Origin of the sequence: Cellulosimicrobium sp. CUA-896, from assembly GCF_001942335.1 — a bacterium.
GTDB lineage: Bacteria > Actinomycetota > Actinomycetes > Actinomycetales > Cellulomonadaceae > Cellulosimicrobium.
The window spans coordinates 1-115,028 of record NZ_MKKH01000044.1 but is presented as its reverse complement, the minus strand read 5'-3'; the positions used below and the strand labels follow the sequence as shown (position 1 = coordinate 115,028).

The 115,028-nt window shown below is 73.6% G+C and carries 95 protein-coding genes, 4 tRNA genes and 22 pseudogenes (1 of these 121 running past the window's edge); 23 read left to right on the top strand and 98 right to left on the bottom strand.

Translation table 11 applies throughout. The features are described 5' to 3' along the window. The 25 genes and pseudogenes from BJF88_RS13595 to BJF88_RS13475 form a co-directional block, all read right to left on the bottom strand. A protein-coding gene (locus BJF88_RS13595) for a type Z 30S ribosomal protein S14 (protein ID WP_069386379.1) crosses the window boundary here: on the bottom strand, nt 1-32 show its 5' end (the start). Its footprint begins 154 nt before the window's first position; the window shows 32 of its 186 coding nt (coding positions 1-32); the start codon lies at nt 30-32; its stop codon lies beyond the left edge, outside the window. Between the two features lies 1 nt (nt 33). Beyond that, a complete protein-coding gene (gene rplE, locus BJF88_RS13590) occupies nt 34-603 on the bottom strand; it encodes a 50S ribosomal protein L5 (RefSeq protein ID WP_069386378.1) in 570 nt (189 codons plus the stop codon). Then, a complete protein-coding gene (gene rplX, locus BJF88_RS13585; protein WP_075829214.1) occupies nt 603-944 on the bottom strand; it encodes a 50S ribosomal protein L24 in 342 nt (113 codons plus the stop codon). Before rplX ends, rplE begins: the two co-directional genes overlap by 1 nt. 2 nt (nt 945-946) lie before the next feature. Then, nucleotides 947-1,315: a 50S ribosomal protein L14 gene (gene rplN / locus BJF88_RS13580; protein WP_075829213.1), complete on the bottom strand. Its 369-nt coding sequence runs from the start codon at nt 1,313-1,315 to the stop codon at nt 947-949. 224 nt (nt 1,316-1,539) lie between these two features. Beyond that, the gene (gene rpsQ, locus BJF88_RS13575) at nt 1,540-1,830 is read right to left on the bottom strand and encodes a 30S ribosomal protein S17 (RefSeq protein WP_139316082.1); all 291 of its coding nucleotides are present in this window, start codon (nt 1,828-1,830) and stop codon (nt 1,540-1,542) included. Nucleotides 1,831-1,841: 11 nt separating this feature from the next. Continuing rightward, nucleotides 1,842-2,078, bottom strand: coding sequence for a 50S ribosomal protein L29 (rpmC, locus tag BJF88_RS13570; protein WP_075829211.1), 237 nt, complete (start codon nt 2,076-2,078; stop codon nt 1,842-1,844). Then, nucleotides 2,078-2,497, bottom strand: coding sequence for a 50S ribosomal protein L16 (gene rplP / locus BJF88_RS13565; protein WP_075829210.1), 420 nt, complete (start codon nt 2,495-2,497; stop codon nt 2,078-2,080). Before rplP ends, rpmC begins: the two co-directional genes overlap by 1 nt. 2 nt (nt 2,498-2,499) lie before the next feature. Beyond that, a pseudogene (rpsC, locus tag BJF88_RS13560) lies at nt 2,500-3,335 on the bottom strand (30S ribosomal protein S3). Further along, nucleotides 3,335-3,712 (bottom strand): 50S ribosomal protein L22, encoded by a 378-nt coding sequence (gene rplV / locus BJF88_RS13555; RefSeq protein ID WP_075829209.1) that lies wholly within the window; start codon nt 3,710-3,712, stop codon nt 3,335-3,337. The pseudogene rpsC and the gene rplV overlap by 1 nt, the downstream one beginning before the upstream one ends. A 73-nt stretch (nt 3,713-3,785) precedes the next feature. Beyond that, entirely contained in the window at nt 3,786-4,067 is a 282-nt protein-coding gene (gene rpsS / locus BJF88_RS13550; RefSeq protein WP_075829208.1) for a 30S ribosomal protein S19, read from the bottom strand. A gap of 15 nt (nt 4,068-4,082) precedes the next feature. Beyond that, entirely contained in the window at nt 4,083-4,919 is an 837-nt protein-coding gene (gene rplB / locus BJF88_RS13545) for a 50S ribosomal protein L2 (protein WP_075829207.1), read from the bottom strand. Nucleotides 4,920-4,950: 31 nt separating this feature from the next. After that, nucleotides 4,951-5,241 carry a 50S ribosomal protein L23 gene (rplW, locus tag BJF88_RS13540; RefSeq protein WP_075829206.1) on the bottom strand — a complete coding sequence of 97 codons (291 nt, stop codon included), beginning with the start codon at nt 5,239-5,241 and terminating at the stop codon, nt 4,951-4,953. Then, nucleotides 5,238-5,948, bottom strand: a pseudogene (rplD, locus tag BJF88_RS13535) (50S ribosomal protein L4). The gene rplW and the pseudogene rplD overlap by 4 nt, the downstream one beginning before the upstream one ends. 5 nt (nt 5,949-5,953) lie before the next feature. Beyond that, nucleotides 5,954-6,615, bottom strand: a pseudogene (gene rplC / locus BJF88_RS13530) (50S ribosomal protein L3). Nucleotides 6,616-6,629: 14 nt separating this feature from the next. Continuing rightward, nucleotides 6,630-6,936 (bottom strand): annotated as a pseudogene (rpsJ, locus tag BJF88_RS13525) (30S ribosomal protein S10). 480 nt (nt 6,937-7,416) lie between these two features. Beyond that, nucleotides 7,417-8,613: an elongation factor Tu gene (gene tuf / locus BJF88_RS13520; protein WP_075829205.1), complete on the bottom strand. Its 1,197-nt coding sequence runs from the start codon at nt 8,611-8,613 to the stop codon at nt 7,417-7,419. Nucleotides 8,614-8,740: 127 nt separating this feature from the next. After that, the gene (fusA, locus tag BJF88_RS13515; protein WP_075829204.1) at nt 8,741-10,843 is read right to left on the bottom strand and encodes an elongation factor G; all 2,103 of its coding nucleotides are present in this window, start codon (nt 10,841-10,843) and stop codon (nt 8,741-8,743) included. Between the two features lie 115 nt (nt 10,844-10,958). Further along, the gene (gene rpsG / locus BJF88_RS13510; protein ID WP_075829203.1) at nt 10,959-11,429 is read right to left on the bottom strand and encodes a 30S ribosomal protein S7; all 471 of its coding nucleotides are present in this window, start codon (nt 11,427-11,429) and stop codon (nt 10,959-10,961) included. Beyond that, nucleotides 11,429-11,803: a 30S ribosomal protein S12 gene (rpsL, locus tag BJF88_RS13505; protein ID WP_021479869.1), complete on the bottom strand. Its 375-nt coding sequence runs from the start codon at nt 11,801-11,803 to the stop codon at nt 11,429-11,431. Before rpsL ends, rpsG begins: the two co-directional genes overlap by 1 nt. Nucleotides 11,804-12,237: 434 nt before the next feature. Next, a pseudogene (locus BJF88_RS13500) lies at nt 12,238-16,113 on the bottom strand (DNA-directed RNA polymerase subunit beta'). Between the two features lie 141 nt (nt 16,114-16,254). Further along, a pseudogene (gene rpoB / locus BJF88_RS13495) lies at nt 16,255-19,766 on the bottom strand (DNA-directed RNA polymerase subunit beta). Nucleotides 19,767-20,254: 488 nt separating this feature from the next. Beyond that, nucleotides 20,255-20,646: pseudogene (rplL, locus tag BJF88_RS13490) on the bottom strand (50S ribosomal protein L7/L12). A 115-nt stretch (nt 20,647-20,761) separates the two neighbouring features. Beyond that, nucleotides 20,762-21,289 (bottom strand): annotated as a pseudogene (rplJ, locus tag BJF88_RS13485) (50S ribosomal protein L10); the annotation flags it as partial. Between the two features lie 278 nt (nt 21,290-21,567). Beyond that, complete coding sequence (locus BJF88_RS13480; RefSeq protein WP_075829202.1) at nt 21,568-24,159, bottom strand: CHAT domain-containing protein; 2,592 nt, start codon at nt 24,157-24,159, stop codon at nt 21,568-21,570. Between the two features lie 21 nt (nt 24,160-24,180). Next, nucleotides 24,181-24,906, bottom strand: a complete 726-nt coding sequence (locus BJF88_RS13475) for a S8 family serine peptidase (protein WP_075829201.1) — start codon at nt 24,904-24,906, stop codon at nt 24,181-24,183. Between the two features lie 48 nt (nt 24,907-24,954). Between BJF88_RS13475 and BJF88_RS13470 the strand changes: the two genes are divergently transcribed. Next, nucleotides 24,955-25,581: a hypothetical protein gene (locus BJF88_RS13470; protein ID WP_075829200.1), complete on the top strand. Its 627-nt coding sequence runs from the start codon at nt 24,955-24,957 to the stop codon at nt 25,579-25,581. A gap of 536 nt (nt 25,582-26,117) precedes the next feature. Here BJF88_RS13470 and BJF88_RS13460 read toward each other — a convergent pair. Together BJF88_RS13460 and BJF88_RS13455 are read right to left on the bottom strand one after the other, a co-directional pair. Next, nucleotides 26,118-26,615, bottom strand: coding sequence for a hypothetical protein (locus BJF88_RS13460; RefSeq protein WP_075829198.1), 498 nt, complete (start codon nt 26,613-26,615; stop codon nt 26,118-26,120). Further along, nucleotides 26,612-27,358 (bottom strand): RNA polymerase sigma factor, encoded by a 747-nt coding sequence (locus BJF88_RS13455; protein ID WP_083649130.1) that lies wholly within the window; start codon nt 27,356-27,358, stop codon nt 26,612-26,614. The genes BJF88_RS13460 and BJF88_RS13455 overlap by 4 nt, the downstream gene beginning before the upstream one ends. Before the next feature lie 283 nt (nt 27,359-27,641). On the opposite strand from BJF88_RS13455, the gene BJF88_RS13450 reads away from it, so the two are divergent. Both BJF88_RS13450 and BJF88_RS13445 read left to right on the top strand, forming a co-directional pair. Next, entirely contained in the window at nt 27,642-28,049 is a 408-nt protein-coding gene (locus BJF88_RS13450; protein WP_075829197.1) for a DUF4383 domain-containing protein, read from the top strand. After that, nucleotides 28,046-28,654: a hypothetical protein gene (locus BJF88_RS13445; protein WP_075829196.1), complete on the top strand. Its 609-nt coding sequence runs from the start codon at nt 28,046-28,048 to the stop codon at nt 28,652-28,654. Before BJF88_RS13450 ends, BJF88_RS13445 begins: the two co-directional genes overlap by 4 nt. A 195-nt stretch (nt 28,655-28,849) precedes the next feature. Here BJF88_RS13445 and rplA read toward each other — a convergent pair whose 3' ends face one another. From rplA to BJF88_RS13420, 5 genes are all read right to left on the bottom strand, one after another. Beyond that, nucleotides 28,850-29,566: a 50S ribosomal protein L1 gene (rplA, locus tag BJF88_RS13440; protein ID WP_075829195.1), complete on the bottom strand. Its 717-nt coding sequence runs from the start codon at nt 29,564-29,566 to the stop codon at nt 28,850-28,852. Between the two features lie 270 nt (nt 29,567-29,836). Next, nucleotides 29,837-30,268 (bottom strand): 50S ribosomal protein L11, encoded by a 432-nt coding sequence (rplK, locus tag BJF88_RS13435; RefSeq protein WP_069386558.1) that lies wholly within the window; start codon nt 30,266-30,268, stop codon nt 29,837-29,839. Between the two features lie 115 nt (nt 30,269-30,383). Next, the gene (gene nusG, locus BJF88_RS13430; RefSeq protein ID WP_075829194.1) at nt 30,384-31,199 is read right to left on the bottom strand and encodes a transcription termination/antitermination protein NusG; all 816 of its coding nucleotides are present in this window, start codon (nt 31,197-31,199) and stop codon (nt 30,384-30,386) included. Nucleotides 31,200-31,324: 125 nt separating this feature from the next. Further along, a complete protein-coding gene (secE, locus tag BJF88_RS13425) occupies nt 31,325-31,606 on the bottom strand; it encodes a preprotein translocase subunit SecE (RefSeq protein ID WP_083649129.1) in 282 nt (93 codons plus the stop codon). Between the two features lie 105 nt (nt 31,607-31,711). Next, nucleotides 31,712-31,784: transfer RNA gene (locus BJF88_RS13420), tRNA-Trp, on the bottom strand. Nucleotides 31,785-31,989: 205 nt separating this feature from the next. On the opposite strand from BJF88_RS13420, the gene BJF88_RS22340 reads away from it, so the two are divergent. The 9 genes and pseudogenes from BJF88_RS22340 to BJF88_RS13380 all read left to right on the top strand — a co-directional run bounded on the left by BJF88_RS22340 (nt 31,990) and on the right by BJF88_RS13380 (nt 39,463). Beyond that, complete coding sequence (locus tag BJF88_RS22340; protein WP_075829236.1) at nt 31,990-32,928, top strand: ABC transporter ATP-binding protein; 939 nt, start codon at nt 31,990-31,992, stop codon at nt 32,926-32,928. Further along, a pseudogene (locus BJF88_RS22335) lies at nt 32,925-33,798 on the top strand (ABC transporter permease). Before BJF88_RS22340 ends, BJF88_RS22335 begins: the two are co-directional and overlap by 4 nt. After that, complete coding sequence (locus tag BJF88_RS13405) at nt 33,785-35,074, top strand: sensor histidine kinase (protein ID WP_083649128.1); 1,290 nt, start codon at nt 33,785-33,787, stop codon at nt 35,072-35,074. Before BJF88_RS22335 ends, BJF88_RS13405 begins: the two are co-directional and overlap by 14 nt. Further along, on the top strand, nt 35,071-35,739 hold the full coding sequence (locus BJF88_RS13400; protein WP_075829192.1) for a response regulator transcription factor: 669 nt from the start codon (nt 35,071-35,073) through the stop codon (nt 35,737-35,739). The genes BJF88_RS13405 and BJF88_RS13400 overlap by 4 nt, the downstream gene beginning before the upstream one ends. Nucleotides 35,740-35,782: 43 nt before the next feature. Continuing rightward, nucleotides 35,783-36,802: an adenosine deaminase gene (locus tag BJF88_RS13395; RefSeq protein ID WP_075829191.1), complete on the top strand. Its 1,020-nt coding sequence runs from the start codon at nt 35,783-35,785 to the stop codon at nt 36,800-36,802. Between the two features lie 76 nt (nt 36,803-36,878). Continuing rightward, nucleotides 36,879-37,223 (top strand): hypothetical protein, encoded by a 345-nt coding sequence (locus BJF88_RS13390; RefSeq protein WP_075829190.1) that lies wholly within the window; start codon nt 36,879-36,881, stop codon nt 37,221-37,223. Next, nucleotides 37,223-38,155: pseudogene (locus tag BJF88_RS23755) on the top strand (HAMP domain-containing protein); the annotation flags it as partial. The gene BJF88_RS13390 and the pseudogene BJF88_RS23755, both read left to right, overlap by 1 nt. A gap of 155 nt (nt 38,156-38,310) precedes the next feature. Then, nucleotides 38,311-38,631, top strand: a pseudogene (locus tag BJF88_RS23750) (ATP-binding protein); the annotation flags it as partial. A gap of 157 nt (nt 38,632-38,788) precedes the next feature. Next, nucleotides 38,789-39,463 (top strand): response regulator transcription factor, encoded by a 675-nt coding sequence (locus BJF88_RS13380; protein WP_075829188.1) that lies wholly within the window; start codon nt 38,789-38,791, stop codon nt 39,461-39,463. Between the two features lie 143 nt (nt 39,464-39,606). Here BJF88_RS13380 and BJF88_RS13375 read toward each other — a convergent pair whose 3' ends face one another. From BJF88_RS13375 to BJF88_RS22330, 3 genes and pseudogenes are all read right to left on the bottom strand, one after another. Beyond that, complete coding sequence (locus BJF88_RS13375; RefSeq protein ID WP_075829187.1) at nt 39,607-40,029, bottom strand: hypothetical protein; 423 nt, start codon at nt 40,027-40,029, stop codon at nt 39,607-39,609. 105 nt (nt 40,030-40,134) lie between these two features. Continuing rightward, nucleotides 40,135-40,728: pseudogene (locus BJF88_RS18490) on the bottom strand (phosphotransferase); the annotation flags it as partial. Then, nucleotides 40,644-41,438 carry a hypothetical protein gene (locus BJF88_RS22330; protein WP_139316081.1) on the bottom strand — a complete coding sequence of 265 codons (795 nt, stop codon included), beginning with the start codon at nt 41,436-41,438 and terminating at the stop codon, nt 40,644-40,646. The gene BJF88_RS22330 and the pseudogene BJF88_RS18490, both read right to left, overlap by 85 nt. Before the next feature lie 67 nt (nt 41,439-41,505). Between BJF88_RS22330 and BJF88_RS13365 the strand changes: the two genes are divergently transcribed. Both BJF88_RS13365 and BJF88_RS23745 read left to right on the top strand, forming a co-directional pair. Next, nucleotides 41,506-42,507 (top strand): hypothetical protein, encoded by a 1,002-nt coding sequence (locus tag BJF88_RS13365; RefSeq protein ID WP_139316080.1) that lies wholly within the window; start codon nt 41,506-41,508, stop codon nt 42,505-42,507. Continuing rightward, nucleotides 42,494-42,676 (top strand): annotated as a pseudogene (locus BJF88_RS23745) (GntR family transcriptional regulator); the annotation flags it as partial. The gene BJF88_RS13365 and the pseudogene BJF88_RS23745, both read left to right, overlap by 14 nt. Here the strand turns inward: BJF88_RS23745 and BJF88_RS23740 are convergent. Next, complete coding sequence (locus tag BJF88_RS23740) at nt 42,676-42,942, bottom strand: hypothetical protein (protein ID WP_369824620.1); 267 nt, start codon at nt 42,940-42,942, stop codon at nt 42,676-42,678. The pseudogene BJF88_RS23745 and the gene BJF88_RS23740 sit on opposite strands and share 1 nt — an antisense overlap. Nucleotides 42,943-43,463: 521 nt before the next feature. Between BJF88_RS23740 and BJF88_RS22325 the strand changes: the two genes are divergently transcribed. Then, entirely contained in the window at nt 43,464-44,054 is a 591-nt protein-coding gene (locus BJF88_RS22325; RefSeq protein WP_255372021.1) for a L,D-transpeptidase family protein, read from the top strand. Here the strand turns inward: BJF88_RS22325 and BJF88_RS13350 are convergent. From BJF88_RS13350 to BJF88_RS19715, 3 genes are all read right to left on the bottom strand, one after another. Beyond that, nucleotides 44,048-45,301, bottom strand: a complete 1,254-nt coding sequence (locus tag BJF88_RS13350; RefSeq protein ID WP_075829234.1) for a UDP-N-acetylmuramate dehydrogenase — start codon at nt 45,299-45,301, stop codon at nt 44,048-44,050. The two genes, BJF88_RS22325 and BJF88_RS13350, sit on opposite strands and share 7 nt — an antisense overlap. 87 nt (nt 45,302-45,388) lie before the next feature. Beyond that, nucleotides 45,389-47,671 carry an MFS transporter gene (locus BJF88_RS20030; RefSeq protein WP_075829184.1) on the bottom strand — a complete coding sequence of 761 codons (2,283 nt, stop codon included), beginning with the start codon at nt 47,669-47,671 and terminating at the stop codon, nt 45,389-45,391. Next, entirely contained in the window at nt 47,641-48,165 is a 525-nt protein-coding gene (locus tag BJF88_RS19715; RefSeq protein ID WP_075829183.1) for a hypothetical protein, read from the bottom strand. Before BJF88_RS19715 ends, BJF88_RS20030 begins: the two co-directional genes overlap by 31 nt. 149 nt (nt 48,166-48,314) lie before the next feature. Between BJF88_RS19715 and BJF88_RS13335 the strand changes: the two genes are divergently transcribed. Beyond that, on the top strand, nt 48,315-49,454 hold the full coding sequence (locus BJF88_RS13335) for a substrate-binding domain-containing protein (RefSeq protein ID WP_075829182.1): 1,140 nt from the start codon (nt 48,315-48,317) through the stop codon (nt 49,452-49,454). Nucleotides 49,455-49,507: 53 nt separating this feature from the next. Here BJF88_RS13335 and BJF88_RS13330 read toward each other — a convergent pair whose 3' ends face one another. The 6 genes from BJF88_RS13330 to BJF88_RS13305 form a co-directional block, all read right to left on the bottom strand. Next, nucleotides 49,508-49,960 (bottom strand): MaoC family dehydratase, encoded by a 453-nt coding sequence (locus tag BJF88_RS13330; protein ID WP_075829181.1) that lies wholly within the window; start codon nt 49,958-49,960, stop codon nt 49,508-49,510. Beyond that, nucleotides 49,957-50,424 (bottom strand): MaoC family dehydratase N-terminal domain-containing protein, encoded by a 468-nt coding sequence (locus BJF88_RS13325; protein WP_075829180.1) that lies wholly within the window; start codon nt 50,422-50,424, stop codon nt 49,957-49,959. The genes BJF88_RS13330 and BJF88_RS13325 overlap by 4 nt, the downstream gene beginning before the upstream one ends. 23 nt (nt 50,425-50,447) lie before the next feature. Beyond that, nucleotides 50,448-50,618 (bottom strand): 50S ribosomal protein L33, encoded by a 171-nt coding sequence (gene rpmG / locus BJF88_RS13320; RefSeq protein ID WP_075829179.1) that lies wholly within the window; start codon nt 50,616-50,618, stop codon nt 50,448-50,450. Between the two features lie 87 nt (nt 50,619-50,705). Next, a tRNA-Met gene (locus BJF88_RS13315) sits at nt 50,706-50,782 on the bottom strand. Between the two features lie 59 nt (nt 50,783-50,841). Continuing rightward, nucleotides 50,842-50,914, bottom strand: a tRNA-Thr gene (locus tag BJF88_RS13310). A gap of 166 nt (nt 50,915-51,080) precedes the next feature. Then, nucleotides 51,081-51,162, bottom strand: a tRNA-Tyr gene (locus BJF88_RS13305). A 37-nt stretch (nt 51,163-51,199) separates the two neighbouring features. On the opposite strand from BJF88_RS13305, the gene rarD reads away from it, so the two are divergent. From rarD to BJF88_RS13290, 4 genes are all read left to right on the top strand, one after another. After that, nucleotides 51,200-52,312: an EamA family transporter RarD gene (gene rarD / locus BJF88_RS13300; protein WP_369824611.1), complete on the top strand. Its 1,113-nt coding sequence runs from the start codon at nt 51,200-51,202 to the stop codon at nt 52,310-52,312. A gap of 215 nt (nt 52,313-52,527) precedes the next feature. Then, nucleotides 52,528-52,836: a hypothetical protein gene (locus tag BJF88_RS22320; RefSeq protein ID WP_255372031.1), complete on the top strand. Its 309-nt coding sequence runs from the start codon at nt 52,528-52,530 to the stop codon at nt 52,834-52,836. Then, the gene (locus tag BJF88_RS13295; protein ID WP_255372028.1) at nt 52,722-55,133 is read left to right on the top strand and encodes a metallophosphoesterase; all 2,412 of its coding nucleotides are present in this window, start codon (nt 52,722-52,724) and stop codon (nt 55,131-55,133) included. The genes BJF88_RS22320 and BJF88_RS13295 overlap by 115 nt, the downstream gene beginning before the upstream one ends. A gap of 148 nt (nt 55,134-55,281) precedes the next feature. Further along, nucleotides 55,282-55,776 (top strand): YajQ family cyclic di-GMP-binding protein, encoded by a 495-nt coding sequence (locus BJF88_RS13290; RefSeq protein ID WP_075829176.1) that lies wholly within the window; start codon nt 55,282-55,284, stop codon nt 55,774-55,776. 44 nt (nt 55,777-55,820) lie between these two features. Here BJF88_RS13290 and BJF88_RS13285 read toward each other — a convergent pair whose 3' ends face one another. Then, nucleotides 55,821-56,450 (bottom strand): PAS and ANTAR domain-containing protein, encoded by a 630-nt coding sequence (locus tag BJF88_RS13285; RefSeq protein WP_158068947.1) that lies wholly within the window; start codon nt 56,448-56,450, stop codon nt 55,821-55,823. A gap of 147 nt (nt 56,451-56,597) precedes the next feature. Between BJF88_RS13285 and BJF88_RS13280 the strand changes: the two genes are divergently transcribed. Further along, complete coding sequence (locus BJF88_RS13280) at nt 56,598-57,512, top strand: HAD family hydrolase (protein WP_083649122.1); 915 nt, start codon at nt 56,598-56,600, stop codon at nt 57,510-57,512. Here BJF88_RS13280 and htpX read toward each other — a convergent pair. The 44 genes and pseudogenes from htpX to BJF88_RS13080 all read right to left on the bottom strand — a co-directional run bounded on the left by htpX (nt 57,499) and on the right by BJF88_RS13080 (nt 107,066). After that, nucleotides 57,499-58,332, bottom strand: coding sequence for a zinc metalloprotease HtpX (gene htpX / locus BJF88_RS13275; protein WP_369824617.1), 834 nt, complete (start codon nt 58,330-58,332; stop codon nt 57,499-57,501). The genes BJF88_RS13280 and htpX overlap by 14 nt on opposite strands. 184 nt (nt 58,333-58,516) lie before the next feature. Next, a pseudogene (locus tag BJF88_RS13270) lies at nt 58,517-59,930 on the bottom strand (FAD-dependent oxidoreductase). 238 nt (nt 59,931-60,168) lie between these two features. Beyond that, nucleotides 60,169-60,645, bottom strand: a complete 477-nt coding sequence (locus tag BJF88_RS13265; RefSeq protein ID WP_139316078.1) for a hypothetical protein — start codon at nt 60,643-60,645, stop codon at nt 60,169-60,171. Nucleotides 60,646-60,818: 173 nt separating this feature from the next. Next, nucleotides 60,819-61,115, bottom strand: a complete 297-nt coding sequence (locus BJF88_RS13260) for a WXG100 family type VII secretion target (RefSeq protein WP_075829172.1) — start codon at nt 61,113-61,115, stop codon at nt 60,819-60,821. A gap of 112 nt (nt 61,116-61,227) precedes the next feature. Next, entirely contained in the window at nt 61,228-62,046 is an 819-nt protein-coding gene (locus BJF88_RS13255) for a hypothetical protein (RefSeq protein ID WP_075829171.1), read from the bottom strand. Continuing rightward, entirely contained in the window at nt 62,043-62,450 is a 408-nt protein-coding gene (locus tag BJF88_RS13250; protein WP_139316077.1) for a hypothetical protein, read from the bottom strand. Before BJF88_RS13250 ends, BJF88_RS13255 begins: the two co-directional genes overlap by 4 nt. After that, nucleotides 62,447-62,743 (bottom strand): hypothetical protein, encoded by a 297-nt coding sequence (locus BJF88_RS13245; protein ID WP_075829169.1) that lies wholly within the window; start codon nt 62,741-62,743, stop codon nt 62,447-62,449. The genes BJF88_RS13250 and BJF88_RS13245 overlap by 4 nt, the downstream gene beginning before the upstream one ends. After that, nucleotides 62,740-63,408 carry a hypothetical protein gene (locus tag BJF88_RS13240; RefSeq protein WP_139316076.1) on the bottom strand — a complete coding sequence of 223 codons (669 nt, stop codon included), beginning with the start codon at nt 63,406-63,408 and terminating at the stop codon, nt 62,740-62,742. Before BJF88_RS13240 ends, BJF88_RS13245 begins: the two co-directional genes overlap by 4 nt. A gap of 41 nt (nt 63,409-63,449) precedes the next feature. Beyond that, nucleotides 63,450-63,734, bottom strand: a complete 285-nt coding sequence (locus BJF88_RS13235; RefSeq protein WP_158068946.1) for a hypothetical protein — start codon at nt 63,732-63,734, stop codon at nt 63,450-63,452. Next, nucleotides 63,713-64,876 (bottom strand): hypothetical protein, encoded by a 1,164-nt coding sequence (locus tag BJF88_RS13230; protein WP_075829166.1) that lies wholly within the window; start codon nt 64,874-64,876, stop codon nt 63,713-63,715. The genes BJF88_RS13235 and BJF88_RS13230 overlap by 22 nt, the downstream gene beginning before the upstream one ends. After that, nucleotides 64,876-65,181 (bottom strand): hypothetical protein, encoded by a 306-nt coding sequence (locus tag BJF88_RS13225; RefSeq protein WP_083649120.1) that lies wholly within the window; start codon nt 65,179-65,181, stop codon nt 64,876-64,878. The genes BJF88_RS13230 and BJF88_RS13225 overlap by 1 nt, the downstream gene beginning before the upstream one ends. 163 nt (nt 65,182-65,344) lie before the next feature. Next, the gene (locus BJF88_RS22315) at nt 65,345-67,963 is read right to left on the bottom strand and encodes an FtsK/SpoIIIE domain-containing protein (RefSeq protein WP_255372020.1); all 2,619 of its coding nucleotides are present in this window, start codon (nt 67,961-67,963) and stop codon (nt 65,345-65,347) included. Nucleotides 67,964-69,230: 1,267 nt separating this feature from the next. Further along, nucleotides 69,231-69,812 (bottom strand): FHA domain-containing protein, encoded by a 582-nt coding sequence (locus BJF88_RS22310; RefSeq protein WP_255372019.1) that lies wholly within the window; start codon nt 69,810-69,812, stop codon nt 69,231-69,233. Next, nucleotides 69,803-70,282 carry a hypothetical protein gene (locus tag BJF88_RS13215; RefSeq protein WP_075829165.1) on the bottom strand — a complete coding sequence of 160 codons (480 nt, stop codon included), beginning with the start codon at nt 70,280-70,282 and terminating at the stop codon, nt 69,803-69,805. Before BJF88_RS13215 ends, BJF88_RS22310 begins: the two co-directional genes overlap by 10 nt. Then, nucleotides 70,279-70,983, bottom strand: coding sequence for a hypothetical protein (locus BJF88_RS13210; protein WP_075829164.1), 705 nt, complete (start codon nt 70,981-70,983; stop codon nt 70,279-70,281). The genes BJF88_RS13215 and BJF88_RS13210 overlap by 4 nt, the downstream gene beginning before the upstream one ends. Further along, a complete protein-coding gene (locus tag BJF88_RS23735; protein WP_369824610.1) occupies nt 70,980-71,957 on the bottom strand; it encodes a hypothetical protein in 978 nt (325 codons plus the stop codon). The genes BJF88_RS13210 and BJF88_RS23735 overlap by 4 nt, the downstream gene beginning before the upstream one ends. Then, on the bottom strand, nt 71,867-72,712 hold the full coding sequence (locus BJF88_RS23730) for a serine/threonine-protein kinase (RefSeq protein ID WP_369824609.1): 846 nt from the start codon (nt 72,710-72,712) through the stop codon (nt 71,867-71,869). Before BJF88_RS23730 ends, BJF88_RS23735 begins: the two co-directional genes overlap by 91 nt. Then, entirely contained in the window at nt 72,709-73,455 is a 747-nt protein-coding gene (locus BJF88_RS13200) for an FHA domain-containing protein (protein ID WP_139316075.1), read from the bottom strand. Before BJF88_RS13200 ends, BJF88_RS23730 begins: the two co-directional genes overlap by 4 nt. Next, nucleotides 73,452-74,267 carry a hypothetical protein gene (locus tag BJF88_RS13195; protein WP_075829162.1) on the bottom strand — a complete coding sequence of 272 codons (816 nt, stop codon included), beginning with the start codon at nt 74,265-74,267 and terminating at the stop codon, nt 73,452-73,454. The genes BJF88_RS13200 and BJF88_RS13195 overlap by 4 nt, the downstream gene beginning before the upstream one ends. A 205-nt stretch (nt 74,268-74,472) precedes the next feature. Continuing rightward, nucleotides 74,473-76,524 (bottom strand): RDD family protein, encoded by a 2,052-nt coding sequence (locus BJF88_RS22305; RefSeq protein ID WP_255372018.1) that lies wholly within the window; start codon nt 76,522-76,524, stop codon nt 74,473-74,475. Next, nucleotides 76,521-77,366, bottom strand: coding sequence for a transglutaminase family protein (locus BJF88_RS22300; RefSeq protein ID WP_255372027.1), 846 nt, complete (start codon nt 77,364-77,366; stop codon nt 76,521-76,523). The genes BJF88_RS22305 and BJF88_RS22300 overlap by 4 nt, the downstream gene beginning before the upstream one ends. A gap of 365 nt (nt 77,367-77,731) precedes the next feature. After that, nucleotides 77,732-78,991: pseudogene (locus BJF88_RS22295) on the bottom strand (transglutaminaseTgpA domain-containing protein); the annotation flags it as partial. Then, the gene (locus BJF88_RS13170) at nt 78,991-80,316 is read right to left on the bottom strand and encodes a DUF58 domain-containing protein (protein WP_075829157.1); all 1,326 of its coding nucleotides are present in this window, start codon (nt 80,314-80,316) and stop codon (nt 78,991-78,993) included. The pseudogene BJF88_RS22295 and the gene BJF88_RS13170, both read right to left, overlap by 1 nt. A 65-nt stretch (nt 80,317-80,381) precedes the next feature. Next, a complete protein-coding gene (locus BJF88_RS13165) occupies nt 80,382-81,356 on the bottom strand; it encodes a MoxR family ATPase (RefSeq protein ID WP_075829156.1) in 975 nt (324 codons plus the stop codon). A 333-nt stretch (nt 81,357-81,689) separates the two neighbouring features. Then, nucleotides 81,690-81,917, bottom strand: a complete 228-nt coding sequence (locus BJF88_RS19215; protein ID WP_139316074.1) for a hypothetical protein — start codon at nt 81,915-81,917, stop codon at nt 81,690-81,692. A gap of 262 nt (nt 81,918-82,179) precedes the next feature. Next, nucleotides 82,180-83,040, bottom strand: a complete 861-nt coding sequence (locus BJF88_RS19210; RefSeq protein WP_255372026.1) for a fibronectin type III domain-containing protein — start codon at nt 83,038-83,040, stop codon at nt 82,180-82,182. Further along, nucleotides 83,034-83,957, bottom strand: a complete 924-nt coding sequence (locus BJF88_RS22290; RefSeq protein WP_255372025.1) for an Ig-like domain-containing protein — start codon at nt 83,955-83,957, stop codon at nt 83,034-83,036. Before BJF88_RS22290 ends, BJF88_RS19210 begins: the two co-directional genes overlap by 7 nt. Further along, a complete protein-coding gene (locus BJF88_RS19200) occupies nt 83,867-87,403 on the bottom strand; it encodes an Ig-like domain-containing protein (protein ID WP_158068943.1) in 3,537 nt (1,178 codons plus the stop codon). The genes BJF88_RS22290 and BJF88_RS19200 overlap by 91 nt, the downstream gene beginning before the upstream one ends. 220 nt (nt 87,404-87,623) lie before the next feature. After that, entirely contained in the window at nt 87,624-88,670 is a 1,047-nt protein-coding gene (locus BJF88_RS13155; protein ID WP_369824608.1) for a polyprenyl synthetase family protein, read from the bottom strand. After that, nucleotides 88,667-90,502 carry an NADH-quinone oxidoreductase subunit NuoN gene (gene nuoN / locus BJF88_RS13150; RefSeq protein WP_075829231.1) on the bottom strand — a complete coding sequence of 612 codons (1,836 nt, stop codon included), beginning with the start codon at nt 90,500-90,502 and terminating at the stop codon, nt 88,667-88,669. Before nuoN ends, BJF88_RS13155 begins: the two co-directional genes overlap by 4 nt. Next, on the bottom strand, nt 90,502-92,139 hold the full coding sequence (locus tag BJF88_RS13145; RefSeq protein ID WP_075829152.1) for an NADH-quinone oxidoreductase subunit M: 1,638 nt from the start codon (nt 92,137-92,139) through the stop codon (nt 90,502-90,504). The genes nuoN and BJF88_RS13145 overlap by 1 nt, the downstream gene beginning before the upstream one ends. A gap of 13 nt (nt 92,140-92,152) precedes the next feature. Then, nucleotides 92,153-94,155 (bottom strand): annotated as a pseudogene (nuoL, locus tag BJF88_RS13140) (NADH-quinone oxidoreductase subunit L). Nucleotides 94,156-94,174: 19 nt separating this feature from the next. Further along, nucleotides 94,175-94,474, bottom strand: coding sequence for an NADH-quinone oxidoreductase subunit NuoK (nuoK, locus tag BJF88_RS13135; RefSeq protein ID WP_075829150.1), 300 nt, complete (start codon nt 94,472-94,474; stop codon nt 94,175-94,177). Then, nucleotides 94,474-95,340 carry an NADH-quinone oxidoreductase subunit J gene (locus BJF88_RS13130; RefSeq protein WP_255372024.1) on the bottom strand — a complete coding sequence of 289 codons (867 nt, stop codon included), beginning with the start codon at nt 95,338-95,340 and terminating at the stop codon, nt 94,474-94,476. Before BJF88_RS13130 ends, nuoK begins: the two co-directional genes overlap by 1 nt. A gap of 47 nt (nt 95,341-95,387) precedes the next feature. Then, nucleotides 95,388-96,065, bottom strand: a complete 678-nt coding sequence (nuoI, locus tag BJF88_RS13125; RefSeq protein ID WP_255372023.1) for an NADH-quinone oxidoreductase subunit NuoI — start codon at nt 96,063-96,065, stop codon at nt 95,388-95,390. Between the two features lie 31 nt (nt 96,066-96,096). Next, nucleotides 96,097-97,487: pseudogene (nuoH, locus tag BJF88_RS13120) on the bottom strand (NADH-quinone oxidoreductase subunit NuoH). Further along, the gene (locus BJF88_RS13115; RefSeq protein ID WP_075829147.1) at nt 97,484-100,099 is read right to left on the bottom strand and encodes an NADH-quinone oxidoreductase subunit G; all 2,616 of its coding nucleotides are present in this window, start codon (nt 100,097-100,099) and stop codon (nt 97,484-97,486) included. The pseudogene nuoH and the gene BJF88_RS13115 overlap by 4 nt, the downstream one beginning before the upstream one ends. Further along, nucleotides 100,099-101,472, bottom strand: a complete 1,374-nt coding sequence (gene nuoF / locus BJF88_RS13110; RefSeq protein ID WP_075829145.1) for an NADH-quinone oxidoreductase subunit NuoF — start codon at nt 101,470-101,472, stop codon at nt 100,099-100,101. Before nuoF ends, BJF88_RS13115 begins: the two co-directional genes overlap by 1 nt. 265 nt (nt 101,473-101,737) lie before the next feature. Next, nucleotides 101,738-102,514, bottom strand: a pseudogene (gene nuoE, locus BJF88_RS13105) (NADH-quinone oxidoreductase subunit NuoE); the annotation flags it as partial. Beyond that, nucleotides 102,511-103,877: pseudogene (locus tag BJF88_RS13100) on the bottom strand (NADH-quinone oxidoreductase subunit D). The pseudogenes BJF88_RS13100 and nuoE, both read right to left, overlap by 4 nt. Next, nucleotides 103,874-104,681: pseudogene (locus tag BJF88_RS13095) on the bottom strand (NADH-quinone oxidoreductase subunit C). Before BJF88_RS13095 ends, BJF88_RS13100 begins: the two co-directional pseudogenes overlap by 4 nt. Next, nucleotides 104,678-105,229, bottom strand: coding sequence for an NADH-quinone oxidoreductase subunit B family protein (locus BJF88_RS13090; protein WP_075829143.1), 552 nt, complete (start codon nt 105,227-105,229; stop codon nt 104,678-104,680). The pseudogene BJF88_RS13095 and the gene BJF88_RS13090 overlap by 4 nt, the downstream one beginning before the upstream one ends. Before the next feature lie 58 nt (nt 105,230-105,287). Beyond that, on the bottom strand, nt 105,288-105,650 hold the full coding sequence (locus BJF88_RS13085; RefSeq protein ID WP_069387233.1) for an NADH-quinone oxidoreductase subunit A: 363 nt from the start codon (nt 105,648-105,650) through the stop codon (nt 105,288-105,290). Between the two features lie 114 nt (nt 105,651-105,764). Then, nucleotides 105,765-107,066 (bottom strand): geranylgeranyl reductase family protein, encoded by a 1,302-nt coding sequence (locus BJF88_RS13080; protein WP_369824606.1) that lies wholly within the window; start codon nt 107,064-107,066, stop codon nt 105,765-105,767. Nucleotides 107,067-107,420: 354 nt separating this feature from the next. Here BJF88_RS13080 and BJF88_RS22285 point away from each other — a divergent pair, with 354 nt between their 5' ends. Next, on the top strand, nt 107,421-107,639 hold the full coding sequence (locus tag BJF88_RS22285) for a DUF3024 domain-containing protein (RefSeq protein ID WP_369824616.1): 219 nt from the start codon (nt 107,421-107,423) through the stop codon (nt 107,637-107,639). Nucleotides 107,640-107,776: 137 nt separating this feature from the next. Here the strand turns inward: BJF88_RS22285 and BJF88_RS22280 are convergent. From BJF88_RS22280 to BJF88_RS13065, 4 genes and pseudogenes are all read right to left on the bottom strand, one after another. Next, nucleotides 107,777-108,283: pseudogene (locus BJF88_RS22280) on the bottom strand (nucleotidyl transferase AbiEii/AbiGii toxin family protein); the annotation flags it as partial. Beyond that, nucleotides 108,280-108,516, bottom strand: coding sequence for a hypothetical protein (locus BJF88_RS22275; RefSeq protein WP_255372030.1), 237 nt, complete (start codon nt 108,514-108,516; stop codon nt 108,280-108,282). The pseudogene BJF88_RS22280 and the gene BJF88_RS22275, both read right to left, overlap by 4 nt. A 135-nt stretch (nt 108,517-108,651) precedes the next feature. Further along, nucleotides 108,652-108,810 (bottom strand): annotated as a pseudogene (locus tag BJF88_RS22270) (helix-turn-helix transcriptional regulator); the annotation flags it as partial. A gap of 160 nt (nt 108,811-108,970) precedes the next feature. Continuing rightward, nucleotides 108,971-109,669, bottom strand: coding sequence for a demethylmenaquinone methyltransferase (locus BJF88_RS13065; RefSeq protein WP_075829230.1), 699 nt, complete (start codon nt 109,667-109,669; stop codon nt 108,971-108,973). 123 nt (nt 109,670-109,792) lie between these two features. Between BJF88_RS13065 and BJF88_RS13060 the strand changes: the two genes are divergently transcribed. Then, nucleotides 109,793-111,190, top strand: coding sequence for an isochorismate synthase MenF (locus BJF88_RS13060; protein WP_075829137.1), 1,398 nt, complete (start codon nt 109,793-109,795; stop codon nt 111,188-111,190). A gap of 135 nt (nt 111,191-111,325) precedes the next feature. Here the strand turns inward: BJF88_RS13060 and BJF88_RS22265 are convergent, their stop codons facing one another. The 4 genes from BJF88_RS22265 to BJF88_RS22250 all read right to left on the bottom strand — a co-directional run. Further along, entirely contained in the window at nt 111,326-111,826 is a 501-nt protein-coding gene (locus BJF88_RS22265) for a S1C family serine protease (protein ID WP_075829136.1), read from the bottom strand. After that, entirely contained in the window at nt 111,823-113,001 is a 1,179-nt protein-coding gene (locus tag BJF88_RS22260) for a S1C family serine protease (RefSeq protein WP_075829134.1), read from the bottom strand. Before BJF88_RS22260 ends, BJF88_RS22265 begins: the two co-directional genes overlap by 4 nt. A gap of 187 nt (nt 113,002-113,188) precedes the next feature. After that, nucleotides 113,189-114,097, bottom strand: a complete 909-nt coding sequence (locus BJF88_RS22255) for a 2-succinyl-5-enolpyruvyl-6-hydroxy-3-cyclohexene-1-carboxylate synthase (RefSeq protein WP_255372017.1) — start codon at nt 114,095-114,097, stop codon at nt 113,189-113,191. Then, a partial coding sequence (locus BJF88_RS22250) for a thiamine pyrophosphate-binding protein (protein WP_255372016.1) occupies nt 114,061-115,028 on the bottom strand: 968 nt, incomplete at its 5' end. The genes BJF88_RS22255 and BJF88_RS22250, both read right to left, overlap by 37 nt.

Here is a 115,028-nt window from a genome sequence, read left to right as displayed (position 1 = left end):
GCCGCCTTGTTGATCAGGGCCTTCTTCGCCATGTCAGTTCTCCTTGAAGGGGAAACCGAGACGGCGCAGCAGGGAGCGGCCCTCGTCGTCGGTCGTCGCCGTGGTCACGATCGTGATGTCCATGCCGCGGACACGGTCGATCTTGTCCTGGTCGATCTCGTGGAACATCGACTGCTCCGTGAGGCCGAACGTGTAGTTGCCGTGGCCGTCGAACTGCTTCGGCGACAGACCGCGGAAGTCGCGGATGCGCGGCAGGGCGATCGACAGCAGACGGTCGAGGAACTCCCACATCCGGTCGCCGCGCAGCGTGACGTGCGCACCGATCGGCATGCCCTCGCGCAGCTTGAACTGCGCGATGGACTTGCGGGCCTTCGTCACCTGCGGCTTCTGGCCGGTGATCGCGGACAGGTCCCGGATGGCGCCCTCGATGAGCTTCGAGTCCTTGGCCGCGTCACCGACACCCATGTTCACGACGATCTTCGTGACGCGGGCGACCTGGTTGACGTTCTCGTGCCCGAACTCCTCGCGCAGGCCGGCGACGATCTCGTCGCGGTAGCGCTGCTTGAGGCGCGGGACCTCGGGGGCTGCGATATCGGTGCTCATCAGATGTCCTTACCGGAGCGCTTGGCGACGCGCACGCGAACGGTGCGCTGGCGGCCGTCACGCTCGACCTCTTCGGTGCGGTACCCGACGCGGGTGCCCTTCTTGGTCTCCGGGTCGACGACCATCACGTTGCTGACGTGGATCGGGGCCTCGACCGTCTCGATGCCACCGGTCCGGGTGCCCCGCTGGGACTGGCCGACCTTGGTGTGCTTCGTGACGCGCTGGACGCCCTCGACGACCAGGCGGTCGCTGTCCTTGAGGACCTCGAGGACGCGGCCCTGCTTGCCCTTGTCCTTGCCCGCGATGACGACCACGAGGTCGCCCTTCTTGATCTTCGCCATGGTCAGAGCACCTCCGGAGCCAGCGAGATGATCTTCATGAACCGCTTGTCGCGCAGCTCACGGCCGACGGGGCCGAAGATGCGCGTGCCGCGCGGCTCGCCGTCGTTCTTGAGGATCACGGCCGCGTTCTCGTCGAACTTGATGTAGGAACCGTCCGGACGACGGCGCTCCTTGGCGGTGCGGACGACGACCGCCTTGACGACGTCGCCCCTCTTCACGTTGCCGCCCGGGATCGCGTCCTTGACGGTGGCGACGATGACGTCACCGATTCCGGCGTAGCGACGGCCCGAGCCACCGAGAACACGGATGCAGAGGATCTCCTTGGCACCCGTGTTGTCGGCGACACGAAGTCGCGACTCCTGCTGGATCATGTATGTACTCCTGTCGTCGAGCCGGTTCTCGCCGGTGGGCGAGCCTTGCCGAACGGATAGCTGTCAGTGCCGGGTCCCTCGCGGGTGAACCGGCCAGGCCGGGGGCGGAGCGCTCCCGGTCCTGTCCTCACTGGTTGCCGCGCCCGAGGGCCCGGCACGAGACCGGTCGTGACGGGCGGAGCGTGCCGCCCGTCAGACCGTGCCTGTCGGCGAACCGTCAGACCTTACTTGGCCTTCTCGAGGATCTCCACCAGGCGCCACCGCTTGGTCGCGGACAGCGGGCGGGTCTCCATGATGACCACGAGGTCGCCGACGCCGGCGGTGTTCTGCTCGTCGTGCGCCTTGACCTTGCTCGTGCGCCGGATGACCTTGCCGTAGAGCGGGTGCTTGACCCGGTCCTCGACCTCGACCACCACGGTCTTGTCCATCTTGTCGCTCACGACGTAGCCGCGGCGCGTCTTGCGGTTGGCGCGCGTGGCGTCCTCCACAGGAACGTTCGTTGCGTTCTCGCTCATTCCAGCCTCACTCACTCGGCGCTCGGCGCAGTACGGATACCGAGCTCGCGCTCACGCAGGATCGTGTAGATCCGGGCGATGTCGCGGCGCACGGCCTTGAGGCGACCGTGGCTCTCCAGCTGGCCGGTGGCCGACTGGAAGCGGAGGTTGAACAGCTCCTCCTTGGTCTCCTTGAGCTTCGCGACGAGCGACTCGTCGTCCATGGCGTCCAGGTCGACCGGGGCGAGCCCCTTCGTTCCGATAGCCATCAGTTGCCACCACCCTCGCGCACCACGAAACGGCACTTCATCGGGAGCTTGTGGATCGCGCGGCGCATCGCCTCGCGAGCCAGGGGCTCCGGGACACCGGCCAGCTCGAACACGATGCGGCCGGGCTTGACGTTGGCGACCCACCACTCGGGCGAGCCCTTGCCGGAGCCCATGCGGGTCTCGGCGGGCTTCTTCGTCAGCGGGCGGTCCGGGTAGATGTTGATCCAGACCTTTCCGCCACGCTTGATGTGACGGGTCATCGCGATACGAGCAGCCTCGATCTGCCGGTTCGTGACGTACGCGGGCTCGAGAGCCTGGATGCCGTAGTCGCCGAAGGAGATCTGCGTGCCACCCTTCGCCGCGCCGGAGCGCGACGGGTGGTGCTGCTTGCGGTGCTTGAGCCTGCGCGGGATCAGCATGCTCAGGCCTCCGTTCCGGTCTCAGGGGCCTGCTGAGCGGGCTCCGTGGCCGGGGCCTGCTCGGCGGCCGGCGCCTCGGGAGCAGCGCTCCGCTCGGCCGAACGCTCGGGACGACGCCCACCACGGCGCTCGCCACGGTCGCCGCGGGGACCACGGCCCTGGCGCGGGGCGGCCGACGCCTGCTGCGCCGCCCACTCCTTCTCCGTCATGTCGCCCTTGTAGATCCACACCTTCACGCCGATGCGGCCGAAGGTCGTGCGGGCCTCGAAGAAGCCGTAGTCGATGTTCGCGCGCAGCGTGTGCAGCGGCACACGACCCTCGCGGTAGAACTCGGACCGGCTCATCTCCGCGCCGCCGAGGCGGCCGGAGACCTGCACGCGGATGCCCTTCGCACCGGCACGCTGGGCGGACTGGATGCCCTTGCGCATGGCGCGACGGAACGAGACACGGCTCGCGAGCTGCTCGGCGATCCCCTGGGCCACGAGCTGCGCGTCGATCTCCGCGTTCTTGACCTCGAGGATGTTGAGCTGCACCTGCTTGCCGGTGAGCTTCTCCAGCTCGCCGCGGATGCGGTCCGCCTCGGCGCCGCGGCGGCCGATGACGATGCCGGGGCGCGCCGTGTGGATGTCCACGCGGACGCGGTCACGGGTGCGCTCGATCTCGACCTTGGAGATGCCGGCGCGCTCGAGACCGGTGCTCATGAGCTTGCGGATCTGGACGTCCTCGCGGACGTAGTCGCGGTACCGCTGACCGGGCTTGGTGCTGTCGGCGAACCAGCGCGACCGGTGGTCGGTGGTGATGCGAGGCGGTACCCGTGCGGGTGAACCTTCTGTCCCACTATCGGGTCCCTTCCTTGTTCTCACGCTGCGTCTTCGGTGCCACGACCACGGTGATGTGGCTCGTGCGCTTGAGGATGCGGCTCGCGCGGCCCTGGGCACGCGGGCGGAAACGCTTGAGGGTCGGGCCCTCGTCGACGAACACCTCGCGCACGACGAGCTCCTGCTCCTCGAACGCGACGCTCGCGCGGTCGGCCTTCACCCGGGCGTTGGCGATGGCGCTCTCCACGACCTTGCGGACGGGCTCGCTCGCCGACTGCGGTGCGAACTTCAGCACCGCGACGGCCTCGGAGGCCTGCTTGCCACGGATGAGGTCCACGACGCGCCGGGCCTTCTGGGGCGTGACACGGACGAACCGCGCCTGCGCCTTGGCTTCCATTGCTGTCCTGCCTTCTTGTCTTGTGACCGTCAGGAGCACGTCACTGCTTGTCTCGCGGGCCGGGGCCCACGAGTCAGCGGCGACGGCCCTTCTTGTCGTCCTTCACGTGGCCGCGGAAGGTCCGCGTGGGAGCGAACTCGCCGAGCTTGTGGCCGACCATCGCCTCGGTGACGAACACCGGGGTGTGCTTGCGGCCGTCGTGCACGGCAAAGGTGTGACCGAGGAAGTCGGGCGTGATGACCGACCGACGGGACCAGGTCTTGATGACGTTCTTGGTCCCCTTCTCGTTCTGAGCGTCCACCTTCTTCTGCAGGTGGTCGTCGACGAAGGGGCCCTTCTTCAGGCTACGAGGCATGTCTCCAGGCTCCTATCAGCGCTTCTTGCCGGTGCGGCGGCGACGCACGATCAGCTTGTCGCTCGGCTTGTTGGGGCGACGGGTGCGGCCCTCGGGCTGACCCCACGGGCTCACCGGGTGGCGACCACCGGAGGTCTTGCCCTCACCACCACCGTGCGGGTGGTCGATCGGGTTCATCGCGACACCGCGGACGGTCGGGCGCTTGCCCTTCCACCGCATGCGGCCGGCCTTGCCCCAGTTGATGTTCGACTGCTCGGCGTTGCCCACCTCGCCGACCGTCGCGCGGCAGCGCAGGTCGACGTTGCGGATCTCGCCGGACGGCATGCGCAGCTGCGCGTACGGTCCGTCCTTCGCGACGAGCTGCACCGACGCGCCGGCCGAGCGGGCGATCTTCGCGCCGCCGCCGGGCCGGAGCTCGATGGCGTGGATGACCGTACCGGTCGGGATGTTGCGCAGCGGCAGGTTGTTGCCGGGCTTGATGTCGGCACCGGCACCGTTCTCGATGACGTCGCCCTGCTTGAGGCGGCTCGGAGCGAGGATGTAGCGCTTCTCGCCGTCCGCGTAGTGCAGGAGCGCGATGCGCGCCGTGCGGTTGGGGTCGTACTCGATGTGCGCGACCTTCGCGGGCACGCCGTCCTTGTCGTGACGACGGAAGTCGATCACGCGGTACGCACGCTTGTGGCCACCGCCCTTGTGCCGGGTGGTGATGCGGCCGGAGCTGTTGCGGCCACCGCTCTTGGAGAGCGGGCGGACCAGAGACTTCTCCGGCTGCGAGCGCGTGATCTCGGCGAAGTCGGCGACGCTCGAGCCACGGCGGCCGGGCGTCGTCGGCTTGTACTTACGGATTCCCATGGGGATCTGTCCTCAATCTGCTCTCGTCGGCTCAGCCGAAGATGTCGATCGTGCCCTCGCGGAGGGTGACGATCGCACGCTTGGTGTCCTTGCGCTTGCCCAGGCCGAAACGCGTGCGACGCGCCTTGCCCTTGCGGTTGATCGTGTTCACCGAGGCGACCTTGACGTCGAAGATCTGCTCGATCGCGATCTTGATCTCGGTCTTGTTGCTCCGCGGGTCGACGATGAACGTGTACTTGCCCTCGTCGAGCAGGCCGTAGCTCTTCTCGGAGACGACCGGCGCGAGGATCACGTCACGGGGGTCCTTGGTCACGGTGGTCACTTCGCGGCCTCCTCGGCAGCAGTCTCGTCCGCCTCGGTGGAGGTGGCGACGGCCTTCGCGGAGCGACCCTTGACCGGGCCGGCCAGGAACGCGTCGAGCGCGCCCTGCGTGAAGACGACGTCGTCCGAGACGAGGACGTCGTAGGTGTTGAGCTGGTCGGCCACCAGGAGGTGGACCTGCTCGACGTTCCGCAGCGACTTGATCGTCAGGTCGTCACCGCGCTCGGTGACCACGAGGACGTGCTTGCGCCCGGAGAGCTTGGCGAGCGTCGCGAGGGCGGTCCGCGTCGACGGCGTGCCGTCGACCCCGAACCCCGTGACGACGTGCACGCGGCCGTGACGCGCCCGGTCGGACAGGCGCCGCGCAGCGCGGCAGCTTCATCTTCTTGGGCGTGCGCTGGTCGTACGAGCGCGGCGTCGGGCCGTGGACGGTGCCACCGCCGGCGAACTGCGGCGCGCGGATCGAGCCCTGACGGGCGCGACCGGTGCCCTTCTGCTTGTACGGCTTCTTGCCACCGCCGCGGACCTCGCCGCGGGTCTTGGTGTCGTGCGTGCCTGGCGCGCGGCGGCGCGCTGCGCGACGACGACCTGGTGGATCAGCGGGACGTTCGTCTCGACGTCGAACACCGCGGCGGGGAGCTCGGCGGTGCCGGCCTTCGTGCCGTTCGCGTCGAGGACGTCGACGGTCAGAGCGGTCTGCTCAGCCATGGGGTTCACGCTCCCTTCGCGGCGCTGCGCACGAGGACGACGCCGCCCTTGGGGCCGGGGACCGCGCCCTTGACGAGCAGCAGACCCTTCTCGACGTCGACCGCGTGGACGGTCAGGTTCTGGGTGGTCTGGCGGGCGTTGCCCATGCGACCGGCCATGCGCAGGCCCTTGAACACGCGCGACGGGGTCGAGGCCCCACCGATCGAGCCGGGCTTGCGGTGGTTGCGGTGGGCACCGTGCGAGGCGCCGACGCCGGCGAAGCCGTGACGCTTCATGACACCGGCGGTGCCCTTGCCCTTGGTCGTGCCCACGACGTCGACCACGGCACCGGCCTCGAAGGCCTCGGCGGTGATCTCCTGGCCGAGCGCGTACTCGGCGGCGTCGGAGGTGCGGACCTCGGCCACGTGGCGGCGCGGCGTGACGCCGGCCTCTCGAAGTGGCCCTTGAGGGGCTTGGTGACCTTGCGCGGGTCGATCTGCCCGTAGGCGAGCTGGACCGCGGCGTAGCCGTCGGCGTCAGCCGTACGGACCTGCGTGATGACGTTGGTGCCGACCGCGACGACCGTCACGGGCACGAGGCGACCGGCCTCGTCCCAGAGCTGCGTCATCCCGAGCTTGGTGCCGAGCACGGCCGTGACCGGGCGGGCGTTCTGCTGGGGGGTAGTCATGATGTCCTCCAGCCTCAGAGCTTGATCTCGATGTTCACGTCGGCCGGCAGGTCGAGACGCATGAGCGAGTCGACGCCTTCGGCGTGGGGTCGATGATGTCGATCAGCCGCTTGTGCGTGCGCATCTCGAAGTGCTCGCGGCTGTCCTTGTACTTGTGAGGCGACCGGATGACGGTGAAGACGTTCTTCTCCGTCGCAGCGGCACCGGACCCACGACCGTTGCACCAGCGCGCGTCACCGTGTCGACGATCTTGCGCGCCGAGCTGTCGATGACCTCGTGGTCGTAGGACTTGAGCCGGATGCGGATCTTCTGTCCCGCCATGGCGTCGTCTGACTCTCTCTCTCGAACCGCTAGCTGTCCGACCCCCGCGCTCGGGCGTGTCGCGTAGTCGCGACGCACCTGGCGCACACGCCGGGAAGGCGCGGGGCCGTTGGATATGTGAACCGCCGCGCACCGTGCTCGCGCACGGCGCTGCAGCGTGGCCACAACGTTTGTCGAGCCTGCTCGGAACGTGCGTCCCGCGGGGTGCTCGATCCGTGTCGACAGAGAGCTCAACCCGCAGACCCGGGCCGTAAGGGACCCGGTGTCCGTCCTCGCGCCGCGAGGACCGGTTCAACACACTGTTCGACACGTGAAAGAGCGCGCCCGTATCAGGCAACCTGAACAGTCTGCCACACGGGCGCGCAGGAGTCCAAGTCGGGACCCGGCGACTCCTCCCCCGCCCCCCGCACCGGACGCACGAGGGCCCGGCACCTGACGGTACCGGGCCCTCGCAGCTCGCTGCCGACGGGCAGCGTCAGATCACTTGAGGATCTTGGTGACGCGGCCGGAGCCCACGGTGCGGCCACCCTCACGGATGGCGAAGCCGAGGCCCTCCTCCATGGCGATCGGCTGGATCAGCTCGACCGTCATCTCGGTGTTGTCGCCGGGCATGACCATCTCGGTGCCCTCGGGCAGCGTGATGACGCCGGTGACGTCCGTCGTGCGGAAGTAGAACTGCGGACGGTAGTTCGAGTAGAACGGGTTGTGACGGCCGCCCTCGTCCTTGCCCAGGATGTAGACCTGCGCCTCGAAGTTGGTGTGCGGCGTGATCGAACCCGGCTTCACGACGACCTGGCCGCGCTCGACGTCCTCGCGCTTGATGCCGCGCAGGAGCAGACCGGTGTTGTCGCCGGCCTGGGCCTGGTCCATCTGCTTGTGGAACGTCTCGATGCCCGTGACCGTGGTCTTCTGGGGCGCGCGGATGCCGACGATCTCGACGTCCGAGTTGAGGTCCAGCGTGCCACGCTCGACCTTGCCGGTGACGACGGTGCCACGACCGGTGATCGTGAAGACGTCCTCGACGGGCATGAGGAACGGCTTGTCGAGCTCGCGCTGCGGCTCCGGCACGTTCTCGTCGACGGCCTCCATGAGCTCGATGACCTTGGCGGTCCACTCGGGGTCGCCCTCGAGCGCCTTGAGGCCCGACACGCGCACGACCGGCGCGTTGTCGCCGTCGAACTCCTGCGAGGAGAGGAGCTCGCGCACCTCCATCTCGACGAGCTCGAGGATCTCCTCGTCCTCGACCATGTCCGCCTTGTTGAGCGCGACCAGCAGGTAGGGCACGCCGACCTGGCGGGCGAGGAGCACGTGCTCACGCGTCTGCGCCATCGGACCGTCGGTCGCGGCGACCACGAGGATCGCGCCGTCCATCTGGGCGGCACCGGTGATCATGTTCTTGATGTAGTCGGCGTGACCAGGAGCGTCGACGTGCGCGTAGTGACGCTTCGGCGTCTCGTACTCGATGTGCGCGATGTTGATCGTGATACCGCGCTGCTTCTCCTCGGGAGCCGCGTCGATCTCGTCGAAGTTGCGCTGCACGTTCGCCGGCAGGTCCGGGTACTTGTCCGCGAGCGTCTTCGAGATCGCCGCCGTCAGCGTCGTCTTACCGTGGTCGACGTGACCGATGGTGCCGATGTTGACGTGCGGCTTGGTCCGCTCGAACTTGGCCTTAGCCACTGGGGTCCTCCTGGGACTTGGGTAGATGTGCCGAACGTTGCGAATGTCGACCGAGAGATCCTACATCCGCGGGGCGTTGCGGTTGCCTACAGGTTGATGGTTGTGCGGGTCTTCGACCTGTGGGGACTCACTCGCCCCGGGTCTTCTTGATGATCTCGTCGGCAACGTTCCGAGGAACCTCGGCGTAGCTGTCGAACTGCATCGAGTACACGGCGCGACCCTGCGTCTTGGACCGGAGGTCACCGATGTACCCGAACATCTCTGACAACGGTACTTGCGCCCGGACGACCTTCACACCCGTCGCGTCCTCCATGGACTGGATCATTCCACGACGTGAGTTGATGTCGCCGATGACGTCGCCCATGTACTCCTCGGGCGTGCGCACCTCGACCGCCATCACCGGCTCCAGCAGAACCGGGTCCGCCCGCTTGACGCCCTCCTTGAGGACCATCGAGCCGGCGATCTTGAACGCCATCTCCGAGGAGTCGACCTCGTGGTAGGCGCCGTCGAGCAGCGTCGCCTTCACCCCGACCAGCGGGAAGCCGGCGAGCACGCCGAGCTCCATCGCGGACTGGATGCCGGCGTCGACGCTCGGGATGTACTCGCGCGGGATGCGACCACCGGTGACGGCGTTCTCGAACTCGTAGAGCTCGTTCTCGCTGGTGTCGAGCGGCTCGAAGGTCACCTGGACCTTCGCGAACTGCCCGGACCCACCGGTCTGCTTCTTGTGCGTGTAGTCGATCTTCTCCGCCTTGCGACGGATCGTCTCGCGGTACGCGACCTGCGGCTTGCCGACGTTCGCCTCGACCTTGAACTCGCGACGCATGCGGTCCACGAGGATGTCGAGGTGCAGCTCGCCCATACCGCCGATGACGGTCTGGCCGGTCTCGTCGTCCAGCTTGACGCGGAACGTCGGGTCCTCCTCGGCGAGCTTCTGGATCGCCGTGGAGAGCTTCTCCTGGTCCGCCTTCGTCTTCGGCTCGATCGCGACGTCGATGACGGGCTCGGGGAACGTCATCGACTCGAGGATCACCGGGTTCGCCGGGTCGGTGAGCGTGTCACCGGTCGTGACGTCCTTGAGACCGATGAACGCGTAGATGTGACCCGCGGTGGCGTCGGGGACCGGGTTCTCCTTGTTGGAGTGCATCTGGAAGAGCTTCCCGATGCGCTCCTTCTTGTTCTTCGTCGAGTTGAGCACCTGGGCGCCCTGCTCGACCTTGCCCGAGTAGACGCGGACGTAGGTGAGCTTGCCGAAGAACGGGTGCGAGGCGACCTTGAACGCCAGCGCGGAGAACGGCTCGTTGGCGTCGGGGTGACGCTCGACGACCTTCTCCTCGTCCTTGACGTCGTGGCCCTCGATCGCGGGGACGTCGAGCGGCGACGGCAGGTAGTCGATGACCGCGTCGAGCATGGGCTGCACGCCCTTGTTCTTGAACGCGGAGCCGCAGAGCACCGGGAACGCCTCGCCGGCGATGACGAGCTTGCGGATGCCGGACTTGATCTCCGCGATCGTCAGCTCCTCGCCACCGAGGTACTTCTCGAGCAGCTCCTCGTCCGCCTCGGCGACGGCCTCGAGCAGCTCGTTGCGGTACTGCTCCGCGCTCTCGACGAGGTCGGCCGGGATCTCCTCGGTGTCGTACGCCTCGCCGAGCTTGGTCTCGCCGTGCCAGACCAGCGCCTTCATCTCGAGCAGGTCGACGACGCCGGTGAAGTCGTTCTCCGAGCCGATCGGCAGCTGGATGACCAGCGGCTTCGCCTTGAGGCGCTCGACGATGGTCTTCACGGTGAAGTAGAAGTCCGCACCGAGCTTGTCCATCTTGTTGACGAAGCAGATGCGCGGGACGTTGTACTTGTCCGCCTGGCGCCACACCGTCTCCGACTGCGGCTCCACGCCCTCCTTGCCGTCGAAGACGGCGACGGCGCCGTCGAGCACGCGCAGGGAGCGCTCGACCTCGACCGTGAAGTCGACGTGGCCGGGCGTGTCGATGATGTTGATCTGGTTGTTCTTCCAGTAGCAGGTCGTCGCGGCCGACGTGATGGTGATGCCGCGCTCCTGCTCCTGCTCCATCCAGTCCATCGTCGACGCGCCGTCGTGCGTCTCACCGATCTTGTAGTTCACACCCGTGTAGAACAGGATGCGCTCGGTGGTCGTGGTCTTCCCGGCATCGATGTGGGCCATGATGCCGATGTTGCGGACCTTGTTCAGGTCGGTCAGCACGTCAAGTGCCACGGTCTGTTTCCCTCGCTAGGTGGGTTGAGTCGGAGGCGCTGCTCGGACCGGGCTGGCCGGCCGGGGACCCGCCGACGGCCCCGGGGACGTGCGTCCACGGGGCCGGTCGGGCGGACTACCAGCGGTAGTGGGCGAAGGCCTTGTTGGACTCCGCCATCTTGTGCATGTCCTCGCGACGCTTGACCGCGGCGCCGAGGCCGTTGCTGGCGTCGAGGATCTCGTTCATGAGGCGCTCGGTCATGGTCTTCTCGCGGCGGGCGCGCGAGTAGTCCGTGAGCCAGCGCAGCGCGAGGGTCGTGGCGCGCGCGGGGCGGACCTCGACCGGGACCTGGTAGGTGGCGCCACCGACGCGGCGCGAGCGGACCTCGAGCGCGGGGCGCACGTTCTCGAGCGCGCGCTTGAGGACGACGACGGGGTCACCGTCGGTCTTCGACCGGACGCCCTCGAGGGCGCCGTAGACGATCGACTCGGCGGTCGACTTCTTGCCGTCGAGCAGCACCTTGTTGATGAGCTGGGTGACGACGGGCGACCCGTAGACCGGGTCGACGATGAGCGGCCGCTTCGGGGCCGGGCCCTTGCGAGGCATCAGCTCTTCTCCTTCTTGGCGCCGTAGCGGCTGCGGGCCTGCTTGCGGTTCTTCACGCCCTGCGTGTCGAGCGCGCCGCGCACGATCTTGTAGCGCACACCGGGGAGGTCCTTCACACGACCGCCGCGCACGAGCACGATGGAGTGCTCCTGGAGGTTGTGGCCGACGCCGGGGATGTAGGCCGTGACCTCGACCTGGGAGGAGAGCTTCACGCGAGCGACCTTGCGCAGCGCGGAGTTCGGCTTCTTCGGGGTGGTGGTGTACACGCGCGTGCACACACCGCGCCGCTGCGGGGAGCCCTTGAGGGCGGGGGTCTTGGACTTCCCCACCTTCGAGGTCCGCCCCTTGCGGACGAGCTGCTGGATCGTAGGCACTACGTCTCCGTGTCTTCTCGAGCTGCGCCGGGGCGATCCCCGGCCTGTGGTCGTGCTGGCTTCGGGCGCCGATCGCACGCGGCGCCCGCAACGCTGTGCGTCGCACGCAGCCACCTACCACCGGCTCGATGGTCCGGGCCGGCCGTCGAGCGCCGGGCGCGGGACGGACGGGGTCCGGAGTGCTCGCGCACTCACATCGACCCGTCCGGAGATCACCAGTGCGGCGCGGTGTGCGTCGAGGCGAGGCATCGACGCGGGCGCGAGCCGCGAGGAACATCACAGAGGGCCCGACGGCGCGGGCACGGTTTACCAGGCTACCTGCCGCGTCCGGGGTAGTCAAAGGTGCAGGTCCCCTGACGCGGACGGGTGCCCGACGTCCGCAGGGCGAGCCTGCGTCGTCGGGCACCCGTCAGGTGCGCACCGAGGTGCGGACGTCAGCGGTAGTCGCCGAAGTCCAGGTCCTCGAGCGGGATCGCCTCGCCGGAGCCCATGCCGAGCGCCGGGAAGTCGATCTCGTCGTAGCCGAAGCTCGGGTAGAGCTCGGTCTTCGCCTGCTCGGTGGGCTCGACCTCGACGTTGCGGTAGCGGGGCAGACCCGTACCGGCCGGGATGAGCTTACCGATGATGACGTTCTCCTTGAGGCCGAGCAGCGGGTCACGACGACCGCTCATCGCCGCCTCGGTGAGCACGCGGGTCGTCTCCTGGAAGGAGGCGGCCGAGAGCCACGAGTCGGTGGCGAGCGACGCCTTGGTGATGCCCATGAGCTCGGGACGGCCGGAGGCCGGCTGGCCACCCTCCGCCACGGCCCGGCGGTTCGCGTCCTCGAACCGGCCACGCTCGGCGAGCTCGCCCGGCAGGAGGTGGGAGTCGCCGGAGTCCAGCACGGTCACGCGGCGCAGCATCTGGCGCACGATGACCTCGATGTGCTTGTCGTGGATGTCCACGCCCTGCGAGCGGTAGACCTCCTGGACCTCGTCCACCAGGTGCTTCTGCGTGCGCGCGGGCCGAGGATGCGCAGGACCTTCTTCGGGTCCACCGCACCCTGCACCAGCTGCGTGCCGACGCCCACGTGGTCGCCGTCCTGCACGAGCAGGCGCGCACGCTTGGTCACCGGGTAGGCGATCTCCTCGGAGCCGTCGTCCGGCGTGAGCACCAGACGGCGCGAGCGCTCGCTGTCGTCGATCGTGATGCGGCCCGGGAACTCCGCGATGGGCGCCTCACCCTTGGGGGTGCGGGCCTCGAAGAGCTCCGTGACACGCGGCAGACCCTGCGTGATGTCGTCGGCCGACGCCACACCACCGGTGTGGAAGGTACGCATCGTCAGCTGCGTGCCCGGCTCGCCGATCGACTGGGCCGCGATGATGCCCACGGCCTCGCCGATGTCGACGAGCTTGCCCGTCGCGAGCGAACGGCCGTAGCACTTCGCGCACGTCCCGACGCGCGACTCGCACGTGAGCACGGAACGGACCTTCGCCTCGCGCACGCCCGCCGTGACGGCGGCGTCGATGAGGACGTCGCCCGCGTCGTCGCCCGCCGCCGCGATGACGTTGCCGTCGGCGTCGACCAGGTCGGCCGCGAGGGTGCGCGAGTACACGCTCGTCTCCACCTTGGGGTGGCGGACGAGGATGCCCGCGAGCTCCTCCGCGATCGGCAGGGTCAGGCCGCGCTCCGTCCCGCAGTCCTCCTCGCGGATGATGACGTCCTGCGACACGTCCACGAGACGACGCGTGAGGTAGCCCGAGTCGGCGGTCCGCAGCGCGGTGTCCGCCAGACCCTTGCGGGCGCCGTGCGTCGCGATGAAGTACTCGAGGACAGACAGGCCCTCGCGGTAGTTGGACTTGATCGGGCGCGGGATGATCTCGCCCTTCGGGTTCGCCACGAGACCGCGCATACCGGCGATCTGGCGGACCTGCATCCAGTTGCCACGGCGCCGAGCCGACCATGCGGTAGACCGTGTTGCGGTCGTTCGCCTCGAGGTTCTCCCGCATGACCGACGCGACCTTGTCCGTCGCCTGGGTCCAGATCTCGATGAGCTCCTGACGGCGCTCGTCGTCCGTGATCAGACCGCGGTCGTACTGCTGCTGGACCTTGAGCGCGCGCTCCTCGTGCTGCTCGAGGATCTCGCTCTTGGCCGCCGGCGTGGCGACGTCCGAGATCGCGATCGTGACGCCCGAGCGGGTCGCCCAGCGGAAGCCGGCCGCCTTGAGCGCGTCGAGCGACGCCGCGACCTCGACCTTCGGGTACCGCTCCGCGAGCTCGTTGACGATCGCCGAGAGGCGCTTCTTGTCGACCACCGAGTTCACGTACGGGTAGTCGACCGGCAGCGTCTCGTTGAACAGCGCGCGGCCGAGCGTCGTGTCGAACAGGATCGGCTGACCGGGCTCCCAGCCCTCGGCGCCTCGAAGCCCGACACCGGCGGCACGAGGTCCGTCATGCGGATCTTGACCGGCGCGTTGAGGTCGAGGGTGCCCTGGTCGAAGGCCATGATCGCCTCGGCCACGGACCCGAACGCACGACCCTCGCCCTCGGTCTCGGACTTGTCGCTCGTCAGGTGGTACAGACCGATGATCATGTCCTGCGAGGGCATGGTCACCGGGCGGCCGTCCGACGGCTTGAGGATGTTGTTGCTCGAGAGCATGAGGATGCGGGCCTCGGCCTGCGCCTCGGCGCTCAGGGGCAGGTGCACGGCCATCTGGTCGCCGTCGAAGTCCGCGTTGAACGCGGCGCACACGAGCGGGTGCAGGTGGATCGCCTTGCCCTCGACGAGCTGCGGCTCGAACGCCTGGATGCCCAGGCGGTGCAGCGTGGGCGCGCGGTTGAGCAGCACGGGGTGCTCGGTGATGACCTCCTCGAGCACGTCCCACACGACCGGGCGCGCGCGCTCGACCATGCGCTTGGCGCTCTTGATGTTCTGCGCGTGGTTGAGGTCCACGAGCCGCTTCATGACGAACGGCTTGAACAGCTCGAGCGCCATCTGCTTGGGCAGACCGCACTGGTGCAGCTTGAGCTGCGGGCCGACGACGATGACCGAACGGCCCGAGTAGTCGACGCGCTTGCCGAGCAGGTTCTGGCGGAACCGGCCCTGCTTGCCCTTGAGCATGTCCGAGATGGACTTCAGCGGTCGGTTGCCCGGCCCGGTGACCGGGCGGCCGCGGCGGCCGTTGTCGAACAGCGAGTCGACGGCCTCCTGCAGCATCCGCTTCTCGTTGTTGACGATGATCTCCGGCGCCCCGAGGTCGAGCAGACGCTTGAGGCGGTTGTTCCGGTTGATCACGCGGCGGTACAGGTCGTTGAGGTCGCTCGTCGCGAAGCGGCCACCGTCGAGCTGCACCATCGGGCGCAGGTCCGGCGGGATGACCGGGACGGCGTCGAGCACCATGCCCGTCGGCGAGTTCGTCGTCGTGAGGAACGCGTTGACGACCTTGAGGCGCTTGAGCGCACGCGTCTTGCGCTGCCCCTTGCCCGTGCGGATCGTCTCGCGCAGCGACTCGGCCTCGGCCTCCAGGTCGAAGTTCTCGAGGCGCTTCTGGATCGCCGCGGCGCCCATCGAGCCCTCGAAGTACGTGCCGTAGCGGTCCTGCAGGGCGCGGTACAGCATCTCGTCGCCCTCGAGGTCGGCGACCTTGAGGTTCTTGAAGCGGTCCCAGACCTGCTCGAGGCGGTCGAGCTCGGCGTCGGCACGCTTGCGCAGCGAGGCCATCTCGCGCTCGGCGGAGTCGCGCACCTTGCGGCGCGCGTCGGCCTTGGCACCCTCGGCCTCGAGCTCGGCCAGGTCGGCCTCGAGCTTCTGCGCGCGGGCGTGATGTCGTTGTCGCGGCGGTCCGCGATCTCCTTCTTCTCCAGGTCGATCTCGTTCTGGAGGTTGGGCAGGTCCTCCTGGCGACCCTCGTCGTCGACCGACGTGATCATGTACGCCGCGAAGTAGATGACCTTCTCCAGGTCCTCGGGGCGAGGTCGAGCAGGTAGCCGAGGCGCGAGGGCACGCCCTTGAAGAACCAGATGTGCGTGACCGGCGCGGCGAGCTCGATGTGGCCCATGCGCTCACGGCGCACCTTCGAGCGCGTCACCTCGACGCCGCAGCGCTCGCAGATGATGCCCTTGAAGCGCACGCGCTTGTACTTGCCGCAGTAGCACTCCCAGTCCCGGGTGGGGCCGAAGATCTTCTCGCAGAAGAGGCCGTCCTTCTCGGGCTTGAGGGTGCGGTAGTTGATGGTCTCGGGCTTCTTCACCTCACCGTGCGACCAGGCACGGATGTCGTCGGCCGTGGCCAGGCCGATGCGCAGCTCGTCGAAGACGTTGACGTCGAGCAAGATGTCCTACTTCCTTCGTCTGCCGGTCCGCGGCCGGAGGCCGGGACCGACGCCATAAAACGGTTGAAGACGGGGTGGGTGCGGGCGGGGCGGGGACGGTGCGCGGTCGTGGACCGGGGCACCGCCCCCGCCGGCCCGAGATCAGATCTCGTCGACGCTCGCGGCGGCGTTCGGACGCCGGGAGAGGTCGATGCCGAGCTCCTCCGCGGCGCGGTACACGTCGTCGTCGGACTCCCGCATCTCGATCTGGACGCCGTCGCTCGAGAGCACCTCGACGTTCAGGCACAGCGACTGCATCTCCTTGAGGAGCACCTTGAAGGACTCCGGGATGCCCGAGTCGGGGATGTTCTCGCCCTTGACGATCGCCTCGTAGACCTTGACGCGTCCGGGGACGTCGTCCGACTTGATCGTCAGGAGCTCCTGGAGCGTGTACGCGGCGCCGTACGCCTCGAGGGCCCACACCTCCATCTCGCCGAAGCGCTGACCGCCGAACTGCGCCTTACCACCCAGCGGCTGCTGCGTGATCATCGAGTACGGGCCGGTCGAGCGCGCGTGGATCTTGTCGTCGACCAGGTGGTGGAGCTTGAGGATGTACATGTAGCCGACCGACACCGGGTCCGGGAACGGCTCGCCCGAGCGCCCGTCGAACAGGCGCGCCTTGCCGTCGCCGCCGACCATGCGGTCGCCGTCGCGGTTCGGGACGGTCGAGGAGAGCAGGCCCGTCAGCGCGTCCTCCTGGACGCCGTCGAAGACCGGCGTCGCGACCGGGCGGCCCGGCTCGGAGGACGCCGCGATCTCGGGGACGTTCTCCTTCCAGGCGAGGTCCTCGCCGTCGGCGAGCGTGATGTCCCAGCCCTGCTTCGCGATCCACCCGAGGTGGGTCTCGAGGACCTGGCCCACGTTCATGCGCCCGGGGACGCCGAGCGGGTTGAGGACGACGTCGACCGGCGTGCCGTCCTCGAGGAACGGCATGTCCTCGACGGGCAGGATCTTCGAGATGACGCCCTTGTTGCCGTGACGACCGGCGAGCTTGTCGCCGTCGGTGATCTTGCGGCGCTGCGCGATGTAGACGCGCACGAGCTGGTTCACGCCGGCCGGCAGCTCGTCGCCGTCCTCGCGGTTGAACTCGCGCACGCCGATGACCGTGCCGGACTCGCCATGGGGCACCTTGAGCGAGGTGTCGCGCACCTCGCGCGCTTCTCGCCGAAGATGGCGCGGAGCAGGCGCTCCTCCGGCGTCAGCTCGGTCTCGCCCTTCGGGGTGACCTTGCCGACCAGGACGTCGCCTGCGCCGACCTCGGCACCGATGCGGATGATGCCGCGCTCGTCGAGGTCCGCGAGCACGTCCTCGGAGACGTTCGGGATGTCCCGCGTGATCTCCTCCGGGCCGAGCTTGGTGTCGCGCGCGTCGACCTCGTGCTCCTCGATGTGGATCGACGAGAGCACGTCGTCCTGCACGAGGCGCTGGCTGAGGATGATCGCGTCCTCGTAGTTGTGGCCCTCCCACGACATGAACGCCACGAGGAGGTTGCGGCCGAGCGCGAGCTCGCCCTCGTCCGTCGCCGGGCCGTCCGCGAGGACGGAGCCGACCTCGACGCGCTGGCCCTCGTCGACGAGCACGCGCTGGTTGTAGCTCGTGCCCTGGTTCGAGCGGCGGAACTTCGCGGCGCGGTAGCTCGACGTGGTCGCGTCGTCGTTCGCGACGACGATGAGGTCCGCGGAGACCTCGGTGACGACACCGGGCTTCGTCGCGACGATGACGTCGCCCGCGTCGACCGCGGCGCGCCACTCCATGCCGGTCCCGACGAGCGGGGCCTCCGAGCGCACCAGCGGCACGGCCTGGCGCTGCATGTTCGCGCCCATGAGCGCGCGGTTGGCGTCGTCGTGCTCGAGGAACGGGATGAGCGCCGTGGCGACCGACACCATCTGGCGCGGCGAGACGTCCATGTAGTCGACCTGCCCGCCGGGCACGATCTCGACCTCGCCGCCCTTGGTGCGCACGAGCACGCGCTCGTCCGCGAAGGAGCCGTCGGCGTTCAGCACCTGGTTCGCCTGGGCGATGATGTGGCGGTCCTCGTCGTCGGCCGTCAGGTACACGACCTCGTCCGTGACCTTGCCGTCCGTGACCTTGCGGTACGGCGTCTCGATGAACCCGAACGGGTTGATGCGGCCGTACGACGCGAGCGAGCCGATGAGGCCGATGTTCGGACCCTCAGGGGTCTCGATCGGGCACATGCGGCCGTAGTGCGACGGGTGGACGTCGCGGACCTCCATGCCCGCGCGGTCGCGGGACAGACCACCCGGGCCGAGCGCCGACAGGCGACGCTTGTGCGTCAGGCCGGCGAGCGGGTTGTTCTGGTCCATGAACTGCGAGAGCTGCGACGTGCCGAAGAACTCGCGGATCGACGCGACCACCGGGCGGATGTTGATGAGCGTCTGCGGCGTGATCGCCTCGACGTCCTGCGTCGTCATGCGCTCGCGCACGACGCGCTCCATCCGGGACAGGCCGGTGCGGACCTGGTTCTGGATGAGCTCGCCCACGGCGCGGATGCGACGGTTGCCGAAGTGGTCGATGTCGTCGGTCTCGACGCGCACGTCCACGGTCTCGCCGCCGCGGCTGCCCGGGATGCTCGCGTGGTCGGCGTGCAGGGCCGCGAGGTACTTGATCGTCGCGACGACGTCGGAGACCGACAGCGTCGAGTCGGTCAGCGGCGCGTCGATGCCGAGCTTCTTGTTCGCCTTGTAGCGGCCGACCTTGGCGAGGTCGTAGCGCTTGGGGTTGAAGTAGAAGTTCTCGAGCAGGGCGCGGCCGGCCTCGACGGTCGGCGGCTCGCCCGGGCGGATCTTGCGGTACAGGTCGACGAGCGCCTCGTCCTGCGTGTGGACGTGGTCCTTCTCGAGCGTGTCGAGCACGGACGGGAAGTCGGCGAACTGCTCACGGATCTCGGACTCGGACAGGCCGAGCGCCTTGAGGAGCACCGTGACGGACTGCTTGCGCTTGCGGTCGACGCGCACGCCGACGGCGTCGCGCTTGTCGATCTCGAACTCGAGCCACGCGCCGCGGGACGGGATGATCTTCGCGGAGAAGATGTCCTTGTCGCTCGTCTTGTCGGCCGCACGCTCGAAGTACACGCCGGGCGACCGGACGAGCTGCGAGACGACCACGCGCTCGGTGCCGTTGATGATGAAGGTGCCGCGCTCGGTCATGAGCGGGAAGTCGCCCATGAAGACCGTCTGGCTCTTGATCTCGCCGGTGTTGTAGTTGACGAACTCGGCCGTGACGAAGAGCGGCGCGGCGTAGGTGAAGTCCTTCTCCTTGCACTCGTCCGCGGTGTACTTCGGCGGCTCGAAGCGGTGGTTGGAGAAGGAGAGCGACATGGAGGACCCGAAGTCCTCGATCGGCGAGATCTCCTCGAAGATCTCCTCGAGACCGGACGTCGCGGGGACGTCCTCACGGCCGGCGGCGCTCGCCGCGGCGACGCGCGCCTGCCACGCCTCGTTCCCGAGGAGCCAGTCGAAGCTCTCGGTCTGGAGGCCCAGGAGGTCGGGGACCTCGAGGGGCTCGTGGATCTTGGCGAAGGAGACGCGGCGCGACGCGGTGCGGTTCGCGATGGCGTCGGCGGACGGAGCAGAAGGGGTGCGCGAGGCAGCCAAGAGGGGTCCTTCCCTGCAGATCGAAAGAACGCTGCACCGCCAGGCTGGTCACGATCACCGCCGCCACGACATCTCGCGGACGCGCACGTACGTCGCAGGAGGTCGGGGGTATCTGAGATCGGGGGCACAGGACAGCGCAAAGCGTTAGCATACCCCCTCGGAGCGCGTCCGTCCACACCGACGGCGCGCCCGCTCCCCGGCCTCGTCCGACGTCGCCAGACGCCTGACCGGTACTCGTGCGCGGGGCCTCGTCGCCCCTCTGCCCGACCGGACGTTGCTGCCCGGCCGCACCGCCGGCGCCGCTGTCCTGCATCGCCGACCCGCACATGGTGGCACACGCCACCCGGTTCCGTGAAGCCGGGCGCGCACACGACCGCCGTGCGACCACCACGACGCCTCCACGCCCCGCGCACGACGAGGCCCGCACCCCGGGGGGTGCGGGCTCGTGCGGCGTGACGACCGGTCCCGTCAGGACGGGACCGGCGAGATCACTTGAGGGTGACCGTGGCGCCGGCGCCCTCGAGGGCAGCCTTGGCCTTCTCGGCCGTCTCCTTGTTCGCGCCCTCCAGGACCGGCTTCGGGGCGCCGTCCACGAGGTCCTTGGCCTCCTTCAGGCCGAGGGACGTGAGCGCGCGCACCTCCTTGATGACCTGGATCTTCTTGTCGCCGGCGGCCTCGAGGATGACGTCGAACTCGTCCTTCTCCTCCTCGGCCGGGGCCTCGCCACCGGCGCACCCGCGGCGGGGGCGACCGCGACGGCGGCGGGGGCGGCGGCGGTGACCTCGAAGGTCTCCTCGAAGGCCTTCACGAACTCGTTGAGCTCGATGAGGGTGAGGCCCTTGAACTGCTCGATGAGCTCGTCGGTGCTGAGCTTCGCCATGATGGCGTTCCTTTCGGTCGGTGCTCGGCAGCGGCCCGTGCGGGCCTGCCAGAAGCGGGGTGTGTGCTTGCGCTGCGGTGATCGGTGCTGCGGCACGGGAGTGCCGGAGCGTGGATCAGGCGGCAGCGCCCTCCGATTCCTGCTTCTGACGCAGGGCATCGATGACGCGGGCGGCCTGGGCGGTGTTCGCGGTGAAGACGTACGCGGCCTGGAACAGCTTCGCCTTCATCGCGCCGGCCGCCTTGGCCAGCAGGACCTCGCGGGACTCGAGGTCCGCGAGCTTCGTGACCTCCGCGGCGGTCAGGGGGCGCCCGTCGAGGACACCGCCCTTGATGACCAGCGCGGGGTTCGCCTTGGCGAAGTCACGCAGACCCTTGGCCGCCTCGACCGGGTCCCCGGTGACGAAGGCGATCGCCGACGGGCCCTGCAGGTCGGCGTCGAGTCCCTCGACACCGGCCTCCTTGGCCGCGATGGCGGTCAGCGTGTTCTTCACCACGGCGTAGGTTGCGTTGCCGCTGAGCGACCGACGCAGCTGCTTGAGCTGCGCGACGGTGAGCCCGCGGTACTCGGTCAGCACAGCAGCGTTCGAGTCGCGGAACTTGTCCGAGATCTCGGCGACTGCGGCTGCCTTGTCCGGCCTCGCATGGCAATCCTTCCGGTGGTGGTACCACCGGCGTGGGCCCCGGAACGAGAAAGAGCCCCGCGCAGGCGCGGGGCTCGCAGTCGTGAGGCGGCACGGGGCCGGACGCACGTCCGTCGGTTCGCTACCTGCGCTGGCCTCCGCCTCGTGGCGGGACTTCGGTCTCGTGCGTGACGCAGAGGATCTGCGGGCAGCGCGGGACGACCGGCGGTCTTGGGTACGTCGATCATCGTACGGGACGACGGCGGGTGGTCCAAACCGCCCCCGTCGCTCGGCCCGGCTCAGACGACGAGCGGGCCGAAGCAGACGAGGGGGACGGGCTCCGGCTCGTCCGCGACCGCGCGCGCTAGCGCGGCGCCGGGCATGGCGCCCGCGCGCAGCTCCGCGTGCAGCGCGGGCATGACGCGCGCGGCGACGTCGTCGCGCAGCGGGGCGACGCTCGCGACGACGGCGCGTGCCCCGAGCCGGAGGAGGACGCTCGTCAGGCCGAGCGACTCCCCGCCGATCCGCGGCGTCGAGAGCCCGACCTCGCACGCCGACAGCACCACCACGACGCCCCGCAGGTCGATGCCGTCGAGCTCGTGGGCGAACAGCGGCCCGTCAGCGAGGCGCAGCGACGAGAAGAGCGGGTTGTCCGGCTCGTGCGTGCCGTGCGCGGCGACGTGGACGACTCCCGCCCCCTCGAACCCCTCGACGACCGAGGCGCAGGTGGCCTCCAGGCCCGTCAGGGTCGTAGCGCTGTCCCAGACCGAGGAGACGAGCTTGGCCTCCGCCCCGGCGAACCGCAGGTCGGGGCCGGCGACGACGAGCGCGTGGTCGGTGCGGCGGGCCGGCTCCCCGCGCAGCAGGTCGACCCAGGAGTTGGCCCAGGTGCGGCGCCCCCGCCGCGACGGCAGCGCCGCCCACGGCACGGCGAGCAGGAGGTCGCGCGCGGCGACGTGCAGGTCGCCCGCGGCGTGGAGCGGCGCGACGAGCGCGTCGTCGAACCAGGCGAGCGTCCGCCGCAGCGACGCGACCGCGGCGTCGCGCATCGGGACCGGGATGAGCGCGTTGGACAGCACCGCGAAGTCGGCACGCGCACGCCGGACGTTCTCCGCGACGCGCTCGAACGGTGCCAGCCGGAGCAGCCTCGACCCGGAGGCGGACACCCGCACCGCGGCCACCTCCCCGCCGTGCACGACGAGGTTGGCGACGACGCACTCGGTTCCCCGTGCCTCCAGCGCACCCCGCAGGGACCGTTCCGTGGCGGGCGTCGGCGTCGCGGCCCCGCCCGCGTGCTGCCACGACCGGCGGCGCGCCTCGTCCTGCATGCGCCGCGCCTCCCGCAGGTGCTGCTGACGGCGCAGGAGCTGGTCCCGGTCGTCGGTCGCGCCGACGTCGCGGGCCGCCTCGATCTCCCGACGTGCCGCCGTGAGCAGTCGCGCGAGCTCGGGGTCCGAGGGAGGCCGCACCCGCCCCGACCCGGCGAAGGCCGCCCTCCCCCGCTCGACCGCGTCGAAGACCGCGGCCGGACGGCCGGTCCCCAGCGCCGACTCGACGTCGACGTTGCCGAGCCGGACGGCGTGGACGGCCGCGGCCGTCACCGCGTCGACCGAGCCGAGCCGTTCCCGGTACTCCGCGATCGCGCGCTGGCCGCCGCGTACGGCGCGGACCCCACCACGTCGGTCCTCGCGCGCGAAGGCGAGCTGGGCGCGCACGGCCTCGCGCTGGACGCGCACCGGGAACGGGGCCCAGGGCCGCAGTCGGGGCACCTCGCGCAGGATGCGGTCCGCCTCCTCGTGAGCGCCGCCGAGCAGGGCCCACTCCGCCGCGTACAACCGTGCCGGCACGCCGACCCCGTACCGCGCGACGGCGCCGCGCGCATCTCCGTCCCGTGCGACCGCGAGCGCGGTCTCGAGCCCGCGCGCCGCACGTCGGCGGCTCGCTCCCTTCTCCGTGGCGGCGGCCCGGTCCGCCCCGAGCATGGCCTCGAGCTCGACCACCCGCGCGTACAGGGCCCACGTCGAGTTGCCCGAGCGCGTGTAGAGGCGCCGTGCCTTCCGGGCGAGCGCGACCGCCTCCGCGAAACGCCGGAGGCCGACCATGCAGCGGGCACGGTCCAGCACCGCCTCGGCACGCTCCTGCCCCAGGCCCTCGTCGACGAGCAGGGCCTCGGCGTCCTGCAGGATCCGCTCCGCCTCCGACAGGAGGCCGACGTCGAACAGGACCCGGGCCCGTCCCGCGAGAGCCAGGCCGTCCGGGCCGTCCGGGAGGAGCCGCACGGACTCCTCCATGCGCTGCAGCGCCGCCGGGACGTCGCCCTGGAGCTGGTGGACGAAGCCGATGTTGTGCATCGCGAACGACACGTAGTAGTCGTTCCCGAGCTGGCGGGCGTGCTGCGCCGCGATCTCGAAGTCGTGCAGCGCGGGGTCGAGCGCCCCGAGGTCGACCAGGGCCGAGCCGCGGTTGAGGTGCAGCACGGCGACGTCCCGGTGGTCCGCGGGATCACCCTGCTCGAGGGCCGCCGTCAGGGGCCGCACCGCGGCCTGGCTGTCGCCCGACCGCAGGAGCAGCACACCACGCTGGCCGCTGACGACCGCCTTGAGGTGCGGCCGCCCGACCGAGTCCGCGACCGCGCCGGCCTCGTCGAGGAGCCGGTTGCCCTCGTCCATGCTCCCGGTCAGCGCGTACACGCACGCCGCACGCCCCACCAGCGCGCGGACGCGCAGCTCGGCGGACCACCCGGTCGGGCCGTCACCGCGCCGCTCCCACCGCTCGACCTCGGCGGTCAGGCGACGGAACTCGGTGGACGCGGCCCGCACCTTGGCGAGGGCGTTGAGCTCCTGCGCGCGTCGGAGCCGGTCGGCGAACGCACGACGGACGTCGTCGCTCACCCGACCGGCTCCTCACAGGGATCACTCGGAGGCGGCTCCCTGCGCGTACAGTCCCGGCACACGTCGAACAGCATCCCACGCGACCGCCGTGCGCCGTGCGACGGCGTCGTCGGGCCCGGCGGGGTCCGACGACGGCTCCCCCGTGCGTGACCGCAGGACCTGCTCGGCGATCTGCGCGGCGAGGTACGGCGCCGAGAACGACGTCCCGCTCCAGGTCGCGAACCCCCCGCGGAAGTCGTCGGGGTCGACGGAGGAACGGACCCCCGGGCCCAGCCGTTCGGGGAGCCGCACCGACGGGGTGACCGGCCCGTCGATCGTCGTCGGCATCGTGCTCACCACGGCGGCGCCGGGTCGGACGGTCGTGACCCAGGGTCCGTCGTTGCTGAAGACGGCGACGCTGGCGTCCGGGTTCGTCGCTCCGACGGCGAGGATCGGCGTGTAGTCCGGCTTGAGGTCCTCGGGCTCCCGCGGCACCGCGCCGTCCGCCGTCCGGTCCACCCGCGGGGTCCACGCGGCGGGGAACATCGGCCGCGTCGTCCCGTCGTTGCCCGCCGCGACGACGACCACGACACCCGCCCTGCGCAGCGCGCGCAGCACGCGTCGGAGCGGACCGTCGTAGCCGTAGTCCTCGGGCTGCTCGTGGTAGTACCCCATGGCGAGGACCACCACGTCCACGGGGTGGTAGCCGTCCTCGCCCTGCAGCCCGCGGCGGTGGAAGCGCAGCAGCCGCCAGAGCGTGTGGAGCACCTCCCACTCGGGGACGTCCCCGGAACCGCCGAAGCGCGGACGGAGAGGATGGTGGCGTCCGGGCAGAGCTGGTGCACGATCCCCGCCATGAACGTGCCGTGCCCCGCCACCGGGTCGAGCGGCCCGGTGAGCGGGTCCTTGCTCATGCCCCCGTACTCCGCGTCCTCGGAGACGAGCGCGGGCACCGGGAACGTCCCGATCGGCGCCCCGTCGAGCGTGGCGTCGCGCACGACGACGGAGTGCGGTCCGTCGCTCGGCTCGCCCGGCGTGTACCCGCCGAACCAGGGGTGCGTCCCGACCCCCGTGTCCACGAGGGCGACCACGGGACGGCGCACGCCGTCCGCCGTGACCCACGGGCTCGCCCCGTCGGCGAGACGGCGGACCGGGGGCGGCGCGATGAGCCGGACGGGCGCCAGCCCGCCGGACCCGGGCATCCCGTACTCGTCGACCGCGCTCACCGGCAGCGGCGTCGACCGCGGACGGGCGACCGGGACGAACGGCAGCGGGGTCGTGCGGGCCCGCTGCGCGCGCAGCACGTGGTCGAGGCCCGCTCTCGGAGCGTCGACCCCGTCGTCCTCGGCCAGCTCCCGGAGCTCGGACACGATGCGCTCGAGCACCTCCCACGTGTCCACCTCGACGTCGTCCGAACGGACGGGGACGAACCGGAGCGCGTAGCCGAACGGGTCGTCCTCGCCGGGGCGGGGCGCACCGAGCCGTGCGTCGAGGGCGACCCGGTACCCCATGTCGGCAGCGATCCTCCGCACACCGTCGAGCCACGTCGTGGGCTCGTCGCCCGGCGTCCACGCCGGGAGCTCGACCTCGGCGTCCGCCCCGCCGGCGGCCGAGGCACCGACCTGGCGCGCGACGAGCTCTGCGAGCTCGGCCGGAGGAGCCCCCCGGACGATGAGACGGTCGGCCACGTAGGCGGTCGGCTCGACCCGGGACGCACCGGGGCTGCGGCGCACACGGTCCGGGTCGAGATGGCGGACGGGGCGTCGACCGCCCGCGGCGTCGCGCACCGAACGGGTCGAAGGGATCTCCGGGGTCTCGCTCACATGCTCTCCTCAGGCTGCGAAGGCAGGGACCGTCCTCGATCGCGTGGTGGAAGCACCTCGAGGCACGGCCGCACGCGGCAGTCGTCGCCGCGCGGACGGTCGGACGTCGGACGACGTCGTGGGCGGGCCGGGGCCCGCCCACGACGGTGGTGGTCGTTACAGCTCGACGACGGGCGTGCTCACCGCGGAGCCGGCGTCGTCGGCGCGGCGCACGACGAGGCTCGCCGGACCGCGGTCGACGTCGTCGAAGACGAACCGGCCGTCCTGGTCGCTCGTCGTCTCGGTCACGGAGCCGGGACGGTGCAGCTCGACGCGCAGCGACGTCGCGGGCGCGGCCCAGCCGTCGATGCGCACGCGGCCGCCCTCCACGGGCGACAGCGAGATCATCACCGTCACGGACTCGGACGTGAACGTGATGGTCCGCGCCTCGATCGGCGGCGCCTCCCCACGGACCGACATCCGGGGCACGCGCACGTACTCGAGCTCCATGACCTCCGCCTCGAGCCCGGCGAGCGTCACGGCGAACAGCGACCGCTCGACCAGCCCGTCGGGCACGGGGTCGAGCGCCTGGGCGATGCGCGCGAGGTCGGCGAGCAGGGCGACGTCGTCGCCGTCGAGGGGCTCGTCCGGGCTGTGCCGGGGCTCGGTGCTCACGATGCTTCCCACGATTCCCCCTGGACGTCGATGATGTCGCGCAGCTTGGCGAGGCAGCGGCCGCGCGTCGAGCCGATGCTGCCCACGGGCATCCCCGTGGCGGCCGAGATGGCCTTGTAGTCCGGCCGGTCCGCGAGCGAGACGAGCTTGAGCAGCGTCTGACATCGTTCCGGCAGCCGGCTCAGAGCGCGCCACAGGCCGCGGTCGCGCTCGTGGGTGAGCACCTCGACGTCGGGCGTCGGGTCGCTCGACGGCAGGGTCGGGACACCCTCGTCCGTGTCGTCGGGGAGCTCCGTGCGGCGCCGTGCCTCGTCGCGCTGCTTGCGCACCGCCTCCCAGGAGGCCCGCTTGGCCGTGATGAGCAGCCACTTCAGGACCGCGTGCGGCTCCTTGATCGTCATCGCGTTGCGCACGAGGGCGACCCACACGGTCTGCACGACGTCGTCCGCCTGCTCACGGTCGACGCCCTGGGCGCGCACGGTGTGCCACAGCAGGGGCGTCGCCTCGCGCACGAACTCGGCGAGCGCCTCGTTGCGGCCGTCCCGGTACTCCAGGAGCGCGAACGCACCGCGGTCGCGAGACTCGACTCGGGTTGACCGGTGTCCGCGAGCTCGTCGGTGGTCCTGGTCATCGGCGGCACCGTCCTTGGCACGCTCGTCTGCTCGGGCATCAGCGGAAGCTCCGCAGGGGTGCCCGAGTCTAGGGCGTCGCCGCCGGGCTCGACAACCATCATCACAGGTCACGCACCCTCTGGCTCGCGCCGGAACAGGACCATCGTTCTCCCTCGGGTGGACGGATCAGGGGGGTCGGGTGCGTCGGACGCACCCGTGCGACTGGACGGGAGGGCGCACGGGCACGCCTGATACATCCGCCGTCGTCCAGTTTCTCCTCGGGGAACGGCGGGCAGGCTCCCACACCCGTCCCAGGACCTTCCGCCGGGCGACCCATCCGCCGTCGGGCCTGCTCCGAACCACTCGCGACGCGCGGGAGGGACCCGCGCGCGACCGTCGAAAGTGGGTATGCACCATGACCTCGTCCCCGAACCGCCTCCTCGCGGCCGTCTTCGGCGCCGTCTACCTCCTGGTGGGCCTCGCCGGCTTCGTCGTGACGTCCGGCGTCGGGTTCGCCGCGACCGAGGGCCGCAACCTCCTGGTGTTCGAGGTGAACCCGCTGCACAACATCGTCCACCTCGGCATCGGCGCCGCACTGCTCCTCGCCTCGCGCTCCGTCGGCGCGGCGAGGGCCGTCAACGTGACGATCGGTGCCGTCTACCTGCTCGTGGGCGTCCTCGGTCTCTTCCTCGTCGGCACGGCCGCCAACATCATCGCGCTCAACGGGGCGGACAACGTGCTCCACCTCGCGAGCGCGATCCTGCTCCTCGGCGTCGGGCTCGCGGCGGACAAGCGCACCGGCGCGAGCACCGCGACCGCGTGAGCCCACCACCTCCCGTCCTGCGCGTCCTGCTCGGGTTCGGCCTGCTCGGCGCCGGGATCGTCAACCTCGGTCTCGTCCGAGGCACGTTCCCGGCGCCTGCCGGGCTCCTCGCGCTCGCGCTCGGGCTGGTCGAGGTCCCCGCCGCACTCGCGACGATCGCCGGCACGGCGCCGCGCACGCCCCGTCCGGCCGTCCTCGGCCGGGCCGCGGTCGGGGCCCTCGTCGTCGGGAGCGTGGCGCAGGCAGCGCTCGCCGTCGCCCCCGGCACGACCCTCGGCCCCACCGTCACGGCCGCGACGGCGCTGCAGCTCGCCGGCGCCGGGACGATCGGCGTGCTGACCCGGTCCTCGGCGCCCGGTCCGGCGGCGGACGCTCCACCCCCGTCCGCGTCGTCCCCGTCGCCCGCGGGAGCCCCTCACGGCGGCGCGGGCAGGCCACGCCCCGCCCTCGGCAGCGCGGCCTCGCTCGGCGTCCTGTTCGTCGGTGCCGTCGCCGTCGCGACCGTCACGACGTTCGGGCTGAGCGGCACGGAGGCCGCGGAGCACGCCGTCCCGCACAGCGAGCACCACCTGCCCGACCTGCCGGGACTGCACCACCACCCCTGAGGAGGAGCGCTGCGCCCGTGCACCACGGCTGCGTCCAGGAACGCAGCTCTTGCGCGGCGACGCGACGCTCGCACCCCGCGGGGCGCACAGCACACGCGGGTCGGACGCACGAACGCGACGGCGCGGCTCCCTGTCCGGGGAACCGCGCCGTCGGCGTTCGTGCTGCGAGCGGACCGGCCGCTGACGCGGGTGGCGTCAGGCCGCGTCGTCCTCGAGGAGCTTCGTCGTCTTGGACTGGTCCAGCGGGATGCCGGGGCCCATCGTCGTCGTCATCGTGGCCCGCGTGATGTAGCGGCCCTTCGAGGACGACGGCTTGAGACGCAGCACCTCGTCCAGCGCCGCCGCGTAGTTCTCCACCAGCTGCTTCTCGTCGAACGAGACCTTGCCGATGATGAAGTGCAGGTTCGCGTGCTTGTCGACGCGGAACTCGATCTTGCCGCCCTTGATGTCGGACACGGCCTTCGTCACGTCCATCGTCACCGTGCCGGTCTTCGGGTTCGGCATCAGACCGCGGGGGCCGAGCACCTTGCCCAGGCGGCCGACCTTGCCCATGAGGTCCGGCGTCGCGACCGCGGCGTCGAAGTCCGTGTAGCCGCCGGCGACCTTCTCGATCAGGTCGTCGCCGCCGACCTCGTCGGCACCGGCCGCACGGGCCTCCTCGGCCTTCGCCGCGTTCGCGAAGACGATGACGCGGGCCGTCTTGCCCGTGCCGTTCGGGAGGTTCACCGTGCCGCGGACCATCTGGTCCGCCTTGCGCGGGTCCACACCCAGGCGGAAGACGACCTCGACGGTCGCGTCGTACTTGACCGTCGACGTCTCCTTGGCGAGACGGACGGCCTCGAGCGGAGCGTAGAGACGCTCGCGGTCGATCTTCTCCTCGGCGTTGCGGTACGCCTTGCTGCGCGTTGCCATGCTGCTTCTCCTTCTGCAGTCGTGGTCGTCGGTCCGCGCGGACCCTGCCACTGCCGCCCACGGTCGTGGACGGACGTCTGTGTCAAGACGGCGCTCAGCCCGCTCCGTCTCCGGTCGGGCCGAGCGCCGCTCACGCTCCGGCAGGACTCGCTGCGCTCGTCCTACCTCCGCGTTCGCTGTGCTCAGCCCTCTGCACTCTCGCTCGGGCCGAGCGCCGCTCACGCTCCGGCAGGACTCGCTGCGCTCGTCCTACCTCCGCGTTCGCTGTGCTCAGCCCTCGACGGTGATGCCCATCGAGCGGGCCGTGCCCGCGATGATCTTCGACGCGGCCTCGACGTCGTTCGCGTTGAGGTCCTCGAGCTTGGACTGGGCGATCTCGCGCACCTGGTCCGCCGTGATCTTGGCGACCTTGACGGTGTGGGGGGTGGCCGAGCCCTTCTGGATGCCCGCGGCCTTCTTGATGAGCTCCGCCGCCGGCGGCGTCTTCGTGACGAAGGTGAAGGAACGGTCCTCGTAGACCGTGATCTCGACCGGGATCACGTTGCCGCGCTGCGACTCGGTGGCCGCGTTGTAGGCCTTGCAGAACTCCATGATGTTCACGCCGTGCTGACCGAGCGCGGGGCCGATCGGCGGGGCGGGCGTCGCCGCACCGGCCTGGATCTGGAGCTTGATGAGGCCGGAGACCTTCTTCTTGGGAGGCATGAGTCTTCCCTGGCTTTCTACTCGTGGGCCGACGCCGTGGGCGATGACCCGGTTGCAGTGCAGCGTTCACGCGCGCGGCGGGTGCCGCGCAGGACCGGTCCTGCGACCGGACGCGTCAGATCTTGGCGACCTGGTTGAACGACAGCTCGACCGGGGTCTCCCGGCCGAAGATGGAGACGAGGACCTTGAGCTTCTGGTTCTCGACGTTGATCTCGGAGATCGTGGCGGGCAGCGTGTCGAACGGGCCGTCCGTGACGGTGACCGACTCGCCGACCGTGAAGTCGACCTGCACCGGGGCCTTCGCCTGCGCGGGCGCCGGCTTGCCCGGCTCCGCGGCGGGCGCCAGCGTCGGCGAGAGCATGGAGAACACCTCGTCGAGCGTCAGCGGCACCGGCTGGTGCGTGTGGCCGACGAAACCGGTCACGCCCGGCGTGTGCCGCACGGCGCCCCACGACTCGTCGGTGAGGTCCATGCGCACGAGGACGTAGCCGGGGATGCGCACGCGACGGACGATCTTCTTCTGCGCGTTCTTGATCTCGGCCACCTCCTCCATGGGGACCTCGATCTGGAAGATGTAGTCCTCCATGTTCAGGCTCTGGATGCGGTTCTCCAGGTTGGCCTTCACACGGTTCTCGTACCCCGCGTACGAGTGGATGACGTACCAGTCGCCCGGCTGCGTGCGCAGCGTGCGCTTGAACTCCGCGACCGGGTCCGCGATGACGTCGCCGTCCTCGTCGACCGGGCGGGCCTCGTCCGTGGCGACCTCCTGGTCGCCCTCCTGCGCGCTCTCGGCGGGCGCGGCGTCCTCGACGGGCTCCTCGTCGCCCTCGACGACGTCGGGAGCGTCCGTGGTCTCGTCGACCTCGTCCTGGGCACCCTCGGGCTGCGTCGGGTCGACGTTCTCCGTCTGGTCCAGCGACTCCTGGGACACGAACGAACCTGCTTTCTGCTGACCTGCTGCGATGACTGGTGGAAGGACTGCTGCTGGAAGCGCCGACGGCGCCCCGATGGGCGCCGGGTGCCGAAGACCCGGCACTGCGGGTACGGACGTGGCGGCTAGTCCCCGAAGACCCACAGGACGGCCTGGCCGATCCCGAGGTCGAGCACCGTCACGAAGGCCATGACGACGAGCACGAAGACCAGGACGACGGTCGTGTAGGTGAAGAGCTCGGAGCGCGTCGGCGTGACGACCTTGCGCAGCTCGGCGACCACCTGGCGCACGAAGAGGGCGATGCGGGCGAAGAAGTTGGGCTTCCTGTCCCCTGCGGGGCGGCCCTTCTTCACCTCGTCGGCGCGTGCGCCGTCCGCGCCCACGGCCTCTGACGGCGATTCGCTCACTGATCTATCCCATCGCTGACGTGCGGGACGTATCCCGGACCTGCTGAACCTCTCGGTGCAGTCCGTTCTCGGACCACGCACACCGCCTGCCGGCGACGTGCCGAGCAGGGTAGACAGGACTCGAACCTGCAACCTGCGGTTTTGGAGACCGCTGCGCTACCAATTGCGCCACTACCCTTCGCGACCGACGCCCTTGCCGGCGAGCCGTGCACAGTGCCAGGAGCCCGTCGAGGCGCGGCCCAGCATGGTGGGCGTCAACCACCGAGGGACCACTGTACGCGACGCCGGCCCGCGGGTCGAACCGCCGTCCACCGACCGGTGGACCCCAGGTCCGGGCGACCGGCCGTCGCGGGGCGGCGCCCGTGCGGACGACGCTGGACGGCATGGACACCACACGTGGCGAGACGGGCGCACCCGCGGTCGAGGTGCGCGGGCTGCGCAAGCGGTACGGCGACAGGCAGGCCGTCGCCGGGGTCGACCTCCGGGTCGAGCGGGGCGAGATCGTCGCCCTCCTGGGTCCCAACGGGGCCGGCAAGACGACGACCGTCGAGATCCTCGAGGGCTTCCGCTCGCGCGACGCCGGCGAGGTGCGCGTCCTGGGCGCCGACCCGCAGACCGCCGGCCGCGCCTGGCGCGACCGCATCGGCGTCGTGCTGCAGGACTCGCGGGACCTCACCGAGCTCACCGTCGCGGAGGTCGTCGCCCACTTCGCGGGCTACTACGCCGACCCGCGCGACCCGCGCGAGGTGATCGACGCCGTCGGCCTCGGCGACAAGCGCGGCACCCGCACGCGGCAGCTGTCCGGCGGGCAGCGTCGCCGGCTCGACGTCGCGCTCGGCATCGTCGGACGCCCCGAGCTGGTGTTCCTCGACGAGCCGACCACGGGTTTCGACCCGCAGGCACGCCGGGCCTTCTGGGAGCTGGTGCGCACGCTGCGCGACGACGGCACGACCATCCTCCTGACGACCCACTACCTGGACGAGGCCGCCCAGCTCGCCGACCGGGTCGCCGTCCTGCGCGACGGGGCCGTCGTCGCGCTCGGCCCACCGGAGCTGCTCGGCGGGCCGGACGCCCGGCGGCCCGTCGTCCGCTGGGTCGAGGACGGCGCGCCGCGCGCCGAGACGACGTCCCGGCCGACCGCGCTCGTCCGCGAGCTCGCCGACCGCTCCCCCGACGGCGAGGTGCCCGGGCTCGAGGTCGTGCACCCGAGCCTCGAGGACGTCTACCTCGAGCTCATCGGCGCCGCGCCGCCCGCCCGGCCGCGCACCGGCGCCCTCGCCGGCGCGTCCGCCGGCACCACCGACGAGGAGGCACGACCGTGAGCACGACGACCGTCCCCGGCGCCCGCACGTCCCCGCCGCGCCCGCGCGCCCTCCCGGGGGTCGCGCGCCTGGGACTCGCCCGCACCGGTGCCGAGCTGCGCGCCTTCTTCCGCGAGCGCGACGCCGTGGTCTTCGTCTTCACCTACCCGGTGATCATGCTCGCGATCTTCGCGACGGTGTTCGACGGCCAGGAGCAGGCGAACGCCGGCTACGGCGTGCCGTTCGCGCAGTACTTCCTCCCCGGCATGCTCGCGACGGGGGATCATGCTCACGGGCTTCCAGTCCCTCGCGATCTCGATCGCGGTCGAGCGCGACGACGGCACGCTCAAGCGCCTGCGCGCCACTCCCCTGCCCGCCGTCGCCTACTTCCTCGGCAAGGTCGGGCTCGTCCTCGTCACGGCCGTCGGCCAGACGGTGCTGCTGCTCGCGCTCGCCGCGCTGGCGTTCGACGTCCCGATGCCGTGGGACATGCCCGACGGCGCGGGGCGGATCGCGACGTTCGCGTGGGTCTTCGTCCTGGGCTGCGCGACGGGCGCGGTGTGCGGCGTCGGGTTCTCGTCGCTGCCGCGCTCGGGCAGGTCGGTGAGCGCGGTGGTGACCCCGGTCGTCCTCGTCCTGCAGTTCATCTCCGGCGTGTTCTTCGCGTTCTTCGCGCTGCCGTCGTGGATGCAGACGGTGGCGTCGCTGTTCCCCCTCAAGTGGATGGCACAGGGGATGCGGTCGGTGTTCCTGCCCGAGCAGGCGGTCGTGCTCGAGCCGTCCGGGTCCTGGCAGCACGGCGCGACCGCTGCTGTACTGGTCGCATGGCTGGTGGTGGGTCTCGTCGTCGGGGTGCGCACGTTCCGCTGGCGGCGGCGTGACGACGGCTGACGCCCCGCACGCGCGGAGCGCCGCGAGCCGGGCCGACGACGACGTCGGCCCGGCCGAGGCGGGCCTCGAGGGCACGTGGGAGCGCGACGTGCGCTGGTGGGACGCGGCGTTCTACCTCATCGTCGTGCTGAGCGCCGTCGCGCTGGTCACGGTGCCGCTCGGCGGGACGCGGCTCGCCGTCTCGCTCACCGCGATCGGCGTGCTCCTCGTCGCCTACACCCTCTGGGGACGACGCGCGGCGCGCACCCGCGAGCAGGGCGTCGCGCACCTCTACCTCGTCGTCCTGGTGCTCGGCACGGTCGTCGTCGTCGCGCAGGACAGCCTCGGGACGCTCCTGCTCTTCGCGGCCTTCACGCAGGTCTGGATGCTGTCGGAGCACCTGCGGGCGCAGGTCGCGCTCTGCGTGGCGCTCGCCGCCGGGACGGCGCTCGCGCTCGCGTGGGACCCGGCAACGGGCCGGCTGGACGCGGCCGAGCTCGCGAGCAGCGTCCCGCAGATGGGCGTCGCGCTCGGCTTCTCCCTCGGGCTGGGCCTGTGGGTCGCGCACACGCTGCGCCAGGCCGAGCGGCACGCCCGGCTCGTCGACGAGCTGCGGGCGACGCAGGCCGAGCTCGCCCGCTCGAACCACGCCGCCGGGGTCGCGGCGGAGCGCGAGCGCGTCGCGCAGGAGATCCACGACACCCTCGCCCAGGGCTTCACGAGCGTCGTCATGCTCGCGCAGGCCGCGGGCGTGGACCTCGACCGCGGTGCGTCCGAGGCCGCACGGGAGCGGCTCGCCCAGGTGGAGGCGACGGCGCGCGACAACCTCGCCGAGGCGCGCGCGCTCGTCGCGGCGACCGGTCCGGCGCCTCTCCAGGGCGGCGGCACCCTCGTCGACGCGGTCCGACGGCTCGTGGAGCGCTTCCGCACGGAGACCGGGCTCGCCGTGACCGCACGGCTCGAGGACGTCGCCGGGCTGTCGAGCGCGGACGAGGTCGTGCTGCTGCGCTCGGCGCAGGAGGCGCTGACGAACGTGCGCCGGCACGCGGCCGCGCGGTCGGTCGTCGTCGAGCTCGCGCACGGTGCGGCGGGCACGCGCCTCGAGGTGCACGACGACGGTCGTGGCATGGCCGCCGACGTCACCGAGGGCTACGGGCTGCGCGGGATGCGCGAGCGCGTCGCGGCCGGCGGCGGCACGGTCCGGGTGACGCCAGGTCCGGACGGGGGCACGAGCGTCGTCGTCCAGCTGCCGGTGGGGAGCGGGTCCCCCGCCCGCGTGCCGGGTGGTGCGGCATGAGCGGCCCGGTGCGGGTGCTCGTCGTCGACGACCACCCGGTGGTGCGCTCGGGCCTCGTGGGCATGCTCAGCGCGGAGGACGACCTCGTGGTCGTGGGCGAGGCCGGCGACGGCGAGCAGGGGGTCGCGCTCGCGGCCGAGCTCGCGTCCGACGTCGTGCTCATGGACCTGCGCATGCCCCTGCTGGACGGCGTCGGCGCGACGAGCGCCATCGTCGCCGGTGACGGCGGGACGCGGGCGGCCGGCGCCCGGGGCGCGGCCAGGACCTCGGCGCCGCGCGTCGTGGTGCTGACGACCTACGAGACGGACGCCGACATCCTGCGGGCCGTGGAGGCGGGGGCGACCGGCTACCTCCTCAAGGACACGCCGCGCGAGGAGCTCGTCGCGGGCGTGCGCGCCGCGGCGCGCGGGCAGACGGTCCTCGCGCCGAGCGTCGCGACGCGGCTCGTCACGTCGGTGCGCGGGGAGCGGCTCACCGGCCGCGAGGTCGAGGTCCTGCGGCTCGTGGCGCGCGGGCTGTCGAACGCCGCGGTCGGGCGCGAGCTGTTCATCGCCGAGGCGACGGTCAAGACGCACCTGCTGCGCGCGTTCGCCAAGCTCGGCGTCGACGACCGCACGGCCGCGGTGACGGTCGCGATGGAACGCGGCTACCTGCCGGGCGCCTGAGCGTCGGACGGCCGGACGGCGCGGCTCGTGCCAGACTCCCGGTGTGCGAGACCTGGCGACGCTCCCGAAGGCCCACCTGCACCTGCACTTCACGGGGTCGATGCGCGTCGAGACGTTGCGGGACCTGGCCGCGCAGTACGGCGTCCGCCTCCCGCACGCGCTCCTGGACGGCGACCCGCTGCGCCTGCCCCCTACCGAGCGCGGCTGGTTCCGGTTCCAGCGCCTGTACGACGCCGCACGAGCGTGCGTGCGCTCCGAGGCGGACATGCGCCGGATCGTGCTCGAGGCGGCGCAGGACGACGCGGCCGAGGGCTCGGGGCGGCTCGAGATCCAGGTGGACCCGACGTCGTACGCGCCGTTCGTCGGCGGGATCACGCCCGCGGTGGAGATCGTGCTCGACGCTGCACGGTCCGCGAGCGCCGCGACGGGGACCGAGGTGGCGGTGGTCGTGGCGGCGTCGCGCACCCGGCACCCGCTCGACGCGCGCGCGCTGGCCCGGCTCGCGGCGCAGTACGCGGGCGAGGGCGCCGGCGAGGTCGTGGGCTTCGGGCTGAGCAACGACGAGCGCCGCGGCGACACGGGCGAGTTCGCGCGGGCGTTCGCGATCGCGCGCCGGGCGGGGCTCGCGTCGGTGCCGCACGGCGGCGAGCTGCTCGGGCCCGCACACGTGCACGAGGTGGTGCGCGAGCTCGTGCCCGACCGGCTCGGCCACGGCGTGCGGTCGGCGGAGGACCACCGGGTGCTCGACGACGTCGTCGACCGCGGCGTGGCGCTCGAGGTCTGCCCCGCGTCGAACGTGTCGCTGGGCGTGTACGACAGCGCGGGCGAGGTGCCGCTCGGTGCGCTCGTGGACGCCGGGGCGCGCGTCGCGCTCGGGGCGGACGACCCGCTGCTGTTCGGGTCGCGTCTCGTCGCGCAGTACGAGACGGCCCGCCACGAGCACGGGTTCTCGGACGAGGAGCTCGCGGAGCTCGCGCGGTCCTCGATCCGCGCGAGCCGGGCGTCGACGGCCACGCGCAAGCGCCTGCTGACCGGCGTTGACGACTGGCTCGCGGCCGGCTGAGCGGGCGCCGCTCCCCCGGGCCGGCCGGGCCGGAGCTTCTCATGTGCGTCTCATCCGGCTCTCGGATACTGGCGGCATGACTCGACGGACCGTGGCCTGGATCGTGGGCGTCCTCCTGCTCGTCCTCGCCGGGTCCGCCGCCGCGGTCGCGGTCACGGCGCGTCCCGACGACCGCGAGCTGGGCGGCACCGTGGTCGTGACGCCGCCCCCGTCGGCCCCGGCGACGGACCCGGCCTCGACGCCGCCGCCGGACGACGGGGGCACGACCGACGGCGTCGGCCGCGTGTCCCCGGCACCGCCCTCCGCGGACGACGACGACGATGACGATGACGATGACGACGCCGGTGACGACGACACCGGTGATCGTGGCGACGGCGACGGCGACAGCGATGACGACGGCGACGCGGACGGGGACGACTGATGGCCCGTGGGGCGCCGGAGGACGGCGCCGTCGCCGGCCCGGCCGACCGCCACCGGTTCGGGATCACCGTCCGCACCCGCATGCTGGCCGCGTTCCTCGGGCTGTCGGCGCTCGCCCTCCTGCTCGCCGGGGGTGCCGCGTGGCTGCTGCAGCGCGGGCAGGTCGACGCACGGATCGACGAGAGCCTGGAGCGCAGCGCGGTCGAGCTGAGGACGCTCGGGGAGTCGGGCGTGAACCCGGTCTCGGGCGAGCCGTTCACCGCACCCGAGGACCTGGTCGTCGCGGCGATCCAGCTCGTCGTGCCCGCCCGGAACGAGGGCATCATCGGCCTGCGCGCGGGACGGGCCCCGCTCGTGTCGCAGCAGGACGTCCAGGTGCACCTCGAGGACGACGCGGAGCTGCTCGCCGCGGTCGCGCCGTACGCGGACGGCGCCACGCCGGTCCTGCGCTCGGTCGCGACGTCGACCGCCGAGTACCGCGTCCTCGTGGCCCCGGTCGCCGGCGCGGCCGGGACCGGCGAGCCCGCGGCCCTCGTGCTCGCCTACGACCGCACCGCGGAGCAGGCCGAGGTCGCGCGCGTGTTCGGCACCTACGCCCTCGTCGCGCTCGGTGCGCTCGTGCTCACGGGCGTCGTCGGACGGGTCGTCGCCGGCCGCCTGCTGCGGCCGATCCGGGTGCTCGCCCGCACCGCCCGGCGCATCACCGACACCGACCTGTCGGCGCGCATCCCCGTGACGGGCAACGACGACCTGTCGGACCTGTCGCGCACGGTCAACGGCATGCTGGACCGGCTTGAGGGGTCCTTCGAGTCGCAGCGCCGCCTGCTCGACGACGTCGGGCACGAGCTGCGCACGCCCCTCACCGTGGTCCGCGGCCACCTCGAGCTCATGGACCCCGCCGACCCGTCCGACGCCCGCGAGACGCGCGACCTCGCGCTCGACGAGCTCGACCGCATGCACCGCCTCGTGGACGACCTCGTGACGCTCGCGACCGTCGGACGGCCCGACTTCGTGCGCCCGTCACCGACCGACGTCGGCCGCCTCACCGACGACGTGCACGACAAGGTCCGCACGCTCGGCGACCGGCGGTGGCGGGTCGACGCGCGCGCCGAGGTCGTCGCCGACGTCGACGCGCAGCGCGTCACCCAGGCGCTGCTGCAGCTCGCGGCCAACGCGGTGAAGTTCTCCTCGCCCGGCTCCGTCGTCGCGCTCGGCTCGGCGGTGTCCGACGACGCGCGCGACTGCGCCTGTGGGTGCGCGACGAGGGGCTCGGCGTCCCGCCCGACCAGGTCGAGCGGATCTTCGAGCGGTTCGCCCAGGCTCCGTCGTCGCCGGGCCGCGAGCGCCCCGAGGGCGCAGGTCTCGGCCTCGCGATCGTCAGCGCGATCGCCGACGGCCACGGCGGCCGCGCGCTGGTGGCCTCCACGCCCGGGGTGGGCTCGACGTTCACGCTCGACCTCCCGCTCGCTCCCGCCGCCGTCATGACGGCGCCCACCGCGCCGACCCCGCTCCTCCCGCCGCCGGACGCTCCGGCGGCTCGCGCACCCACCGACGAAGGACCACCTCGTGAGCCAGATCCTCCTCGCGGAGGACGAGACCCGCATCGCGTCCTTCGTCGCCAAGGGGCTGCGTGCCGCGGGCTACGCGAGCACCACGGTGACGACGGGCCGGGAGGCGCTCGACCTCGTGAGCACGGGCGACTTCGCGCTGCTCGTCCTCGACCTCGGCCTGCCCGACCAGGACGGCTTCACCGTGCTGCGGCGGCTGCGCGAGACGGGCAGCACCATCCCCGTCATCATCCTCACGGCGCGGTCGTCGGTGGCCGACACGGTGGCCGGGCTCGAGGGCGGTGCCGACGACTACATGGCCAAGCCGTTCCGCTTCGAGGAGCTCCTCGCGCGGATCCGCCTGCGGCTGCGCACCGAGCCGGCGGGCGACGTCACGGTGCTCAGCCACGGGTCGCTCAGCCTCGACCTGCGCACGCGCCGCGCCCGCACCGCCGACCGCGAGGTCGACCTGTCCGCGCGCGAGTTCGCGCTCGCCGAGGCGTTCCTGCGCAACCCCGGACAGGTGCTCAGCCGTGAGCAGCTCCTGTCGCGCGTCTGGGGCTACGACTTCGACCCCGGGTCGAACGTCGTCGACGTGTACGTGCGCTACCTGCGCAACAAGCTCGGGGCCGAGCACTTCGTGACCGTCCGCGGCATGGGCTACCGGCTCGCCGACGCCGCGCGCCCCGCCTGAACCGCCGCCGCCCGGGCACCGCACCCGCGCCGACCCGCGCCGACCCGCTCCGGTGCGCCGTGCGCGCGACGACGCCCGCCCCGGACGGTGGGGCGGGCGTCGTCGCGCGGGTCGCCGGCGGGACGTGCCGCCGGCCCGGGCCGTCAGTCCGCGGTCTGCGGCGTCGGAGGCGTGCTGGGGGTGTTCGGGCTGTCGGCCGTGCTCGGCGTACCCGGGGTGTCGGCCGTGCTCGGGGTGTCGGCGGTGCCCGCCGACGGCGCCGTCTGCGCCGACTGCGCGGTGGGGGCGGTCTGCGCGGTCACCGTGGTGATCGACGACCCGTTCTGCACGGCGCTCGGGCTCGGGGCGGACATCGCCGTGCCGGCCGACGTCGTCCCCGCGCCGGCCGACGTCGTCCCCGTGCCGGCCGGAGTCCCGGCCGTGGTGGCGGTCCGGTCGACCTGGACGGAGGTGGGGACGGCCGCCGGATCCGGGGTGTCGAACGCGCCCTGCGCCGTCGCGACCGTGGCGCCGAGGCCGACCGCCCCGAGGGCGCCGGTGACGATCCACGCGCTGCGAGCCTTCATGGTGTGTCTCCTTCGTGTCGTGGTGCGCGCGGCCTGCCGACCGCGTCCGATCCGTAGTCTTCCGAGGGCGGGTGAGAGGTCGAGGAGTCCGCGATGAGAGGGTTCTCAGACGGCGGGGCGAGGGTTCCGACCGGCGTCGACGAGCTGCTCCGCGACGGCGAGCCACGCCTCGGCGAGCTCGCGCGTCGCGGCGCCCGAGGCGAGGGACAGCACGACGCCCGCGGCCCGCGAGCGCAGTGCGACCGGGTCGACGACCTCGCCGAACACCGCGAGGCACCGTGCGACGAGGCCCTCCGTGCCGGCGTAGTCACCGGGCGACAGGCCAGGCAGGACGGCGAGGTGCGCGACGACGCACGCGAGGTCGTCCACCCGGTGGCCCGGACCGAGGGTGTCGACGTCGAGCAGCGTCTCCACGCGCGCCCCCGTGGCGTCGAGCAGGACGTTGGCGGCGTGGAAGTCGCCGTGGGTCGCGACGACCGGGCCAGGGTCGCGCGTCGCGACGCCGTGCGTGACGACCGTCGTCACGTCCGCGACGCGGGCCGCGTCGAGCCCGTGCACCTCCGTCGCGGTGCGGGCGTACCGCTCGGCACGTTCGGCCCAGGCAGGGCGACGCCTCAGCGACGTCGCGGCGACGGGCAGCTCCTCGAGCGCACGCAGCAGCGCGTGCGGGTCGACGGCCGTCGCGCGCCGCTCGGGCGGAGCGGCGGCGAGGACCTGGGCGAGCGACCGGCCCCGCGCCTCCTCGAGGAGGACGACGCCGTCGGCGGCCCACGCGAGGCACCGTGCGCCCGCACGGCACCCGGGCTCGCGTCACGCAGGACCGGGTCGTCGGGCGCCGCCCCGCCGACGGCCGCGTCGCGCTCGGTGAGCAGGGCGTGCCTCCGGACCAGGGCACGTGCCCGGTGCGGCCGGACCACCTTGACGTACACCGCGCCGCGCGTCGTCCGGGCACGCAGGACCGCGCGCCGCAGCGGGCGGTAGGCGACGATCTCGACCGCGTCGACCCGTACGTCTTGGCCGGTGGCACGCAGCCGTCGGGTGAGCTCGGCAGGGTCGCAGGCCACGGCGAGCCCGGGGAGCAGCGGGTCGGCGGGGTGGCGCCACACGTGCAGGACGCGCTCGCCGTCGTCGAGCCGCGCGACACCCGGACCGACGGCCTCGGGCGGGAGCGACGCGGTGGTGGCGAGCAGATACTCCCCCGCCTCGGCCGCCCCGTCGCCGCGCGCGGCGACGACGTCGTACCCCACGGTCACCTCGGCGCCCGGCCGGGCGTGCACCCGGTCGACGCGCCACGTGCCGAGGGACGCGCCGTCCGCGCCGAGCGCCGCCGCGAGCACGTCCCCGGCGTCGTCCGCCGTGAGCAGGTCGAGCCAGGTCCGGTGGTCGGTCGGGGCACAGGTGTCGGTCACGGTGCCAGCACACCCGACCTCGGTGACGCGCGCGTGAGACGCGGATGAGAGGACTCTCATCCCGGGCTTGACGCGCCCCGACCGGGCTGGGATCGTCGTCGCCATGCCGGTACAAACTTTGGCACAAAGCGACGGTGTCGACCTCTTCCTCCCCGCCGCCTACGACGTCGCGTGGAGCGCGGTCGTGCTGCTGCTCGTCGTGGGGGCCGTCGTGGCCGTCGTCCTCGTGGTGCGCGCGCTGCTGCGGACCCCGCCGCGTCCGGTCTCCCTGCACGACGTCGCCGACGCCGACCCGGTCCGCCGGTCCGCGCGCCGGCACGCGGCGACGGTCGCCGGCGGGGCCGCGGGGCTCGCCGCACTCGTCGGGATCGTCGGGTCGCAGGCGGTCGCGACCGTCGACGGGCTCGCCGAGGGGGTCCTCGTCGGCCTCTCCCCCGCGCTCGTCGCGCTCGCCTTCCTCGCCGCGCACGCGATCGGCGAGCGGACCTGGCCCACCCCGCGGACGGCCGTGCGCTCCGCGACGCTCCGCCACCGCACGGTCGGCGACGTCGCCCCACGCCGCCTGCGCCACCTGACCTGGGCCTTCGCGGCGCTCGTCGTCGTGCTCGCGGCGGTCGGTGCCGCGACGGCCGGCGACGAGGGACGGTCGGTCACCCGCGTCGCCGAGGCCTCGACCTCGACGGCGAGCCCGTACCCGGGGGCGTTCTACGGCGTCTGGCTCGCGCTCGGCGCCGTGACGGTCCTCGCGGCCTCGGAGGGCGTGCTGCGGCTCGTCGCCCGCCGCCCGGCCGTGCCCCACGTGGGCGCGGGCTGGGACGTCGCGCTGCGCCGGCTCTCCGCGCACCGCGTCCTGCGCGGCGTCCAGCTCGCGCTCGGCCTCACCGCCGCGGGGACGCTCGGCACCGGCGCGAGCGCCGCGGCGCGGGTCGGGTACCCGGGCGCCGTCGTGCTCGTCGCCGTGGCGGCGCTGCTCGCTCTCGCCACGGTCGCCGTCGTCGTGCAACCCGCGCCGGACCCGGACGCGTGGGTCGGCACCACCGCCGACGAGGACGCCCGTGCCGTCGCCTGACCTGAGGGTCGAGATCGACCTCGGCTCCGGGACACCGCCGTTCGAGCAGATCCGCGCCCAGGTCCTCGCCCACGTGGCGGCGGGACGCCTCTCCGTCGGCGACCGCCTGCCGACGATCCGCGCCCTCGCGACCGACCTCGGGGTCGCCCCCGGCACGGTGGCGCGCGCCTACCGCGAGCTCGAGGCGTCGGGCGTCGTCGAGACGCGGCGCCGGGCCGGCACGGTGGTCGCGACGGCGCGTCGCCCGCCGACGTCGACGCTCGCCGGGCCGCGCGCGAGCTCGTCCGGGCGGCGCGCGCGGCGGGGCTCGACGACGCGGCGGCGCTCGACCTCGTCCGCGGCGCGCTCGAGGAGGGACGCGGACCGTGATCCGGGGGCCGCGCGCGGCGCTCCGGTCGGCACGCGGAGCCCGCTCGTGGTGGTGAGCCGCGTCACGAGAGCATCACGATCTCGCGCCGCCCCGCCTCTCCGCCGCACTCGCGCGCTCCCTCTCCCCCATGATGGACGTCCCCGCCCGGCACACGGGTCATCGTGCTCCCGCGCGGCAGTCGACCGAGGAGGACGTCGTGGAGCACCACCGGACGTGGAGGACGCCACCGCGCGGTTCCGCACCCCGCCGTCGTGCACGCGCGGTGCGCGCGCTGCTCCCTGCCGCGGTCGCGCTGCTCCTGGCGAGCGGATGCGAGGCGGGGGTCCCCGGCGCCGGGCCGGCTGACGCGCCGTCGGCCACCGCGTCCGCGGAGGACGAGCCGACGACCCGCCCCACCTCCCCGCGACCGGAACCGTCGCAGGAGCCGTCCGAGGAGCCGTCGTCGGGGCCCTCCCCAACCGGTGACGCGACGCCGGGACCGACGGACGAGCCGTCCGAGCCGCCGTCGCCGTCGCCGAGCCCGGCCCCGCCCTCGCCGACGCCTCCGCCGGCCGAGCCGACGCCCCCGCCGGAGCCCGAGCCGCTCGTGCGCGGAGCGACCGGCGAGCGCGTGAGCGCGCTCCAGGCGCGCCTCGGCGAGCTGGGGTACTTCATCGGCCCGCCCGACGGTCACTTCGGGCCGGGTACCCAGCAGGCCGTGTGGGCGCTGCAGAAGGCTGCGGGGACCGCGCGCGACGGCGTCGTCGGCCCTGCCACCCAGGCGGCGCTCGACTCCGGCGTCCGGCCGCAGCCCCGCAGCGGCTCCGGCCGCGTGATCGAGATCGACCTCGACCGCCAGCTCCTCCTCGCGGTCGAGGACGGCCGCGTCGTGACGGTCATCAACGCGTCGTCGGGCAACGGCGAGCGGTTCGAGGCGAAGGGGCGCACCTACCGGGCCGGCACACCGCGCGGGACCTTCCAGGTCGGGCGGCAGGTCGATGCGAACTACGAGTCGAGCCTCGAGCTCGGCAGCATGTGGCGCCCGAAGTTCTTCACCGGCGGCATCGCCGTCCACGGCTCGGGCTCGATCCCGCCGTGGCCCGCCTCGCACGGCTGCGTGCGGGTGTCGAACGACGCCATGAACTGGATCTGGGACGCCTGGGGCGCCCCGCCCGGGACGACGGTCCTCGTCTACTGACCCTGCGGCCCGCTCGAGCCGTCCACGGGGTCCGGCCCGTCAGAGCGAGACGCGACCAGCACCGGCTCGGGGACGAGCTCGACCCCGAACGCGTCGCGGACGCCGTCGCGCACCGCGCGGGCGAGCTCGACGAGGTCGGCGGCGCTCGCGCCACCACGGTTCGTCAGCGCGAGCGTGTGCTTCGTCGACAGCGTCGCCGGGCTCGCGTCCCCGTGGACGCCGTAGCCCCGGTGGAAACCGGCGTGCTCGATGAGCCACGCCGCGGACGTCTTGACGAGCGTCGGGTCGATCTCGCCGAGGCTCGGCCCGGTCGTGCGGCTCGGCGTCGCGGAGCGCACCGGGTAGCGCGGCGCGTCGGCGGGCAGGAGATCCGCCTGGTCCGCCGGGACGACCGGGTTGGTGAAGAACGAGCCGGCGCTCCACCGGTCGAGGTCCCGCGCGGCCGACGTGTCGCCCGAGCCGGACGCGCCCGCGGGGCCCGGCCCCACGCCGTCGAGCAGCATGCCCTTGCCGGCCCGCAGTGCGAGGACCGCCTCGCGCACGTCCGCGCTCGGCGCGCGCTCCCCCACCTCGACGCCGAGGCGCCGCGCGAGCTCGGGGTACCCGACCGGCGCCGACAGCGAGCCGAGGCGCGCCTGGAACCCGACCTCGAGGACGACGTACCGGGGCGACGGGTACCACGGGCCCGACGCCGCGCCGTCGCCCCCGGACGTCTCGTGCATGGAGCGCTTGAGCAGCGACGTGCGGTAGCCGAACCCGAGCTCGCCCAGCGCGAGCGTGCGCACGCGCGAGCGCGCGCGGTCCCACACCCGCACCGTGGAGACGACGCCGGAGACCTCCTGGCCGTACGCGCCGATGTTCTGCACGGGTGCCGCGCCCACCGTGCCGGGGATGCCGGACAGCGCCTCCACGCCGACCCACTCCTCGGCGACGGCGCGCGCGACGAGCGCGTCCCAGTCCTGCCCGGCGGGCGCCGTGAAGCTCGCGCCGCCGCACGAGTCCTGCGCGTCGACGACGACCCCCTGGCGCAGGTCGCGCACGACCACGCCCGCGAACCCGTCGTCCGCGACGAGCAGGTTCGACCCGCCGCCGAGGACGAGCAGCGGCTCGCCGGCCTCGTCCGCCGCCCGCACGGTCTCGACGAGCTCGGCCTCGGAGTGCGCCTCGACGTACCGGTCGACGGGACCGCCGACGCGCAGGGTCGTGAGCTCGGCGAGCGTGGGCACGCCGACGGCCTCGGGCCGCAGGCCCGGTCGGGTCGCGACGACGGCGGCCGGGGCGTCGCCCGCGTCGGCGAGGCGCGGTGCGGAGGGTTCGCAGGTCACCCGCACAGCCTAGTTCGCGCGGTCCGCGGCCGACGTGCGGGCGTCGCCCTGCCCCTGCGGGGGCCCGTCCGCGGGGTCGCCCGGCTCCGCCTGCCCGGTCGCGGGCAGCGGTCGGGCCGCGCCCACGACGAGCAGCCCGACGACCACCGGCACCGCGATGACGAGCAGCGCGTTGCGGTACCCGACCTCGTGGGCGAGGAAGCCGATGAGGGGCGGGCCGACGAAGAACGCCGAGTACCCGATCGTCGCGACGACGCTCACCCGGACCGCGGCGCGACGCGGGTCGTCGGAGGCCGCGCTCATGCCGACGGGGAACCCGAGGGCCGCGCCCAGGCCCCACAGCGCGACGCCGACGAGCGCGAACCACAGGTTCGGCACGAGCCCGAACACGAGCAGCCCGGCCAGCGCGAGGCCGGCGGACAGCCGCAGCACGACCACGCGCCCGTAGCGGTCGAGCAGCCCCGTGCCGAGGAGCCGCATGCCGGTCATCGCCGTGAGGAACACGGCGAGCCCGACCGCGCCCATCGCGTTGTCCGTGCCGAACCCGTCGACGACCGCGAGGCTCACCCAGTCGTTCGCCGCACCCTCCGTGAGCGCCGCGGCGAGGACGACGAGGCCGATGAGCAGCGTGCGCGGTTCGGTCCAGGCGGACAGCTGCGAGCGCGCGCCGCCGTGACGCCCGTCCGCCGCCGCTGCCGATGGAACGGGGACCGCGGTCGCGGGGTCGGCTCCCTGGGCGTCGCCCCCGCTCGTCCGGACGTCCACCTCGCCGGGACCGTGGCCGTCGCCCGCGGGCACGAACCACCGGACGGCCCACAGCACCGCCAGGAGGCTCAGGCCGACGGCCACCGTGACGTGCCACTGCACCGGGACGCCCGCGGCCGCGGCGAGCGCGCCGACCCCCGCCCCGGCCACCGTGCCGAAGGAGAACCCGGCGTGGAAGCGGGGCATGATCGTGCGCCCGAGCCGCTGCTCGACCGCGGCGCCCTCGAGGTTCATCGCGGCGTCCCACACGCCCGTGCCCACGCCCATGAGGAACAGCCCGGCGCGGACGACCCAGTCCGTCCCCTCGGCGACGGCGAAGACGGTCGTCACGAGACCTGCCGTGTTGACGACGGCGAACGCGACGACGGCGCGTGCGGCACCAAGACGCTCCACCACGAGCCCCGACAGCGGCAGGGCGAGCAGGGAGCCGAACGCCGCGAACAGCAGCAGGAGCCCCATCTGCGACTCGGCGAACCCGAGCGCGTCGCGCACCGCGGGCAGGCGGGAGGCCCACGTCGCGAAGTTGAAGCCGTTGAGGAAGAACACCGCGAAGACCGCCCAGGCGGCGAGCGCGGCGACCCGCGCGGCGCGGGGCACGGTGGAGGTCATGCGGACGTCTCCTCTCGGTGGGCCGGGCGCCGGCACGGCGGCGCGGCGACGCGACGGCGGAGCGCGGGCGCGGACGACGAGCCGCCGCCGGACCCTGCGGGCAGGTGCGTCCGGCGCGGCGACGCAGGAGAGGTCCTCGGGCACGCCGCCATCCTCCCCCGCGCGGCGGGCCGCGGTCTCGTCGGCCGGGCGGAGCGGGGCGACCTGTCGCGCGAGCGCGACGCTGAGCACCATCGCGCCCACGATGAGCACGAGGGCGTGGCGGGCCCCGATCGCCTCGGCGGCGAGGCCGAGCAGCGGCGGGGCCGCGAGCGCCGCCATCGAGGAGAAGGCCGAGACGACCGACACGCGCCCGGCGGCGCGCAGCGGCTCGTCGGACGCGGCCGCGATGCCGACGGGCACGGCGAGCGCCGCGCCGAAGCCCCACAGGACGACGCCGACGCCGGCGAGCGCGAGCGTCGGCGCGAACCCGAACAGCACCAGCCCGGCGATCGACGTCACCCCGGACGCGCGGAGCACGACGACGCGTCCGAAGCGGTCGATGAGGCGCGTCCCGGCGAGCCGCATGACCGTCATCGCGGCGACGAACGCGCCGAACACGACGGCGCCGACGGCTTCCGTCTGGGCGAACCCGTCGACGACGGCGAGCGCGAGCCAGTCGTTGGCGGACCCCTCGGACAGCGCCGCGGAGAGGATGACGAGACCGATGAGCAGCGTGCGGGGCTCGCGCCACGCGCTGAGCGCCGCGCCGAGGCGCGCACCGCGCTGGGCGAGACGGGCCCGCAGGCCGGCGGTCTCGACGTCGACGACGGCGTCGCCGAGCGACTCGACGGCCGCCGGCGCGTGGGCGCCCGGCACGCGGCGATCGACGGCGGTGTCGTGCACCGTCACCGGGATCGCGGCGAGGCGCAGCGCCACGCGACGGCACCCGTCACGCCGAACTGGACGAGCACGGGCACCTCGCCGTGGGCGCACGCGGCGCCGACGAGCGAGCCGAGCACGGCGCCGACGGAGAACGCCGCGTGGAACTGCGGCAGGATCGTGCGACCGACGCGCCGCTCGATCCCGGCACTCTCGACGTTCATGGGCACGTTGCCGAGCGCGAACGCCATGCCGTTGAGGAAGATGCCCGCCGCGAGCAGACCGACCGACCCGGTGGCCGGACCCAGTCCCAGGAGGAGGAAGGCCCCGCCGAACAGCGCCGCCGACACGGCGAACGCCACCCGGCCGCCGAAGCGGGTGACGAACGGACCGGCGGCCGTGACGGTCGCGAGCGCGCCGACCGCGCCGGCGAGGAGGACGACGCCGAGGTCCGCCGCGGTCAGGTCGAGGGCGTCGCGCACCGAGGGGATGCGCGCGAGCCAGCTCGACATCATCACGCCGTTGAGGGCGAACACGCCGAGGAGCGCCACGTGGGCACGGCGGAGCGAGGGCGGGGACGCAGCTCGGTCTCGAATCGTTTCGATCCGACGGGACGACGAGCGCTTCGAAACGATTCGAGGCATGGTGCCCAGTCTGCGGGTACGCTGGCACGCGCGTCAATCGACCAGGCGGGAGCGTGATGACCGGCACAGGGCACCGCGGCGGCGACACCGCCGGCGGCGCGTCGGCGCACCGCCCGACCCTTGCCACGGTCGCGGAGCGAGCGGGCGTCTCCGTCTCGACCGCGTCGCTCGCGTTCTCGGGGGCGGGGCCCATCACGCCGGAGACGCGCGACCGTGTGCTCGGGGCCGCCAAGGAGCTCGGCTACACCGGGCCGAACCCGCTGGGACGCCAGCTGCGGTCCGGCCGCTCGGGCGTCGTCGGCGTCGTCGTCGGCGACCAGCTGCGCCGCGCCTTCCGCGACCCCGTCGCCGTGAAGGTGCTCGACGGCCTCGTCTCGACGCTCGGCGAGAACGGCCTGGGCGTCCTGCTCATCCCCGGCATCCCGTCCGACGACCCGGAGCGCGCGGTGGACCCCCTCGTCGAGAGCGCGGCCATGGACGTCGCCGTGCTCGTGTGGGGCGTCGGCACCGACGACCCCACGCTGGACGCGCTGCGCCGCCGCGGCGTGCCCGTGGTCGTCGGCGAGGGCCGCCCCGTCGAGGGCGCCCCGCTCGTCGCGATCGCGGACCGCACCGGCACGGCGGAGGTGGTGCGCCACCTCGTCGGCCTGGGGCACACGCGCGTCGCCGAGGTCTCGCTGCCGCTCGACAGCTCCGACCGCAGCGGCCCGCTCGACGCGCACCGCCTGGCCCAGGTCGACCGCACCCCGACGGCGAACCGTCTCGCCGGGGTGCGCGACGTCGTGGAGCCCGTCGCGAGCTGGGAGACGGAGGCGTCGCTCGTCGAGCACGGGCGGTCCGCGGCGCTCGCGCTGCTCGGTCGCCCGGGGGAGGACGGCACCGTGGAGCCGCTCGACGCCGCAGCCCGGCCCACCGCCGTCATCGCCCACTCGGACCTCCTGGCCGCAGGCGCGCTCCTGGGCGTGCGCGAGCTCGGCCTGCGGGTGCCCGACGACGTGTCGGTCGCCGGCTTCGACGGGCTCGACCTCCCGTGGCTGGCCCCGGACGTCCTGACGAGCGTGGAGCAGCCGCTCGCGCGCAAGGGTGCCGAGCTCGGCCGGGCCGTGATCGGGCTCCTCGCGGGCGAGGAGCCCGGGACCGTCACGCTCGACGTCGAGCTCGTCGTCGGGACGACGACCGGGCCAGCACCCGCCTGAAAGGCCCCGCCCTGCCCGCGCTGCGCACCTCGCGCCGGCGGCGGACGACGGCGTCAGAGCCGGACGACGGCCTGCGTCTTGCCCAGCACTCGTGCGCCCTCGAACGTCACCGTGAGGTCGACGCGCACCGTGCCGGCGTCGGCGTCGATCGCCCCGATCGTGCCGGTGATCTCGACCGTCGCGACGCCCGGGTTCGGGACGGCGACGGGGCGCGTGAAGCGCGTCTGGTAGTCGACCACGGCGCCCGGGTCGCCGGCCCAGTCCTCGACGAGAGCGACGGCGGCGCCCATCGTGAACATGCCGTGCGCGATGACCCCGGGGAGACCGACCTGCTCGGCGAACGTGTCGTTCCAGTGGATCGGGTTGAAGTCGCCGCTCGCGCCGGCGTACCGGACGAGCCGGGCGCGGTCGACCTCGACCGTGCGCGTGCCGACGACGTCGCCGACGCTCAGCTCGGCGAGGACCGGGCGTGCCGCCGTCGCCCCGGTGGCGTGCTCGGCGCTCATGCGCCCTCCCCTCGGACGGCGAGCGTGGAGGTGACGGTCGCGACCGGCGTCCGCTCCCCGGCGTCGTCGGCCGCCTCGGCGAAGATCTCGCAGCGCGTGGTGACCATCGCGAGGCCGGCGCGCTCGACGATCGAGTCCACGTGCAGCACCGTCACGAGCTCGTCGCCCGCGACGATCGGCCGGTGGTGGGTGAAGCGCTCGTCCGCGTGGACGACGCGCGAGAAGTCGATCCCCGCCTCGGGGTCCTCGACGAGCTGCGCCTCGGCACGCTGCGCGACGACGACCGCGAAGGTGGGCGGTGCGACGAGGTCCGGATAGCCGACACCCCGCGCCGCCACGAGGTCGTGGTGCGCGGGGTGGGTGGAGCCGACCGCCGCGGCGAACTCGCGGAGCTTCTCGCGGCCGACGGAGTACGGCGCGGTCGCCGGGTACTCGCGTCCGGCGAAGTCAGCGTTGATCGCCACGGGTCGACGTGCGGACCGCTGGGTCAGCGGGTCTCGCGGTGCGCGGTGTGCTTGCCGCAGCGCGGGCAGAACTTCGCCATCTCCAGGCGGTCCGGGTCGTTGCGACGGTTCTTCTTCGTGATGTAGTTGCGCTCCTTGCACTCCACGCAGGCCAGAGTGATCTTGGGGCGAACGTCAGCGCTCTTGCTTGCCACGGTAGTGAGCCACCTCTCGCGCCTCCGGAGGGCGCATGTGCTGTGCAGGCCGCACGACGCCGGCCGCCGTACGGAGTTTGTCGAAAGTGGTAGCGGAGGCGGGGATCGAACCCGCGACCTCACGATTATGAGTCGTGCGCTCTAACCATCTGAGCTACCCCGCCGGGTGAGGAACGCGAGGCCGCCTCGCGGAATTCCGCAAGGCGACCCCGCGTCACCACAGAGCCCCGAAAGGGAATCGAACCCTTGACCTTCTCCTTACCATGGAGATGCTCTGCCGACTGAGCTATCGGGGCAGCGCGGAAAACTCTACACGCCCGCGGGCGTCCCGCGAAATCGGCGCGATGGCGCCGATCGTCGGGCCCGCACGCACTCCTCACGGACGAGGACGGCACGCCCGGGCGGCGGACCCGCCGTACGACGACGGGGCGCCACCTCGTGGTGACGCCCCGTCGGCTCCGGTGGCAGGTGAGGGATTCGAACCCCCGAAGGCTGAGCCGTCTGATTTACAGTCAGATCCCTTTGGCCGCTCGGGCAACCTGCCGTGGAACGTCGCGCGGTCCGCCTGCACGTCGTGCGAGGTGGGCCACGCGGGCGAGCCCACGATACAGCCACGAGCACCGCACGTGAAATCCGCGCCGGGCGCCGGCGCCCTGCCGCGCCCCGGCGCGCTCCTAGAGTGGTCCCGTGAACGCCCCCGCTCCCGCGCCGGAGCCCGGACCCGACCTCGGCACCACGCCCCGCAGCGCCGCCGCGGGCGCTGGTCCGCTCGACCGGCGGGGCGTGCTCGCCGGTGCGGGCGCTACGCCCTGTGGGGCGCGATGCCCCTGTACTTCCCGCTCCTGGAGCCCGCCGGGCCGCTCGAGATCATCGCGCACCGGATCGTGTGGAGCCTCGTCGTCTGCGTGGCGATGCTCGCCGTGGTCCGCCAGCTCGGTCGCTTCGTCCGTGTGCTGCGCACGCCCCGCACGCTCGCGCTGCTCGCTCTCGCCGCGGTGCTGGTCGCCACCAACTGGACGATCTACGTCTACGGCGTGCTCTCCGGGCACGTGCTCGACGCCGCGCTGGGGTACTTCGTCAACCCCCTCGTCACGGCACTGCTCGCGGTCGTCGTGCTGCGCGAGCGGCTGCGACCGGCGCAGTGGGTCGCTCTCGGGATCGGGGTCGTGGCGGTCGCCGTCATCACCGCGGGCGTCGGCCGCGTGCCGTGGATCGCGCTCGGCGTGGCGTTCAGCTTCGGGCTCTACGGCCTCGTCAAGAACCGCACCGGCAGGACCGTCGAGGCGCTGCCGGGCCTCGCGGCGGAGACGGCGACGCTCGTCCCGCTCTGCCTCGCCTACCTCGTCTGGCTCTCCGCGACCGGCGCGGGCACGTTCACGACCTCGGACCCCGCGCACGCGCTGCTGCTCGCATCCTCGGGTCTTGTGACCGCCGTGCCGCTGCTGCTCTTCTCGTCCGCCGCGCGCCGCATCCCGCTGTCCCTCGTGGGCATGCTCCAGTACCTCACGCCCGTCCTGCAGTTCCTCTGCGGCCTCCTCGTCTTCCACGAGGCCATGCCGCCCGCGCGCTGGGTGGGTTTCGCGCTCGTCTGGGCGGCGCTGGTCGTGCTCAGCACCGACGCGCTGCGCGCCGCCCGGGCCGCGCGGCTGGCACAGCTCCCGCGACCGCCTGCCGGCCGGTCCCGCGACGTCTGAGACCACGGCCCGGTCGAGACCGGGGCGGAACGTGCGGCGAGACGTGCGCCGACGTTCATGCCGGCGTCGTCCCGCGTTCACGGCGCGCGCCTAGCGTCGCAGCGCTGGTCGCCCTGCTTCCGCCGGCCGACCCGCGAACCCGCCCTGACAGCGCTGACGGATACGGTTGCGACGGTCGCCGCCGGCCCGTCCCACGGCTACCGAAAGGCTTCACCGTGCCCCGACGTCCCCGGCGGCTGCTCACCGCAGCCGCCCCCACCACCCTGCTCGCCGTCCTCACTGCCGGCGTCGGTCTCGCCGCGACGCCCGCCGCCGCGGCGCCGGCCACGGCCCCCGCGACCGCCGACGCCGCAGAGCCCGCCGCGTCGGCGGGCGACGACGACCTGGTTCCCGCTTCACGCTGGCGGTCCTGCCGGACACCCAGTTCTACTCGCGCTACGCGACGTCCAACTTCGAGCCCGACTACGGCACGAACCCCTTCGCCGTGCAGACGGCGTGGCTCGCCGAGCACGCCGACGAGCTGAACATCCCCTTCGTCGCGCACCTCGGCGACGTCGTCGACCGGGTCGGCGTGGAGGACGAGTGGACGACCGCCGACGCCGCGATGCGGAACCTCGAGGACGGCGAGCTGCCCTACTCGGTGCTCGCGGGCAACCACGACGTGCGCAACTCGAGCGACGACCACTACGACACCGCGTACGACCTCGCGGACGAGCCGTACCTGCGGTGGTTCGGCCCGGACCGGGCCGCGGGCCAGCTGACCGACGGCGGCACCGACCCGACGGGCATGAACCAGTACCAGGTGTTCGAGGCCGAGAGCCAGGAGTTCCTCGTGCTGGCGTTGTCGTGGCGCGCGTCGGACGCGACGCTCGCGTGGGCGCAGGGCGTCATCGACGCGCACCCCACGACCCCCATCGTCCTGACGTCGCACGACATCGTCAACGCCGACGTCGACACCGAGGGGCGTACCGGCGGCACCAGCGCCAACGGCGAGCGACTGTGGGACGGGCTCATCGCGCACAACGACCAGATCTTCCTCACGCTCAACGGGCACTACCACGGTGCCGCGGTGACCGAGCGCACCAACGACGCGGGCCACACCGTCACGCAGGTCCTCATGGACTACCAGATGGCCTACGAGGGCGGGAACGGCTACCTCGGGCTGTTCGAGTTCGACCTGTCGAACGACGTCGTCGACGTCGAGACCGTCTCGCCGTGGGTCGTCGCCAAGCCGACGGAGTCGCTCACGTCCTACGACGACCCGGTCCTCGAGGGCGACGCGCAGAGCTTCTCCCTGCCGATCGACTTCGCCGAGCGCTTCGGCGGGTTCAACCCGTCGTTCGGCCCGGGCGACGGGCAGTGGCCGTCCCTCAGCGACCGCGCCGTCGCGCTGCTCACCGACGGGTTCGAGGGCGTGCCGGGCTCGACCGACGTCGCGCCCGGGAGCACCCGGGACTACGTCGAGGTCGACGGCACGCTCGCGCACTGGCGCATGACCGGCGAGACCGGGACGGTCGCCGAGGGCACCGTGTTCGAGGACGTCGCGGGCGACAGCGACCTGCACCGTGCCACGATCGCCGAGTCCGGCTCCCCCACCGCCCAGGTCGAGGACGTCACCGTGGTCGACGAGACCTATCCGTACTCGTCGTCCGGCCAGGCCGTGTGCTTCGCGGGCTCGAGCCGTCTGACGGACCGCTACAGCTACCTGACCACGGACGCCGAGGCGCCGGTCAACGACGCCGACCTCTCGGACGGGTACACCATCGAGACGTTCGTGCAGATGGACCCCGACTGGACCGCCGACGACAACCAGTGGAGCAAGGCGCTCGTGCGCACCGGCAACCGCTCGCAGATCCCGGGCATGCCCTGGAGCCGCTGGGACTACACCGCCTCGCCCACCGCGCTGGGCATCTCCAACCTGCGCGAGCTCCAGTGGACCGAGGTCGGCCAGGACGCGACGAAGGGCGACCGCACCAACTGGTCCGGCGAGATCATGGTCGGCACGTGGAGCCACGTCGCGCTCGTCAACGACCCGGCGACGGCCGAGACGACGATGTACGTCAACGGCGCGCCGGTGCTGCGCACCGCGCAGGACACCGTCGGGGCGTCCTTCAACCCCGGGATGCCGTGGATCGTCGGTGCCGACTGGGTCGACGACGCCGCGACCAACGGGTGGCACGGGTGCGTCGGCGAGACGCGCATCGTCGACCGGCCGCTGGACCGCGACGAGTGGCTCACCGCGCGTCCCGACCTGTCCGGGCTCGAGGTCACCGACGTGCCCGAGCAGCCCGTGCCCGCGGACGTCGCCGCGGTCGCGCTGGGCGGCGTCGGCACGCCGCACGCGACGGTGACGGCGACCCCCGCCGGCGCCGCGGCGGTCACGACCACCGTCGCCGCCGACGGGACGTGGGCGCTCGACGTGCCCGCGGCGCCGATCGCGACGACGGGCACCGTGGTCGCGGTGGTGCAGGGCTTCGGCGGACGCGTCTCCGACCCGGTCGAGCTCACGCTCGCGCGGGAGTCCGAGCCGGACGACGGCCTCGCGCACACCGTCGAGGCGCAGGTGCGTCAGCTCGGGGGGCGCCCGTACCTCGCGGTGCGCGTGCACAACGACGCCGAGGTCGCCGTCGACGTCACCGTGGAGACCGACCACGGCAGCCGCTCGTTCGAGGACGTCGCACCGGGCGCGAACGCCTACCACGCGTTCGCCGTGCGCAGCGGCGACGGCTCGACGGGCACGGTCACGGTCACGGTGAGCGCGGTGCGCGACGGCGCGACGGTCACCGACCGCACCGTCCTCACCGGTGACGACCTCGGCTGACCCCGGTCACGGACGGAACCCGGGCGGGCGCGACGCTCGCCCGGGGTCCGCGCGTCCTCGGCGGTCGACGTGGCGCCGACTCGGCTACGGTGGTCTGCGCACGCGGCACCGCGCCGCGCCCACGCCGCAGCGTCACGAGGGAGAATCCATGGCCGACTCGTCGTTCGACATCGTGAGCAAGGTCGACCGCCAGGAGGTCGACAACGCGCTCAACCAGGCCGCCAAGGAGGTGTCGCAGCGCTACGACTTCCGCAACGTCGGCGCGTCGATCGCCTGGAGCGGCGAGAGCATCCTCATGGTCGCGAACTCCGCCGAGCGCGTGCTCGCGATCCTCGACGTCTTCGAGACCAAGCTCGTCAAGCGCGGGATCTCCCTCAAGTCGCTCGACACCGGGGACAAGGAGCCCAAGGCGTCGGGCAAGGAGTACCGCCTCGCCGCGACCCTCAAGGAAGGCCTGTCGAGCGAGAACGCGAAGAAGATCACGAAGATCATCCGGGACGAGGCGCCCAAGGCGGTCAAGACGCAGATCACCGGCGACGAGGTGCGTGTGACGTCGAAGTCGCGCGACGACCTGCAGACCGTGATCGCCCTGCTCAAGGCCGCCGACCTCGACGTCGCGCTCCAGTTCACCAACTACCGCTGAGTCGGCGGGACGGGCGTCGTCGCCCGCCGGGAGCGGGCGAGACGTCAGGTCAGCAGCCCGCGGACACGCGCCATCGGGTCGGGACCGCCCGCGCTGGCGGTCCCCACCACGTCCTCGGCCAGGTCCCGGAGCCGGACGTTGCGCTCGTTCGACACACGCTTGAGCAGCTCGAACGCGGTGTCGGGACACACGCCGCGCACCAGCGCCACGATGCCCTTGGCCTGCTCGATGGGCCCGCGGCTCGCCGCCGCGGCGCGGATGTCGTCACGGGCGCGCAGCTGCGCGTGCTGCACCACGACGTCCGTGACGTCGACGACGTAGCCCACGAGCTCGGCGACCTCCGTGCCGCCGGGACCGCGGCGGCCCTGGCCGACGACGACGAGGGAGCGCGCCCGTCCGCGGGCGTCCATGATGCGGTGCATGCTCGAGAACGGCTCGCCGGTCGCGCACGCCCGCGCCAGGACGCGCGCGACCCGGCCGCGGTCGTCCGGGTGCTTGTGCGCCAGCACCAGCTCCGTCGTCGGCACGACCTCCCCCGGCTCGAAGCCGTGCATGAGGTACGTCTCGTCCGACCACCACCAGCTCCCCGTGCCGAGGTCGAGCCGGTACCGGCCGACCTGCTGCCGGGACCCGCTCGTGAGCGCACGGTCGATGGCCAGGGTGTCGAGGAACATGCTCGTCTCCGCCTCGTCGCGAGGGTGACGAGCCACGGCCTGACCCATCCTCTCGACTGTAGACCCGGCGTCCCGGCGCGCGCTCCCGGGGACCGCGCCGGATGCTCCCGCGGGAGAGGCCGGACACTCCCGTGGGAGAGTAGGGCGGTGCCCGGCCCCGACCACCTGCCCCGGCTCGTCGCCACCGACCTCGACGGGACGCTCCTGCGCAGCGACGGGACCGTGTCCGGCCGCACGCGCGAGGCGCTCCTCGCGGCCGAGGACGCGGGGGTCGAGATCGTGTTCGTGACCGCACGGCCGCCCCGCTGGCTGGCTCCGCTGGAGGACGTCGTCGGCGGCCACGGTCGCGTCATCTGCCTCGGCGGGGCCGCCGTGTGGGACCTCGCGACCGGACGCGCGCTCGACGTGTGCGGCTTCCGCGACGACGCCGCGCTGGCGCTCGTGGAGGACCTGCGCGCGGCCGTCCCGGACGTCGCGCTGGCGTTCGAACGGGTCGAGGGGCCGACGTTCGACCCCGCGTTCCGCTCCGACGACGACGACGCGGCGGACCCCGCGCACGCCCGCACCGTCCGGCCCGTGGAGGGCACGCTGGGCCGGTCACCGCGCGACGCGCCCGGCCCCGTCCCCGGCCCGGTCGGGAAGATTCTCGCCCGCCGCGGCGGGACGCCGCCGTCGCCCGACGCACCCGCGACGCAGCCGGTGGTCGTCGCACGCGACGAGGACCCGGCGCAGGAGCGGTTCTTCGCCGAGGTGCGCGACGTCGTCGGGCACCGGGCGCACCTCGCCTACTCGGGGGCCGCCGGGCTGGCCGAGCTGTTCGCCCCGGACGTGACGAAGGACGCGGCGCTCGCGCGCTGGTGCGCGCGCCTCGGCATCGGTGCGGACGAGGTCTGGGCGTTCGGCGACATGCCGAACGACCTGCCCATGCTGCGCTGGGCCGGCCGCTCGTTCGCCGTCGCGAACGCCCACCCGGACGTGCACGCCGCGGCGACCGACACCACCGCGGCGAACGACGACGACGGGGTCGCGGTGGCCCTCGAGACCGCGCTCAGTGGTAGGTGACGCCCCCGTAGCCCGGGCCCTGACCGGCCATCGACTCGAGCCGCCGGATGCGGTCCGCCATGGGCGGGTGGGTCGCGAACATCTTCCCGACGCCCGCGCCGCGGAACGGGTTGGCGATCATGAGGTGGGAGACGTCGACGAGGTCGCGGTTCTGCGGCAACGGCGCCCGCTGCGTCCCGGCGTCGAGCTTGCGCAGCGCCGACGCCAGCGCGAGCGGGTCGCCCGTGAGGCGCGCGCCGTCCTCGTCCGCGTCGTACTCGCGCGTGCGCGAGATGGCGAGCTGGATGAGCATCGCCGCGATCGGCGCGAGGAACATCATCGCCAGCGCCGCGAGAGGATTGCCGCCGCGCTCCCGGTCGCCGCCGAAGAACAGCAGCAGCTGGGCGACGGAGGTGATGACGCCCGCGAGGGCCCCCGCGACGGAGGACGTGAGGATGTCGCGGTTGTACACGTGCATGAGCTCGTGCCCGAGCACCCCGCGGAGCTCGCGCTCGTCGAGGATGCGCAGGATGCCCTCCGTGCAGCACACCGCGGCGTTCTTCGGGTTGCGCCCGGTGGCGAACGCGTTGGGCGCCTGCGTGGGCGAGACGTACAGGCGCGGCATGGGCTGGCGCGCCGCGGTCGAGAGCTCGCGCACGATCCGGTACATCGCCGGCTGCTCGAGCTCGCTCACCGGTCGGGCGTGCATCGCCCGGATCGCGATCTTGTCCGAGTTCCAGTACCCGTAGAACGTCGTGACGAGCCCGAGGCCGACGAACAGCCACAGGAGGTTCGGCCGCGCACCGAACAGCGCCCACAGGCCCAGCAGGATGGCCCACATGACGCCGAACAGCGCGGCGGTCTTGAGGCCGTTGAAGTGCTGACGACGTCCCACGTGCGCTCCTTCCACGCTCGGGGCGGCCCGCCGTGGTGCCGGGCCGCCCGCGGACGACGGCCGCGCCGTCGTCCACCACGTGAACGTGCGAGACCCCCCGGTCGTTCCCGGGGACGCCGCCGAGCGCGGGTCAGCCGACCTGGGACTCCCCGCGCGCGACCCGGATCATCTCCTCGCGCGGCACGACCTTGATGCGCTCGCGCCCGTGCGGCTCCCCCAGCCCGCGCTCCGAACGCGTCCAGCAGCTCCCAGCCGGACCACTCCACGAAGTCCACCCCGCGCTCGGCGAGGAACTCGACGATCGCGTCCGGGCTGCCCAGCGGGGCGACCCGGCCGCCGGCCAGGTCGGCGGACGCGACGTCGCCGCCGTCCCCGGCACCGGTGACGTCCTCGACGAGGTGGCGGATCGTCTCCGAGGCGTCGGACTTGGTGTGGCCGATGAGCCCGACGGGGCCGCGCTTGATCCAGCCGGTCGCGTAGACCCCGGAGATGTGCTCGCCGTCGATGTCGACGACGCGCCCCTCACGGTTGGGGATGACGCCCTTGAGCTCGTCGAACGGGATCTCCGGCAGCGGCGAGCCGAAGTAGCCGACCGCGCGGTACACGGCCTGGACCGGCCACTCGTGGTACTCCCCCGTCCGGGAGACGGTGCCGTCGCCGTTGAGCTTCGTGCGCTCGGTGCGCAGCGCCTCGACCTTGCCGTCGCCGAGGACGGCCTCCGGGGCGTGGAGGAAGTGCAGGTGCAGACGGCGCGACGCCGTGAGCTCGCTCGGGTCCTTCAGCGCCCAGTCGGTGAGGGTCTTGACGACCTGCTTCGTCTGGTTGGACGAGTTGATGGCGGCCGTGGAGCCCTCGTCGAACTCGAAGTCCTCCGGGTAGACGATCACGTCGACGTCGGGCACGTGGCCGAGCTCGCGCAGCTCCAGCGGGGAGAACTTCACCTGCGCCGGGCCGCGCCGCGCGAACACGTGGACGTCGGTGACCGGGGACGCCTTGAGCGCGTCGTAGACGTTCTGCGGGATCTCCGTGGGCAGCAGGTCGTCCGCGTGCTTGGCGAGGATCCGGGCGACGTCGAGCGCGACGTTGCCGGCACCGACGACGGCGACCTGCTCCGCCTCGAGCGGCCACGTGCGCGGCACGTCGGGGTGGCCGTCGTACCAGGAGACGAAGTCCGCGGCCCCGTAGGAGCCCGGCAGGTCGATGCCCTCGATCGGCAGCGCCGCGTCGCGGATCGAGCCGGTCGAGAACACGACGGCGTCGTAGTACTGGCGCAGGTCGTCGAGCTTCAGGTCGACCCCGTAGTCCACGTTCGCGAGGAGCCGGATGTCGCCGCGGCCGAGCACCTTGTGCAGCGCGACGATGATCTGCTTGATGCGCGGGTGGTCGGGCGCGACGCCGTAGCGCACGAGGCCGAAGGGCGCGGGCAGACGCTCGAAGAGGTCGATGCTCACGTCGAGATCGGTCTTGGACAGGATGTCCGCGGCGTAGATCCCGGCGGGACCGGCGCCGACGATCGCGACGCGCAGGGGACGGATGCTGCTCACAGGACAGGACGCCTTCCGGTCGAGGACGGGAGTCTGGTGCTCGCGGCCGGGTCGTGCCCGACCGCACCGTGACGACCGGGGAGCACCGGCCGCAGGAGACCATGTCGATTGTACGACCGGGTGAGGGTAGCCTCACCCAGCCCTCTCCCGACCCTCCTACTCTGCCAGGCGTCCCGCCACTCGGACCCGCCGTCTTGTGATCCGGGCGAATGTAAACGGTGACGGCCTCGCGAAGGGGTCAGTCGCGGGCCAGGCGCAGGCTCTGCTGCACGGCGCGGATCTCCCCGCCCGCCCACGGCTGCTGCACCACGGTGCACGTGCCGGTCGTCTGGACGAGGTCGGCGACGGGCCCGCGCGGGACGAGGACCGTGCGCACCGACTGCACGAGCACGACGCCGCCCCCGCCCTTGAACTGCGCCTCGACCCAGCGGCCCGGCAGACCGTCGACGTCGACGTCGCCGCCGTCGAGCTCGCGCATCTTCGGCATGGGGCGGAGCTTGCGCAGCACCTCCGCGTGGGCGTCGTCCAGCGTGGCCTCCGCCCGGACGCGCGAGACCACGACGATGACATTCGGGTTGAACTCGCCCTCGGGCACCTCGCGGCCCAGCGCGAGCGGCAGCGCGACGTGCGGGAGCGGGACCCAGTGCTCAGGAGCGGTCAGGCTCACGCCGACCGGGGCCGGGAAGTCGCCGCTCGGGTACGTCAGGGTCGTCATGCCGGAGGTCACCGGTCCTTCCACGTGGTCGTGTCCGTCCGCCAGTCTCGCAGACGACCGTCGCACCGCCGGGCACGCGCTCGCGGCACGTGCGCGGCGCGTGCGCGGCGCCGGACGCACGGAGGGGCGGTCCCGCGCCTGCGGGACCGCCCCTCCGTGCGCGGTGCGCGACGTCAGCCGCGGATGCCCTGCGCGAGCTGGGAGTCGACGTCGGCGAGCGTCTGGGCCGACTGCTCGAGGAACGAGGCCATGCCCTCGATGCCCTCGACCGCCTGGGTCGTGCCCGTCGTGAACTCCTCGTACGACGCGTTGAACGCCCCCGACGCCTGGTCGGTCACGAACCCGCTCGCCGTGAGGTTGTTCACCAGCGTGCGCAGGTTGTTCAGCGTCTCCGTCAGCGTCTGCTGGCCGGAGCGCAGCTGACCGGCGACGCTCCGCAGCTCGTCGTAGGTGACGTTCATGTTCGCCATGAGGTGTCCTCCAGATCCTCGACCGGCCCCCACGGCCGATCCGTCGGCACGAAACTACCGTCCCCCGCCGTGCGGGTCGATGGGGACCGGTCCCCATCGAGCGGGTCACGCGTCAGGCGCGCCCGTCCCCGCCGGCACCGCGCACCCGCGCGGACCGCGCGCGGCGCAGCTCCTCGAGGCGGCGGCGGCGCTGGTCGGCCGTCATCCCCGCGACCCCCGCCTCCCTCGGAGACGCCGGTGCGGGCGCGTCCGAGAACCGGCGCACCCACGCCCGGCGGCCGAGCCGGGCGCTCCACACCACGAGCAGGGCGGCGACGACGAGCGCCGCGGCGCGCCACGCCGGCGGCACGTCCCGCGCGAGACCGACGAGGGCGAGCAGCCAGCCGAGCCCGGCGGGGAGCATCGCGACGAACATCCTCCCGTCGGGCACCCAGCCCGAGACGTAGAACCGCATGAGCCACGCGGTCACGCGGCTCTGTCGCACCGGCTGCAGCGACAGCGCGACGCCCGCCGCGGTCGGCAGGCCGATCGTCGCACCCCGGGCCGCCTGCTCGGTGAAGGACAGCCGCTCGTGCGCGAACGCCGGGCTGAGCGAGCGGGCGACGTAGACGAACGAGAGCGCGGCGAGGGGCCACGTCGCGGACGGCAGGTACCACAGGACGCCCGGACCCCAGAGCACGACGAGCAGCGGCACGGCGAGCACGAGCGCGACGAGCTCCGACGGCTGCGCGGCGAACCGCTCCCACACGCCTGCGAGCTCCATCGTCCCGTCCACGGCGACGAGCGCGAGGACGCCGGGGCCGAGCGCGACCACGACGGCCGCGATCGCGGTCCAGACGAGGCCCACCAGCAGGTAGCCGAACGGGCGGAGGGCACGCGCGACCGCGCTCGGCGCGGCCCCGCGGAGCGGTGCCTCGGAGGCCCGTGTCATCGGGACGTCTCCCGCACCGGAGCCCAGGACGCCGGCACGTCGCCCGCGGGCGCCTCTCCGTCGACCTCCCCGGCGGCGCCCGCCTCCTCCACGGCGCCGCCCCCCGGTGCGTCGAGGAACGTCACGGAGTCCAGGATCTCGTCGAACAGCGTCGCGAACGGCTCGGCCGACGGGATGTTGGGCACGTTGACGCGTGCCAGCAGGAGCCGGCTCCGGTCGGGGACCGGGATGTGGTACTCGAGGCGCATCGTGAGCATCTCGGCCCCGTCCTCCGTCGCGCCGCGCACCATCTCCGCGACGCGCGCGACGGGGCCGTTGCGCTGGGTCGCGACCTCCCCCGCCGGGAACGCCCGGCGCAGGGCCTGCTCGACGTCGCCGTCCGCGAGCGCGTCGCGTGCCGTCACGGGCCACTCCTCGTCGAGCACGAGCACCGCCGCCGGGAACGGGACGCCCGGGAGCAGCTCGAGCGAGACGAGATAGGTGTGGACGCCGCGGCGGCGGCGTCGCGCACGTTGCGGAGGATCTCCTGCGAGGCCTCGCGCCGCGCGCGGGCGAGACGGTCGGACGAGCCCACCTGCCGGCGGACGAGGCGGCGCACGAACCGCTCGGACTCCTCCGGGCTGCCGAGGGGGACGTTCCCCCACGTGCCGGGCAGGACGATGCGGAAGCCCCCTGCCGACGTGACCTCGCGCGTCATGCCGTGCCCTCGAGGTCGACCGCGAGCCCGCCGAGCACGTCGACGACGTCCTGGGGCATGTCGTCGAAGGCGCCGACGCCGTTGGCCACGGCCGTGACCTCGATCATGTCGGCGCACCCCGGCGGGAAGACGCCGAGCGCGACCCGCTCCTCCAGGTGCGCGACCCCCTCGCCGAGGTCGGGCTCGAGGTGGCCGAGCATCAGGTGCAGACCGCGCACCTCCCCCGCGTCCACCACGGCGTCGACCTCCTGGGCGAGCAGGTGCTCGACCGCCTCCGGACCGGAGACGAGCCCCTGCAGGTCCGCGACGAAGGCGTCGCGCGACAGGTCCTGCTGCGCGGCCAGCGTGACCATCGCGTCCACGCGCCCGAGCTCGGGCCTGCGCACGAGCGCGGCCGCCTCCAGGCCGCGGACGCCGGCGCCCGCCGCCGTGCCGGCGACCGCCGCGAGACCGGACGCGAGCAGCGCGACCGGGTCGACGTCCTCCGCCGGCTCGCCCGGGGCCGAGGCCGCTCGCAGCTCGACGTCGGCGCGGTCGGGCGCCGCGGCGACGAGGCGCTCGGCCTCCTGCCGTGCCCAGACGTCGACGTCCGCGAGGTCGGACGGGATCGCCACCCATGCCTCGGGCAGCGCCAGCTCGTAGCCGGCGAGCCTGCGCGCGGTCATGGTGGTCCTCTCGTCGATGTCGTGGCGCCCTCGGGCACCGGTCACGGGCCGACCGCGTTCCCCGTGGGGTTGGGCACGTGCTTCGCGCCCTCGCCGAGCAGGTTCCCGTACGGGCCGTCGAGCGGCGACGTCAGGATACTCACGGCAGGTCCGAGCGCGTCGCCGACGTCGCCGTTGCGCAGCTCGTTCGCCAGGTTGATGCCGTTCTCCCCGAGGCGGTACATCTGCAGGCCGTACGCGCCCGTCGCGGCCACGGCCGAGGTGACGGAGGTGACGTTGTCCATGACGACACCGGACTTGTTCATCACCGCGAACATGTCGACCACGTCGCCGTTGCCGAACAGGGTCCGCATGCCCGCGCCTGGAAGGGGTTGGGGAAGGCCGTCCGGAACGCCGCGCCGTAGCTGCCGCTGCGCAGCATGCCGTTGACGGCACGGTCCGTCGAGGACCGGACGAACGGGGACGCCAGCACCTGCGTCACGCGCTGGCGGCCCGTCATCGCGAAGACCTTGCGCGAGCTCTTGATCACCGAGCCGCCGAACGTGAGCTTGGCCGTCCGGCTCGTCATCCGTGCGGTCGACTGCACGACCGAGCGGGCCTTGGCGTACTTCGCGACGGCGCCGATCACGCGTCCGCCGAACAACGACACGACCGCGAGCGCCGCGGCGCCGAGCACGCCCCAGAAGCTCCCGTCCCCGCGCGCCCACTTCACCGCGGCGTTGATCACCGCCAGGATCGCGCCGACCGCGGCGAGGGCGAGCAGCACCTGCCCGAGGACCGGCACCCAGCTGAGGAAGATCGCGAGGATGCCCGCGACGTCGCAGATGACCTTGACGATCTTGTAGACGGAGTCCCAGACCTCGCCGGCCTTGTCCCAGAAGCCGTCCTCGAGCCCGTGGGTCTTGCGCCCCGTCACGACCTCGTCGATCGCGCCGACAGCGGTGGCGGCGGCCCGGTCCTTGTCACCCTTGGCGGCGGCCCACACGCCCTCCCAGTGCGTGACCGAGCCGCTGAGCTCCGTGACCTCGCCCGACGCGGTCCGCGCCCGTCCCTGGACCTCCGTGCGCTCCTCGGGCGTCGCGCTCGCCGGGAGGTCGTCGACCGCCGAGTCGGCGGTCGCGGCGCGGGACTGAGCCGTGGCCAGCTCGCTGCGCAGCGTGCGCAGCCGCTCGGCGGCGGGGTCGGCCTCGTCCTTCGCGGTGCGCAGCGCCTCGCCGTACGTCTGCAGCGCGGTGCCGGTCTCGTGGTACCGGTCCTTCGCCTTCTCGATGCTCTCGCGGACGGTGTCGGCGAGCTTGCGGGTCTCGTCCATCGCGAGCGACCGGGTGCCGATCTCGTCCGAGATGCTCTTGAGCGCCGTCACGGACCGGCCGATGGCGTCGGCCAGCTCCGCGTAGCGCCGTCCCTTGGTGACCACCAGCGACGGCGTGCCCTCGAGCTCTTCCCACTGCCTGTCCGGACCGTCCATCACTTCGCCTTCTCTGCGCTGTCCTCGAGGGCCTTCGCCAGCTCGGTGTCCACCTCGGTGAAGGTGTCGACGATCTGCGTCATGATCTCGCTGAGCTTCTTGACGTCGCCGATCATCTCCTCGCGCTTGATGCGCCACTTGTCGGCGAAGTCGTTCACCCGCTCGCGCAGCTCGTCGTGCCCGGTGGCCTGCGCGGCGTCGCTCGCGTTGTCGTCCGCGTTCTCCAGCTCGTCCACGATGGACGCGAGGTCCGTGGCGAGCGTACGCAGCGACTCCATGTCGATCGACAGGTCGTACCCGGCCACGGCTCAGTACCGCCCGTCCGGCCGCAGCCCGTCGTCCGTCATGCGCGTCCTCGCCATCGCCGCACCTCTCGCCCTGACCGGCCCCCACGGCCGACCGACCACGGAGAACCTACCGGGAGCCCCCGGCGACGTCGATGGGGACCATTCCCCATGTCGCCCGGCGTCACCCGGCGTCCAGGACGAGCGGGAGCTGCAGGCGCACGTGCCGACCGCGCGCGACCCACGCCCCGCGGCCGGGCGGGAACTCGCCCTTGCCGGCGCGCGGGAGCGACGTGCGCAGGATGGTGTCGCCGTCGAGGTTCTCGGGCTGCAGCAGCAGCCCGCGCCGGCCGTTCTTCACCTCCGACAGCAGGGGCCAGGTGGAGGACCAGGCCGCGGTCTCGGCCTCGGCGACCAGGAGGTGGTCGCTCGTGCGGATCGCCTTCGTCAGGTCCTGCAGCGCCTTGTCGGCGGGGGTCTGCAGGTACTCGTTGATCCCCTCGACCACGACGACCATGCCGGGCGGCGTGTCGGGGTCCTGGGCCGCGGCGAGCAGGTCCTGCGCCAGCGCGACCACCTTGTCGACGCCGACGGCCGTGTCCTCCCACGCCAGCGCGCCCGCGATCGCGGAGCGCGCCTGGCCCAGCAGGTAGCAGCGCGCGTCCGGGTTCGCCCGCTGCACGGCCGAGGTGATCGCGACGAGCGCGTTCGACCGGCCCGAGGCGGGCGGGCCGGCGACGAGGAGCGTGCCCGTGGGGTCGAACGGGTACGGCGCGAGGGCGACGTCGTCGAGACCGAGCACCGGGCGCCCGTCGACCCGGTCGGGCAGCCGGTCGGCGCCGTAGACGGTCGGCAGCGTCCGGACGGGCGGTGCGTCCGCCACGCCAGCACGCCGCATGGACGCGCCGAGTCGTTCGGTCGCCGCCGCCTGGTCCGGAACCGACGTGCTGCCGCCGATGACGGCGAGCTGGACCTCGAGGCCGTCGACCACCGCGCGGCCGGCGGGCGACGTCGGCGTGACGACGTCGCGCGGCGCGTTGAAGGCGAGGTAGCCGTCGTCGGCGAGGCGCAGCAGCACGTTGCGCTGGACGAGCGAGCGCACGTACGTCGGGACGGCGCCCGAGCGGTCCGCGGTGAAGACCACGTGCATGCCGAGCTGGCGACCGTCGCCGAGGATGTCGCGGAACACCTCGAACCACTCGGCGCGACCCGTCCCGACCTCGAACTCGTCGCGGAACCCGGAGAAGCCGTCGACGAGCAGGAGGATGCGCGGGGTCTCGTGGCGGCCCGTGAGGCGCCGGTACTCCGTGACGCTCGACGCCGACGCCGCGGCGAAGCCCTCCCCGCGCCGGGCGAGCTCGTCGCGCAGCATGCGGAAGAGGCCGACGACGCGCTCGGTGTCGTCCCCCCGCACGACGGCGCCCACGTGCGGCAGGCTCTCGAGCATCCGGAGCGCGCCGGCCGCGAAGTCGAGCGCGTAGACGTGCACCGGTCCCCCGCGCGGCGTGATGCCCGCGACGGCGGCGAGCGTGCGCAGGGCCGTGCTCTTGCCGGCGCCGCCCGTGCCGTAGACGCCGAGGTGCCCGTCGGCGTCCGGCAGGAAGTACACCGGGTCCTGCGCCTGCTGCTCCGGCAGGTCGGCCACCCCGAGCAGCAGCTCGGCGTCGGTGCGCTGGCGCAGGCGCGTCAGGTCGTAGACGTCGGCGAGCGAGTCGAGCCACGGCCGGCGCGGGTGCGGGACCGCCGCGGCGTGGAAGGCCCGCGTGATCGTCGCGACGAGCCGTTGCTGGTCGTTCGGGCCGAGGTCGCCCTCCGGGACCGGCACGTCGTCGGCCGGCGCCTCCCAGCGCACCTCGCCGCCGAACCGCAGCTCGGCGACCTCGATCGACGTGCGCTGCGGCGCGCGCGTCGTCCACCCGCCCGCGTACGCGGACTGGAACGTCTGCACGCGGCCCGGCCCCGTCTTGACGAGCCCGCGTCCCGGGATCGACGGGTCGAAGTGCGCGGCGTCCTTGACGTCGACGACGTCGGCCGAGTCGGACTCGTCGGCCATCCGCAGCGCGACGCGCAGGTTCGTGTTGGCCCGCAGGTTGTCCTTGATCACGCCCGCCGGGCGCTGCGTGGCCATGACGAGGTGGATGCCGAGCGAGCGACCGCGCTGCGCGACGTCGACGACGCCGTCGACGAACTCGGGCACGTCGCCCACGAGCGCGGCGAACTCATCGATGACGATGACGAGCGCCGGGGGGCAGTCCGGGTCGCCCCGCTTCTCGAGCTCGAGGATGTCCTTCGCCTTCTTGCGGTTGAACAGGCGCTCGCGGTGGTGCAGCTCCGCGCGCAGCGACGTCAGCGCGCGGATCACCAGGTGCGGCGACAGGTCGGTCACGAGACCCACGCAGTGCGGGAGCTCGACGCAGTCCGCGAAGGCGGACCCGCCCTTGTAGTCGACGAAGAGGAACGTCACGCGGTCGGGGCTGTACTCGGCGGCCATGCCGAGCACCCACGCCTGGAGGAACTCCGACTTCCCGGCGCCGGTGGTGCCGCCGACGAGCGCGTGCGGCCCCTGCGAGCGCAGGTCGAGGTGCACGGCGTCGACGCCCGCCGACCCGACGGCCGCGCGCAGCGACCCGGCGCGCCGGCGCGCGGACGCCGGCCCCTGGCGGACGGCGATGGACTCGTTCTGGCGCCAGCGGTCGACGACGGCGTCGGGCGACTCGAACAGGTCGTGCCCGAGCAGCGCCGGCATCGGCACGGTGCGGGGGATGTCGGACGCGTCCTCGATGATCGCGCCGGCGTCGAACACGGGCGCGAGGCGGCGGCCGAACTCGAGCGCCTGCCGGGTCTCGACCTCCTCGAGCCGGACGTCGTCCACCCACGCCCCGAGGCGGACCATGCGACCCGCGGTCCGTGCTCGGCGTCGATCGTGACGAAGGTGCGGCACGCGGCGGGCAGCCCCGCGGCGTCGGCCGCGACCCACAGGACGTACACGCCCGCGTCCGGGCCGAGCTCGGCGAGCTGGATCAGGCGGGACCGGTCGACGTCGGTGTCGTGCGACACCAGCACGACGACGGCCGGCACGGGCGAGCGCGTGCCGCTCTCGGTGGCCGACGAGTCCCCGACGCTCGCGCCGCGCTCGAGCGCCGCGTCGTCGGTGTCGACCGCCCCGCGCCGCTGCGTCTTGCGCGCGCGCAGGCGGGACGTGACGAGCTCCTCCAGCTGGGCGAGCAGCGTCGCCCCCGAGCTCGCCGAGTCGGCGAGGTGGGTGCCCTCGATCGGGCTGTGCGGCGACGACGTGTGCGGGAGCCAGGTGAGCCAGCGCATCGGCGCGGCCCACGCGGGGCCGACGATCGCGGCGACGGCGAGCTCCGCGGGCGAGTGCAGCGCGGTCAGCTGCAGCAGCACCGCGTCGAGCGGCTTGACGACGTCGGCCGGCGGCCCCGCGAAGCCGAGCGCGCCGGCGTCGTACAGGTTCTCGACGACGGGCACGCCGCTCACGTGCGCGTGGCGCTCGACGACCTCGTCGAGGCGTTCGGCGTACTGCGGGAGCATCGCGCCCTTGCCGGTGCGCTTGACCGTGTTGCGCGACGGCATGGTGCCGAGGCCGAGACGCACGTTGAGGAAGCTCCAGTGCTCCGGGCGGCGCGTCCACAGCAGGGGGCCGTGCCGCATCGCCTCCGCGAACACGTGCTGGGTCGCGGGCGCCTCGCGCAGGCGCACGGAGCGTTCCTTCTCGTCCTCCCCCGCGAGCGCGGTGCGCAGCGCGTCGAGCCGCTCGTCGAACCGGCGCACGTCGCGCTCGCGGCGCTTCTTCTCGCGCCGGCCCTGCGTGAGGTAGTTGCCGACGAGCATGAGCGGCGCGAGCAGGACGAACAGCAGCGACGTCGGGCGCTGGGTGAGGGCGAAGAGCCCGGCGCCCATGAGGACGGGCGCGAGGAGCGCGATGTACGGGAACTCGGTGGGGTCGGTCTCGGTCGGGACCTCGGGCGACTCGAACTCCTGCCCGCGGTAGCGCTCCTCGACGCGCGGCGAGCGCGTGAACGGCACCGGCCCGGCCTTCGGCGCGACGCCGGTCAGCTGCCCGTTGGCACGCCGCTCGACGACGAGCGTCGTGTCGCCGACGAGCACCCGCTGCGCCCCTCGACCCGGACGCGGGACACGTGCCCGCCGTCGACCACGAGTCCGTTCGCCGAGCCGAGGTCCACGACGTCGACGGTGTCGCCGACGTCGACGCGCAGGTGCCGCTTCGACACGAGCGGGTCGTCGAGGACGACGTCGCACTCGGGCGAGCGCCCGACGACGTAGCTGCCCTCGGACAGCTCGTGCACCGGCTGGCCCTCGACCCGCACGGCGGCGCGCACGTGGCCCGCGCGCGGGGCGTCGAAGCCCGGCAGCTCGCGATCGACGACCGCGACCACGGCGCCCGAGCCGATCCAGGCCTCGCCGAGCGCCGCGTCGGGCGGCAGCGCGGCGGGCCGCTCCTGGCCGGGGAGCTGCGCGAGCAGCGTCAGCGGCCGGTCGGGCGCGGCGGGGCCGCGGGGGTCGACGCGCGCGATGGTGCCCGCGATCTCGCCGATCGTCGCGCCCGCGTCGGCGGTCACGACGATGTCGTCCTGCGTGCCCTCGGGGCGGTGGAGCGTGGCCTTCAGGCGCATCGGTCGTGCTCCTCGGTCGGGTGCGGGGGTTCGTGGTGGCCGGGGCGCGCGACGAGCGCCCACGCGGCGCCGAGGACGGCGGCCGCGGCGACGACGAGCCACGTGTACGCGGTGCCGAGCGCGGTGGCGAGCGCGCGCCACGGGTCGAGCGGGTCGCCGGTCCCGGCCCCGGTGAGCAGGACGACGACGGCGAGGTCCGCGACCGCGACGACCACGGCGCCGCCGGCGGACGCGGACACGACGGCGCGCGAGGTCGCGAAGTCGGCGTCGCGCGTCCCGGCCGCGAGGGCGACCAGGAGCGCGGTGAACGCGAGCGCGGCGGCGCCGACCGCGAGCGGGACGACCGCCGCCGACGTGGTGGGGCCGCCGACGATGACGTCGGGCGACCCGCCGCCCGCGGCGTACGCGGCGACGGCCGCCGCGACGAGCAGCAGGGCCGCCGCCGCGGTCGCGGCCACGGTCCGCGTCACGCCTCGGCCTCGTCGCCCTGGTCGAGCAGCGGCAGGTCCGCGCCCGTGACGAGGCGGGACGCCACCGCGTACTCGACGAGCCGCGCGCGGCGGTTCGTCGCCAGGGCGCCCGCCCCGCCGCGCAGCCCCTTGACGCCGATGCGGTCGAGCTTGTCGCACACGTTGTCGAGCTTGCGGTTGAATCGCGTGGTCGCCCAGCCGAGACGCGCGGCCGCGGCGGCGGACGACGGGATCTCGGACAGGCCCGTGCCGTCGCGGCGCAGCATCGGCTCGCAGAGCGCGACGATGAGCTGCTTCTGGCTCGTCGTGAACGTGATCATGCCGATCGTCGTGGCGCCCGAGTCCGGGTCCTCGGAGCGGATCTCCTGGTAGGGGGCCCCGCGGAGCCGGGCGGTGATCTCGTACGTGGTGGGCCCGGCCGTGAAGACGATGGACGTGCTCGGGAAGACGAGCGGGAGCCGGTTGCCCGGGGAGAGCCACGACTGGACCCCGCCACCCGCGTCGCACACCGTCGCCGAGATCAGCGAGCCGACGTTCGCGAGCCACCAGATCCCGTCCTCGTGCGTGATGCGCAGGAACCGGCGGTGCAGGTACGGGTTGTCCTCGATCGCCAGGTCGCCGTCTCGCCCGACGTCGAACGCCTCGCCGTCCGCGGACGGGCGGAACCACTCGCCGCAGAACTCGACCGCGAGCTCGCTCATCCCTGCTCCACCTCCGGCACGCACGCGGTCTGCGGGGTCGCCGAGGCCCGGCCGTCGCGGACGACGACCACCTCGACGCACACCTGCTCGCCGGGCTCGGCCGGGACCACGGCCGTGGGCTCGGTCGTCGGCTGCGTGCCGGCGTCACCCACGAGGTCGAGCTTCTTCCAGCCGAACGTGTCGCCCTCCTGCGCGTCCGGGCTGTCGTACGCCCAGGTGAAGACGACTGCGCCCTGCGCCGCGTCGTACGCACCGGTCAGGTCGTTCACCGGGGGCACGAGCGCCCCGAGGTTGTCCGACGGCGTGAACGTCCGGTCGCTCGTCGGCGTCGGGTCGGCCTCCGCCGCGTCGTCGTCGCCGCCGCGCACGAGCGCGAGGACGCCCGCGCCCGCGACGGCCAGGACGAGGACGCCCGAGAGCACGGCCCACCTGGCCCGTCCCCCGCCCGCACGCTCCTGGGCCGGCTCGTCGTCCCGCGTCGGGGCCGGGGCCGCGCGGTGCACGGTGTCCTCGACCGGGGCCGCGCCCCACGTCGGCCGGGCTGCCGGGGGCGGCGCCGTGACCGACGACGCGGCCGCGGCGCCGGCGGTCCCGTCACCCGACAGGGGCGCGCTTGGGCCGACCCCGGACGTCGGGCGCGTCCCCGTCGTCCCGTGGAGCCCGCTCGTCCCGTCGTGCGCGCCCGGCGCCGTGCCCGTGCTCGTCCCGGCGGTCGCCGCCGGCGGCGCGGGCGCGAGGTGCGGCGGGTACGCCGGCCCGCCCGGAGGCGTGGTCGCCGGTCCGGCCGGGTCGATCGAGACGACTTGGCGCAGGCGCGTCCCGGCGTCGTCGTCGGGCTCCTCCTCGTGGACGTGACCGGTGTCGTCGAGGAGGTCGATCGGCGTCACCGCGAGCGACAGCTCGTTCTGCACCTGCTGGAGGGCGCGCGCGAACGCGAGCACCGTCGGGTAGCGCGACGCGGGGCTCTTGGCCATCGCCGTCGCGAGCACGCGCTCGAGCGAGGGCGGCACGTCCGAGCGCCGGTGGGCGGCAGGGGCGACGACTCGACGCGCGCGACGAGGTCGGCGCTGGTGTTCGACCCGCCCGGGACCTCGAACGGGGAGCGGCCCGCGAGCAGCGTGTACGTGGTGGCGGCGAGCGCCCAGACGTCCGTCGCGATGCCGCTGCGCGGCGGCTCGGCGAACGACTCGGGCGGCGACCACGGGATCGACATGCCCTCGGCGCGCGCCGCGTCGTCGACCGTCGAGGAGATGCCGAAGTCGGTGAGCGCGGGGTGCCCGTACTCGGTGACGAGGATGTTCGCGGGCTTGATGTCGCGGTGCAGGATGCCGGCGCGGTGCGCCGTCTCGACCGCGCCCGCGACCTGCACGGCGATGCGCAGCGCCTCGGCGACCGACAGACGCTCGGAGCGGTACCGCGCCCCGAGGTTCGGGCGCGAGCAGTACTCCATCGCGAGGTACGGGCGGCCGTCGTCGGCGACGTCCGCCTCGTACATCGTGACGATCGACGGGTGGGTGGACAGCGTCGCCATGAGGTCGGCCTCGGCGTCGAACGCGGCGCGCTGCGACGGGCTCGACCACTCGTGGAGCAGGACCTTGACGGCGACCCGGCGGCGGGGGCGCTGCTGCTGGTAGAGGAAGACGTCGGAGAAGCCGCCCGAGCCGATGAGCGAGACGTACTCGAAGCCGTGGATCTCCGGGGGCGGGGAGGGTGCGCGCTTCGTGCTCACCGGATGCCCTCGAACGTCAGGGTCACGCCGTCCCCGAGGTCGGCGACGTCGCCGTCGACGACCAGCACGGGCTCCGACGGGTGCAGCCGGCGCGGGGGCTGCCCGGCGCGCAGCAGCGTGGTCCCGTTCGTCGTCGCCATGTCGCTCACGAGGACGTGCCAGCCCTCGAGCGTGATCTCGACGTGCGAGCGCGAGATGTCCTGCTGCGGGCTCGGCACGGTGACCAGCCGCGGGAGGTCGCCGGCCTGGGTGCGCGGGGTGCGCGGGCGGCGCCCGACGACGACCCCGCGGTCGAGCTCGACGCCCTGCCCGGTGGAGAGCACCACCCGGCCGAGCGGCGGGCGCACCGCGAGGGCGGCGTCGCCCTCCAGCGTCGCGCCGCACAGCGCGCACGTCTCGCGCGAGGGCGGGTTCGCGTGCCCCTGCGGGCACGTGCGCGCGAGGATCTGCTGCTGCCCGGGTGCGGGCGGCGCCCCGAAGGACGGCACGGGCGCGGGGGCCGGGTCCGACGGCGCGTCCGCGCGGCCGGCCGCGGCGCGCAGCTCGGCGATCGCCGACGACAGGACCGTGTGGCCGTCGTGGTCCGGCCCGGTCGGGCCCGGGGCCGGCTCCGCGTCCGCGCCCGGGACGTCGTCGGGCCCGACGTCGCGCACGTGCGCGGCGGCGGGCGACGCGCCGGTCCATTCGCGGGGCACCCCCGCGATGAGGCCCTCGGGCGGCGGGGGCACCGTCGCGGCGCTCACGGGTGGCTCGGCGGCGGGCACCGCGTCCGACGGCGGAGGCGGCGGGACCGCAGCGGGCCGGGGCGCCGGGTCGTCCCCGGCGGCCGGTGCGGGCGACACCGGCGGTTCGTCGCCGGTCGAGGAGTCGGTGCCGGGCGCGTCGCCGTCCTCGGCGTCGACCCGGACCGCGGCGTCCTCGACGGTGCGCAGCACGGTCGAGCCCCACAGGTGGCCGTAGTCGTCGAGCGGGTCGGCCTCGACGGGCGGCTCCGGGTCGGTGCGGGGGCCTCGCCGCTCGCAGGCCCGGCGTGGGGCGGACCGGCCGGCGCCTCGACCGCGCCGGTGGTGACCTCGGGCGCGATCGTCTCCTCGGGCGCCCGGAGCGTCGCGCCGCCCACGGGCTGCTCGTGGCCCGCCGTGCGCACGGTGGGCCGCCACGCGACGGCGTCCGCGAGCACGACGCCCGCGGCGAGGGGCCAGGACGCGGCGGGGTCGAGCAGGACCCCGCCCGCCGGCGCGGGACGCGCGCCGGTCCGGACGAGGACCTCCGCGACGTCCTCGACGACGCGCTCGGACCACGTCGTCACGGCGCTCCCGTCGACGTCGACGCGCTCGGCGCCGCCGAGCACGAGGGACACGGAGAGGTCGCCGCGGACCGCGACGTGCGTGCGCCCGTCGGACACCACCACGACGGCGAACGGCGGCAGCGTCCGCAGGCTCGAACCGAACGCGCCCGTGAGGACCTGGAGGACCTCCACGACCCCCGCGTCGGTGCCGAGCTGGTCCCAGACCTGCTCCACGAGCGCGGGCTCGACCGGCGCGGGCAGGAGCACGACGGCCCCGCCCCGGACCAGGGCGCGCGCGCCCCGCGGCGTACCGCAGCGTCACGTCGGGTCCCCCCTCTGCAGACGAATCTCCCTCGGCAGCGTGTCGTCACCGACCGCGCGGTCCGGCGCCGACCCGCGGTCGCGCGGCGCGGTGCTGCCCCCGCTCGTGTCGTCGGACACCCCCGTCGCGTCGACGACGACGACCGTGATGTTATCCCGCCCACCGGCCACGATGGCCTCGTGGACCAGGCGTTCCGCCGCGCTGCGGGTCCGGGTTCTCCAGGAGGAGCTCGGTGATGCGCTCGTCGGACAGCTCGCCCGTGAGGCCGTCCGAGCAGACGAGCACCCGGTCGTGCTGCGTGATCGGGACGTACCAGAAGTCGGGCCGGGGCGCGGTGCGCGAGCCCAGGGCGCGCGTCACGACGTGCCGGCGCGGGTGCGTGAGGGCCTCCCCGGGCGTGAGCAGCCCGGCGTCGACCATCTCCTGGACCTCGGAGTGGTCCACGCTGACCTGGTCGAGGCGTCCCGCGGACAGGTGGTAGGTGCGCGAGTCGCCGACGTGACGACGAGCCAGTACGGGTTCCCGTCCTGCGCGGCGACCGCGACGCCGCTCAGCGTGGTGCCCGCCCCGCCGCGACCGGGCTCGGTGACGATGGCACGCACCTCCTCCTGGGCGACCGCCAGGCGCTCGCGCACGTCCTCGGGCGTCACGACGTCGAGCTCGGCCAGCGGACGCATCGCGTCGACGGCGGTCGCGCTCGCGACCTCGCCGGCCTCGTGCCCGCCCATCCCGTCGGCGACGAGGAACACGGACCGTGAGACGAGGAAGCGGTCCTCGTTGAGCAGGCGCCGGGCGCCGCGGTGCGATGCGGCGCCCCAGGCGAGGTGGACCTCGGTCTCCGGGCTCATGCGGGCCCCGGGTGCACGAGCAGACGCCGGTCGCGACGTGGATCGTCGCGCCGACCGGGACGCGCACCCGCGCGCCGGGGTCGGCCAGCCGTGGGGGCGCGCCCGGCACGGAGACGACCGTGCCGTTGGTCGAGCCGCGGTCGACGATCCACAGCCCGCCCGGGTCCACGCCGAGCTCGGCGTGCGTCTTCGACACGGACCGGTCCGCGACCGCGACGAGGATCGGCGCCTCGCCGTCCGAGGCCTGGGGGTCGCGCCCGAGCAGCGCCCTCCCGTCGACGACGTGCCGCTCGCCCGACTCGAGCTCGAGCACCACGGGGACGACCGGCGCCGGGTCCATCGCGCGCACGTCGGCGACGCTGAGGCGCGTGCTGTCCCACTCCGCGTCCAGGTCCGCGGGCTCCGCGGCCGGGAGCGCGAGGTCCGGCAGCGCGGGAGCGGCGGGCACAGCGGGCACAGCGGGAGCCGCGGGCGGCGAGGGGGCCGAAGCGGGTGCGCCCCTGCCGGGCACGCCGGTGATGAGTCCCTCTGACGTGGACGGTGCGGCGGGCCGTGCTGCGGCCGCGGGGAACGCCCACGGGTCTGCCGGCGCCGCCGCGCGCGGGCTCGGCGGGGCCGCGGGCGGCGGCGGCACGCGGCGGGCGTCCACGACCACGGCCCGTGCGGCCTTGTCCTGCCAGCCCTGGCGTCGGCCGGAGGAGTCGAAGGCGGGGCTCACGACGACGACCCACTGCCCGACGAGCAGCACGAGCGCGCCGGCCCCGACGACGAGCCAGCGCACGAGCGCCCGGCCGAACCCGATCGGCGCGCGGGACTGCGCGTCGACCGTGCGGATGCCCGTCGCGAGGTTCCCGAGCGTCTTCCCGGTGGACCCTTCCCAGGCCCAGGTCGCGACCCACCACGCGAGAGCGACGCGCGCGGCGACGCCGTAGACGACGGCCGTGCGCCCCAGCAGGGCGGACGCCTCCGCGGCCGTGACCTCGCGCGCGCCGCCGAGCAGCGGGGCGCCGGTGGTCGCGAGCCCGACGAGGACGACCGCGAGGACCAGGAGACCGGGCACGGCGGCGTCGACGACGTAGGCGAGGACGCGCCGTCCGAGACCGGCGGTCGCTGCCGCGGCGAGCGCCGGCGCACTCCCGACCGGGGCCGGCAGTGCCGCCCTCTGGGTCGCGGCGTAGACCTCGGGCTCGGTGGTCGTGTCCGGCGGCGTGCTGCGCGGCGCGGCCGTCGGTGGCGGCCCCGGCACCGGGCCGGCCGGCCCGCCCGAGCGCGTGAACGGCTGCCCGCACACGGCGCAGAACGCCGCGCCGTCCGGCTGCGCCGACCCGCACGCCCGGCAGGTCACGTCCGTCATCGTCCCGCTCCTCGCTCCCGCGCCGTCGCGTCGCGCCGGGGCCACGGCACCCGGCGCCACCACGGCGTCGCCGGCCCACCGGACCGCGCCGACCGCACCGAGCGCAGGGAGAGCGCCGCACGGACCCGGGCGCGCCTGTTCACGGAGGAGCGTAGCCCGCCGACGAGCGCGTCGACGTCGGCCCAGAAGGCCTCGATCTCCCGGTCGCTCGGCTCGGTGGCGCCGAAGACGGTCGCGTCGGCGCGGTGCGCGAGCGGGATCGTCGACGTCGCGCCGAACGTCGTCGCGATGACCCCGGCGCCCTCGCGCCGGGTCGCGCCCGCCGGGACGGGCGTGCCGAGGTCGGTCGCGGCGTCGAGCACCTCGCGCCAGCCGCCGCTGACCCGGTCCGCCGGGCGCTCGGCGGACCGGCGGCGCGTCCGGCGCCGGGCCTTGTAGCCGAGCACGAGCACCACGGGGATCGTGAGCAGCACGAGCGGGACGACGACGGCGGCGCCGACGAGGGCGACGGTCCCCCAGTCGAAGCCGTCGCTCTCCGCCTTCTCCTTGTCCTCGTCGTCGATCTTCCCGGCCTCGGCCTCCGCGGGCTCCTCCGGGGGCTCGGGGTCCTCGAGGATCGGCGGCTTCGGCACCTGGAGGCTCTTGGGCTCCGGCTGGATCTTGTTGTCCTCGTCGGGGATCGCGGGGATCGGCACCCAGCCGTGGCCGACGAACGGGACCTCGGCCCACGCGTGGACGTCGCCGCCCGTGGCGGTGAACGGCTCGCCCGGCTCGAGCGGGCTGTCCTCGTCGGGGTAGAAGCCCATGACGACGCGTGCCGGGATGCCGGCCTGGTTGGCCATGAGCGCGAGCGCGACCGCGAACTGCTCGTCGTCGCCGACCATCTCCTCGTCGCGAGCAGCGTGTCGATACGCTCCGCGGAGTGCCCCGGCCGCGACGGCGGCTGGTTCTCCAGCCCGCTCGAGAACACGCCGCTCGCCACCAGGCCGTCGCGCAGCGCGAAGAGCTGCTTCACCGGGTCGGTCTCCTCGCCCATGAACTGGGCGGCCTTGCCGGCGAGCGCCGCGGGCAGGACGCCCTTCGGCGTCGGCGGGAGCGTGACGTCGTCGATCGCGCCCGCGCGCAGGTCCTCCTCCGTGGGCTCGGGCGTGACACGGGCGTCGAGCGTGTACGTGTCCCCCGGTCGCAGGCCGGCGGCGGCGAGCGCGGTGCCCGTCGTGGCGTTGTAGTAGGTGCTGTCCGCGAGCTCGCGCGCCCGGTCGCCGGTGAACGTGATGCCGGAGAGGGACCCGGTGTCGGGGACCCACACGCCCGCGTAGTCGCCCACCTGGACGTCGAGGGTCACGGCCGTGCCGGGCGCGACGGTCGCGATCTCCTCCCCCGCGCGCGTGTAGACGCCCGACCCCGGGAGGCCGCTGGAGGCGTCGTAGACGACGCCGTCGTACGCGTCGAGCGTCGCGAGGCGGACCTTCGCGCCGGGCGGCAGGCCGCGGACGGTGAAGAGCTCGGCGTCCTCGAGGTCCTTGGCGTACTTGCGGAACCCGGTGAGCGGGCTGACGTACTCGTGCAGGTCGAGCGGGGGCACGACGGTCTCGCGCAGCACGGTGCGGGGTTCGTCCGGCAGGAGCGCCGGCCCGCCGAACGCCGCGGCGACGCCGCCCACCGCGAGCATCGCCGCGCCCGCGCGGACGCGGTGCCACCACAGACGGCGCGTGGCCGCGCGGCTCGCCTCGGTCGTGACCTGGTGCGCCCCGAGCCGGGCGGCCGTCACGCGCCAGCCCGCCCACAGCAGCCCCACGGCGGCCAGGACGAGACCCTGCACCACGGGGTACGCCGCGATGACCGTCCCGAGCAGGATCACGGCGACGAACGCGACGACGACGGGCGCCAGCGCCCACGCGCCGCGGCGCGCCCGCCACGCGACCGAGCCCGAGACGAGGGCCGTCACGAGCATGAGCAGGTACGGCACGACGGCGAGGTCGGGGAAGGAGTGCAGCGGCGGGACGGTCGTGACGAACGCCTTCCAGCCCGTCACCGCCCCGAGCAGCAGGTCCTGGACCGTGGCGAGCGAGGGCAGCACCCCGCCGATCGCGTCCGCCGGGAGGGCGAGCGCCCCGCCGAGCAGGACGTACGCGAGCACGGCGACGGCGAGGACCGTGACGGCGGGCCAGCGGCGCCAGGCGCCGAGCCACGCGACGCCGAGGCCGACGACGGCTCCGCCGACGGCGGGCACGAGGTAGCCGGAGGAGCCCCAGACGGGGCCGAACCCCACGATTGTCGCGCCGAGCAGCACGACGAGCGCGAGGGCGTCGACTGCGCCGAGGGCGGTCAGAGCGCGGGGCGTGTCGGCGCCGCGGCGGCGCGTGGTGCCGCGCCGGGACGTGCCGGACGTGGAGCCGGGGGCGCCCGCGGTCCCCGGGGCGACGCGGCGCGAGCCGCGCGTCGTGGTGCTGGTGGGTGCGCTCATCAGTCCTGGAGCCTCCGCAGGGCGGCCGGCAGCTCGCCGAGCTCCCCGATCGTCAGCACGACGAGCTCCGCGATCGCGTGCCGGCTCAGCGAGGCGCCGGGGGCGCACTGGATCGCCATGACGCGCACGTCCTGGGGCAGGCGGGCCGAGGCGGCGCGCAGCTCGGTCGGGGTGACGCGCGAGCCGACGACGAACGCGACGACGGACGCGTCCGCGATCGTCGTGCCGGCCACGCGGGCGACGTCGACGAGCGTCGAGCGCCGGGTGCTCGTGCCGACGCGCGACAGGTCGTCGAGCAGCCGCGTGCGGTGGTCGCCGCGGAGGGTGCCGTCGTTGACGAGGACCGTGACGCCGCGGTCCTCCTTGATGGCCTGGAGGCCGAGGGATCCGCACACGCTCACGGCGAGCTCGAACTCGTCGTCGTGCGCGTAGTCCTCCGCGCGCGTGGACAGCAGCACGGCGAGGTGCGAGCGCCGGGTCTCCTCGAACTGGCGCACCATGAGCTGGCCGGTGCGCGCCGTCGTCTTCCAGTGGATGTGGCGGCGGTCGTCGCCCGGGACGTAGTCCCGCAGCGCGTGGAACGACACGTCGGAGTTCGAGATGTCCGTCGTCACGCGACCCTCGAGGTCCTTGAGGAACCCGGTCGAGGACCCGGCGAGGTTCTTCACGCGCGGGTGGACGAACAGCTCCTCCGGCTCGGTCCACACGACCTCGCGGCGCAGCAGGCCGAGCGGGTCGGCGCGCACGGAGCGCACCGGGCCCACCGAGATGACGGACCGCCGGTGCGTCGGCACGGTGAAGATCTCCTCGTGGTTCGCGCCCGGACGCAGGCGCGGGACGGGGAAGCTCGCCATCCCCTGCCCCACGGGCAGCTCCATGACGGACGGCAGCAGGGCGCGCCCGGAGTCGTTCCGCACGTCCAGGCGCCCGACGGCGCGGTCGCCGACGGTCACGCGCCGCTGCGCGAGGTCGAGCACGACGGCGTAGCGGATCCGTCCGAGGACGAACGCCACGGCCGCGAGCAGCGCGACGGTGAGGAGGATCGCGACGACGACGAGCTCGAGCCAGGAGAGCGCCAGCCCGGCCCACCACGCGCCGACCGCGGCGACGAGCGCCGCCCAGCCGAACGGGCTCACGGCCGACGTGACGGGCCCGGCTGCGCGGCGTGCCGGTTCGAGCGCCCGGCCGACCGGTCCGAGTGCCCGGGCGACCGGCGCGAGCACGCGTGCGCCGCCCGACGCGAGCGGACGCAGGAGCCCGGCGAGCGCGGTCGTCGGCGTTGTGCCGGCGGCCGCGCCGCGAGGTCGGGGTCGGTGCTCGGTCATGGTCCTGCTCTCGGTGCGGGTCGTGGTGCGGGGTGGCGCGAGATTGGGCTGCGGTGCTCGGCGGCTCAGGCGCTGCGGCGCTCCTGCGGCGCGGCGACGTCCGCGAGCAGGCGCGCGAGGACGCCCTCGTTCGTCGCGCCGGCGAACTCCGCCTCGGGGTCGAGGACGAAGCGGTGCGCCCACACGGGCTGCGCGAGCTCCTTGACGTCGTCGGGCAGCACGTAGTTGCGCCCGTGCGCGGCGGCCCACACCTTGGTGCAGCGCACGAGCGCGAGCGCGCCGCGGACGGAGACGCCGACGCGCACCTCGGCCACGTTGCGCGTCTCCTCCGCCAGCCGGGAGATGTACTCGAGCACCGCGCCGTCGACGTGCACCGTCGCCGCGAGCTCGGCCATCTCCGTGACGGCCTGCGTCGTGATGAGCGGCTGCAGGGCCTTGCTGCGGTCGCGCACCGACGCCCCCGAGAGGATCTCGACCGTCGACGCGTGGTCGGGGTAGCCGATCGACGACTTCATGAGGAAGCGGTCGAGCTGCGCCTCCGGCAGGCGGTACGTGCCGGCCTGCTCGATCGGGTTCTGGGTCGCGATGACCATGAACGGACGACCGACGTCGTGCCCGACGCCGTCCACCGTGACCTGCCCCTCCTCCATCACCTCGAGCAGGGCGGACTGCGTCTTCGGCGACGCACGGTTGATCTCGTCCGCGAGCACGATCGACGCGAAGATCGGGCCCGGGTGGAAGTCGAACTTCCCGCTCTTCTGGTCGTAGATCGTCACGCCCGTGACGTCGGAGGGCAGCAGGTCCGGCGTGAACTGGATGCGGTTCTGCGTGCCCTGGACGCTCGCCGCGATCGCGCGGGCGAGCGACGTCTTGCCCGTGCCCGGCGCGTCCTCGAGCAGCAGGTGGCCCTCGGACAGCATGCACGTCAGCGCGAGCCGCACCACGTGCGACTTGCCCAGCACGGCCTGGCCGACGTTGCCGACGAGGCGGTCGAAGGTCTGAGCGAACCAGGCGGCCTGCTCGGGGGTCATGGTGCTCATGTCGTTTCGTCTCTCCTGCTGTTTCGGATGGTCTACGGACGCACGGCCGACGCTCGGCGTCACCAAGCAGTCTTGGCGTACGCCTTGCCGTTGATGACGACCCAGACGTTGTGACCGGGGAAGGTCGGACGCCCGTAGCCGATGTAACAGCCCACCTGGAAGCTGCCGTTCGCCTGGATGTTCTCCGTCGTACCACCGAACGAGTGCGCGCCGTTGCGGTCGGTCCAGCACTCGACGAATCGCGTGCCGGTGTCCTGGAAGTCGCGCGTCGTGACCTGGAAGTACCGGCACGTGCCGTCGCCACACTGGCTGTTGTTGACGGATGCACCTTGCTCACGTTCGCCTGAGGCTCCGGCCGGGACCCGTGTTCGCCGTGGCGCAGCGCGTCGCGCTCGTCTGGCCCTCGGTGTCCTGCACCCGGCCGCAGATCTCGATGGACTGGCCGTAGCCGTTGCCGACGGTCCGCGAGCCGTCGTTGCCGACGTTCTCCCAGCCGCCGCCGCCGATGCGGACCTGCATCTGGATCGGGCGACCGTTGTTGCCGTTCGCGCTCCAGGACACGGTCGTCTGCGTCGCCCCGACGCCGGCATTCGCGCCGCTGACGCTCGCGCCGGAGGTGTGCCGTACGGCTTGACCGTGTTCGACGCCGCGGACCATCCGGAGCACGTGTACGCGTTGCAGGCGCGGACGGTGAACGTGTAGTCCTCGCCGTTCGTCAGCCCGGTGTACGTCATCCCGGAGTCGCCGCGGCGCGCGCCGCTGCCGTTGGCCCGGACCTCGTAGTACAGCCCGGTGCCCCGCGCGTCCGCGATGCCGCTCCAGGTCACGCGGGCCTTCTGGCTGGTGTTGCCCGAGATGAGCTCCGCGCGTGGTGCTGCGGGCTTGTCCGGCGTGCCGTAGGGCACGACGCGTTCGAGGTCGCTCCGGCAGCCGACGTGCCCGCCTTGTTCGTGGCGCTGACCCGGAAGGTGTAGGTCGCGGTGGTGTCCAGGTCCTCCAGGGTCTGCGAGGTGCCGGTCACCGGGGACAGCGTGCGCTCGACGGACCCGTTCCTCATGACGTCGAGGTCGTAGGACTTCACGGCGTCACCGTTCTCGAACGGAGCGGTCCACGTCACCTTCACCTGGCCGCCCAGCGCTGTGTCCACGCGCGTCGCGTTCGGGGCCGCCGGGGCGTCCGGGACACCCGCCGGAATCTCTTCCGCCGAGTAGTCGCCCCACTCGGACGGCTCCGGCGCCTTGTTGACGGCCTGGACGCGCACCCGGTAGGCGACGCCGTTCTTCAGCCCTTCCCACGTCGTCTGCGTTCCCGTCAGGCCCGTCTTCTGGATCGCGCCGCCCGGAGGCGCCGGGGAGATCTCGAGGTTGACGGTCTCGATCGCGGACCGGTCGGTGTAGGTCCTGTTGCTCCACGTGACGGTGAGCGACTCGTCGCCGAACTCGAGCTCGGGCGCCGCCGGCGGGTCGGGCTTCTCGTCCGGTCGCGCCACCGCGGACGCCGGCGACGCCGGCCCGTCACCGACGTCGTTCGTCGCGAACACGGTGAACGTGTACTCCACGTCGTTCGTCAGGCCGTCGAGCGTGCACGTCGTGGTGCCGCACTGCTTCTCGTACCCGTTCTGCGAGCGCACGGTGTACCCGGTGATCTCGGACCCGTTGTTGTTCGGCGGGTCCCAGCTCAGCACCACCGTCTTCGACCGGACCTCCTCGACCTGCGGGGTCGTCGGCGCCTCCGGCTTGCCGAGCACGGTGATCTGGACCTGCCCGTCGACGATGCGGTCCGGGTCCTTCGTCGCGTCCTCGACGCGGTAGCGCACGACCATGACGCCGACGAAGTCGTCCGCCGGGGTGACGGCCACCTGGTCGCCCCGGACCGACGCGACACCCTGCCCCGTCTCGACACCGGCCGAGACGAGGTTGAGCGGCGTGTCGGGGAACGGGTTCGAGTCGTTGGCCAGCACGGCGATCGTGCTCTCCCGACCCTGGTGGCGTCGTCGAGCGTGTCCGTGTTCGCTCGCACGAGCGGGCGCGTCGACGCCACCACGGTCAGGGTGGCCGCCGCCTCGACCGGCGGGTGCTCGCCGTCGGTCACGGTGACTGGCACGCTGACGACCGTGCCCTTCGGCACGTCAGGGTTCGCCTGGGCCTGGAGCGTCGAGCCCTCCATGGACAGCGCGACGCCGGGCGCCTCCCCCGCGACGCGAAACGTCAGCGGGTCCTCGTCGGGGTCGCTCGCGAACCGCGCGAGGTCGACGGCCGCCTCCTCGCCGGCCGCGACGTCGAGCGTCGGCGTGCCGGTCATCTCGGGCGGCATGTTCTCGGGCGGCAGCACGCTGACGGGCAGCGTGAGCAGGGCGGTGCTGCCGTCGGGGTCGTCGGGGCCGGAGCCGTCGGTGACCTCGAACGTCACCGAGGCGGGGCCGACGTACCCGGCGTTCGACGTGTAGGTGATCGTCGTCGTGCTCGTGACCTCGCGCGAGCCCTCGAGCGCCGTGACCTTGTCCTCGACCGTCAGGCGCGGCGAGCGGCCCTCGACGGTGAGCACGTAGTCCGTGATGTCGATCTCGAGCGGCTCGCCGCTGTTGACCTCGAGCGGCGTGATGCCCGGCCGCAGGGTCGGCGCCTGGTCGGTGAGGCCCGGGACCTTGACGAACGCTTGGCGGTCAGGCCGTCGGGGTCGGTCACGGTGTACGTGACGACCTGGCGGCGCTCGGTGAGCGTGATCTCGAGCTCGCCGTCGTCGGTGACGGCGGCGGTCTCGTCCTCGCTGCTCACGACGAGCTCGGTCGCGGCGCCGTCCGGGTCCTCGTCGTTGTCGAGCACGGGCACGCTGACCGTCGTCTTCCCGAGGATGTCCTCGACGGGCACCGCGTCGTCGCGCGCGACCGGCGGCTGCAACGGCGCGTCCGCGGCCACGTTCACAGTGATCGCGCCGGTGGCGCGCGCACCGTACGTGTCCTGGATGCCGTAGTAGAACGTGTACGCGCCGTCCTCGGCGGGCGTGGTCACGACCACGCGGTCGGCCACGACCTCGGCGTCCATGCCGTGCTCGTCCTCGACGGCCGACGGCACGAGCCCGACCTGGTCGCCGTCGGGGTCCGTGTCGTTGGCGAGCGCGGCGATGGCGACGGTGCGCCCCGGGCGCACGGTGACCTCGTCGTCGACAGCCACCGGCGGCTGGTTGGTCTCCCCCGGGCGCGAGATGCCCACCCGGACGGTCCCGGTGGCGGTGGCTCCCCGCGCGTCGAGCACCGAGTAGGTGAACGTGTCGAGGCCGGTCGCGTTCTCCGACGCCGCGTACTCGACGAAGCCGTCGACGAGGCTCGCCGTGCCCTTCGACGCCGGCGACGCGATGCCCGTCACCTGGACCGAGTCGCCGTCGGGGTCGATGCCGTGCAGCGGGATGTCGATCCGCACGCTCGCGCCCGAGAGCACGCGGGCCTCGACCTCGCGCGGCTGCGGCGGCGCGTTGTCCTCGCCGTCGCGGATGCGGATCGTCACCTGGGCGGAGTCCTCCTGCCCGTTGGCGTCGCGCACCCGGTAGATCGCGTACGCCGTGCCCGCCTCGGAGCCCGCGCGGAAGCGCAGCGTGTCCTCGGAGACGAACGCCTCGCCCAGCGCCGGGTCGACGTCCTGCTCGAGGTCCGGCTGGAGGAACAGCTCGAGCCCGTCGGGATGCGTGTCGTTCCTCAGCACCGGGATCGTCACGATGTCGCCCGCGTGCACGGTCACCTCGTCGGCGACGGCGTTCGGCGGCTGGAGGCGCGTCGGCGCCGGCACGGGGACGACGCGGACCTGGCCGGTCGACGTCTCCGTCCCGTTCGACACCGTGTACTCGACCGTGACCGGGCCGTCGAGACGCCGGATCTCGGTGACGCGCAGCATCTGGTGCGCGAGCACCGCGACGGAGATGCCGGCGTCCGCGGGCACGCGCACCGACTGGACGACGAGCACGCCGCCCGCCGGGTCGGTGTCGTTGGCGAGGACGTCGACGAGCGTCGAGCCGCCCGTGGGCAGCAGCGCGGTGTCGGCGACGACGATCGGCGCCCCCGCGGCGGCCGACGGCGGCAGCACGTCGACGCGCACGAGGCCCGTCGCCGCGTTGGGGCCGTCGGTCACCTGGTAGGTGAGGTCGTACGACCGCGGCTCGTTGGACACGAACGTGAACGTGCCCGCGTCGTAGTTCGGCGTGATCTCGGCGGGCGCGGACTCCGAGACGGAGGCCAGGCGCAGCTCGTCGCCGTTGGGGTCGCTGTCGTTGCGCAGCGGTTCCACCGTGACGGGCTGCCCGGCGGGCACGACGACGTGGTCGCTCACGGGGATCGGGGGCTGCGGTCCGGGCACGACGTCGACGAGCAGCTTGCCCTCCGCGACGCCCCCGAGGCCGTCGGCGACCGACAGCGTGACGATCTTGCGGCCCGTCGAGCCGCCGCCGTCGCGGAACTCCACCGAGCCGTCCGGGCGCGAGCGCACGTCGTCGCCGGGAACGGTCGCGGCCGCCGAGGCGAGGTACAGGTCGTCGCCGTCGGGGTCGCGGAAGAACGGCAGGACCTTGATGGTCGCGGTCCCGCCCTGCTCGACCTTGAGCACCGGGTCGCCCGTGGGCTCCGGCGGGGCGTTCTCGCCCCACGGCGAGATCTTCAGCGACACCGCCGCCTCGGCGACGCCGCCACGACCGTCGGAGACGGAGTACCGGAAGCCCTGCGTGCCCTCCGCGCCCTCCGGCACGACCGCCTGCAGCGCCGCGCCGCCGAGGATCTGCTGGACCGTCGCGTTCGCCGGCGACTCGCCCGCGAGGGAGGCCGTCATCACGTCGCCGTCGGGGTCGACGTCGTTCGCGAGCACCGGGAGCACCGTCGTGCGGCCGGGCCGGGCGCCGAACGCGTCGTCCTTCGGCTGCGGCGGGCGGTTGGGCTGCGAGCGGTCGGCGAGGAACTGGTCCACCTGCTCGGGGTTGGTCAGCTCGGCGTCGGACTCCTCGCCCTCGGCCTCCTCGGGGATGACGAGGTCCCAGTCCTCGACCTTCTCGTACTCGTCCGCGGCCATCCACAGCGTGCCCGCGGACAGGTCGTTGAGCACGACGACGTGGCGGTTCACGCGGTACTCCAGGCGCGCCTGCGGGTCCACGCCCTCGAGCCGCTTGTCGACGTCGTCGTCCGGGCCGGGGCAGTCGCGGATCACCTGGCCCGTCGACGACCAGGCCGCGTACGTGCAGCCGTCGAGCTGCACCGGCGCCGACGGCACGCCCTCGGCGCGGCGCACCTGCGCGTCGCCGCCGCCGAGCGGCTGCGACACGAGGCCGGTCGTCGTGGCCACGACGACAGCGTCGGACGCCGCGGACGGCTGTTGGAGCGCCGCCTGCTCGGCGCCGTCGAGCGTCACCGCCTCCCCACCCGGCAGGACGAGCTGCCCGCCGGAGCGGTCGAGGACGACCGGCTCGTCGCCGACGGCCGTGACGTCGACGTCCGCCCCCGTGCTCACCGGGAGGGACGACTCGCGCGGGTCCCCGTCGGGCTCGCCCGCCGCATCCGTCTCGACGGTCACCAGCGTGCCCGTCGACGGCACCACGGCGAACACGGTCCCGTCGCGGGACACCGCGAGCTCCCCGTCGCCGCCGAGCTCCGCGACCGGCTCCGTCTCCTCCTCGTCGAACGCGGTCGCGGCGTCGAAGGGCAGCACCCACAGCAGGCCCTCCTCGCCGTCGAGGACCGCCGTCGTCGCACCGCCGGACGCGACCTGCGCCCCGGCCGGCAGGCGCACCTGCCCGCTCAGCTCCAGGTGGGCGACGTCGACGGGCGAGGCCGTGCTCGTGCCGCCGTCGTCGAGGAGCACGCGCCCCTCCTGCTGCTGCACGTCGAACGACGCGCTGCCGGCGACGAGGGAGCCGTCGAGCGCCTGGGACTCGTAGTTGAACCGCCCGAGCAGGCCGGCCGACGTCTTCGTGACCCACACGCCCGAGTCGTTGAGCTCGACGTCCGCCGTCGCCTCGCCGTCGGAGAAGAGGGCGAGCCCCACGACCGCCGTCGAGAACACCGAGACGGTGCTCACCGATGCGACGGTGCGGCGGTTGTCGTTCAGGCGCGACAGGAAGCCCACGGATCCTCCGGGATGACGGGTCGACGGCCGACCGTGCCCCCTCCGCCGCCTGGCCGTTTCACCGTCTCTCCGGGCAGCGCGCACCGGTCGCGCACACGAGGATAGCCGCACGTCAGCGGATCCTCCCGGGCGGCCCATGGGGAGAACTCCCCCCGGCACCCGGCCCGGGGCCTCAGGCGGCGCGGTCCGCCAGGGCCTCGGCGAACGAGCGCAGCGCGACCACGACGGGACCGTCGGGGAGCGCGTCGAGCTCGGCGGCCGCGGCGCGCGCCCACCGCACGGCGAGCGCGCGTGTGTCGGCGAGCACCTCGTGGCGACGCAGGGCGGCCACCGCGTCCGCGAGCGCGGCGTCGTCCGACAGGTCGGAGTCCAGCAGCTCGACGAGCGCGACGTCGGCCGCGGACGCGGCGCCCTCGGCGACGCGCGCCCGCAGGAGCAGCACCGGCATGGTGGGCACCTTCTCGCGCAGGTCCGTGCCCGGCGTCTTGCCCGACTCGTCGCCGGACGAGGCGAGGTCGAGGACGTCGTCGGCGAGCTGGAAGGCCACGCCGAGCTTCTCGCCGTAGGCGGCGACGGTCTCCACGACCGACCGGTCGCACCCCGCGAACATCGCGCCGAGCCGGGCGGACGTCGAGAGCAGCGACGCCGTCTTGTCGGCGAGCACCTGGAGGTAGTGCTCGACCGGGTCCTCCCCCTCGCCGGGCCCCGTCGTCTCGTGGAGCTGGCCGAGGCACAGGCGCTCGAAGGTCCCCGCCTGGATCAGCACCGCCTCGGGGCCGAGCGCGGCCACGGTCGAGGCGGCGCGCGCGAAGAGCAGGTCGCCGACCATGATCGCGACGGAGTTCCCGAAGACGGAGTGCGCCGACGGCGCCCCGCGGCGCACCGGGGCGGAGTCCATGACGTCGTCGTGGTACAGCGACGCGAGGTGCGTCAGCTCGACGACGACCGCCGCCTGCTCGACCTCCGCCCGCGCGCCGTCGCCGAGCTCGGCCGCGAGCAGGGTGAGCAGCGGGCGCAACCGCTTGCCCCCCGCGTTCACCAGGTGCCGCGACGCCGTGTCGGCGAGCGGGTCGGCGTGCGCGACGGCGTCCCGCAACCGCACCTCGACGCCCTCGAGCCGGGTGGTCAGCGCAGCGGCCAGCTCCGGGTCGTGGATCGGGATGGCGGTCGTCGTCACGGGGGTCGTCCGTGCGGACGGCCCGGGGGGAACGGAGGTCACGGGACGAACTTAACCGCCTCGGCCGCCAGATCGAGAACCGGGGACGGGAATACACCCAGCACGAGGACGCCGACGGCGCACACGGCGATCGCGACGGCGGTCGGCCCGGACGAGCGCACGACGGTGACGCCCACGCCGCCGTCGGAGGTCCGGGCCCCCTCCGGCGCCCCGCCGGCGGTGTCGTCGCCGCCCTCGGCGGGAGACGTGAAGTACATGAGCACGATGATCCGCACGTAGAAGAACACGGCCACCGCGGACGCGAGGACGCCGACCACGGCGAGCACCCACGTGGCGCCCCCGCCCTGCCCGTCCGGCCCGGCGATCGCGGCGCCGAACGCCGTGAACTTCGCGATGAACCCGGCCGTCAGCGGGATCCCGGCCATCGAGAGCAGGAACAGGGAGAACGCCCCCGCGAGCCACGGGCTGCGCCGCCCGAGCCCGGCCCACTGCGCGAGGTGCGTCGCCTCGCCGAGCACCGCCCCGCCGTCGGGCACCGCGCGCCCGGTTCCCGACGTCGGCACGTCCGCGAGCGCGTTCGCGTCGCTCGGCTCCGCGGGCGCACCGGTCCCGCTCTCGCCGGCACCGCCTTCGGTCCCGACCGCGGCGGGGACCCGCTCGGACGCCGCGGGGGCCTTCTCCCGCACGAGCGTCACGACGGCGAACGCCCCGACCGTCGCGAGGCCGTAGACGAGCAGGTAGAAGGCCGTCGCGCGCAGCGACAGCGGCGAGAAGCCGACGACGCCGACGAGCAGGAACCCCGCGTGCGCGATGGACGAGTAGGCCAGGAGCCGCTTGACGTCGGTCTGCACGGCACCGATCACGGTCCCGACCACCATGGTGAGCAGGGCGACGACCCACAGCGCGACGAACAGGTCCTGGCGGACCCCGGGCGCACCGACCTCGAGGGCGATCGACACGGAGTACAGGACGCGCAGGAGGGCACCGAAGGCGGCCGCCTTGGTGCACGCCGCCATGAAGCCGGTGATCGGCGTGGGGGCGCCCTGGTAGACGTCGGGCGTCCAGGCGTGGAACGGCGCGGCGCCGACCTTGAACAGGAGCCCGGCGAGGATCAGCAGCAGCCCGGTGAGCACGAGCCCTGGCATGTCGGCGACCGGCGTCTCGCCCGTGGCGACCACCTGCTGGATCACCGCGAGGTCGACCGAGCCGGCGTAGCCGTAGACGAGCGCGACGCCGAAGACGAGCAGCGCCGAGGCGAACGCGCCGAGCAGGAAGTACTTGAAGGACGCCTCCTGCGAGAGCAGGCGGCGCCGCCGCGCCATCGCGGACAGCACGTAGAGCGGGAGCGACAGCACCTCGAGCGCGACGAACAGCACGAGCAGGTTGCCCGTCGCGGGGAAGATCATCATGCCGCCGACGGCGAACAGCACGAGGGGGTACACCTCGGTCTGCTGCAGGCCCTGGCGCCGCGCGAGGTCCTCGTAGGGCGAGCCCGGCACGGCCGCGGCGGTCGGCGCGAACGCGTCCTGGCCCGTCGAGGTGCGGTCCGCGACGACGAGCAGCGCGAGGAATGCGAGCACCGCCACGGTGCCCTGGACGGCGAGGCCGAAGTGGTCGACGACCATCGAGCCGCCGAGCACGCGGACGCCCGGGACGCCGGTGTCGAGGCCCTGGACGACCGGGTCGCGCCAGAGCACGACGACGGCGGCGAACGACCCCGCCGTCGCGGCGAGCGCGAGGACGACCTGGGTGGTGCGCCGCGCGCGCTCCGGCACGAACGCCTCGACCAGGACGCCGAGCACGCCCGCGCCGAGCACGACGAGGACCGGCGCGAGGTACGCCCAGTCGACGGTGGGGGCGACGAAGGAGTCGATCACGACCCGCTCCCTTCCTCGGTACCGGCACTGAAGAGGACGTCCCCGGACTCGACCGGCTCCGTGGCACCCGTCTCGACGAGGTGCGACACGGTGACCTCTCCCGGCTCGTCCACGAGCTGGAGCGCGGGCGCCGGGTAGAAGCCGAGCACGAGGAGGAGGACGACCAACGGCGCGACGACCCACTTCTCGCGGGCACCGAGGTCGGGCAGCTCCTCGAGACCCGGACGCACGCCGCCGGTGAACACGCGCTGGTACGTGAGCAGCACGTACAGCGCGGCGAGGACCACGCCGAGCACGGCGACGAGCGCGGCCCAGGGGCTCCGGGCGAACGTGCCCACGAGCACCATGATCTCGCTGACGAACGTCGACAGGCCGGGCAGCGACAGCGCGGACAGACCGGCGACGAGGAACGTCCCCGCGAGCACGGGGACCACGCGCTGGAGCCCCCCGTAGTCGTCGATGCGCTGCGACCGCTCCGGGTGCCGGGCCACGAGGAAGCCCGCGAGGAGGAACAGGGCACCCGTCGAGATCCCGTGGTTGACCATGTAGAACGACGACCCGGAGACGCTGAGCGACGTGAACGCGAAGATGCCGAGCACGATGAACCCGAAGTGCGACACCGAGGTGTACGCGACGAGCCGCATGAGGTCGTTCTGCCCGATCGCCAGGAGGGCGCCGTACAGGATCGACACCACGGCCAGGACGACGACGGCCGGCGCCGCCCACGCGCTCGCCTGCGGGAACAGCGGCAGGCACAGCGTGAGCATGCCGAACGTACCGACCTTGTCGAGGACGCCGACGAGGAGCGTGGACGTGCCGGCAGGGGCGTGCTGCGCCGCGTCGGGCAGCCACGTGTGGACGGGGAACAGCGGCGCCTTGATCGCGAACGCGAGGAAGAAGCCGAGGAACAGCAGCCGCTCGGTGGTCACCGGCATGGGGCTCGCGGCGAACGTCTCGACGAGGTTCGCGGTGAGGAACGCGTCGTCGGGACGCAGGCCGGTGGCCGGGTCGACCGGCACCTGCACGTACAGCGCGATGACGGCGGCGAGCATGATCAGGCCGCCGGCGAGCGAGAACAGCAGGAACTTCACCGCGGCGTACCGGCGGCGCGCTCCCGTGCCGAAGCCGCCGATCATGAAGTAGACCGGGACGAGCATGGCCTCGAACAGCACGTAGAAGAGGAAGACGTCGCGCGCGGCGAACACGGCGACCATGAACGCCTCGAGCAGGAGCACGAGGCCGAGGTAGTGACGCAGGCGCCGCGGGTCGCCGTCCTGCTCGCGCCAGGCGGCGAGCACGACGAGCGGGACGAGGACGACGGCGAGCGCCACGAGCGCGAGGCCCACGCCGTCCACGCCGACCGCCCAGCTCGCGCCGATCTGCGGGATCCACGGGGACGTCTGCGTGAGCTGGTGCGTCCCGGCGTCGGAGGCGTCGAACGCGGCGAACGCGCCGACGAGGAGCGCGACCTCGACGAGCGCCGCGCCGAGGGCGATGCCGCGCACCGCACGCAGCGCGCCGGACCCGACGCCGCGGGTGCGGGCGGCGCCGGTGAGCCACACCGCGGCGGCGCCGACGACCGGCCACGCGACGAGGAGGGTGAGCCAGGGGACGTCGAGGAGTGTGGAGTTCATGGGCCGACGCCTTTCAGTTCCCGGTGCCGGTGGTCAGGGCGAGCACGACGGCCGCGATCACCACGACGCCGCCGAGCATGGTCGCGCCGTACGAGCGCACGTAGCCGTTCTGCCAGCCGCGCAACCGCTCCCCGGTGCGGCCGATCGCGCCGGCGACGCCGAGCCAGCCGCCGTCCACGACCTCCTTGTCGGCGTACACGAGCGAGCGGGTGAGGTACTGGCCCGGCCGCATGAGGACGGCCTCGTTGACGTCGTCCTGGTAGAGGTCGCGGCGGGCGGCGCGGGTCAGCACGGAGCCGCGCGGGGCCCGGACCGGGACGGACGACATCGCGTACCGACGCCACGCGAGCGCGGCGCCCGCGACCACGAGGAGCAGCGTCAGGGTGATGAGCGCCCACACCGGCAGCACCGGCTCGTCGTGCTCCACGTGCCCGGTGACCGGCTCGAGCCAGTCCACGAAGCGTGAACCGGCGGCGAGGACCGCGCCGAGGGCCGCCGAGCCGACGGCCAGCACGATCATCGGCCACACCATGAGCCCCGGGGACTCGTGCGGGTGGCGTACCGGGCCGTCCTGCGGCCGCAGCCCCTCGACGTCGCCGCTGCCGTCGTTCCAGCGCCGCCGTCCCGCGAACGTCATGAAGAACAGGCGGGACATGTAGAACGCGGTGATCCCCGCGCCGACCAGCGCCGCGCCGCCGAACACCCAGGCGCGCCACGGCTCGCCGTCGACCGGGACGAACGCGGCCTCGATGATCTTGTCCTTGCTCCAGAACCCCGAGAACGGCGGGATGCCGAGGATCGCGAGCCAGCCGAGCCCGAACGTCACGAACGTGACCTTCATGTACCGGGACAGGGAGCCGAACCGGCGCATGTCCACCTGGTCGTCCATCCCGTGCATCACGGAGCCCGCCCCGAGGAACATGCCCGCCTTGAAGAAGCCGTGCGTGACGAGGTGGAAGATCGCGAACGCGTAGCCGATCGGCCCGAGCCCCGCGGCGAGGATCATGTAGCCGATCTGCGACATCGTGGAGGCCGCGAGCGCCTTCTTGATGTCGTCCTTGGCGCAGCCCACGACGGCCCCGAAGACCAGGGTCACGGCGCCGACGACCACGACCACGAGCTGCGCCGTGGGCGCCCCCTCGAAGATCGGCGCGGACCGCACGACGAGGTAGACCCCGGCGGTGACCATGGTGGCCGCGTGGATGAGGGCGGAGACCGGCGACGGGCCGGCCATCGCGTCCCCGAGCCACGCCTGCAGCGGGAACTGCGCGGACTTGCCGCACGCCGCGAGCAGCAGCGCGAGGCCGGTGGCGGTGAGCAGCACGGTGGACGCCTCGGGCGCGAGCGCGAAGACGGTGGTGAAGTCGACGGCGCCGAACGCCGCGAACATCAGCATGAGCGCGACGATGAGGCCGATGTCGCCCACGCGGTTCATGACGAACGCCTTCTTCGCCGCGACCGCGTAGTCGCGGCGGTGGTTCCAGAAGCCGATGAGGAGGTACGACGCGAGCCCCACGCCCTCCCAGCCGACGAACAGCAGGAGGTAGGAGTCGGCGAGGACCAGCACGAGCATCGCGGCGACGAACAGGTTGAGGTAGGCGAAGAACCGGCGCCGGTCGCGGTCGTGCTCCATGTAGGCGACCGCGTACACGTGGATGAGCGTGCGACGAACGTCACGAGGAGCACGAACGTCATCGACAGCGGGTCGATGCGCAGGCCGAGCGGGACGTCGAGACCGCCCGCGACGATCCACTCGCCCAGGTTCTGGTCGACCACGCGCTCGTCGGCGGGCAGGCCCAGCATCGCGACGAACATCACGAGGCCGACGAGGAACGCCGCGCCCGACATGACGACGCCGAGCCAGGCGCCCCACCGGTCGCTGCGCCGGCCCGCGAGCAGCAGCACCACGGCACCCAGCAGGGGCAGCACAACGAGCAGCGGCGCGGCGGCGAGCGCCCCGGGCACGTCCGTGCTCACCGGCACGGGCGCGGTGTCCGCGGGCAGCGTGAGGAGCATCGTCATCGGTGCCGACCTCTCAGCTCTTCAGCAGGTTGACGTCGTCGACCGAGGCGGACCGACGCGTACGGAAGATGGACACGATGATCGCGAGCCCCACGACGACCTCGGCGGCGGCGACGACCATGACGAAGAACGCGAGGACCTGTCCCGTGATGTCGCCGTGGATCCGCGCGAACGTGACGAGCGCGAGGTTCGTGGCGTTGAGCATGAGCTCGACGCCCATGAACTCGATGATCGCGTTGCGTCGCAGCAGGACCGTCGCGGCCCCGATCGAGAAGAGGATCGCCGCGAGGACGAGGTAGTTCGTGATCTCCATCAGTCCTCCCCTCCCGGGACCCGCGAGCGCCCGGGGCTGCCGTCCGTCGGGCGGGGGCCGCTGACCTCGCCCGCCGGGGCGTCGTCCGCCGGCTCCGCCTGGACGCGGCGCTCGTTCGCGTCGTCCGCGCGCAGCGCCGGCAGCGCGCGCTGCGGGTCGTGCTCGACGAGCACCTCGCGCTCCGCCGCGAGGATCGTCCCGGCCGAGCGCTCCTGCCCGCGGATGCGCAGGATGCGCGAGACCGACTCGTCGATCGGCCGCCCGGCCGGGTCGAGCGCCGGCGTGTCCATCGCGTTGTTCTGCGCGTAGACGCCGGGTGCGGCGAGGGGGGTGAGCCGCCCGCCCGAGGGCAGCGCGGCGACCTTGGCGTCTGCCTGCTCGCGCTGACCGACCTTCGGCACGAGGCGACGGCGGTGCGTGAGCACGAGGGCCGAGACGGCCGCGGTGACGAGCAGCACGCCCACGACCTCCATGGCGAACACGTAGTCCGCGAAGAGCACGCGCGCGAGCGCCACCGGGTTCGACACCTCGTTCGCGGCCGCGAGGCCGACCGCCGGCGGGAACGTCGCCTGCGTGACGACGCCCACGAGCACGGCGCCGAGCCCGAGACCGAGCAGCACGCCGATCCAGCGCTGGCCGCGGATCGTCTCGACGAGGGAGTCCGACGCGTCGACGCCGACGAGCATGAGGACGAAGAGGAACAGCATCATGACGGCGCCCGTGTAGACCACGACCTGCACCACGCCGAGGAACGACGCCTCCTGGGCGACGTAGAGGATCGCGAGGTCGACCATGACGAACATGACCGCGATCGCCGCGTGCACCGCCTTGCGGGCGAACAGCAGCGACAGCGCCGCGAGGACCATGAGGGGGGCGAGGACCCAGAACAGGGCCGCCTCGCCCGCGCTCGCGGTCACCGGGCCGCCCTCGGTGCGTGACCGCGGCCGGCCGGCCTCTCGACGCGGCGGACCTCGGGCGGCGGGGCCGCCGGCTCGGGCGGCAGGGTCGCGTCGTCGGGCCGGTGCTCGCGCACCCACGCCACCTGCTCGGCCACCGGGCCGTCCACCTCGCCGCGGTAGTACTCGGTGTCGGTCGTGCCGGGGACCATCGGGTGCGGCGCCGCGAGCATGCCCTCGCGCAGGGGCGCGAGGAGGTCCTGCTTCTCCCAGATCATCCCCTCGCGCGTCGGCCCGGCGAGCTCGTACTCGTTCGTCATCGTCAGGGCGCGCGTCGGGCACGCCTCGATGCACAGCCCGCAGAAGATGCAGCGCAGGTAGTTGATCTGGTAGACGCGGCCGTACCGCTCGCCGGGCGACATGTGGCCGCCGTCCGGCAGGTCGGCGTTGTCGGCGCCCTCGACGTAGATGGCGTCCGCGGGGCACGCCCACGCGCACAGCTCGCAGCCGATGCACTTCTCCAGGCCGTCCGCGTACCGGTTGAGCTGGTGGCGCCCGTGGTAGCGCGGCTTGGTGGGCACCTTCTCGCGCGGGTACTGCTCCGTCACGGTCGGGCGGAACATCGACGAGAACGTCACGCCGAACCCGGCCACGGGCGCGAGCGCCTCGCGCAGTCCGTTCGCCTGCGGCCGCAGCGGCTCGTACCGTCCGCCGGGCTGTCGCTCCTCAGGCACGGTCGACCTCCTTGTCGTGGGGCGTGCTCCCGCCCGGGCCGGACGCTCCGGCCGGGCGGGCGTCGTCGTCGGGCACGAGGGCGCGGCGGCGCGGGGACGGGGGGAGCGACTGGCCGGGCAGCGGCGGGACGGGGAACCCGCCCGCGAACGCGTCGAACGGCTCGCCCGGGGTCCCCGCCGTGGTGGCGGACGTGCTGCCCGACGCCGCGCGGCCTGCCGCACCGCGGCCCGCGTCCGGCTCCTTCTGCGGCCAGAACCACACGGCGGCGACGACGAGCACCGCGACGCCGGCGCCGATGCCGACCACGAGGCGCGTGTCGACCTCGCCGAACTGGCGCAGACCCTGCACCACCGACAGGAGCACGACCCAGCCGAGCGCGGCCGGGATGAGCACCTTCCAGCCGAACGACATGAACTGGTCGTAGCGCAGGCGCAGCAGCGTGCCGCGCACCCACACGAACACGAACATGAAGGCCCACATCTTCGCGAGGAACCAGAGGATCGGCCACCAGCCCTCGTTGAACATGCCGTCGTTGATCGCCGAGAGCGGCCACGCGCCCGCCAACCCCCGAAGAACAGCGTCGTCGCGATCGCCGAGACGTTGATCATGTTGATGTACTCCGCGAGGAAGAACCACGCGAACTTCATCGACGAGTACTCGGTCATGTAGCCCGAGACGAGCTCGCCCTCGGCCTCGGGCAGGTCGAACGGCAGGCGGTTCGTCTCGCCGATCATCGAGATGACGTAGATGACGAACGCGGGCAGCAGCGGCAGGAACCACCACAGCGGGGTCTGCGAGTCGACGATCTGCGAGGTCGACATCGACCCGGCCATGATGAACACCGACACGAGCGACAGGCCCATCGCGAGCTCGTAGCTGATGACCTGCGCCGTCGAGCGCACCGAGCCGAGCAGCGGGTACGTCGATCCCGACGACCAGCCGCCGAGCACGATCCCGTACACGCCGAGCGCGGCGCACGCGAGGATGTAGAGCACGGCGACGGGGAAGTCGGTGAGCTGCGCCGGCGTCACGTAGTCGGTGAACGGGATCCGCACCTCGGGGCCGAACGGGATGACGGCGAACACGAGGAGCGAGCAGAACACCGAGATCATCGGCGCCAGCAGGTAGACGAACTTGTCCGCGGCCCTGACGGTGATGTCCTCCTTGAGCAGGAGCTTCATCGCGTCCGCGAGCGACTGGAGCAGGCCGAACGGGCCGTGCCAGTTCGGCCCGGGGCGCACCTGCATCCGCGCGACGACCTTGCGCTCGAACCAGATCGCGACCAGCACGCTCGTCAGCAGGAAGACGATGATGAGCACGGCCTTGACGAGGTACGTCCAGCCGTTGTCCTGCGAGAAGTCCGCGGCGACGCCCGGGATCATGCGCCCTCCCCTCCTGCGACGAGTGCCGCGCCCACGTCGGCCGGCGCGAGCGTGACGACGTCGCCCGGCACGGCGCCGAGCGTCGCGTGCACCTGCGACCCGGCGGAGCGCAGCGGCAGCCACACCACGTGGTCGACCATGTCCGTGACGACGACCGGGAGCGTGATCGCGCCCCGGTCGGTGCCGACGCGCAGCAGCTCGCCGTCGAACACGTCCACCGCGGCGGCCGTCGTCGCCGACAGGCGCGCGACCGGCCGTTTCGCCGTCCCCGCGAGGTAGCGCTCGCCGTCCTGGCCGCGGCCGTCGTCGAGCATGAGGCGCCAGCTCGCGAGCACCGCCGTGCCCGGCGCGACGGCGGGCGGCTCGGTCGCGGGCACGTCGGGGGCGGCGACGCGCGCACCGTCCCACGCGGCGAGCTGCGCGAGCTCCGCGCGCACCTCCTCGACCGTGGCGAGCCCCAGGGACGTGCCCGCCGCGTCGGCGAGCGCGTCGAGCACCCGGTGGTCGGCCATGGCGGTCGACCCGAGGGCCGCGGGGAACGGCCGCAGCCGCCCCTCCCAGCTCCAGAACGAGCCCGCCTTCTCGACGGGCGGCGCGACGGGCAGGACGACGTCGGCCAGCTCGGTGACCGCCGAGCGGCGCACCTCCAGGCTCACGACGACGTCCGCCGCCGCCAGGGCACGCAGCGCGTGCGCCGGGTCGGGCAGGTCGTCCGGCTCGAGCCCGCCGACGAGCACGCCGGAGAGCTGCCCGACGGAGAGCGCGTCGAGGACGTCGGTGGCGTCGCGCCCCGGTGCCGCGGGCAGGTCGCCGGCGTCGACGCCCCAGACCGCGGCGAGGTCCACCCGCGCGCCCGGGTCGTCGACCGGGCGCCCGCCCGGCAGGAGGTTCGGCAACGTGCCGACCTCCACGCCGCCGCGCTCCCCCGCACGGCGCGGGACCCACGCCAGTCGCGCGCCGGTCGCCGCCGCCGCCCGGAGCACGGCGCTGTACCCGCCGGGCGTCGCCGCGAGGCGCTCGCCGACGAGGATCACCGCGCCCGGCGAGCGCAGCGCGTCGCTCGCGTCGGCCAGCCCGTCCTCGGCGCCCGCCGCCTCGTCGAGCGTGCGGACGCGGTCGCCCGTCGCGATGCCGTCCAGCCACTCCGCCTCGGTACCCGGCGCGGCGCGCAGCAGCGTGCCGTGCACCCGTTCGAGCCCGCGCGTCGCGTACGGCGCGAGCGCGAAGACCCGGACGCCGTGGCGCAGCGCGCCCTTGCGCAGGCGCAGGAACGTGACCCCGGCCTCCTCCTCCGCCTCGAGGCCGACGAGGAGCACCGCGGGCGCCCGCTCCAGCTCGGCCAGCGTCACACCGATGCCGCTCCCGGCGACGGCGTGCCCGAGGAACGCGGCCTCCTCGGCGCTGTGCACGCGCGCACGGTGGTCGACGTCGTTCGTGCGCAGGACCACGCGCGCCAGCTTGGCGTAGGCGTACGCGTCCTCGACCGTGAGCCGTCCGCCCGGCAGGACCGCGACCCCGCCCGCGTCCCGTGCCCGCACCAGCGCGTCGGCCGCGACCTCCAGGGCCTCGGCCCACGACGCGGGCCGCAGCTCGCCGCGCACGACGTGCCCGTCCGGCGCGACCTCCCGGTCGCGGACCAGCGGGTGCGTGAGCCGGTCGGGCGCCGACTGCCACGTGAACGCGAACCGGTCCTTGTCGGTGATCCACTCCTCGTTGACCACCGGGTCGTCGCCCGCGAGGCGTCGCAGCACGACGCCGCGGCGGTGGTCGACCCGGATCGCGCTCCCGCACGCGTCGTGCTCGGCGACCGACGGCGTCGAGACGAGGTCGAACGGCCGCGACCGGAACCGGTAGGCCGCACCGGTGAGCGCGCCCACCGGGCAGATCTGCACCGTGTTGCCGGAGAAGTAGGAGGCGAACGGCTGCCCGGACTCGTCCTCGAGCGCGAGGCCCACCGGACGGTCGCCCGGCGTCTCGCCCGCGGGGGCCGCGAAGTCCAGCACCGCCTCGTCGAACCGGCCGATCTGCTGCGCCGCACCGCGCTTCTGCAGGTCGATGAACGCGTCGCCCGCGATCTCCTTCGAGAAGCGCGTGCAGCGCTGGCACAGCACGCACCGCTCGCGGTCGAGCAGGATCGTCGTCGACACGGCGATCGGCTTGGGGAACGTGCGCTTGACGTCCACGAAGCGCGTCGTGGCCCGACCGTTGCTCATCGCCTGGTTCTGCAGCGGGCACTCCCCGCCCTTGTCGCACACCGGGCAGTCGAGCGGGTGGTTGATGAGCAGCATCTCCATGATGCCGTGCTGCGCCTTGTCCGCGACGGGGCTCGTGCGCTGCGTGCGCACGACCATGCCGGGCGTCGCCTCGAGCGTGCACGACGCCTGCGGCTTCGGCATGGGCCGCAGGTTGCCCTCGCGGTCCGGCGCCTCGACCTCGACGAGGCACTGCCGGCAGGCGCCCGCGGGCGCCAGCAGGGGGTGGTCGCAGAACCGCGGGATCTGGATGCCGAGCTGCTCCGCGGCACGGATGACGAGCGTGCCCTTCGGCACGGACGTCTCGATGTCGTCGATGGTGAACGACACGTGGTCGCCGGGCGGCGTGGACGTCGTCATCAGTGGACTCCTGCCGTGAGGGCGGGGGCGGCCGGGCGCCGCGGCGTGTGGTCGAACAGCGCCGACGCCGACGGGTCGAACGGGCACGCACCCTGCGCGATGTGCGCCTCGTACTCGTCGCGGAAGAGCTGGATGCTGCTCGTCACCGGCGACGTCGCGCCGTCGCCCAGCGCGCAGAACGCGCGGCCGAGGATGTTGTCGCACGTGTCGAGGAGCAGGTCGAGGTCGCCCTGGGTGCCCTGCCCCGCCTCGATGCGGTGCAGCACCTGCTTCATCCAGAACGTCCCCTCACGGCACGGCGTGCACTTGCCGCACGACTCGTGCGCGTAGAAGTCCGTCCAGCGGCTCACGGCACGCACGACGCACACCGTCTCGTCGAAGATCTGCAGGGCGCGCGTGCCGAGCATCGACCCCGCCTTCGCGACCGACTCGTAGTCCAGCGGGGTGTCGAGGTGCTCCGCGGTGAACAGCGGCGTCGACGACCCGCCGGGGGTCCAGAACTTCAGGGACCTCCCGCCGCGCACGCCGCCCGCCAGGTCGAGCAGCTCGCGCAGCGTCGTGCCGAGCGGCGCCTCGTACTGGCCCGGCCGCGTGACGTGGCCGGACAGCGAGAACAGCCCGAAGCCCGCCGAGCGCTCCGTGCCCATCGACGTGAACCAGTCCGCGCCGTGCGCCACGATCGACGGCACGCTCGCGATCGACTCCACGTTGTTCACCACCGTGGGCCGCGCGTACAGGCCCGCGACCGCCGGGAACGGCGGCTTGAGCCGCGGCTGGCCGCGCAGCCCCTCGAGCGAGTCGAGCAGCGCCGTCTCCTCGCCGCAGATGTACGCGCCCGCGCCCGCGTGGACCGTGACGTCGAGGTCGAAGCCCGATCCGAGCACGTCGGTGCCGAGGAACCCGGCCTCGTACGCCTCCTCGACCGCGCGCAGCAGGCGCCGGTACACGTGCAGCACCTCGCCGCGCACGTAGATGAACGCGTGCGTGCACCCGATCGCGTACGACGTGATCGCGACGCCCTCCACGAGCGCCTGCGGGCTCGCCATCATGAGCGGGATGTCCTTGCACGTCCCGGGCTCCGACTCGTCCGCGTTGACGACGAGGTAGCGCGGACCGCCGTCCGGCGGCGGCAGGAACCCCCACTTCATGCCCGTGGGGAACCCGGCTCCCCCGCGCCCGCGCAACCCCGACGCCTTGACCGTCGCGACGACGTCCCCCGGCTCCTGGGTCAGCGCCGCCCGCAGGCCCGCGTACCCGCCGTGGTCGAGGTACGCCTGGAGCGTCCACGACCGCTCGGCGTCCCACGTCTGCGACAGCACGGGCGTCAACGGGTCCGGCGCCGGTCGGGGCGCGCGGTCGGTCTGCTCGCTCATGCGTCCTCCTCCGTGCCCGACGCCGGACGCTCGTCCGGGCTCGACGCGTCACCCTCGCGCTCCGGCGTCCCGGGCTTGCCGCCCTCGGCGGTGTCCTCCGGCGTGACCGGCGGTCGGTCCGCGCTCGACTGCTCCTCGCCCGGCTCTGGGGTGACGCCGCCTGGGCTGGGCTCGCCTCCGGCGGGTGAGGCGGCGTCGGCGCTCGGGCTACCATCCGGAGCCTCGTTCCTCGGGCTCCTCCCGCCAGGCCCGCCACGCCCTTCGCCCCCGACGCCGCCTCCCCCGCCTCTGCGTCCGTCTCGCCTTCCGCTGGGAGCAAGGCCTGGTCGGCACCGGGGGCGGTCCAGCCGTGCTCGCGCGCGAGGCGCAGGCCGGCGAGGGTGGGCTCGCCGGCACCGACGCCCTCGTCGGCGCGGCCGTCGGTGAAGCCCGCGAGGACGCGGCTCATCTGCTTGAACGTGCAGACGCTCGCGGCCCCGCGCGTGGGGGCCACCTGCTCGCCGGCGCGGAGGCGGTCGACGACGTCGGTCGCGGACGCCGGGGTCTGGTTGTCGAAGAACTCCCAGTTGACCATCATCACCGGCGCGTAGTCGCAGGCCGCGTTGCACTCGATGCGCTCGAGCGTGACCGCGCCGTCGTCGGTGGTCTCGTCGTGGCCGACGCCGAGATGGTCGGCGAGCTCGTCGAAGATCGCGTCGCCACCCATGACCGCGCACAGCGTGTTCGTGCACACGCCCACCGTGTACGTGCCGTTGGGGTGGCGCTTGTACTGCGTGTAGAACGTCGCGACGGCCGAGACCTCGGCGGCCGTGAGGTCGAGCTGCTCGGCGCAGAACAGGATGCCGTCGCGCGAGACGTAGCCGTCCTCCGCCTGGACGAGGTGCAGCATCGGCAGCAGGGCCGACCGGGCCTGCGGGTACCGCGCCACGATCTGTGCGGCGTCGGCCGCGAGGCGCGCGTGCGTCCGCGGGTCGTAGCCCGGCCGCCGGCGCGCGCCGCCCGCGGGCGTGCCGTCCGTGACCGCTCCGGCGTCGGTCGTCATCGGTCCACCCCTCCCAGCACCGGGTCCAGGGACGCGACGGCGACGACGACGTCGGCCACCTGGCCGCCCTCGCACATCGCGGCCACGGCCTGGAGGTTGTTGAACGACGGGTCGCGGAAGTGCGCCCGGTAGGGGCGGGTGCCGCCGTCGGACACGACGTGCACGCCGAGCTCGCCGCGCGGGTGCTCGACGGTCTGCCACGCCTGGCCCACCGGCACCCGGAAACCCTCGGTCACGAGCTTGAAGTGGTGGATCAGGGCCTCCATCGAGGTGCCCATGATCTCCTTGATGTGCTCGAGCGAGTTGCCCTGGCCGTCGCTCGCGACGGCGAGCTGCGCGGGCCACGCGATCTTGCGGTCGCCCACCATCACCGGCTGCCCCGCGGTCGCCTCCAGCCGCTCGAGGCACTGCTCGACGATGCGCAGCGACTGGTAGCACTCCTCGATCCGCAGCACGACGCGGTCGTAGCAGTCGGCACCGTCGGACGTCGGGACGTCGAAGTCGTACGTCTCGTAGCCGCAGTACGGGTCGGTCTTGCGCACGTCGTACGGCAGGCCGGTCGAGCGCAGCACCGGGCCGGTGATGCCGAGGGCCATGCAGCCGGCGAGGTTGAGGTGGCCGACGCCGACCAGCCTGCCCTTGAAGATGGGGTTGGCGAGCATGAGGTCGCCGAGCTGGGCGAGGTAGCGCCGGATCAGCGGCTCGGCCGTCCGCACCTGCTCCACGAGGTCCGGCGGCACGTCCTGCGCGACGCCGCCGGGCCGCACGAACGCGTGGTTCATGCGCAGCCCCGTCACCGCCTCGAACACGCGCAGGATCTCCTCGCGCGCGTGAAGGCGATCGTCATGACGGTCGTGGCGCCCATCTCGTTGCCGCCCGTGCCGAGGCACACGAGGTGCGACGCGATGCGGTTGAGCTCCATGAGCAGGACGCGGATCACGCTCGCCCGCTCCGGCACGTCGTCGGTGATCCCGAGGAGCTTCTCGACGGCGAGGCAGTACGCCGTCTCCTGGGAGAACGGCGCGAGGTAGTCCATGCGGGTGCAGAACGTGACGCCCTGCGTCCACGTCCGGTACTCCATGTTCTTCTCGATGCCCGTGTGCAGGTAGCCGATGCCGCACCGCGCCTCGGTGACGGTCTCGCCGTCGATCTCGAGCATGAGGCGCAGCACGCCGTGCGTGGACGGGTGCTGCGGGCCCATGTTGACGACGATGCGCTCCTCGCCGAGCGCCGCGGCCGCGACCGCGCTCTCGGCGACCTCGGCCCAGTCGCCGCCCGACGCCTCGAAGCTCGGGACGCCCGGCTCGAAGTCGCCGACGGGCGGGCGCGTGGCGTGCGGCGTCCCGGTGGTGTGCGTGCTCACGAGTACGACCTCCTCGTGTCCGGCGGGGGCACGGTCGCGCCCTTGTACTCGACCGGGATCCGCCGAGCGGGTAGTCCTTGCGCTGCGGGTGGCCGGGCCAGTCGTCGGGCATCTCGATGCGCGCGAGCGACGGGTGGCCGTCGAAGACGATCCCGAAGAAGTCCCACGTCTCGCGCTCGTGCCAGTCGTTCGCCGGGTACACCGACGTGGTCGAGGGGACGTGGGGGTCGGCGTCCGGCACGGCGACCTCCAGCCGCAGGCGGCGCCCGTGCGTCACCGAGGTGAGGTGGTAGACGGCGTGCAGCTCACGACCGACGTCGTGGGGGAAGTGCACGCCGCTCACGCCGAGGCTGAGCTCGAAGCGCAGGTCCTGGTCGTCGCGCAGCGCCCGGCAGACCTCGACCAGGTGGTCGCGGTGCACGTGCAGGGTCAGCTCGGCGTGCGGGCCTGGCGGGTCGACGCTCACGTACTCGACCGCGTCCGCCGCGGAGGTGCCCGCCTCGGCGAGCACGACCGCGAGGGTGTCGACGACGTCGTCGAACCAGCCGCCGTACGGCCGGCTCGCGCGCCCGGCATGGCCACCGGCTGCACGAGGCCGCCGTACCCGGACGTGTCCCCCGAGCCCTGCGCGCCGAACATGCCGGTGCGCACCTCGACGACCTCGAGCGTGCGGGGCGCGTGCGAGCCCGGCACGAGGTCGGCCGAGCGCGGACCCTGGACCTCCTCCGGCTGCGGCACCGGCCTCGCCGCGCCCTGGCCCGGGCCGCTGCCGCCGCCCGGACCGCCGCCCGTGCCCGCGGTCATCGCAGCAGCCCCTTCATCCGGAACGTGGGCGTCGCCTCGAGCGCCGCGGCCTCGGCCGCGCGGGCTGCCTCCTTGCGGTTCACGCCGAGCGGCTCCTCGCGGATCTGCTCGTGCAGCGCGAGGATCGCGTTGATGAGCATCTCCGGGCGCGGCGGGCAGCCGGGCAGGTAGATGTCGACCGGCACGACGTGGTCGACGCCCTGCACGATCGCGTAGTTGTTGAACATGCCGCCGCTGGAGGCGCACACGCCCATCGACAGCACCCACTTGGGCTCGCTCATCTGGTCGTAGACCTGCCGCACGACCGGGGCCATCTTCTGGCTCACGCGGCCGGCGACGATCATGAGGTCCGCCTGGCGCGGCGAGGCGCGGAACACCTCCATGCCGAACCGCGACAGGTCGAACCGGGACGCGCCGGCGGCCATCATCTCGATCGCGCAGCACGCCAGGCCGAACGTCACGGGCCACAGCGACGCCTTGCGGAAGTAGCCCGCGAGGTCCTCGACGGTCCCGAGCACGAAGCCCGAGGGAGCTTCCTCGATCCCCATGGTTGTCCTCCTGGTGCCTGCTAGCAGTGCGGACGTGCGCGGTGCGTGCCGGTGGCGGTCAGTCCCACTCCAGCCCCCCGCGGCGCCACTCGTAGACGAACGGGACGGTGATGAGCGCGAGGAACGCGAGCATCGCGACGAGGCCGAACGTGGCGAGCGTCGCGAAGTCCACCGCCCACGGGTAGAGGAAGACCACCTCGATGTCGAAGACGATGAACGTCATGGCGACGAGGTAGTACTTGATCGGGAAGCGCCCGCCGCCGACGGCGTGGGGCGTGGGCTCGATGCCGCACTCGTACGCGTCCAGCTTGGCCCGGTTGTAGCGCTTCGGGCCGATGACCGCGCTGGCCACGACCCCGCCCAGGGCGAGCACGGCGGCCACGCCCATGAGGACGAGAAGCGGGACGTACGGGTTGGTCATCGCGTACTCCTCGAGTGGGGGCTCGGGATCCCCGGACGACGTCGTCCGGGGTCACGGTGGGGGAAGTGATGGGGCGTCGTTGCCGTTGCTCACCTGCCGGCCCGGGTCAGGGGCTCATGACGACGGCACCACCTTCGTCAGGCCCGCGATGACGCGGTCGACCCAGTCGCCGCCGCGGGGCTCGTAGCAGTCGGACAGGAGCTTGAGGACGAACCGCATGACGACCGGGCGGGGCAGCCCGTACCGCGTGCAGATCCGCATGATCTCGGGGTGCTCGATGAGCTTCACGAAGTAGCGCCCGAGCGTGTAGTACCCGCCGAGCTCGCGGTGCATCGTGCGCGCGTAGGTCTGCAGCGCGCGCTCGCGCCCGGCCCCGGTGCCGCGCGCGAGGGCCTGCGCGACGACGTCCGCCGCCGTCCGGCCGGCCTGCATCGCGTACGCGATGCCCTCGCCGTTGAACGGGCTCACCATGCCGCCGGAGTCGCCGACGAGCAGGACGCCCTTCGTGTACAGCGGCGTGCGGTTGAAGCCCATCGGGAGGGCGGCGCCGCGCACCGGTGCGAGGCGGTTCTCCTCCGCGAGCTCCCACGCGGGTGGGGCGTTGCGCAGCCACCGCGCGAAGACGTCCTTGTGGTCGACGCCCGACGCCGACTGCCGCGCCGGCGTCGAGCTCACCGAGCCGAGGCCGACGTTCGCCGTGCCGTCGCCGAGCGCGAAGATCCAGCCGTACCCGGGCAGCAGGTTCGAGCGGCCCGGGGCGCCGTCCCAGAGCTCCAGGTGCGACTCCATCCAGGCGTCGTCGTGGCGCGGTGTGCGGTAGTACGAACGCACGGCGACGCCCATCGGGCGGTCCTCGCGCTTGGCCAGGCCGAGCGCGAGCGCGAACCGGGACGACACGCCGTCGGCGGCGACCACCACGGGCGCACGGTACGTCACGTCGTCGCCCGCGCGGCGTCCCCGGTCGTCGACCGGCCGGGCGGTGACGCCGACGACCCGCCCGGTGCGGTCGTCGAGCACCGGGCCCGTGACGGTCGTCCGCTCGAGGAGCTTCGCGCCGTTGCGCTGCGCGTGCTCCGCGAGCGTGCGGTCGAACGAGTGCCGGGCGCGCGCCATGCCGTAGCTCGGGTAGGAGGCCAGGTCCGGCCACGCGAGCTCCCACGACCGGCCGCCCGCGACGACGCGCAGACCGTGGTTGCGGATCCACCCGTCGTCCTCGCGCGCGGTGACGCCCATGCGGACCAGCTCGGCGACCGCGCGCGGGGTCAGCCCGTCGCCGCAGATCTTGTCGCGGGGGAACGCCGACTTCTCCAGCAGCAGGACCTCGAGGCCCGCGGCGGCGCAGTAGTGGGCAGCGGCCGACCCCGCGGGGCCCGCACCCACGACGATGACGTCGGCGTCATCGCGGCTGCCGCGCACGTCCTCACCTCGCTGCCCGGTCGTCGGAACACTCTCGAAGCTCATGCACACCACCGTCCCCCGCCCTCGGGGCACGGCACCTCCGCCGCCCTTGTGAAGTCGATCACAATGCGACATCCGTCACTCTAGTCACACGCGACGCAGGATGTGTAGCAAGGCGAACCTTCCTTGGCCGAGTCGTGACCGAGGTCCCGGGGCGGTCCCGGTCCCGCACCGGTCTGACCTGCACGGGCGCGACCGCCGGCGCAGGCCGACCCACCCCTCGGGGCCGTCGACCTCCACCACGCGGGCGCCCGGCGGGACGACGCGGCGGACCCGCCGTGGGACGGCGTCGACGAGTACACGCGCTCCCCCATCGCGCGGCTGCGGTGGACGCAGACGACCGGGCAGTGGTCGCTGTGCTGGCGCGACCGCGACCTACGCTTCCACGAGTGCGACCGCAAGCGCCCGACGAGGAACGACCAGTCGCTGCTCGACCACGCCGGCAGCCACGACGACCCGATCCTGTGGTGGTGGACGCGCCAGCGGGTCACGGTTCCGCTACGGCGCATCTGGCTTCGCCATCCGGCGTAGAACTCACGCAGGGAGCGAACCTGGTCGGGCTCCATGGGGAGTCGCGAGTCCGAGATGCGATCGAGCGCGCCGAGCATGTCGGCGAGGACACTCGCGTCGAAGCCGGAGTCACGTTCCCCGGCGAGCTGGAGGAGCCGCTCCGTGCCGAACCGCTGCGCGAGCTCGAACACGTCGACGAAGTCACGCGGCGCTGCCCGGCCGAAGAGAGCGAGGAGCTTCTGTCCGGCGCTCTCCTCGAGCGCGATCGTCGGCCCCAGGAACGTGACGGTCGGCGGCAGCAGCGGAGGCGAGTCCACAGCGAGGTCGACGACCAGCTCGTGCGCGTCGACGATCACCGACATGCGCACGAACGTCGCGCTCGACCGGTGCGTCTGCACGCCCCACCCGCGCAGACGGGCCGCCTCGGTCAGCTGCTGAGCAGCGCGCTGAACCCCGTCGTCGTCCGCCGCGACGAACAGGTCGAGATCGTCCGTGAAGCGTTCCACCACGCCGTGAGCGATCAGTGCAGCACCGCCCGCGACGACGAAGCCGCGAGACGCGGGCAGGTCGAAGAACGCCTCGGCCACCAGAAGATGGGCGCTCGACAGACCGTGCGCAGCCGGTCCGTTCGGCCCGGCATCCGAGCCCGCCGGTTCTCGGTTCATGCTGCGCGACCTCGGACGGAGTCGATCACGGGCTGCCACGCGGAGCGAACCGGCGGTGGCAGCCACATGGTGTCCCACATCGCGACGAGGAGCACACCGTCGACGTACTCCTCGATGTCATCGGGTTCGCCTTCGGCGAGGACGGCTGCGTACACCTCCGCACGGTCGTCGGCATCGGCGAGGTCGAACTCGTCGCGCGCCGCGGACCAGAACAACCGCCGCGGCAGTCGCACGCGTCGCAACGCGCGTTCCGCCGACTGCCGCGGGAGCTCGTCAGGGACCCAGACGGTTCGACCCCGGTCGGTCTCGTGGCGGCGGTACTGCGGGCCTGCCGACACCACGTCGATCCGATGATCCGTAGCGCGCAGGAGCCGAGCAAAGGTCTCGACCGTCGGGTTCTTGCGCCCGTTCTCGTACGCGGACACCGTGGGCCGCGACGTCCCTGCCCTCCGGGCGAGCTCACCAGCGCTGAGGCCGCTCCGCAGCCTCGCACGCCGCAGCAAGGCGCCTGGACGCACCGTATCCATGCGGATACGGTAACTCTTGGGATACCCGCACCGCCAGCGCCTCCCGTGCCGACGTCTCGCGAGACCGCCTCGCGCATGCCTGACTCGAGACCGCCCTGCACGGCGTCAGATCGGCCCCGAAGGCCGATCGCACTGCGCGCGGGCGATCTCCCTCAACAGGTCATGCGGCGGGGCGTGTCCCCCGGTGCAGCGCGACGATGCCGCCGGACAGGTTGCGGTACCCGACGCGCGACCAGCCGGCGCGCAGCAGCAGGCGCCCGAGGCCCTCCTGGTCGGGCCAGGCGGCGATCGACTCGGCGAGGTACTCGTACGAGCCGCCCTCGCGCGTGACGGCCGACGCGATGCGCGGCAGCGCCTTGACGAGGTACTCCTGGTACAGCGTGCGGAAAGGTCCCCACGTCGGCGTGGAGAACTCGCAGATCACGACGCGGCCGCCGGGCCGCACGACGCGCAGCATCTCGCGCAGCCCGGCCTCGGTGTCGACGACGTTGCGCAGCCCGAACGAGATCGTCACGGCGTCGAACGTCGCGTCGGCGAACGGCAGGCGCGTCGCGTCGCCGGCCACGAACGGCAGGTCCGGGCGGCGCTCCTTGCCGACCTGGAGCATCCCGATCGAGAAGTCGCACGGGACGACGCGCACGCCGTCGTCCGCGAACGGCTCCGACGACGTGCCCGTGCCCGCCGCGAGGTCGAGCACCTTCTCCCCCGGCAGCGCCCCGACGGCCCGCACGGTCGCGCGGCGCCACGCCCGGTCCTGGCCGAGCGACAGGATGTCGTTCGTCAGGTCGTAGCGGCGGGCGATCCCGTCGAACATCGACGCGACCTCGGTGGGCTTCTTGTCCAGGCTGGCGCGGGGCATGGCGCCCATGCTTCCACGACCCCGCGCCGACGGCGGCGCACCCCGGGACGCGCGACGGCGGGGCCGTCGTCGCGCTCGTCACACCGCCCGCAGCCGGACGCCGCCGCGCTTACGCTGGGGTCGATGACAGCAGAACCGTCGGCTCCCGCCACCGAACCCCACCCCCTGGTGGTGCGGACCACGCAGATCGACGACCTCCCGGGCGGCCTCACCGCGCTCGTGGACCTCCTGCCCGACGCGCGGCCCCTCACCTGGGTGCGGCGCGGCGACGGGATCGTCGGCTGGGGCGAGGCGCTGCGCCTCGAGACCTGGGGCCCGGGGCGGTTCGCCGACGCCGAGGCGGCGTGGCAGGAGACGCTCGCGCGCGCCGTCGTGCGCGACGAGGTCGGCGTGCCGGGGACCGGCCCGGTGGCGTTCGGCTCGTTCGCGTTCGACGACTCGGCCCCCGGGGACGACGCCCACGAGCCCGTGCGCGCGGGAGGCGCGCTCGTCGTCCCGCGCGTCGTCGTCGGGCGCCGGGACGGGCGCACGTGGCTCACGACCGTCGACACCGCCGGATCGCTGTCCTCCTCCCCTGCCGAGGCGCTCGCCCGCGCCTCCCGCACCCCGGTCTCGGCGCCCGGCGACGTGACGTGGCGCGACGGCGCGCTGCGGGCCGACGACTGGACCGACGTCGTCGCGGAGGGCGTCGAGCGCATCCGCGCGGGGGCGCTGGAGAAGGTCGTGCTCGCCCGCGACGTCGTCGCGCACACGAGCGAGCCCGTGGACCCGCGCTGGCTGCTGCGGCGGCTCGCCGCTTCCTACGAGGCCTGCTGGACGTTCTCGGTCGACGGCATGACCGGCGCGACGCCCGAGCTCCTGGTGCGCAGCGAGAAGGGTCTCGTGACGTCGCGCGTGCTCGCGGGCACGATCCGCCGCGCGGGCGCGTCCGACGACGAGGCCCTCCTGCGCGCGGCCCACCTCGCCCGGTCGTCGAAGGACCTCGAGGAGCACGAGTACGCCGTCGCGTCCGTGGCGCACGCGCTCGCGCCGTTCTGCTCGTCGATGAACGTCCCTGACGCGCCGTTCGTGCTCCACCTGCCGAACGTCATGCACCTCGCGTCGGACGTCACGGGCGTCCTCGCCCGCAGCGCGTCCGGGCGCGTCGGCCCCGGGCACGCGGGGAGCGGGCTCGCGGGGAGCGAGGGCCCCGACGCCGCCGGGCCGACGAGCCTCGCGCTCGCCGCCGCGCTCCACCCGTCGGCCGCCGTGTGCGGCACGCCGACGGGCGTCGCCCGCGAGCTCATCCGGGAGATCGAGGGCATGGACCGCGGTCGCTACGCCGGCCCGGTCGGCTGGCTCGGCGCGGACGGCGACGGCGAGTGGGGCATCGCGCTGCGCTCCGCCGAGCTCTCGTCCACCGACCCGCGCACCGTGCGGCTGTTCGCCGGGTGCGGGATCGTCGCGGCGTCGGACCCGGAGGCCGAGCTCGCCGAGTCCGAGGCCAAGCTCGAGCCCCTGCGGTACGCGCTCGGCAGCTGAGTCCGGTCCCCCGCGCCTCGGGCACGACGAACGGCCGCACGGAGGCGTGCTCCGTGCCGGCCGTGGTGGTGGCCGCCCGGGGGACGTCGGGCGACCACCGGTCCGGCGCGCGGGGGGACGCGCCGGAAGGGTGCGTCAGCCGCGACCGCCGAAGAACCAGTCGAACGGGTTGGGGACGTTGCCCGGGTCGGTCGGGTCCTGCTGACCCTGGTCGCCCTGACCCTGCTGGCCCTGGTCCTGCTGTCCCTGCTGGCCCTGGTCCTGCTGGCCCTGCTGGCCCTGCTGCGCGAGCTCGTCGTCCGCCGGGCGCGTCGCGAGCGTGACCTCGACGTCCTGCGCCGTGCCGTCGCGCACGACCGTCACGGTGGACGTCGCGCCGGCCGCGAGCTCGCGGACGAACGCGGTGAGCGACTCGGCACCACCGACGGCGTCGCCGTCGATCTCGACGATGACGTCGCCGGGCTCGATGCCGGCCTCCGCGGCGGGCGAGCCGTCGGTGACGTCCTGGACCTCGGCGCCGCGGCGCGTGACGCCGTCGGCGGTCGCCGTCGCGTCGGACAGCGTGACGCCGAGGAACGCGTGCTCGGCGGTGCCGTTGTCGATGAGCTGCTCGCCGATGGAGCTCGCGAGGTTCACCGGGATGGCGAAGCCAGGCCGATCGAGCCGGACTGGCCGCCCCCGCTCGACAGGCTCGCGATCGACGACGTGATGCCGATGACGCGGCCCTGCGCGTCGAAGAGAGGACCGCCCGAGTTGCCGGGGTTGATCGCGGCGTCGATCTGGATGGCGTTGGTGACGACGGACGTGCCGCCCTCGGCGCCCGACGCGGAGACCGGCCGGTCGACGGCGGAGACGATGCCCGTCGTCGCGGTGTTCGCGAGGCCGAGCGGGTTGCCGACCGCGAGCACCGACTCGCCGACGGTCACGTCCTCGGAGTCGCCCAGCGTCGCGGGCTGCAGGTCGGCCGGGGCGTCCTTCAGCTGCACGACGGCGAGGTCGGTGGCCGGGTCGAGCCCGACGATCGTCGCCTCGAACAGGCGCCCGTCGCTGAGGGTGACCTGGACGGTGTCGTCCACGGCGCCCTCAACGACGTGGTTGTTCGTCAGCACGTGACCCTCGGTGTCGATGACGACGCCGGAGCCCTCGCCGCCGCCCGCCTCCGTCTGCACCTGGATCGCGACGACCGCCGGCGCGACGGCCTGCGTCACGGCCTCCCAGTCGGGGTTCTGCGACGACGAGCTCGACACCGGCGCGGCGGTCGTCTCGCGCTGCTGGCCGACCTCGGCGAGGGAGCTGGTGGTGCCGTCGTCGTCGAGCGCGACGACGAGACCGGCGGTCCCGACGCTCGCGACCACCGCGGCCGCGGCGGCGGCGCTCACGACCGGCACCCAGGCGCGACGGCGGCCGCTCGGCTCGCCGCTCGTGGCCGGGGCCGGCGGGGCGGGCGGCACGGACCCGGGTGCTCCGGGAGCCGCGTGGCCCGTGTGGCTTGTGTGGCCCGCGGGCGGGGCGTAGGGGTTCGACGCGTGGGCCGACGCCGGTGCGTGGGTCGCCGCGGGCGCGTACGTCGGCGCCGGTGCGTGCGTCGGCGCCGGTGCGTGCGCCGTGGTGCCCTGCTGGGGCGCGTCCTGCGACGCGTGCGGCGCGTGCGCCGGCTCGAGCGGCTGCGTCGGGCGCAGCTGCGGGTGGTCCGACCCCTGGACCTGCGCGGCCGGCCGCGGGGCGCCGACGGCGTCCGGGCTCTGCGGCGTGGTGGGGGTGCTCGGCGTGGTGGACGTGCTCGACGTGGTGGGGTGATGTCGGTTCGACACGGTGGGCCTCCTCTGATCTCCCCCTACTCCACACCCCTGCGCTTGGGCGACGCTTGATCCTTCCTGAGAGTCCGCTGCGAGTTCTGGATCGGCTCCCTCGCGAGAGATGCGCTCGCGCACGAAAGATGCACTCCCACGCGCATCGCTCGCACCGGAGCGCATCACTCGGCCCGGTGCGGACCGCCCGTCAGCCCGCGAGCGCCGCGCGCACCGCGGCGCGGACCTGCTCGGCGAGCGCGGCCGCGGACCGGCGGCGGTCGTCGCGCGGGACGCGCACCTCGAGCACCTGGACCCCGTGGCTCGGGGCGGCGAGCGCGTGGCGGAGCGCCGCGACGTCGGGCACGAGCTGGTGGTCCACGCCGTACCCGGCGCACAGCGGCGCGAGGTTCGCGCCGTGCGGCGTCGCGAAGACGCGCTCGAACGTGCGCGCCGCCGCGACCGACGTCGCGCCGAGACCACCGGGCTCGAGCCCCGCGAAGATCGAGCCGCCGTCGTCGTTGACGACGACGAGCTGGAGGTCGACGTGCGGCTCGTGCGGTCCGCGCAGCAGCCCGCCGACGTCGTGGAGGAAGGTCAGGTCGCCGAGCAGCGCGCGTGCGCGCGGACGGTCGGCCCCCGCTCCGGCGGGCGCGGACCGCGCGACGGCGAGCGCGACGCCGATCGCCGTGGACACCGTGCCGTCGATCCCGGCGAGTCCGCGGTTGGCGAGGACCCGCGGGCCTGCCCACCCGCCCGGGTCGTCCGGGTGGACGTCGGGCGCGAGGAGCCCCGCGACGAGGTCGAGGTCGCGCACCGGACTGGACGAGCCCACGACGAGCACGTCCCGCGGCCTGCCCGCGCGGGCGACGGCGCGCGCGACGGACGGGCCGTCGACGACGGCGCCCGACGTCGCGCGGTCCACGGCGCCGGCGGCGGCCCGGCTCGCGGCGCGCCAGCGCTCGACGAACGCGTCGTCGACCGTGCTCGCGGGTGCGAGCCACCCGTCGGGGAGCGCCGGCAGCACCGTGCGGGCGTTGCGCGCGGCGTCGGGCCACGGTCCGGCGCCGGGCGCGACGACGGTCACCGCGACGTCGGGGCGGCCGAGGAGCCGCTGCACCGGGCGCGAGAGCGTCGGCCGCCGAGCACGACGACCGCCTCGACGTCGTCGACGAGCTCGGCCACGCCGAGGACGAGCGGGTGCGCGGCGACGGCCCGCGGCCCGCCCAGCGCCCCCGAGGACGGTTCGGCGAGCAGCGGCCAGCCGCGGGCCTCGGCGAGCGCGCGCGCGTCCGGGCCGGCGCCGTCGCCCGCCACGACGACGGTGCGCGCGCGGCGGCGGGACGTCCGGGGCGCGCACGAGCGCCGGGACGGCGACCGTGCGCCACGACGCGTCCCCGCCGTCCCCGGGGGCGCTATCCGGGACCGGCCCCGGCCGGTCGGTCTCCAGGGGGGCGGACGGCACGAGCGGCTCGCGGAACGCGAGGTCGAGGTGGACCGGCCCCGGGTGGCCGTCACGCGCGCCGGTCGCGGCGGCGAGCGCGCGCCCCGCGACCGCGAGCAGGTCGCGGACCTCGCCGGGGCGCCGTCGGGAGCGGGCGGGTCGACGGCGTACCGCACCGCCGGGCCGAACAGCCCCGCCTGGGCGGTCGTCTGGTTCGCGCCCGTGCCGCGCAGCTCGTGCGGGCGGTCGGCCGTGAGCAGCACGAGCGGCACGCCCGCGTGGTGCGCCTCCAGCACGGCGGGGTGCAGGTTCGCGACCGCCGTGCCGGACGTCGTCACGACGGCGACGGGCCGTGGGACGCGTACGCCCCCCGGCCGCTCGACCGGCTCGCTCCCCCGGGACAGCCCGAGCGCGAGGAAGGCCGCGGTCCGCTCGTCCACGCGCACGTGCAGCGTCAGCAGGCCCGCGTCCGCCGCGGCCGCGACCGCGTACGCGAGCGGTGCGGAGCGCGAGCCGGGCGCGAGCACGACGTCGCGCACGCCCTCGGCGACGAGGGCCGCGACCAGCGCGCGCGCGCCTCGACCGCCTGGCGGCTGCGCGGACCGGC

Bases quoted from the DNA above. Each gene is read 5' to 3' on its own strand.
- BJF88_RS13065 (WP_075829230.1), bottom strand. From the start codon at position 109,669: ATGCCCCGCGCCAGCCTGGACAAGAAGCCCACCGAGGTCGCGTCGATG.
- BJF88_RS22300 (WP_255372027.1), bottom strand. From the start codon at position 77,366: ATGGCCAACCAGGCCGGCATCCCGGCACGCGTCGTCATGGGCTTCTAC.
- rpmC (WP_075829211.1), bottom strand. From the start codon at position 2,078: ATGGCTATCGGAACGAAGGGGCTCGCCCCGGTCGACCTGGACGCCATG.
- rplB (WP_075829207.1), bottom strand. From the start codon at position 4,919: ATGGGAATCCGTAAGTACAAGCCGACGACGCCCGGCCGCCGTGGCTCG.
- BJF88_RS13170 (WP_075829157.1), bottom strand. From the start codon at position 80,316: ATGACCGAGCACCGACCCCGACCTCGCGGCGCGGCCGCCGGCACAACG.
- rplX (WP_075829214.1), bottom strand. From the start codon at position 944: ATGGCGAAGATCAAGAAGGGCGACCTCGTGGTCGTCATCGCGGGCAAG.
- BJF88_RS13255 (WP_075829171.1), bottom strand. From the start codon at position 62,046: ATGACACGGGCCTCCGAGGCACCGCTCCGCGGGGCCGCGCCGAGCGCG.
- BJF88_RS13375 (WP_075829187.1), bottom strand. From the start codon at position 40,029: ATGAAGGCTCGCAGCGCGTGGATCGTCACCGGCGCCCTCGGGGCGGTC.
- BJF88_RS22310 (WP_255372019.1), bottom strand. From the start codon at position 69,812: ATGCGCCTGAAGGCCACGCTCCACCGCCCCGAGGGCACGCAGGACGAC.
- BJF88_RS22340 (WP_075829236.1), top strand. From the start codon at position 31,990: ATGGACACCACACGTGGCGAGACGGGCGCACCCGCGGTCGAGGTGCGC.
- htpX (WP_369824617.1), bottom strand. From the start codon at position 58,332: ATGTGGGCCATCCTGCTGGGCCTGTGGGCGCTGTTCGGTGCGCGGCCG.
- rplE (WP_069386378.1), bottom strand. From the start codon at position 603: ATGAGCACCGATATCGCAGCCCCCGAGGTCCCGCGCCTCAAGCAGCGC.
- BJF88_RS13470 (WP_075829200.1), top strand. From the start codon at position 24,955: ATGGTGGCGTCCGGGCAGAGCTGGTGCACGATCCCCGCCATGAACGTG.
- BJF88_RS13450 (WP_075829197.1), top strand. From the start codon at position 27,642: ATGACCTCGTCCCCGAACCGCCTCCTCGCGGCCGTCTTCGGCGCCGTC.
- BJF88_RS13130 (WP_255372024.1), bottom strand. From the start codon at position 95,340: ATGGTCCTCGCGGCGCTGTCGCTGCTGTTCGCCCGCAAGGCGGTGCAC.
- BJF88_RS13400 (WP_075829192.1), top strand. From the start codon at position 35,071: ATGAGCGGCCCGGTGCGGGTGCTCGTCGTCGACGACCACCCGGTGGTG.
- rpsS (WP_075829208.1), bottom strand. From the start codon at position 4,067: ATGCCTCGTAGCCTGAAGAAGGGCCCCTTCGTCGACGACCACCTGCAG.
- BJF88_RS13245 (WP_075829169.1), bottom strand. From the start codon at position 62,743: ATGACGCGCGAGGTCACGTCGGCAGGGGGCTTCCGCATCGTCCTGCCC.
- nuoK (WP_075829150.1), bottom strand. From the start codon at position 94,474: ATGGAGATCACGAACTACCTCGTCCTCGCGGCGATCCTCTTCTCGATC.
- BJF88_RS13260 (WP_075829172.1), bottom strand. From the start codon at position 61,115: ATGGCGAACATGAACGTCACCTACGACGAGCTGCGGAGCGTCGCCGGT.
- BJF88_RS13060 (WP_075829137.1), top strand. From the start codon at position 109,793: ATGACAGCAGAACCGTCGGCTCCCGCCACCGAACCCCACCCCCTGGTG.
- rpsG (WP_075829203.1), bottom strand. From the start codon at position 11,429: ATGCCTCGCAAGGGCCCGGCCCCGAAGCGGCCGCTCATCGTCGACCCG.
- rplN (WP_075829213.1), bottom strand. From the start codon at position 1,315: ATGATCCAGCAGGAGTCGCGACTTCGTGTCGCCGACAACACGGGTGCC.
- BJF88_RS13240 (WP_139316076.1), bottom strand. From the start codon at position 63,408: ATGACCGCGCGCAGGCTCGCCGGCTACGAGCTGGCGCTGCCCGAGGCA.
- BJF88_RS13090 (WP_075829143.1), bottom strand. From the start codon at position 105,229: ATGGGGATCGAGGAAGCTCCCTCGGGCTTCGTGCTCGGGACCGTCGAG.
- rplK (WP_069386558.1), bottom strand. From the start codon at position 30,268: ATGCCTCCCAAGAAGAAGGTCTCCGGCCTCATCAAGCTCCAGATCCAG.
- BJF88_RS13290 (WP_075829176.1), top strand. From the start codon at position 55,282: ATGGCCGACTCGTCGTTCGACATCGTGAGCAAGGTCGACCGCCAGGAG.
- BJF88_RS13230 (WP_075829166.1), bottom strand. From the start codon at position 64,876: ATGGACGGTCCGGACAGGCAGTGGGAAGAGCTCGAGGGCACGCCGTCG.
- rplP (WP_075829210.1), bottom strand. From the start codon at position 2,497: ATGCTGATCCCGCGCAGGCTCAAGCACCGCAAGCAGCACCACCCGTCG.
- rplA (WP_075829195.1), bottom strand. From the start codon at position 29,566: ATGGCAACGCGCAGCAAGGCGTACCGCAACGCCGAGGAGAAGATCGAC.
- BJF88_RS23735 (WP_369824610.1), bottom strand. From the start codon at position 71,957: ATGGCCAAGAGCCCCGCGTCGCGCTACCCGACGGTGCTCGCGTTCGCG.
- BJF88_RS13330 (WP_075829181.1), bottom strand. From the start codon at position 49,960: ATGAGCGCCGAGCACGCCACCGGGGCGACGGCGGCACGCCCGGTCCTC.
- BJF88_RS13390 (WP_075829190.1), top strand. From the start codon at position 36,879: ATGACTCGACGGACCGTGGCCTGGATCGTGGGCGTCCTCCTGCTCGTC.
- BJF88_RS13165 (WP_075829156.1), bottom strand. From the start codon at position 81,356: ATGAGCACCATGACCCCCGAGCAGGCCGCCTGGTTCGCTCAGACCTTC.
- BJF88_RS13115 (WP_075829147.1), bottom strand. From the start codon at position 100,099: ATGACGACGTCCACGCCGCCCGGCGACCACGTGTCGTTCACCATCGAC.
- BJF88_RS13265 (WP_139316078.1), bottom strand. From the start codon at position 60,645: ATGACGACCCTGACGTACCCGAGCGGCGACTTCCCGGCCCCGGTCGGC.
- BJF88_RS13145 (WP_075829152.1), bottom strand. From the start codon at position 92,139: ATGAACTCCACACTCCTCGACGTCCCCTGGCTCACCCTCCTCGTCGCG.
- nuoF (WP_075829145.1), bottom strand. From the start codon at position 101,472: ATGAGCGAGCAGACCGACCGCGCGCCCCGACCGGCGCCGGACCCGTTG.
- BJF88_RS13085 (WP_069387233.1), bottom strand. From the start codon at position 105,650: ATGACCAACCCGTACGTCCCGCTTCTCGTCCTCATGGGCGTGGCCGCC.
- BJF88_RS22305 (WP_255372018.1), bottom strand. From the start codon at position 76,524: ATGACGGACGTGACCTGCCGGGCGTGCGGGTCGGCGCAGCCGGACGGC.
- rplV (WP_075829209.1), bottom strand. From the start codon at position 3,712: ATGGAAGCCAAGGCGCAGGCGCGGTTCGTCCGTGTCACGCCCCAGAAG.
- BJF88_RS13210 (WP_075829164.1), bottom strand. From the start codon at position 70,983: ATGAGCGAGCTCGCGGTCGAGTTCTGCGGCGAGTGGTTCCGCCCGTCC.
- BJF88_RS13335 (WP_075829182.1), top strand. From the start codon at position 48,315: ATGACCGGCACAGGGCACCGCGGCGGCGACACCGCCGGCGGCGCGTCG.
- rpsQ (WP_139316082.1), bottom strand. From the start codon at position 1,830: ATGAGCGAGAACGCAACGAACGTTCCTGTGGAGGACGCCACGCGCGCC.
- BJF88_RS13285 (WP_158068947.1), bottom strand. From the start codon at position 56,450: ATGTTCCTCGACACCCTGGCCATCGACCGTGCGCTCACGAGCGGGTCC.